Source organism: Bacillus sp. AFS077874, assembly GCF_002566505.1.
Taxonomy (GTDB): domain Bacteria; phylum Bacillota; class Bacilli; order Bacillales; family Bacillaceae_G; genus Gottfriedia.
On record NZ_NUYF01000005.1, the window covers coordinates 505,522 to 620,864 of the forward strand.

General features: G+C 31.9%; 115 protein-coding genes, 5 pseudogenes, 2 riboswitches and 1 other annotated feature (1 of these 123 running past the window's edge). Of the genes and pseudogenes, 31 read left to right on the forward strand and 89 right to left on the reverse strand.

Annotation, left to right across the window (positions count from 1 at the left end; all coding sequences use genetic code 11):
- From COJ46_RS04190 to COJ46_RS04205, 4 genes and pseudogenes are all read right to left on the reverse strand, one after another.
- Positions 1–12 carry the beginning of a VanW family protein gene (locus COJ46_RS04190; RefSeq protein ID WP_097978764.1) on the reverse strand. 966 nt of this gene lie to the left of the window's left edge, so 12 of the gene's 978 nt are visible here — the first part of the coding sequence; it begins with the start codon at positions 10–12; the stop codon falls past the left edge of the window.
- Between the two features lie 378 nt (positions 13–390).
- Positions 391–1,175: pseudogene (locus COJ46_RS04195) on the reverse strand (aminoglycoside phosphotransferase family protein).
- A gap of 45 nt (positions 1,176–1,220) precedes the next feature.
- Positions 1,221–1,670, reverse strand: coding sequence for a VOC family protein (locus COJ46_RS04200; protein ID WP_097978763.1), 450 nt, complete (start codon positions 1,668–1,670; stop codon positions 1,221–1,223).
- Positions 1,671–1,686: 16 nt separating this feature from the next.
- A complete protein-coding gene (locus COJ46_RS04205) occupies positions 1,687–2,865 on the reverse strand; it encodes a MalY/PatB family protein (protein WP_097978762.1) in 1,179 nt (392 codons plus the stop codon).
- 321 nt (positions 2,866–3,186) lie between these two features.
- On the opposite strand from COJ46_RS04205, the gene COJ46_RS04210 reads away from it, so the two are divergent.
- A complete protein-coding gene (locus tag COJ46_RS04210; protein WP_097978761.1) occupies positions 3,187–3,375 on the forward strand; it encodes a hypothetical protein in 189 nt (62 codons plus the stop codon).
- Positions 3,376–3,469: 94 nt separating this feature from the next.
- Here the strand turns inward: COJ46_RS04210 and COJ46_RS04215 are convergent, their stop codons facing one another.
- Complete coding sequence (locus COJ46_RS04215) at positions 3,470–4,081, reverse strand: hypothetical protein (protein ID WP_097978760.1); 612 nt, start codon at positions 4,079–4,081, stop codon at positions 3,470–3,472.
- A gap of 410 nt (positions 4,082–4,491) precedes the next feature.
- Here COJ46_RS04215 and COJ46_RS04220 point away from each other — a divergent pair, with 410 nt between their 5' ends.
- Positions 4,492–5,109 carry an RraA family protein gene (locus COJ46_RS04220; protein ID WP_335480399.1) on the forward strand — a complete coding sequence of 206 codons (618 nt, stop codon included), beginning with the start codon at positions 4,492–4,494 and terminating at the stop codon, positions 5,107–5,109.
- 115 nt (positions 5,110–5,224) lie between these two features.
- Here COJ46_RS04220 and COJ46_RS04225 read toward each other — a convergent pair whose 3' ends face one another.
- A complete protein-coding gene (locus tag COJ46_RS04225; protein ID WP_097978758.1) occupies positions 5,225–6,295 on the reverse strand; it encodes an NAD(P)H-dependent flavin oxidoreductase in 1,071 nt (356 codons plus the stop codon).
- Between the two features lie 84 nt (positions 6,296–6,379).
- The gene (locus COJ46_RS04230; RefSeq protein ID WP_097978757.1) at positions 6,380–7,336 is read right to left on the reverse strand and encodes a S8 family peptidase; all 957 of its coding nucleotides are present in this window, start codon (positions 7,334–7,336) and stop codon (positions 6,380–6,382) included.
- 288 nt (positions 7,337–7,624) lie between these two features.
- Here COJ46_RS04230 and COJ46_RS24370 point away from each other — a divergent pair, with 288 nt between their 5' ends.
- Positions 7,625–7,768 (forward strand): hypothetical protein, encoded by a 144-nt coding sequence (locus COJ46_RS24370; RefSeq protein ID WP_175403504.1) that lies wholly within the window; start codon positions 7,625–7,627, stop codon positions 7,766–7,768.
- Between the two features lie 154 nt (positions 7,769–7,922).
- Here COJ46_RS24370 and COJ46_RS04235 read toward each other — a convergent pair whose 3' ends face one another.
- The 7 genes and pseudogenes from COJ46_RS04235 to COJ46_RS04260 form a co-directional block, all read right to left on the reverse strand.
- Positions 7,923–8,408 carry a cysteine hydrolase family protein gene (locus tag COJ46_RS04235; RefSeq protein WP_097978756.1) on the reverse strand — a complete coding sequence of 162 codons (486 nt, stop codon included), beginning with the start codon at positions 8,406–8,408 and terminating at the stop codon, positions 7,923–7,925.
- A gap of 503 nt (positions 8,409–8,911) precedes the next feature.
- Positions 8,912–9,172 (reverse strand): hypothetical protein, encoded by a 261-nt coding sequence (locus COJ46_RS04240; RefSeq protein WP_097978755.1) that lies wholly within the window; start codon positions 9,170–9,172, stop codon positions 8,912–8,914.
- Positions 9,173–9,293: 121 nt separating this feature from the next.
- Positions 9,294–10,355: a DmpA family aminopeptidase gene (locus COJ46_RS04245; RefSeq protein ID WP_097978754.1), complete on the reverse strand. Its 1,062-nt coding sequence runs from the start codon at positions 10,353–10,355 to the stop codon at positions 9,294–9,296.
- 112 nt (positions 10,356–10,467) lie between these two features.
- Positions 10,468–10,617 carry a hypothetical protein gene (locus COJ46_RS24375; protein ID WP_176522665.1) on the reverse strand — a complete coding sequence of 50 codons (150 nt, stop codon included), beginning with the start codon at positions 10,615–10,617 and terminating at the stop codon, positions 10,468–10,470.
- Positions 10,618–10,958: 341 nt separating this feature from the next.
- Positions 10,959–11,087, reverse strand: a pseudogene (locus COJ46_RS04250) (VOC family protein); the annotation flags it as partial.
- 35 nt (positions 11,088–11,122) lie between these two features.
- Positions 11,123–11,488: a hypothetical protein gene (locus tag COJ46_RS04255; RefSeq protein ID WP_097978753.1), complete on the reverse strand. Its 366-nt coding sequence runs from the start codon at positions 11,486–11,488 to the stop codon at positions 11,123–11,125.
- Positions 11,489–11,694: 206 nt separating this feature from the next.
- Positions 11,695–12,120 (reverse strand): DUF7878 domain-containing protein, encoded by a 426-nt coding sequence (locus COJ46_RS04260; protein ID WP_097978752.1) that lies wholly within the window; start codon positions 12,118–12,120, stop codon positions 11,695–11,697.
- A 562-nt stretch (positions 12,121–12,682) separates the two neighbouring features.
- Between COJ46_RS04260 and COJ46_RS04265 the strand changes: the two genes are divergently transcribed.
- The gene (locus COJ46_RS04265) at positions 12,683–12,922 is read left to right on the forward strand and encodes a DUF6429 family protein (protein ID WP_097978751.1); all 240 of its coding nucleotides are present in this window, start codon (positions 12,683–12,685) and stop codon (positions 12,920–12,922) included.
- 23 nt (positions 12,923–12,945) lie between these two features.
- Here COJ46_RS04265 and COJ46_RS04270 read toward each other — a convergent pair whose 3' ends face one another.
- The 3 genes from COJ46_RS04270 to COJ46_RS04280 all read right to left on the reverse strand — a co-directional run bounded on the left by COJ46_RS04270 (position 12,946) and on the right by COJ46_RS04280 (position 15,291).
- Positions 12,946–13,425: a hypothetical protein gene (locus COJ46_RS04270; RefSeq protein ID WP_097978750.1), complete on the reverse strand. Its 480-nt coding sequence runs from the start codon at positions 13,423–13,425 to the stop codon at positions 12,946–12,948.
- A gap of 262 nt (positions 13,426–13,687) precedes the next feature.
- The gene (locus COJ46_RS04275) at positions 13,688–14,470 is read right to left on the reverse strand and encodes a class I SAM-dependent methyltransferase (RefSeq protein WP_353615949.1); all 783 of its coding nucleotides are present in this window, start codon (positions 14,468–14,470) and stop codon (positions 13,688–13,690) included.
- Between the two features lie 95 nt (positions 14,471–14,565).
- Positions 14,566–15,291 carry a MurR/RpiR family transcriptional regulator gene (locus COJ46_RS04280; RefSeq protein WP_097978748.1) on the reverse strand — a complete coding sequence of 242 codons (726 nt, stop codon included), beginning with the start codon at positions 15,289–15,291 and terminating at the stop codon, positions 14,566–14,568.
- A 243-nt stretch (positions 15,292–15,534) separates the two neighbouring features.
- On the opposite strand from COJ46_RS04280, the gene COJ46_RS04285 reads away from it, so the two are divergent.
- Positions 15,535–16,971 carry a glycoside hydrolase family 1 protein gene (locus COJ46_RS04285; RefSeq protein WP_097978747.1) on the forward strand — a complete coding sequence of 479 codons (1,437 nt, stop codon included), beginning with the start codon at positions 15,535–15,537 and terminating at the stop codon, positions 16,969–16,971.
- Positions 16,972–17,036: 65 nt separating this feature from the next.
- Here the strand turns inward: COJ46_RS04285 and COJ46_RS04290 are convergent, their stop codons facing one another.
- The 3 genes from COJ46_RS04290 to COJ46_RS04300 form a co-directional block, all read right to left on the reverse strand.
- Positions 17,037–17,447, reverse strand: coding sequence for a hypothetical protein (locus tag COJ46_RS04290; RefSeq protein WP_097978746.1), 411 nt, complete (start codon positions 17,445–17,447; stop codon positions 17,037–17,039).
- 118 nt (positions 17,448–17,565) lie between these two features.
- The gene (gene htpX, locus COJ46_RS04295; protein ID WP_097978745.1) at positions 17,566–18,438 is read right to left on the reverse strand and encodes a protease HtpX; all 873 of its coding nucleotides are present in this window, start codon (positions 18,436–18,438) and stop codon (positions 17,566–17,568) included.
- Between the two features lie 170 nt (positions 18,439–18,608).
- Positions 18,609–18,791 (reverse strand): hypothetical protein, encoded by a 183-nt coding sequence (locus COJ46_RS04300; protein WP_097978744.1) that lies wholly within the window; start codon positions 18,789–18,791, stop codon positions 18,609–18,611.
- 232 nt (positions 18,792–19,023) lie between these two features.
- Here COJ46_RS04300 and COJ46_RS04305 point away from each other — a divergent pair, with 232 nt between their 5' ends.
- Entirely contained in the window at positions 19,024–19,782 is a 759-nt protein-coding gene (locus tag COJ46_RS04305) for a L,D-transpeptidase family protein (RefSeq protein ID WP_286133655.1), read from the forward strand.
- Between the two features lie 542 nt (positions 19,783–20,324).
- The gene (locus COJ46_RS04310; protein ID WP_097978743.1) at positions 20,325–21,722 is read left to right on the forward strand and encodes an amino acid permease; all 1,398 of its coding nucleotides are present in this window, start codon (positions 20,325–20,327) and stop codon (positions 21,720–21,722) included.
- Positions 21,723–21,770: 48 nt separating this feature from the next.
- Here COJ46_RS04310 and COJ46_RS04315 read toward each other — a convergent pair whose 3' ends face one another.
- From COJ46_RS04315 to COJ46_RS04335, 5 genes are all read right to left on the reverse strand, one after another.
- Complete coding sequence (locus COJ46_RS04315) at positions 21,771–22,478, reverse strand: DNA alkylation repair protein (RefSeq protein WP_097978742.1); 708 nt, start codon at positions 22,476–22,478, stop codon at positions 21,771–21,773.
- A gap of 194 nt (positions 22,479–22,672) precedes the next feature.
- Positions 22,673–23,182, reverse strand: coding sequence for a hypothetical protein (locus COJ46_RS04320; protein WP_097978741.1), 510 nt, complete (start codon positions 23,180–23,182; stop codon positions 22,673–22,675).
- 156 nt (positions 23,183–23,338) lie between these two features.
- The gene (locus COJ46_RS04325; protein ID WP_097978740.1) at positions 23,339–23,767 is read right to left on the reverse strand and encodes a hypothetical protein; all 429 of its coding nucleotides are present in this window, start codon (positions 23,765–23,767) and stop codon (positions 23,339–23,341) included.
- 244 nt (positions 23,768–24,011) lie between these two features.
- Entirely contained in the window at positions 24,012–24,617 is a 606-nt protein-coding gene (locus tag COJ46_RS04330) for a hypothetical protein (RefSeq protein WP_097978739.1), read from the reverse strand.
- A 72-nt stretch (positions 24,618–24,689) separates the two neighbouring features.
- Positions 24,690–25,397 (reverse strand): hypothetical protein, encoded by a 708-nt coding sequence (locus COJ46_RS04335; protein WP_097978738.1) that lies wholly within the window; start codon positions 25,395–25,397, stop codon positions 24,690–24,692.
- Between the two features lie 426 nt (positions 25,398–25,823).
- Between COJ46_RS04335 and COJ46_RS04340 the strand changes: the two genes are divergently transcribed.
- Positions 25,824–26,006 carry a hypothetical protein gene (locus tag COJ46_RS04340; protein ID WP_069034392.1) on the forward strand — a complete coding sequence of 61 codons (183 nt, stop codon included), beginning with the start codon at positions 25,824–25,826 and terminating at the stop codon, positions 26,004–26,006.
- 116 nt (positions 26,007–26,122) lie between these two features.
- On the opposite strand, the gene COJ46_RS04345 is transcribed toward COJ46_RS04340, so the two are convergent.
- From COJ46_RS04345 to COJ46_RS04355, 3 genes are read right to left on the reverse strand one after another with little or no spacing between them, the layout of a single operon-like run.
- Positions 26,123–26,929 (reverse strand): DUF817 domain-containing protein, encoded by an 807-nt coding sequence (locus COJ46_RS04345; protein WP_286133668.1) that lies wholly within the window; start codon positions 26,927–26,929, stop codon positions 26,123–26,125.
- A 49-nt stretch (positions 26,930–26,978) separates the two neighbouring features.
- Positions 26,979–27,197, reverse strand: a complete 219-nt coding sequence (locus tag COJ46_RS04350) for a helix-turn-helix domain-containing protein (RefSeq protein ID WP_097978737.1) — start codon at positions 27,195–27,197, stop codon at positions 26,979–26,981.
- Between the two features lie 10 nt (positions 27,198–27,207).
- Entirely contained in the window at positions 27,208–27,690 is a 483-nt protein-coding gene (locus COJ46_RS04355) for a DUF2975 domain-containing protein (protein WP_097978736.1), read from the reverse strand.
- Positions 27,691–28,032: 342 nt separating this feature from the next.
- Between COJ46_RS04355 and COJ46_RS04360 the strand changes: the two genes are divergently transcribed.
- The 3 genes from COJ46_RS04360 to COJ46_RS04370 are packed head-to-tail and all read left to right on the forward strand — an operon-like array spanning position 28,033 to position 29,379.
- On the forward strand, positions 28,033–28,374 hold the full coding sequence (locus COJ46_RS04360) for a PadR family transcriptional regulator (RefSeq protein ID WP_097978735.1): 342 nt from the start codon (positions 28,033–28,035) through the stop codon (positions 28,372–28,374).
- Positions 28,367–28,849, forward strand: coding sequence for a hypothetical protein (locus COJ46_RS04365; protein WP_097978734.1), 483 nt, complete (start codon positions 28,367–28,369; stop codon positions 28,847–28,849). Before COJ46_RS04360 ends, COJ46_RS04365 begins: the two co-directional genes overlap by 8 nt.
- Positions 28,846–29,379 carry a permease gene (locus COJ46_RS04370; RefSeq protein WP_097978733.1) on the forward strand — a complete coding sequence of 178 codons (534 nt, stop codon included), beginning with the start codon at positions 28,846–28,848 and terminating at the stop codon, positions 29,377–29,379. Before COJ46_RS04365 ends, COJ46_RS04370 begins: the two co-directional genes overlap by 4 nt.
- Positions 29,380–29,626: 247 nt before the next feature.
- On the opposite strand, the gene COJ46_RS04375 is transcribed toward COJ46_RS04370, so the two are convergent.
- The 6 genes from COJ46_RS04375 to hflX form a co-directional block, all read right to left on the reverse strand.
- Entirely contained in the window at positions 29,627–30,286 is a 660-nt protein-coding gene (locus COJ46_RS04375) for a serine/threonine-protein kinase (RefSeq protein WP_097978732.1), read from the reverse strand.
- Positions 30,287–30,380: 94 nt separating this feature from the next.
- A complete protein-coding gene (locus COJ46_RS04380) occupies positions 30,381–30,851 on the reverse strand; it encodes a DUF4825 domain-containing protein (RefSeq protein ID WP_097978731.1) in 471 nt (156 codons plus the stop codon).
- Between the two features lie 134 nt (positions 30,852–30,985).
- A complete protein-coding gene (locus tag COJ46_RS04385; RefSeq protein ID WP_097978730.1) occupies positions 30,986–32,281 on the reverse strand; it encodes an MFS transporter in 1,296 nt (431 codons plus the stop codon).
- Between the two features lie 210 nt (positions 32,282–32,491).
- Positions 32,492–32,830 carry a zinc ribbon domain-containing protein YjdM gene (locus tag COJ46_RS04390; RefSeq protein ID WP_097978729.1) on the reverse strand — a complete coding sequence of 113 codons (339 nt, stop codon included), beginning with the start codon at positions 32,828–32,830 and terminating at the stop codon, positions 32,492–32,494.
- A 242-nt stretch (positions 32,831–33,072) separates the two neighbouring features.
- Positions 33,073–34,344: a methionine gamma-lyase family protein gene (locus COJ46_RS04395; RefSeq protein WP_097978728.1), complete on the reverse strand. Its 1,272-nt coding sequence runs from the start codon at positions 34,342–34,344 to the stop codon at positions 33,073–33,075.
- 3 nt (positions 34,345–34,347) lie between these two features.
- Positions 34,348–35,604, reverse strand: a complete 1,257-nt coding sequence (gene hflX, locus COJ46_RS04400; protein WP_097978812.1) for a GTPase HflX — start codon at positions 35,602–35,604, stop codon at positions 34,348–34,350.
- 135 nt (positions 35,605–35,739) lie between these two features.
- Between hflX and COJ46_RS04405 the strand changes: the two genes are divergently transcribed.
- Both COJ46_RS04405 and COJ46_RS04410 read left to right on the forward strand, forming a co-directional pair.
- Positions 35,740–36,387 carry a trimeric intracellular cation channel family protein gene (locus tag COJ46_RS04405; RefSeq protein WP_286133654.1) on the forward strand — a complete coding sequence of 216 codons (648 nt, stop codon included), beginning with the start codon at positions 35,740–35,742 and terminating at the stop codon, positions 36,385–36,387.
- Between the two features lie 239 nt (positions 36,388–36,626).
- A complete protein-coding gene (locus tag COJ46_RS04410; protein WP_176522664.1) occupies positions 36,627–37,583 on the forward strand; it encodes a magnesium transporter CorA family protein in 957 nt (318 codons plus the stop codon).
- 8 nt (positions 37,584–37,591) lie between these two features.
- On the opposite strand, the gene spoVK is transcribed toward COJ46_RS04410, so the two are convergent.
- Complete coding sequence (gene spoVK / locus COJ46_RS04415; protein ID WP_097978726.1) at positions 37,592–38,539, reverse strand: stage V sporulation protein K; 948 nt, start codon at positions 38,537–38,539, stop codon at positions 37,592–37,594.
- A 260-nt stretch (positions 38,540–38,799) separates the two neighbouring features.
- Here spoVK and COJ46_RS04420 point away from each other — a divergent pair, with 260 nt between their 5' ends.
- Positions 38,800–39,765 carry a tyrosine-type recombinase/integrase gene (locus tag COJ46_RS04420; protein ID WP_286133653.1) on the forward strand — a complete coding sequence of 322 codons (966 nt, stop codon included), beginning with the start codon at positions 38,800–38,802 and terminating at the stop codon, positions 39,763–39,765.
- Positions 39,766–39,837: 72 nt separating this feature from the next.
- On the opposite strand, the gene COJ46_RS04425 is transcribed toward COJ46_RS04420, so the two are convergent.
- The 3 genes from COJ46_RS04425 to miaA all read right to left on the reverse strand — a co-directional run bounded on the left by COJ46_RS04425 (position 39,838) and on the right by miaA (position 41,780).
- Positions 39,838–40,464: an FMN-binding negative transcriptional regulator gene (locus tag COJ46_RS04425; protein ID WP_176522663.1), complete on the reverse strand. Its 627-nt coding sequence runs from the start codon at positions 40,462–40,464 to the stop codon at positions 39,838–39,840.
- A gap of 108 nt (positions 40,465–40,572) precedes the next feature.
- Positions 40,573–40,794 carry an RNA chaperone Hfq gene (gene hfq, locus COJ46_RS04430; protein WP_056470298.1) on the reverse strand — a complete coding sequence of 74 codons (222 nt, stop codon included), beginning with the start codon at positions 40,792–40,794 and terminating at the stop codon, positions 40,573–40,575.
- 23 nt (positions 40,795–40,817) lie between these two features.
- Positions 40,818–41,780: a tRNA (adenosine(37)-N6)-dimethylallyltransferase MiaA gene (miaA, locus tag COJ46_RS04435; protein ID WP_420488121.1), complete on the reverse strand. Its 963-nt coding sequence runs from the start codon at positions 41,778–41,780 to the stop codon at positions 40,818–40,820.
- Positions 41,781–41,979: 199 nt separating this feature from the next.
- On the opposite strand from miaA, the gene COJ46_RS04440 reads away from it, so the two are divergent.
- Entirely contained in the window at positions 41,980–43,830 is a 1,851-nt protein-coding gene (locus COJ46_RS04440) for a dihydroorotate dehydrogenase (RefSeq protein WP_097978723.1), read from the forward strand.
- Positions 43,831–43,872: 42 nt separating this feature from the next.
- Here COJ46_RS04440 and COJ46_RS04445 read toward each other — a convergent pair whose 3' ends face one another.
- The 8 genes from COJ46_RS04445 to ilvA form a co-directional block, all read right to left on the reverse strand.
- The gene (locus COJ46_RS04445; protein WP_420488120.1) at positions 43,873–45,186 is read right to left on the reverse strand and encodes an APC family permease; all 1,314 of its coding nucleotides are present in this window, start codon (positions 45,184–45,186) and stop codon (positions 43,873–43,875) included.
- Positions 45,187–45,237: 51 nt separating this feature from the next.
- Positions 45,238–46,245 (reverse strand): bifunctional threonine ammonia-lyase/L-serine ammonia-lyase TdcB, encoded by a 1,008-nt coding sequence (gene tdcB / locus COJ46_RS04450; RefSeq protein WP_097978722.1) that lies wholly within the window; start codon positions 46,243–46,245, stop codon positions 45,238–45,240.
- A 150-nt stretch (positions 46,246–46,395) separates the two neighbouring features.
- Complete coding sequence (locus COJ46_RS04455; RefSeq protein ID WP_097978721.1) at positions 46,396–47,358, reverse strand: L-threonine 3-dehydrogenase; 963 nt, start codon at positions 47,356–47,358, stop codon at positions 46,396–46,398.
- 48 nt (positions 47,359–47,406) lie between these two features.
- Entirely contained in the window at positions 47,407–48,600 is a 1,194-nt protein-coding gene (locus COJ46_RS04460) for a glycine C-acetyltransferase (RefSeq protein WP_097978720.1), read from the reverse strand.
- A 799-nt stretch (positions 48,601–49,399) separates the two neighbouring features.
- Positions 49,400–50,590: an MFS transporter gene (locus COJ46_RS04465; RefSeq protein WP_097978719.1), complete on the reverse strand. Its 1,191-nt coding sequence runs from the start codon at positions 50,588–50,590 to the stop codon at positions 49,400–49,402.
- 112 nt (positions 50,591–50,702) lie between these two features.
- Positions 50,703–51,803: an alkene reductase gene (locus tag COJ46_RS04470; protein ID WP_097978718.1), complete on the reverse strand. Its 1,101-nt coding sequence runs from the start codon at positions 51,801–51,803 to the stop codon at positions 50,703–50,705.
- 74 nt (positions 51,804–51,877) lie between these two features.
- Positions 51,878–52,141 (reverse strand): ArsR/SmtB family transcription factor, encoded by a 264-nt coding sequence (locus COJ46_RS04475; protein ID WP_097978717.1) that lies wholly within the window; start codon positions 52,139–52,141, stop codon positions 51,878–51,880.
- A gap of 334 nt (positions 52,142–52,475) precedes the next feature.
- Positions 52,476–53,735, reverse strand: coding sequence for a threonine ammonia-lyase IlvA (ilvA, locus tag COJ46_RS04480; RefSeq protein WP_097978716.1), 1,260 nt, complete (start codon positions 53,733–53,735; stop codon positions 52,476–52,478).
- A gap of 237 nt (positions 53,736–53,972) precedes the next feature.
- On the opposite strand from ilvA, the gene COJ46_RS04485 reads away from it, so the two are divergent.
- Positions 53,973–54,854, forward strand: coding sequence for a 5'-3' exonuclease (locus tag COJ46_RS04485; protein ID WP_097978715.1), 882 nt, complete (start codon positions 53,973–53,975; stop codon positions 54,852–54,854).
- 29 nt (positions 54,855–54,883) lie between these two features.
- Positions 54,884–55,654, forward strand: coding sequence for a DUF695 domain-containing protein (locus COJ46_RS04490; RefSeq protein ID WP_098565725.1), 771 nt, complete (start codon positions 54,884–54,886; stop codon positions 55,652–55,654).
- Positions 55,655–55,835: 181 nt separating this feature from the next.
- Here the strand turns inward: COJ46_RS04490 and COJ46_RS04495 are convergent, their stop codons facing one another.
- The 5 genes and pseudogenes from COJ46_RS04495 to COJ46_RS04515 all read right to left on the reverse strand — a co-directional run bounded on the left by COJ46_RS04495 (position 55,836) and on the right by COJ46_RS04515 (position 59,462).
- On the reverse strand, positions 55,836–56,675 hold the full coding sequence (locus COJ46_RS04495) for a TetR family transcriptional regulator (RefSeq protein ID WP_097978713.1): 840 nt from the start codon (positions 56,673–56,675) through the stop codon (positions 55,836–55,838).
- A gap of 110 nt (positions 56,676–56,785) precedes the next feature.
- Positions 56,786–58,025: pseudogene (locus COJ46_RS04500) on the reverse strand (MFS transporter).
- Between the two features lie 66 nt (positions 58,026–58,091).
- Positions 58,092–58,342, reverse strand: a binding site (T-box leader).
- A 216-nt stretch (positions 58,343–58,558) separates the two neighbouring features.
- Positions 58,559–58,828, reverse strand: a pseudogene (locus COJ46_RS04505) (GNAT family N-acetyltransferase); the annotation flags it as partial.
- 113 nt (positions 58,829–58,941) lie between these two features.
- Positions 58,942–59,214 (reverse strand): GNAT family N-acetyltransferase, encoded by a 273-nt coding sequence (locus COJ46_RS04510; RefSeq protein WP_097978711.1) that lies wholly within the window; start codon positions 59,212–59,214, stop codon positions 58,942–58,944.
- Between the two features lie 8 nt (positions 59,215–59,222).
- The gene (locus COJ46_RS04515) at positions 59,223–59,462 is read right to left on the reverse strand and encodes a (4Fe-4S)-binding protein (RefSeq protein ID WP_097978810.1); all 240 of its coding nucleotides are present in this window, start codon (positions 59,460–59,462) and stop codon (positions 59,223–59,225) included.
- A gap of 140 nt (positions 59,463–59,602) precedes the next feature.
- Here COJ46_RS04515 and COJ46_RS04520 point away from each other — a divergent pair, with 140 nt between their 5' ends.
- Complete coding sequence (locus COJ46_RS04520) at positions 59,603–59,767, forward strand: DUF3977 family protein (RefSeq protein ID WP_286133651.1); 165 nt, start codon at positions 59,603–59,605, stop codon at positions 59,765–59,767.
- 4 nt (positions 59,768–59,771) lie between these two features.
- Here COJ46_RS04520 and COJ46_RS04525 read toward each other — a convergent pair whose 3' ends face one another.
- Both COJ46_RS04525 and COJ46_RS04530 read right to left on the reverse strand, forming a co-directional pair.
- Positions 59,772–60,248 (reverse strand): hypothetical protein, encoded by a 477-nt coding sequence (locus COJ46_RS04525; protein ID WP_097978710.1) that lies wholly within the window; start codon positions 60,246–60,248, stop codon positions 59,772–59,774.
- Between the two features lie 73 nt (positions 60,249–60,321).
- Positions 60,322–60,870, reverse strand: coding sequence for a histidine phosphatase family protein (locus tag COJ46_RS04530; RefSeq protein ID WP_097978709.1), 549 nt, complete (start codon positions 60,868–60,870; stop codon positions 60,322–60,324).
- Between the two features lie 284 nt (positions 60,871–61,154).
- Between COJ46_RS04530 and COJ46_RS04535 the strand changes: the two genes are divergently transcribed.
- Together COJ46_RS04535 and COJ46_RS04540 are read left to right on the forward strand one after the other, a co-directional pair.
- Positions 61,155–61,967 carry a MerR family transcriptional regulator gene (locus tag COJ46_RS04535; protein WP_097978708.1) on the forward strand — a complete coding sequence of 271 codons (813 nt, stop codon included), beginning with the start codon at positions 61,155–61,157 and terminating at the stop codon, positions 61,965–61,967.
- Between the two features lie 88 nt (positions 61,968–62,055).
- Positions 62,056–62,739 (forward strand): DUF554 domain-containing protein, encoded by a 684-nt coding sequence (locus COJ46_RS04540; RefSeq protein WP_097978707.1) that lies wholly within the window; start codon positions 62,056–62,058, stop codon positions 62,737–62,739.
- A 640-nt stretch (positions 62,740–63,379) separates the two neighbouring features.
- Here the strand turns inward: COJ46_RS04540 and COJ46_RS04545 are convergent.
- From COJ46_RS04545 to COJ46_RS04560, 4 genes are all read right to left on the reverse strand, one after another.
- Positions 63,380–63,802 (reverse strand): VOC family protein, encoded by a 423-nt coding sequence (locus COJ46_RS04545; RefSeq protein ID WP_097978706.1) that lies wholly within the window; start codon positions 63,800–63,802, stop codon positions 63,380–63,382.
- A 124-nt stretch (positions 63,803–63,926) separates the two neighbouring features.
- Complete coding sequence (locus COJ46_RS04550) at positions 63,927–64,397, reverse strand: hypothetical protein (RefSeq protein ID WP_097978705.1); 471 nt, start codon at positions 64,395–64,397, stop codon at positions 63,927–63,929.
- 126 nt (positions 64,398–64,523) lie between these two features.
- A complete protein-coding gene (locus tag COJ46_RS04555; protein WP_097978704.1) occupies positions 64,524–65,051 on the reverse strand; it encodes a cysteine hydrolase family protein in 528 nt (175 codons plus the stop codon).
- Positions 65,052–65,386: 335 nt separating this feature from the next.
- Positions 65,387–66,841, reverse strand: a complete 1,455-nt coding sequence (locus tag COJ46_RS04560) for an NAD(P)/FAD-dependent oxidoreductase (protein WP_097978703.1) — start codon at positions 66,839–66,841, stop codon at positions 65,387–65,389.
- Between the two features lie 380 nt (positions 66,842–67,221).
- Here COJ46_RS04560 and COJ46_RS04565 point away from each other — a divergent pair, with 380 nt between their 5' ends.
- Positions 67,222–67,644, forward strand: a complete 423-nt coding sequence (locus COJ46_RS04565) for a hypothetical protein (protein ID WP_097978702.1) — start codon at positions 67,222–67,224, stop codon at positions 67,642–67,644.
- Positions 67,645–67,821: 177 nt separating this feature from the next.
- Here the strand turns inward: COJ46_RS04565 and COJ46_RS04570 are convergent, their stop codons facing one another.
- From COJ46_RS04570 to COJ46_RS04600, 7 genes are all read right to left on the reverse strand, one after another.
- Entirely contained in the window at positions 67,822–68,988 is a 1,167-nt protein-coding gene (locus COJ46_RS04570) for a trans-sulfuration enzyme family protein (protein WP_097978701.1), read from the reverse strand.
- Positions 68,989–68,993: 5 nt separating this feature from the next.
- Positions 68,994–70,163, reverse strand: coding sequence for a trans-sulfuration enzyme family protein (locus COJ46_RS04575; RefSeq protein WP_097978700.1), 1,170 nt, complete (start codon positions 70,161–70,163; stop codon positions 68,994–68,996).
- A gap of 81 nt (positions 70,164–70,244) precedes the next feature.
- Positions 70,245–70,348: riboswitch (SAM riboswitch) on the reverse strand.
- A gap of 79 nt (positions 70,349–70,427) precedes the next feature.
- Positions 70,428–72,701, reverse strand: a complete 2,274-nt coding sequence (locus COJ46_RS04580) for a helicase C-terminal domain-containing protein (protein ID WP_097978699.1) — start codon at positions 72,699–72,701, stop codon at positions 70,428–70,430.
- A gap of 125 nt (positions 72,702–72,826) precedes the next feature.
- Positions 72,827–73,354, reverse strand: coding sequence for a YcxB family protein (locus COJ46_RS04585; protein ID WP_176522662.1), 528 nt, complete (start codon positions 73,352–73,354; stop codon positions 72,827–72,829).
- Between the two features lie 674 nt (positions 73,355–74,028).
- Positions 74,029–75,816 (reverse strand): ABC transporter ATP-binding protein, encoded by a 1,788-nt coding sequence (locus tag COJ46_RS04590; protein ID WP_097978697.1) that lies wholly within the window; start codon positions 75,814–75,816, stop codon positions 74,029–74,031.
- Entirely contained in the window at positions 75,816–77,552 is a 1,737-nt protein-coding gene (locus COJ46_RS04595; RefSeq protein WP_097978696.1) for an ABC transporter ATP-binding protein, read from the reverse strand. The genes COJ46_RS04590 and COJ46_RS04595 overlap by 1 nt, the downstream gene beginning before the upstream one ends.
- Before the next feature lie 382 nt (positions 77,553–77,934).
- Positions 77,935–79,563: a glycoside hydrolase family 13 protein gene (locus COJ46_RS04600; protein ID WP_097978695.1), complete on the reverse strand. Its 1,629-nt coding sequence runs from the start codon at positions 79,561–79,563 to the stop codon at positions 77,935–77,937.
- 412 nt (positions 79,564–79,975) lie between these two features.
- Here COJ46_RS04600 and COJ46_RS04605 point away from each other — a divergent pair, with 412 nt between their 5' ends.
- Positions 79,976–80,872, forward strand: a complete 897-nt coding sequence (locus COJ46_RS04605) for a L,D-transpeptidase family protein (RefSeq protein WP_335447168.1) — start codon at positions 79,976–79,978, stop codon at positions 80,870–80,872.
- Between the two features lie 40 nt (positions 80,873–80,912).
- Here the strand turns inward: COJ46_RS04605 and COJ46_RS04610 are convergent, their stop codons facing one another.
- Positions 80,913–81,950 carry a M42 family metallopeptidase gene (locus tag COJ46_RS04610; protein ID WP_097978693.1) on the reverse strand — a complete coding sequence of 346 codons (1,038 nt, stop codon included), beginning with the start codon at positions 81,948–81,950 and terminating at the stop codon, positions 80,913–80,915.
- Between the two features lie 207 nt (positions 81,951–82,157).
- Here COJ46_RS04610 and COJ46_RS04615 point away from each other — a divergent pair, with 207 nt between their 5' ends.
- Entirely contained in the window at positions 82,158–82,679 is a 522-nt protein-coding gene (locus COJ46_RS04615; protein ID WP_335447166.1) for a hypothetical protein, read from the forward strand.
- A gap of 186 nt (positions 82,680–82,865) precedes the next feature.
- Here COJ46_RS04615 and COJ46_RS04620 read toward each other — a convergent pair whose 3' ends face one another.
- From COJ46_RS04620 to COJ46_RS04630, 3 genes are all read right to left on the reverse strand, one after another.
- Positions 82,866–83,144: a UPF0158 family protein gene (locus COJ46_RS04620; protein WP_097978691.1), complete on the reverse strand. Its 279-nt coding sequence runs from the start codon at positions 83,142–83,144 to the stop codon at positions 82,866–82,868.
- On the reverse strand, positions 83,122–83,334 hold the full coding sequence (locus COJ46_RS04625; protein WP_097978690.1) for a hypothetical protein: 213 nt from the start codon (positions 83,332–83,334) through the stop codon (positions 83,122–83,124). The genes COJ46_RS04620 and COJ46_RS04625 overlap by 23 nt, the downstream gene beginning before the upstream one ends.
- A 171-nt stretch (positions 83,335–83,505) precedes the next feature.
- Positions 83,506–83,904 carry an RDD family protein gene (locus COJ46_RS04630; protein ID WP_176522661.1) on the reverse strand — a complete coding sequence of 133 codons (399 nt, stop codon included), beginning with the start codon at positions 83,902–83,904 and terminating at the stop codon, positions 83,506–83,508.
- A gap of 377 nt (positions 83,905–84,281) precedes the next feature.
- On the opposite strand from COJ46_RS04630, the gene COJ46_RS04635 reads away from it, so the two are divergent.
- Positions 84,282–85,478 carry an FAD-dependent monooxygenase gene (locus COJ46_RS04635; RefSeq protein WP_097978688.1) on the forward strand — a complete coding sequence of 399 codons (1,197 nt, stop codon included), beginning with the start codon at positions 84,282–84,284 and terminating at the stop codon, positions 85,476–85,478.
- 313 nt (positions 85,479–85,791) lie between these two features.
- Here the strand turns inward: COJ46_RS04635 and COJ46_RS04640 are convergent, their stop codons facing one another.
- Positions 85,792–86,412, reverse strand: a complete 621-nt coding sequence (locus COJ46_RS04640; RefSeq protein ID WP_097978687.1) for a hypothetical protein — start codon at positions 86,410–86,412, stop codon at positions 85,792–85,794.
- Positions 86,413–86,572: 160 nt separating this feature from the next.
- Positions 86,573–86,971, reverse strand: coding sequence for a hypothetical protein (locus COJ46_RS04645; RefSeq protein WP_097978686.1), 399 nt, complete (start codon positions 86,969–86,971; stop codon positions 86,573–86,575).
- A 118-nt stretch (positions 86,972–87,089) separates the two neighbouring features.
- Between COJ46_RS04645 and COJ46_RS04650 the strand changes: the two genes are divergently transcribed.
- Both COJ46_RS04650 and COJ46_RS04655 read left to right on the forward strand, forming a co-directional pair.
- On the forward strand, positions 87,090–88,130 hold the full coding sequence (locus COJ46_RS04650) for a glycoside hydrolase family 5 protein (RefSeq protein ID WP_097978685.1): 1,041 nt from the start codon (positions 87,090–87,092) through the stop codon (positions 88,128–88,130).
- Positions 88,131–88,446: 316 nt separating this feature from the next.
- Complete coding sequence (locus tag COJ46_RS04655) at positions 88,447–88,572, forward strand: GapA-binding peptide SR1P (RefSeq protein ID WP_097978684.1); 126 nt, start codon at positions 88,447–88,449, stop codon at positions 88,570–88,572.
- 165 nt (positions 88,573–88,737) lie between these two features.
- Here COJ46_RS04655 and COJ46_RS04660 read toward each other — a convergent pair whose 3' ends face one another.
- Positions 88,738–89,190, reverse strand: coding sequence for an NUDIX hydrolase (locus COJ46_RS04660; RefSeq protein ID WP_097978683.1), 453 nt, complete (start codon positions 89,188–89,190; stop codon positions 88,738–88,740).
- 269 nt (positions 89,191–89,459) lie between these two features.
- On the opposite strand from COJ46_RS04660, the gene COJ46_RS04665 reads away from it, so the two are divergent.
- Positions 89,460–89,864: a VOC family protein gene (locus tag COJ46_RS04665; RefSeq protein ID WP_097978682.1), complete on the forward strand. Its 405-nt coding sequence runs from the start codon at positions 89,460–89,462 to the stop codon at positions 89,862–89,864.
- Between the two features lie 225 nt (positions 89,865–90,089).
- On the opposite strand, the gene COJ46_RS04670 is transcribed toward COJ46_RS04665, so the two are convergent.
- Positions 90,090–91,430: a PQQ-dependent sugar dehydrogenase gene (locus COJ46_RS04670; RefSeq protein WP_097978809.1), complete on the reverse strand. Its 1,341-nt coding sequence runs from the start codon at positions 91,428–91,430 to the stop codon at positions 90,090–90,092.
- A gap of 270 nt (positions 91,431–91,700) precedes the next feature.
- Between COJ46_RS04670 and COJ46_RS04675 the strand changes: the two genes are divergently transcribed.
- Complete coding sequence (locus COJ46_RS04675; protein WP_097978681.1) at positions 91,701–92,027, forward strand: YnfA family protein; 327 nt, start codon at positions 91,701–91,703, stop codon at positions 92,025–92,027.
- Between the two features lie 138 nt (positions 92,028–92,165).
- Positions 92,166–92,540, forward strand: a pseudogene (locus COJ46_RS04680) (hotdog family protein).
- Between the two features lie 137 nt (positions 92,541–92,677).
- On the opposite strand, the gene COJ46_RS04685 reads toward COJ46_RS04680, so the two are convergent.
- Both COJ46_RS04685 and exaC read right to left on the reverse strand, forming a co-directional pair.
- Positions 92,678–92,950: a hypothetical protein gene (locus COJ46_RS04685; protein ID WP_097978680.1), complete on the reverse strand. Its 273-nt coding sequence runs from the start codon at positions 92,948–92,950 to the stop codon at positions 92,678–92,680.
- Positions 92,951–93,098: 148 nt separating this feature from the next.
- On the reverse strand, positions 93,099–94,616 hold the full coding sequence (gene exaC / locus COJ46_RS04690) for an acetaldehyde dehydrogenase ExaC (RefSeq protein WP_097978679.1): 1,518 nt from the start codon (positions 94,614–94,616) through the stop codon (positions 93,099–93,101).
- A 165-nt stretch (positions 94,617–94,781) separates the two neighbouring features.
- On the opposite strand from exaC, the gene COJ46_RS04695 reads away from it, so the two are divergent.
- Positions 94,782–95,600 (forward strand): YitT family protein, encoded by an 819-nt coding sequence (locus COJ46_RS04695; RefSeq protein WP_097978678.1) that lies wholly within the window; start codon positions 94,782–94,784, stop codon positions 95,598–95,600.
- 113 nt (positions 95,601–95,713) lie between these two features.
- Here the strand turns inward: COJ46_RS04695 and abc-f are convergent, their stop codons facing one another.
- The 6 genes from abc-f to COJ46_RS04725 form a co-directional block, all read right to left on the reverse strand.
- A complete protein-coding gene (gene abc-f, locus COJ46_RS04700; RefSeq protein ID WP_097978677.1) occupies positions 95,714–97,546 on the reverse strand; it encodes a ribosomal protection-like ABC-F family protein in 1,833 nt (610 codons plus the stop codon).
- A gap of 419 nt (positions 97,547–97,965) precedes the next feature.
- Positions 97,966–98,460: an acyl-CoA thioesterase gene (locus COJ46_RS04705; RefSeq protein ID WP_097978676.1), complete on the reverse strand. Its 495-nt coding sequence runs from the start codon at positions 98,458–98,460 to the stop codon at positions 97,966–97,968.
- A 16-nt stretch (positions 98,461–98,476) separates the two neighbouring features.
- Entirely contained in the window at positions 98,477–100,765 is a 2,289-nt protein-coding gene (metE, locus tag COJ46_RS04710) for a 5-methyltetrahydropteroyltriglutamate--homocysteine S-methyltransferase (protein ID WP_097978675.1), read from the reverse strand.
- A 147-nt stretch (positions 100,766–100,912) separates the two neighbouring features.
- Positions 100,913–101,111, reverse strand: a riboswitch (cobalamin riboswitch).
- 269 nt (positions 101,112–101,380) lie between these two features.
- Positions 101,381–102,769, reverse strand: a complete 1,389-nt coding sequence (locus COJ46_RS04715) for an amino acid permease (RefSeq protein WP_141437839.1) — start codon at positions 102,767–102,769, stop codon at positions 101,381–101,383.
- A gap of 129 nt (positions 102,770–102,898) precedes the next feature.
- Positions 102,899–104,254 (reverse strand): branched-chain amino acid transport system II carrier protein, encoded by a 1,356-nt coding sequence (brnQ, locus tag COJ46_RS04720; protein WP_097978674.1) that lies wholly within the window; start codon positions 104,252–104,254, stop codon positions 102,899–102,901.
- A 664-nt stretch (positions 104,255–104,918) separates the two neighbouring features.
- The gene (locus tag COJ46_RS04725) at positions 104,919–105,680 is read right to left on the reverse strand and encodes a TSUP family transporter (RefSeq protein ID WP_420488116.1); all 762 of its coding nucleotides are present in this window, start codon (positions 105,678–105,680) and stop codon (positions 104,919–104,921) included.
- Between the two features lie 110 nt (positions 105,681–105,790).
- Between COJ46_RS04725 and COJ46_RS04730 the strand changes: the two genes are divergently transcribed.
- Positions 105,791–106,573, forward strand: coding sequence for a TrmB family transcriptional regulator (locus COJ46_RS04730; protein ID WP_097978673.1), 783 nt, complete (start codon positions 105,791–105,793; stop codon positions 106,571–106,573).
- 12 nt (positions 106,574–106,585) lie between these two features.
- Here COJ46_RS04730 and COJ46_RS04735 read toward each other — a convergent pair whose 3' ends face one another.
- From COJ46_RS04735 to COJ46_RS04775, 9 genes are all read right to left on the reverse strand, one after another.
- Complete coding sequence (locus COJ46_RS04735; protein WP_176522660.1) at positions 106,586–106,963, reverse strand: hypothetical protein; 378 nt, start codon at positions 106,961–106,963, stop codon at positions 106,586–106,588.
- Positions 106,964–107,397: 434 nt separating this feature from the next.
- A complete protein-coding gene (locus COJ46_RS04740; protein ID WP_097978672.1) occupies positions 107,398–108,744 on the reverse strand; it encodes a GntP family permease in 1,347 nt (448 codons plus the stop codon).
- Between the two features lie 19 nt (positions 108,745–108,763).
- Positions 108,764–110,308, reverse strand: a complete 1,545-nt coding sequence (gntK, locus tag COJ46_RS04745; RefSeq protein ID WP_097978671.1) for a gluconokinase — start codon at positions 110,306–110,308, stop codon at positions 108,764–108,766.
- Entirely contained in the window at positions 110,308–111,033 is a 726-nt protein-coding gene (locus tag COJ46_RS04750; protein ID WP_097978670.1) for a GntR family transcriptional regulator, read from the reverse strand. Before COJ46_RS04750 ends, gntK begins: the two co-directional genes overlap by 1 nt.
- 315 nt (positions 111,034–111,348) lie before the next feature.
- Positions 111,349–111,564 carry a hypothetical protein gene (locus COJ46_RS04755; protein WP_097978669.1) on the reverse strand — a complete coding sequence of 72 codons (216 nt, stop codon included), beginning with the start codon at positions 111,562–111,564 and terminating at the stop codon, positions 111,349–111,351.
- A 5-nt stretch (positions 111,565–111,569) separates the two neighbouring features.
- Positions 111,570–112,277 carry an ABC transporter permease gene (locus COJ46_RS04760; RefSeq protein WP_097978668.1) on the reverse strand — a complete coding sequence of 236 codons (708 nt, stop codon included), beginning with the start codon at positions 112,275–112,277 and terminating at the stop codon, positions 111,570–111,572.
- Positions 112,270–112,680 (reverse strand): ATP-binding cassette domain-containing protein, encoded by a 411-nt coding sequence (locus tag COJ46_RS04765; RefSeq protein WP_097978667.1) that lies wholly within the window; start codon positions 112,678–112,680, stop codon positions 112,270–112,272. The genes COJ46_RS04760 and COJ46_RS04765 overlap by 8 nt, the downstream gene beginning before the upstream one ends.
- A gap of 74 nt (positions 112,681–112,754) precedes the next feature.
- Positions 112,755–113,147, reverse strand: coding sequence for an Ig-like domain-containing protein (locus COJ46_RS25220; RefSeq protein WP_097978666.1), 393 nt, complete (start codon positions 113,145–113,147; stop codon positions 112,755–112,757).
- Between the two features lie 320 nt (positions 113,148–113,467).
- Positions 113,468–115,168, reverse strand: a complete 1,701-nt coding sequence (locus COJ46_RS04775) for a S53 family peptidase (RefSeq protein ID WP_097978665.1) — start codon at positions 115,166–115,168, stop codon at positions 113,468–113,470.
- Between the last annotated feature and the right edge of the window lie 175 nt (positions 115,169–115,343).

The window sequence follows — 115,343 nt, forward strand, 5'->3', positions numbered from 1 at the left end:
TTTTTGTATCATAATTGTATTTCACCCCAACATTAGTATGAACAAGATTCAATACTTTCATGTTTTTTCATTATAGTCATACTCGTATGCTCTTTCTTACCTATGCCTTTTTACCATAAAAATAGAGAAGGACTTTTCGTCTTCTCTAAGGTATTTTTACAGTTTATTGATTATTTTCATCAATTTTAAAGTCATTGTTATTATTATTTCTATTAATTTTTGTGGTTTTCATTCTATTTATTCATCATTAATAGCTTATTTGCAGATTACAAAATTTTATTTGCAGTTTTAACTTTTTAAATTGCAGTTCGAGCTTTTTAATTTGCACACTCACTTTAGTACCCAAAAAAACGAGTCGCTATTATAGCAACTCGTAAATTTTTCATCTATTTAAGATTTAAAATCATTCATAATGACATTTATCGTATTAAATGATTCTTCTCTAATCGATGTAGCAATATCTTTTTTCGCATTAAATGTAATTAAAGCTTTCCATAGAGCCCAACCTCTCGCTCTATTCCAAGTATGTTCATCAAAGTTTAAACTGTTTTTAAAAACTTTTCTAGTTTCATTTTCGAAAAATGTCCATGCCATTGCAGCATCACATGATGGATCACCTACTCCAAGTATTCCAAAATCAATGACCGCACATAGTTCACCATTTTTAACAAGTAAGTTTCCAGGAGCAATATCACCGTGCACCCATACTGGTTCATTCTCCCATTTGGAACTTAGAGCTGTTTCCCAAATTTCTGTTAGTAAATCTTTGTTAAAAATCTCTTTCGTTTGGTCAATTGAATCTCTAGTTTCTTGGTCGTATACAGCTAGGTTTCCACCTCTAAAGAAATTATGCTTTCCTGCAATCGGCCCTCCATGAGCATCAATTGACTGGAACTCCTTTAAAAATTGTCCTAAACCTTTTGCAAATTGACTTAAATCACTTATATTTTCTTTATTTAAAGATTCTCCATCAATCCATTCATTGATTGTCCATGGCCAAGGATAGTATTTACTAGGACTTCTGCACTTGGTAATCTAACGCTCTTTTTATCCCCTAAATGGAACGTTCTGTTATCGTTGCCACTAAATTCTACAGGCTTTATATCTAAGTTAGACCAAATTGGAAATTGTTCATTAATTAATTGTTTTACTAATTCAACAGTTATTTTATCCATCTAATCTCCCTATTTTTGCTATCAAACTAATAAATTATGTGTATTTTACTTTTGAGTAATCAATATAAATGTAACACCGAACTTGTCTGTAACTGTTCCGAATGCGGGACTAAATGGTACTGCTTCTAACGGTGCAATAACATGTCCATCTTGTTGTAATGAATTAAAAATGCGCTTTGTTTTTTCTACGTTATCGATTGAAAGATTAATCGTAACTTCTACTTTTTTATGTTCATAATTAGGAGTATTTTGTTGAAAATCTTTGTCCATAATTGGATTCGATTGAATCGGCGCATCGAATAACATAAGGTCACTTTCTCCGATTTTTAAAATTGCATTTGCAACACTATTTTTTAATGTTTCTGGACAAGGTATTGGCATTTCACCATATGTTTGTATATTAAGAACCTCTGCTTCAAGTTCTTTTTCATAAAAATGAACCGCTTCTTTAGCATTCCCACTCATAACTATACATGGTGTTATTTTTAATGTCATAATGCCATCTCCTTCTCTATTTCTTACTAGCTTTTAAAGCTTTCTCTAATCGTGTCATGGCTTCTTCTAATGTTTTACGTGTACAAGCGTAATTCAATCTCATAAAACCATCCCCATTTATTCCAAAACCGCGACCTTCATTTAAACCTAGTTTAGCATCATTAATCATAAATTCGTTTAATTGGTCACCTCTTAGGCCCAAACCTCTAAAATCAAGCCATCCTAAGTACGTTGCTTCTGTAACTCTCATTTTTACTTCTGGAATATTTGTTTTTAAATAATTATGTATGAACTCAGCGTTTCCTTTTAAATAAATCAATAATTCATCAAGCCACTTTTCACCTTCGTTATAAGCTGCTATTACTGCCTCAATTCCGAAAATATTTAAGTTTTCTAAACTAGAACGAGCAATTGCATGAGAAAACTCAGTAAATAAATCTTCATTTGGAATAACAGCAAGTGACGAAAATAAGCCTGCAATATTGAATGTTTTGCTTGGTGACATAAATGTAATACTCATATTTGCTGCATCTTCACTTAATGAATAAAAAGGTATATGACTACCTTTCTTGTAGACTAAATCTGCATGTATTTCATCTGCTATAACAACAATTTTATTCCTTTTACATATTTCAAATAAACCTGATAATTCCTCTTTCGTCCAGACTCTTCCAACAGGATTTGCAGGGCTACATAGAATAATCATTTTAGTTTTTGAAGTAATTTTATTTACTAGATCATCTAAATCCATATAATAATATCCATCTTCTTCAATTAAAGAATTTTCAACGATGTTTCTTCCATTATTTCTTATTGTACTGAAAAATGGAAAGTAAACTGGTGGCTGAATGATGATTTCATCACCTGGTTTTGTGAAAGCATCGATGGCTAAATTTAATGCAGGTACCACACCAGGTATATTTGTTAACCATTCTCTTTTAATCGAAGTATTATAACGTTTACTTGCCCAATTCATTGCTGATTCAAAAAATTCTTCAGGTATATGTCCATAACCATAAATAGGATGTTGAGCTCGTTTCGTTATAGCCTCTACAATCTCGGGTGCACAAGCAAAATCCATATCGGCAACCCATAAAGGTAGTACATCCGTACATCCAAATACTCGATCAACGGAGTCCCACTTTGTACTATTTGTATTTTTTCTATTATGTTCTTCATTAAAGTTAAAGTTCATATTAATCCCCCACCATTTTTCGATCATTTATGATTAAGATTTGACTACTTCAATTCCAGTATATAGTTAATCAATAGTATTTTCGTAATCATAATTTATATCCAAATTATACTATTTCGCTAGAAAATTCAAATTTTAATATTAATTTTAAAAAAGTATCAAATGCCTGGCTAAGAACAACTCTTTATTAATATGGTGGGGTTTAGATGAATTTCTAGCTTCAAACTTTTATTAGATGTCTATATATTTAAAAATCGATCTATTTTTTTCATAAAGCTAGCAAATAATAATTAACATCAAAATGTGAATGGAGGGTCTGTAATGAAAAAAGAAGATGAATACACTGATGATATGAATCAAATATTAGAAATTATCAATGCAAAAGGTGATACTGGTGAATTACTTGAAATTGTAGACAAGTATAAACAAGCTGAAAATCCAGAATGTAATCATGACATTTTTTATCAAGAACTAAGAGTAATTGCTGAGGATAGTGCAAAAGAAGATTAAATACAGTAGGTTAAATGAGTAGTGGAACGATATTTGTTCCACTACTGTTACTTTTTACAAAATTGAAAATTTGAATCTTTATATGTATTACCTTTTATAAACTATATTCTTCAGTTGGAATTTTACCTTTTAAAATATCATATTCAGCTTTCATTTCACCAAATTTTTGAGGATTTCCATGGTCTGGCGCATAATCAGGGTGCCAAAGCTTTGTATATTCCCTCATTTGTTTCTTCCAAACTTCAGCGCTATCATTCGGATTGAAATACTTGAAATTATGTTTTTTATTTTTCTTGATTGAAGTAGAGTAATTTCTTAAATACTCTTCCCAGACTCTAGCCCAATCAACTATTTTCTTTTTATATTCTTTTGCTTTCTCAGCATTTTTCCTTTTTTCTTCTTTCTTCCAATCTTCCATTCTTTGACTAAAATCTTTAATACCTTGTTTTGAGTTTCGCCATCTTAGCTCTGCATCTCTTATTTCTTGATCGGTAATTTCTTCAAATAAACTTTCATCGTTAAGAACTTCATTAAGATTCTCTTCATTTTCTTTTGAATTTATATGTAGATCATACATTTCTTCTATCATTTTTTCGATTAATTCTGCACTAGTTTTCCCTGTAAGTTGGGATAGCTTTTCCAGTTTTTCAGTGGATTCTATTTGAACCTTATGTGTTAAATAGACGTATTTAGTTTTGTTTCTCAAGCACCTCAACTCCTTAATTAAATGTTACTATACAAGGATAAATCGTTATATTAAATAATGAAGTCAATCATGTTACATTCTTAAGCAAACTCTTAATTTAAATAGGACTGGTCTAAAAATAGACGAATGTAAAATATTAATAAAGTAGTGAAGCTTAATGAACCTCATAAACTTTTTTTGAAAGTAACTTATTTCCACTTCAATCAGGGATCCTTATTAACATGATGTTTAAATTCAAGATGTTTAAAGATTACACTGTTTTTTATTATCAACTTATTTTATTCGATATTAATCTATTGCAACCTTTCTTAATTCAATAATTATTTTTTATCAAGCTTAATAATTTTTTCGAAATTCTCACGAGAACAAATTATTTATATAATTTCATTAAATAAATGATTTATAAGGGAGTGATTTCTATTATTAATCAATTTAAAAAGATACCAACAACTTGCATTTCAGATGTAATGGATGGGCTTAATAATATGGATCCGTCCATAAAGCCTTTAAAAGAAGAATATAGATTTGCAGGAAGGGCACTGACTGTTAAAATCCCTGTTGGTGATAACTTAGCTGTATTAAAGGCAATTCGTGAAGCAAATCCAGGAGATGTCATCGTAATCGATGCAAAAGGGGATCGATACCGGGCAATTGCAGGAGACTTTGTTGTTGGAATGGCACAAACAATGGGTGTTAGTGCAATAGTTGTTGATGGGGTAATCCGGGATATAAGCGGTATTAAAAAATTAAATTTCCCTGTATTCTGTAAAGGTACTACCGTAGCTGCAAGTGGAAAAATTGGAGTAGGTGATATTAATATCCCAATATCATGTGGAGGTACATCAGTTAACCCAGGTGATATCATTGTTGGTGATGCAGATGGTGTAGTTGTAATCCCTCAATCGGAAGCAAAAACGATTTTAGAAAAATCATTAGATAAAATAAAAAAAGATGAACAAAGAGAAGAACAAGTATCTGGTAATATTGAAGCTATAAAATCGTATATTGATCGTATGTTTTTAAAGTAACAAAAGAATGATTATTTACCTCTATAAAAAAAGGTTCTCAATATAGGTTTTTTGAAAAAAACCGATTAGAACCTTTTTTTACTTGGCTAAAATTTTAATTTTATCAAATTTCTTTTTATAAACGTTTTTTAGCTTCATCCATTATTTCATTTATTAAGTTTTCTACCGATTCCTTTTTAGCTAATCTAGGACTTTGTCCTGACCAAAGTGACATAAACTCTTTATTATTTTGTACAGAGGACGCTTTTCTCATCGTTTGGGTAATCGTATTTTGAACGGGAAACTGTGGTAAATCTGCTTCGTATTTTTTCATTTCGGTAATAAATTTGTTTTCAATTCCTCTTGCCCATTTCCCTGAAAATGCTCGGGTCAAAACTAACTGGTCTTCAGTAGAATTTAGAATAGCATTCTTATGTACTTCATGTGCCCCACTTTCAATACAGGTTAGAAAAGCAGTACCCATTTGAACAGCTTTCGCTCCTAAACAAAGAGACGCCATTAAGCCTCTTCCGTCCATAATTCCACCTGCTGCAATTACTGGAATACTAACCTGATCAACTACTTGAGGTATTAGCGACATTAATCCAATTAAACTTTCCTCATGTTCGTTTAAGAAATTACCTCGATGTCCACCTGCTTCACTACCTTGTACGACAATTAGATCCATTCCTGATTTCTCAATTTCAATTGCTTCATTTACAGTAGTTGCTGTTCCAATCAAAATAATATTATGAAGCTTTAACTCTTTAATCAATTCCTTTGAAGGTATACCGAATGTAAATGAACAAATCGGAACACATTCTTCAATGATCACTTTTATTTGTTCGTGAAATGTATCATTATAAGAATTAAGATTTTGAACTTGTACGTGTTCATTTTGTTTTATATTTAATTCTTCATTGAAAGGTTGTAATAAATTATTGGATTTTGAAATTTCATTATCGTTTACTCTAAAATCATTTGGGACAAATAAATTAATTCCGAAGCTTTTATTTGTTAACTTTTTTATTTCTCTAATTTGTTCACGTATTTGTGATGGAGTCATATAGCCTGCTCCGATTGTACCTAAAGCTCCACAATTTGATACTTCAGCTACAAAATTTGAAATTGTGATTCCCCCAGCCATCGGAGCTTGAATAATTGGATATTCTATCTTTAAAAGTTCAGTTAGTTGATTTTTAAACATTCCTTTCACCTCTATTAATTTTACTTTTTTTACTCACAAAAAAAGTCCCGAATAGTCTACCAATACTATCCGGGACCTTACCTATTATTTTATTACATTCGGAGATTTTGAGGGTATATTTACGCCTAGATTTAAAAGTCCATGGCCTTCCTCAAACGTACTGTATCCAATTGGAACTGTATGACTTATTAGCAGTTCGAACAAATCTGGTTCAGTGATTTTCTCATTATTCTCAGACTCAAACTGTTGAATTAATAATGCAATTGCCCCTGATACATGTGGTGTTGCCATTGATGTACCAGAAAGAACAGCATATTGATTTGTCGGATAAGTCGAAAGAATCTTTTCTCCCGGAGCAACTAAATCAATTTCGTTATTTGTATTACTAAAATTAGATAATCGTTTTTGAAGACTTACGGAACCTACTTCTATAACTTCATCGTAAGCACCTGGATAGCTATATTCATTGGTTGAGCCAACTCCATCACCTTCGTTACCAGCTGCGCATACAACGGCTATATTTTGTTCAACCGCTCTTTGAATCGCTTCATGCAACGAAGAATCATCCTCTGGACCACCTAATGACATTGAAATCACTCGAACAGTTTCTCCATTAGAGCCTTTCCAATTCGTCGCATAATCAATCGCTTGTACAATTGATTCAATGCTACCTTCCCCAGCACCAGTTAGTACTTTTAAAACGAGAAGTTTAGCTTTTGGAGCTACTCCTACAACCCCTTCTCCATTTTCAGAAGCTGCAATCGTTCCACATACATGTGTACCGTGACCATTATTATCTAAGAATACGTTAGGATCCCCACCGTAATCTTCAGTAAAATTATATCCACCAATAATTCGCTCTTGTAATTCAGGGTGATCAGTCTGACAGCCAGTATCAATAACTGCTACAACCACGTCTTCCCCTTGACACCCTTTGTCCCAAATAGATTTAGCTTCAATTAAACGAACTCCAGGTGGTACTTCATTTGTACTACCTTTAACTTCTTCCAGCTTGTAAGGAATTAATCTAAATTTAGACATGCCTACCAACTCCTTTTTGGGATTTATTCATAAAGGATAAATCTTTGAGGTATAGGTTAGTATTCTACATCCATCCATAATTTTCCTTTAAACTAATTCAACTTTATTTAAAATTAATTCTAAAACGGTTGGAAATTAGTAGATTCATTTATTTAAAAAAGCAATTTGATACATCTTCTATCACTTCATAAAAACTTTGTTAACCTTTACATCAGATTAATCTTAGCTTAAAAAAATGGATTTATAATCTAATAGTGTTAAGGCATTATTCAAACTAGGGGGAATAAAATGCTTACTAATTTTTTAACTGAAATCAAATTTTGGTGGTTTGGAGAATTACGAGAAGAAATAGAAGAAATTGAACGAATTGAATCCAAGCATACAAGAGTCCGATTTGACTCTGATATTTATGAACTAATCCGTATCCATTAGAAGAATATGAGGAAGGTTGTCTAAATTTCCATTAGATAAAATTAGAACCACAAGATCATTAATTTTACCTTGTGGTTTCTTTGTTTATTCTCCATTTCAAAATAGTGCTCAAATTGCCATGACTTATAAGAGCACTTATTATCTTATCAATCTATTAAATAATGTATGGGACAACATTGTATGAAATAATGTTTCGATCACGATACGTTTGAGTTATTACATCACTTTTTGTACTAAGTATTCCATTTTGCAATAAGACTGGTTTAAAGCCCCTTTCGCTAGCTCCGTTATAAGTAAATAGAACACAATGTTCTGCTGCAAATCCAGCTATTATAACTAACTCAACGCCATTTCCTTTCAAAATCTGCTCTAATTCAGTATTCCAAAATGCATTTGAATGTTCTTTTGAAACACAAATATCTTGCTCTTCTACTTTAATTTCCGGGATGAAAGAAAGTAATTCTGAATTTAGTTCATCTGCTCCTTCGATATCTTGAACATGTATAACTAAGTGATTTTTTGATCGGATACGATCAGCAACAAAGTTTATATATTCACATGCACCTTCGACATTCAATGATTCTTTTTTATCCTCTAAAAATATTTTTTGCATATCAATGATAAGAAAAGCAATTTTCATTATTTACCCTCCATGAACTTTATATTTCTTTTAAGTTATTATTCTATTTGTTTTGTTATAGTCCTACCTTTTTTTAAAAATAAAAGAGGCACTCAATACAGTTCTTATAGATTTTGAAAATAGAAATAAGCATTGATATAGTTATCAATGCTTACGCTGTTAAGATACTTGTCAATTAAGATCGAACATCAACTTATAAACTTATCTAAAATTTGCTTGTAATTTATTTAACTTCTGAAAAAACAATTACTATACTTTGTTGGTGAAATAAAATTTTTGAAACACATTAACATTTAAAATAATCAATAGATAACTGGTTCATGAGTAACATTAATTTCTAAAAATTTCTTTAAGACTTAACTTCCTTTACTTTTTCTATTAAATTTTCTTTTAAAAACGACTTTTTTCATTTAGAGATTCATTAAAAATAAAATGGCAGCCCTTTAATATACGAATAGGTCTGTCATTTTTTCGAATTAATTTTCGCTTAGTCATATACATTATTATGATTTATTGTTTAATTTTTTTATTTCTATTTGACCGCCATTGATCGGTAATTTTTTTACACTATATTTTCTTTGATCTGCATTTGGCAAAGGTAGTTTCAATATATTTATATTTTTATCGACAATTTCTTCATTTTGAGTTTTAATCTGAATGCGTTCTTTTACGTTAGTCTTTTTTAGATCAATTTGATCAAAAGCTAAAAAACTAACACCTAAGCAAATGACAAATGTAGAAACAAAAAATACAATTTTTTTCATAGTATCCTCCTAACTTAATGCTTGTCCATTTTTAAGATTAAGAGTATTTTATGAAATTTATCTCGTTATTAGAACTTTATAGAACTCTTTTCTTTCTAGTTAGATTTTTGAATTTCATAATCTATATTAAGTTAACATTGTATTTTTCTATTAAATCTTTAAAAGCTGGTCTTTCATTTCCATCTCTTCCAACGATATGTGTTGCTGTTACTAAAGAGTTTAAAACTGCTTCTTCTGTTGCTTCTCCTACTGCTCTAAATGCGAGATCAATATCTTCTTCATGTATTGTTGGAACCGTAATGCAATGCGCTGTTTTTTCATGAGGTATTTTTGTTGCAGTTGAAAAGCCGATGACGACTTCACCGCTTCCCGTTGTAATAATTGAGCCCGTTCTTGATAAACCGGTAACTGTTCTTTTAATAATACGATTTAGCTGCCTTTCAGATACGGGCAGGTCCGTTGCAACAATCATAATGATTGAACCCTTATCTTGTTCGTCTCGTTCCTTTAAGATATGGTCTCGCAATTTTGCTCCAACAGGTTTTCCATTTACTTTTAAATCGCTTAAAATCCCAAAGTTAGATAAGACTAAAACACCCATTGTATATGTACCATGTTCCATCTTCATAACTCGCGAAGCTGTTCCAATCCCACCTTTTAATGAATAACAAAGCATTCCAGTTCCTGCTCCAACAGTTCCTTCCTTCACATCTTTAGAAGCATTACTTAATGCCTGAAAAACGTGGTCTTTCGTAATAAATCTAGCTCGTACATCATTTAAAAGCATATCATTACACTCGCAAATTACTGGGTTAACAGTACCTGTCGTACGACCTATTGCTGGATTATGTTCTAACATATATTCAATTAAAGCATCTGCAGCTGTCCCAATGCTTAGCGTATTTGTTAAAATAATTGGCGTTTCGATCGCTCCTAACTCATTAATCTGAATCGTTCCCATCGACTTACCAAACCCATTAATAACATGCGATGACGCGATTAACTTATCCTTAAATAGATTACCTTGATGAGGAAATATTGCTGTAACACCAGTTTGGATGTCTTGATCGCTAATCGTTACATGACCTACTGTAACCCCTTCAACATCCGTAATCGAATTTAGTTTTCCTGTTTCCAGGTACCCAATATTCACACCGTAATCTCTAATTCTTTTTTGACTCATTAGATATTCCCCCAGTTTCATATTCACCAAGTGTAGCAGCATTTAATTAAGTGATTTTAACTTTCTAAACTATAAAAAGCCCTTATTCAGAGCTTTTTTGTTAAAAAATATATCAGTTACTTTCTGTTATTTTCAGTTTCTCTTGATTTTCTTTGACTTTTAAAGGGATATAAGTTAAAGAAATTAACGCTCCACTTATCATTAGTAAAATCATCAATGAAGTGACTATTAGTACGATTTTTTTCGAAAACACTTTCATCATAAGTTGATTTCTCCTTTATGATTTAATCTCTTACGAATTATTTTAACAGATAACTTAGAAAATTAGATGCTTACTTAATAAAAATAAAAATCTCAATTACTCACCTAGATCATCCTCAATCTAAAAATTCCTATGATTTACTTATTAGGAAATTATTACCATATGGGAAAAATGAACTTTTCCCATTTCCTAACATAACCTGTATTAACCTCGTTTTCTTGGTGGCATTGGCAAACAGGTACACATCACTTTTATCTTCATGGTAAAAGTGATTTTTAAATAAAATTTATAAAAAAACACAAGGTAAAATTTTACCCTGTGCTTTATATTACATAAATCTTTTACTTTTTTTCCATTACAGCGAAATAATTTTGCTCATCATCAGCAAAGTTAAACACTCTTCCATTTGGCATTTCAACAATTTCACCAACAGTAACCTTTTTGTTCGTTAAATCACTATACATTTCATCATGTTTATTTGTAAAATACATTTAAGAAGCTGTACCTAGTTCCCAAATTGTTCCTGTAAAAGTTTGGTTATCTTAGAATCAAGTTTATATCCGTTTCCATTTTGCCAATACATACTTTGCTTGTAATTCACTTCAAATTCCTCTTTTTTACCATCTTTCTCAAGGAAAGTGAGTCTTAAATCTGTGGAATCTATTTGTTTATTCTCTATGTTTTTTAATTTAAAACCTTTTTCAATTTTATTAATTAATTCATGATCTTTATCAGCCGAATAAATAATTGTATCTACTGAAGTAACTCCAATAATACCAACAACTTTACTAGTTTTACTCTCTGTATTTGATTTCATAGAACAGCCAAATAGGAATATACAACCCCAAAATACGATTAGAAGTTTTCTCATTAATCCTCCATATTTTTTTCCATTTTCTAATAAAATTCAACATCTTACCCATTACTCCTTTTAAACCATAGATAATAATTAATAAGATATATTAAGCATATGAAACCAAATTTTTTTTAATGAAATTTCCCTATCAAAATGCACTAAAAAAGAGTTACTCTTGCAACTCTTTTTAGTAATACAACATTGATTAATAATAATAATAATTACTGATTAAATTTATCAAGCGTATAATCATAATTGATTTCAATAAGTCCATCATTTAACGCAGTAAGAAACCTATTTACAGACTCAACTAATACTTCTGTATTAATATATTCTGTTAGTTCAAACATTTGCCACACCGAATAAATCCCCCACTTATCATCTCCTTTATATAGGAAATTCATAAGATCTTCATTTCGATTAATCGATTCATAATTCATGTTATCTCTTGATCCATTTTCTACCTTTTGAACCCATTCACTTAATTGACTCGCAAACTCAGTAAGATTTAAATTCGGATCATGAAAAAATAAAGTTTCATTTAAATAGATATTTAATGAGCCATCTATATATTTTCCAGTATTGGCAACATAAGCCGGTTCTGTAGGTATATAATCATTTAATATAAACAAGAATTTTAAATTCATAAAATTCTCCTTTCGTGTTTAGTTCAATCTTTAATTATGTATTTTAGTACTTATTTTCTATTGTTTCCTATTTTTGGTATTTCCCTCAATATTATTTTTCTTTTTTAACTTTATTTTAGATTCTTTAATTATCAAACATATAAATTTTTTTATGATCTTATCAATAAAAAAGAAAGTAGGATAACGATATGAATCAATTTATTGCTGGTCTTATTCAATCGATTCTTATATTAATATTAGCATTCGTGTTTATCTATAAATATTCAGAAATTATACTCATTTTGTTTGTCCTCGATGTAGCAGTCGCTTTAAATTATCAAAATTAAATTTTACTTTAGCATTTAAAACCGGTAAAGTGAATGAACGGCTAGTTACATGTCCCGTTTGTGGTCATAGAGATCGGATGCCAATTATAAATGATTAAATTGATATTATTTTCACCGCGAATATGGGGTACTAATTTATAGTTTATTAATTAGAAATAAGAGGAAACCTTATATTTAAAATGGTTTCCTCTTATTTCCTTATTTTTTTAATATAAATTAGAAAGGAATTATTTTAAATGCAAGAACTAATCGATGAATTAACTTTATTATTATTATATTTAACAGCATTTGAAGAAAACACCGTATTAGGCGAAACTACACTCCGAAGTTGGAAAGGCTATCCTTTCGATACATTAAATAAATTATCGAATAATAATCTCATATTTTTTAGTAATCGTGCTAAATCAGTTTACTTAACAGAAGATGGAATAAAATTAGCAAACAAATTATTGCAGAAATATACTATTCAAAAATGATAATATTAGAATCTAGATCAAGGTTATTCACAATAATTATCGCATTGTATCAAGTAATCATTCTTTAAAATGTCCGTTGCTTTTTTTATATTAGATACGGTTAAAAAAAGACTATCTTTTTCTCCTATAAAGAATGATTTCACACCAACCTTACACCATAAACTACCGTAAATTTTACTAAATACTCCTGGAATACCAGGGGGAATATTTAATAGAGCGAAAATAGTTTCTTCTTTAGATTTCACATTAAATGATTCAAGTATTTCTCTAACTACTTTTAAATCATGTTTATTTTGTGATTCAGTTGTACCTGGTACAAGTCTAACGAAATTTTTGTTTTCACCACTTTTTGTCAGCAATATTCCAACTATATTTACTGATTCTTTAGCTATATCTTTTAAAATACAACTTAAGGTTTCATCATTTACCATAAAAGTAAATTGGGTTCTAAATTCTATATCGAATTGTAACTGATCGACTTTACGGCCATTAAAGCGATTCAAATTCTCCACATCCTTTAATTTTTTTGTTTTTATAAAATATGTGAAAAAAAATAAATTGTTTTTAGTTGAAGATTAAAGCACATCTTATCTATTTTAAATTAGCTCTAAATAAAGAATCCCCATGTAACTGACAGTAAAATCTATCCTAACTGTCAGTTATATGAGGTTAAATAAAAATAAAATATAGATATTTTTTATACTTTAGAACTCAAAAAGAGTTATGTTTATCCTCTTAAAGTTATGTTTATCCTCTTAAATATATTTAAACCTGAGCTCTAACGAGGTAACGCGAAAAAGTAATCGGCAATCCTACATTAGTTGCATTTTGTTCAAATATTCGACTTACTTCTAATAGATTATTTTCTATTATATCTTTTAATAGTGATTGTTTTTGGCCGAAGCATCTTAGTTTTAAAACATCAAGTGGCGTATGTAAAAATTCAAAACTATTAATAACTTGTATTTCTACACTTTCAAACTTACTTAATTCAACTCTTTGTTTTATCGTTTTTAAAATTGGTTTCTCACTAGTAATTAATTCAAAAAGATTAGGAAATAATTTAGGTAATTCAATTCCTAAATCATCACCAGGATGAAGTCCAAGTATCTTGCCTCCTTTTTTTACTACTCTTTTAAGTTCTTGATAAGCTGATGTAGGTCCTTTTCGGTTATATGCACAATCAAACTGTTCCGATTCAAAAGGTAATTCATTTTTTGTACTGCCAACTATAAAAGACACATTTGGTTTTTTCGATTCATTTCCACTTTTAATAAAATCATTTGTAAGATCAAACCCTACAATTTCTTTTGCTTTTTCACTACATTTAATAGTAAATTCTCCATGTCCACACCCTACATCTAAAACAGTTTTGTTATAAATCATTCCAAATACTTCATTATTAAAAATTAACTCCGCATTCGGCTCAGTAATTGTTGAATTCCAAGGATATGTGTATTCCCCGTATAATTTGCCTATTTGTTCGTACCATATTTGTGAATGTGGTGTTACCCAATCTTTATGTAATGTGGGATCGATTAATTTCATAAATATTAATACTCCTTTATTCTTTTTTCAGAATAAATAACATTCCTCACATGAGAAGAAATCCCTTCTTATAATGAGTAAAAAAACCATTTGACTTATTGATTAATTCGATAAATTTCGCGCGCTATTGATTCAATTATATAAACCACTGGAACTTGAGTAGTAATATTTGCCTCTTCAAAATACTCTTCTGTTACATAATAGGGTATATTTAGATCAGAAATTTTTGCTATTGTTGCTAATTTGTTGTTCGTAATACTAATAATTTTACAACCTTCTTGTTTAAGTAAATTCAGATGATTTACTGTGAATATAGTTTCTCCAGAGACTGACAAAGCGATTGCTATACTATTTTTTGTTAATTTTGAATGGATCGGAAAATGTGGGTCTTTTATATAAAGTGAAAATTTTCCTAAACTTGAAAAGTACCTCGAACCATATTCAGCAAGAATACCTGAGCTACCAATTCCAATAAAAATTACATTTTCAGCTTTGTTTATTTCAATAGCAGCCTCTTTCACTTTATCTTCTAAATCCCCTTTTAAAGATCTCTCAAAAAATTCCACTAGTGTATGTTGTGCGCTTTTTACAAAGGTTCGTTTCTCCGCTTCCAGATACATTTTTAACTTTACTTTAAATTCAGAAAAGCCGTCGCAATTTAGTTTCCGACAAAAGCGTAATATTGTTGAAGTTGAAACATGGGTTTCATCTGCAATTTCACGTATACGCATATAAGCGACTTTTTCCATATTTTGTGAAATGTAATTATATAAAGATAACTCTAACTCATTAAAAGACGCGATTTGATCATTTGAAAACATTTTAAATAGTTCTCCTTTTATAACTAGCTACTAAATATATTTAATCCATTTTATTATCTTAACATACAAAATAAAAAACACAGCGTTACATTTATGAAACATTTTTTAACTTTTGTGAATAGGAACTAGATTCCATTCACTTATTTACTAACATCTCCGTTAACGTTATGATTCGTTTATATTCTCATTAATTAAAAATATGGATTTATGTAAACAACTAAAAAGAAATTAGGAGGTAAAAAAATGAATCAGTTTAAGTTTCCTAAAGATTTTTTATGGGGTGGCGCTACTGCTGCTAATCAAATGGAAGGCGGATTTTATGAAGGAAATAAAGGTTTAAATATAGCCGATGTTCTTCCAGGCGGAAAGGAAAGACTGAACATATTACAGTCTCCTGGATTTAATTTTGAGATTGATCGTTCAAAGTATAATTATCCTAACCACGAAGGAATCGACTTCTATCACCGATATAAAGAAGATATTGCTTTATTTGCGGAAATGGGTTTTAAAGTTTTCCGAATGTCTATTGCTTGGACAAGAATCTTTCCAAATGGAAATGAATTAGAAGCAAATGAAGAAGGATTGGCTTTCTATGACCGTGTTTTTGACGAACTACACAAACATGGCATTGAACCAGTTGTTACAATTTCACACTATGAAATGCCAGTAAATCTTGTAAAACAATATGGTGGTTGGAGAAATCGAGAAGTAGTGACCTTCTTTGAAAGATATGTGAACGCGATCTTCAATCGTTATAAAAACAAAGTAAAATATTGGATGACTTTTAATGAAATTAATAGTGGATTAATTATGCCAATTATGGGTCTTGGTTTTTCGATCAAAGAAGAAAAAGATAAATACCAACCAACATTCCAGGCGTTTCATCATCAATTTGTTGCAAGTAGTATTGCTGTTAAAGCATGTCACGAAATCATTCCAGATTCTCAAATTGGATGTATGATTTTATATGCTCCGGTTTATTCATTTGATTCGAATCCTAACAACGTAATGTATGCCCTTGAAGAAGAGCGCTTTTTTAATTACTTCTGTGCAGACGTTCAGGTTCGTGGCGAATATCCGTCATTTATTAATCGCTTCTTTAAAGAAAACAATATTAATATTGAAATGCAAGATGGGGATTTAGAATTAATTAAAGAAGGTACTGTAGACTATATTGGCTTCAGTTATTATATGTCTAGAACAGAGAAAAAGGAAAAATCTGACTTAGAAAGCTCACAAGGAAATCTGATTGGCGGAGTTAAAAATCCTTTCCTAAAAGCAAGTGACTGGGGCTGGGAAATTGATCCAGTAGGTTTACGAATTAGTTTAAATCAATTGTATGACCGTTACCAAGTGCCGTTATTTGTTGTAGAAAATGGTCTAGGTGCATATGACAAAGTAGAAGATGACGGGTCAATTAATGATTATTATCGAATTGATTATTTACGTGAGCATATTAATGCTATGGGAGTAGCAATTCAAGATGGCGTAAAATTGATGGGTTATACTAGCTGGGGTTGTATTGATCTTGTTAGTGCATCATCAGGTGAGTTCTCAAAACGTTATGGTTTCATTTATGTCGATAAACATGACGACGGTAGTGGAACATTAGAACGAAAGAAGAAAAAATCATTTTTCTGGTACAAAGACGTAATTGCTTCAAATGGAGAAAAACTATAATAAAGAAGAAAATGGAACTTCAGTTAATTTGAAGTTCCTTTCTTCATATTATTGAATTCTAATCCTTATTTATTTTCTATTCTCACAATTAATTTACCATCTTTATAAATTGTTAAGTAAACCGTATCACCGACTTTCAAGGCAGGGTGAGAATTTTTATCTAATATTTCTTTGTCAGTAAATCCGTATTTCTCTGAATCATCACAAACTATTTGATACTGATTTTTATTATTTGTTTTTGGAAGATCGATAACTTCACAAACATTAGTTTTTAAATTTGAATCTACGTTCATTAATTCTTGTTTATTAACTAGTGTAATGATTCTTTGTGATTTAGGAATTTTGATAATAATGGGATGTGCTTTAGCGTGTTTAAAATTAATAATAGAAATAGATATGATAATTCCAAGGGTTATAACAAAGGTACCTAAAATTATTCCTGCTGTCTTCAATTTTTCAATTTTATCTCTCTCCAAATTAAAGTACACCTCATCTTTTTAGTATCTATATTCCCTAAAACTAAATGAAATCCTTCTTTCAATTTCATGTAAAAAAAGGCCTTTTACATCGTTAAATGTAAAAAGCCTTTACCTTTTATAATGATTTTAAACGCTCGATTCGTTTTTCTAATGGTGGGTGCGTTGAGAATAATCTTGCGAATTTCTCTTTTCCGCTAATTTTAAAAGCTGCAATCGATTTTTGACGATCATCAACTAATCTAATATTACGACTTAATGATTCTAAAGCATGAATCATGTTATCTTTTCCACCAAGTTCTGCCGCATACCTGTCTGCCTTAAACTCTCTTTTTCTTGAATGCCAGAAAATAATTGGACTACTTAAAATACTAAATACAATCTCAAATACTACTGAACAAAGAAAATAAACTACATAAGATAACTCTTCTCTTACAAAATTTGAAACAATTTTTGCAACTAAACGGGAGAAGAAAATAACAAAAGTGTTAATTATACCTTGTAATAATGTGGTAGTAACCATATCTCCATTTTTTATATGGGCAATTTCGTGTGCTAAAACACCACTAATCGCTGGACGATCCATTGTCTCAATCATTCCACTAGAAACAGCTACTAAAGATCGTCTTTTACTAGGTCCTGTAGCAAAAGCATTAACTTCAACTGAATCATATACGCCCACCAGTGGCATCTTCTTTAAACCAGCAAGTTTTGCTAAACGATAAGTCTCTTCTAGTACAAAATTTAAACGATCAATTTGTGAAGAACGAGGATCAATTAATTTAACACCCATTACCCATTTAGCCATTATACGAGAGAATAATAATGAAATAATCGCTCCACTAAAACCTGCAATAACACTAAATGCAAGCAGTGCCCAATATCCCCCATTACCAATATAACGTGGTACGCCTAATAATGTTGTGATTGTTGTAATTGTAATTAACACTAAAATATTAACAAAAATAAAGAAAGAAATACGTTTAAACAAAATCGTTCCTCCCTAACTAATTACTTGAAAGACTATTATATTTAACTTTTATTCTTAAATATTGAGTCTAATTTCTTATACAATTCAAGAACATAATAATTTTTTAAACTTATATTCATTCTACTATATAACTCGAAATTTGTTATATTAGATTTCTCAAATTTTAAGACTTATGAAAGTTTGCTAGATTTTCTCCAAATTAAAGTAAAGAATAGGATTAAGATCCCTACTGAAAATCCAATAATTTGATCTATTAAAAATTCACCCGTTTTCATTAAATGAATGATAAAAGTCCCACCAAAAATAATGATGATTAGTAATGATAGTTGGAGCATATAATTATTAATTTTCATCTTTTCACCTCCACTTCTTTATATATAGCATTTCCCCTTTTCGAGCCATTAGTATTACATTACGATTTTCCCACCTAATAATACAAACCAAAAGAACTATGAAAATTCATTACAAATGTCATCTTCTTTAGTTATTTTAAGCATATTTGAAAAAAATGACAAATGGACAACTTCTACAATCATAGGATTAATTGATTAAGACTTTGAAAAAAATGATTCGGGAGGGACGGTATTGATTAGAAAATGGCTTGCTGTTTTAATTTTAACCTGTCTTATGTTTGTGGGAATTGGTATTAAACCTAGCCAGGCAGCTACATCTCAATTCATTATAATTAATAAATCAACAAATCAACTAGCTTATTATGAAAATGGTAAACTCTACAAAGTTTTTAAAGTAGCCACTGGTAAAAGTCCAACTCTGACGCCAGAAGGTAAGTTTAAAATTGTAAATAAGATTGTGAATAGACCTTACTATACAGGTCACATTCCTGGCGGGGATCCAAGAAATCCACTAGGAAACCGTTGGCTTGGATTAAATGCTCGTGGTACATGGGGAACTACATATGCCATCCACGGTAACAATAACCCAAGTTCGATTGGAAAATACGTTAGTCATGGCTGTGTTAGAATGTATGATAATGAAGTAGAATGGCTTTTTGATAAAGTAAAATTGAGCACTCCTGTTGTCATTACAACTTCAAGTAAATCATTTGACTCAATAGCAAATGCAAATGGATACAAAGTAACAAGTAGTAGTGGTGGTTCAAATGCTGTTATTCCGACTGGTACTGTGTTAAAAAAGGGAAATCGTGGAGCTACAGTTAAAAAGCTTCAACAAAAACTTACAGCACTCGGATATAGTACAAAAGGTATCGATGGTATATTTGGAAACAATACAGACCAAGCCGTGCGCAAATTTCAAAAAGACCGGCATTTAAAAGTAGACGGAATTGTAGGACCTGCTACGATTAAAGCGCTTGGCGGTTTATAAGTTCGACTTTTAATAGAGGATCTTCCTCTATTTTTTTATATTCTAGTAATCTTTTTACCCTAAAAATCACTATATCTTAGCTTTATTATTTTTAACCAATTAACAAAATAATCTATTAACTCCAATGAATTTCTGTGAAGCGCCATTAGTGTAGTTAGAGCATAAATTACGTGAAGCCGCAGAAAATGTGTTAAATAATAACTCGTCTTACAATAAAGCAATCGGCAGCATAAAGAAATCATTTCAAGAAGCGGGTGGCTATCGCCAAGCAGTTAATGAGATTTTCCAATTTTATAAAATTACTAAGTAAAACCTTTTCATCTTCAAATCTTTCCTAACTAGTCTTCTTAAGAGTAAAATGAGAGCCGATGTTCGGCTCTCATTTTTATTTAACTATATAAATAGATACAGATTTCTAACCAAAAATAGATTTACACTGACATTCTAAATATTTATAAATAATTCTAAAATAACCGTTTTAAATTTATACAAATGGGGAATGTATAACTAGTATTGATTTAAATAGTAAGGAGATCTTTTAAATGGGTAATAATCATTCGATAAAACAGGCAGTACTTGACAAAAAAAGAGCTAATCTTGAAAAAGGAAAAACATCTAAACTTTCTTGGTGGCAGCTTTCTTTGATTGGAATTGGTTCGATCATAGGGGCAGGTTTCTTTTTAGGTACTGGTTTATCGATCCAAATAGCAGGTCCAGCAATATTGTTAAATTACATAATTGGGGGAATCACCGCCTTTTTTGTATTTAGTGCACTTGCGGAAATGACAGTAGCAGATCCTGAGCCAGGCTCTTTTAGAACGTATGCGAAAAAAGCATTTGGCAACTCGATGGGATTTGTATCTGGTTGGATGTATTGGTTATCTGGTGTATTTATAATCTCCAGTGAAGCTGTAGCACTTGGAACCTTTGCTAAATTTTGGTTCCCGAATGTTCCTCTTTGGATTTTTACAGTTTTCTTTGTCATTATTGCATTTACTATTAATCTTTTAGGAGTCAAAAATTTTGGGAAAATAGAATCGATTTTCGCCATAATAAAATTATCTACTTTAGTTATCTTTATTTTATTTGGGATATTATTAATAGCCCAAATTATTACCCCAGAAACTAATTCAGTAAAAGGATTAAACAGCATTCACCCATTTTTAGCAACCGGAATGAAAGGAATGTGGTCGGCTTTAATATTTGTATTCTTTTCTTTTGGAGGCATAGAAATAATTGGGATCGCTTCATCTGAATTGAAAAATAGAGAAGAAATTCCAAAAGCGGGAATCGGAATGCTCATTGCACTAGTTGCTGTGTATATTTCATCTATTTTCTTTGTATTAATGATGGTACCTTGGTCAAAAATTAACGCTTCAAAAAGTCCTTTCGTTTCAGCATTATCGGTTTTTCATTTTCCTTATATCGATTCCTTTATCAACTTAATTATTATTAGTGCTGCCTTATCAACGATGGTGGGATCTCTTTTCTCAGTTACTAACATTATGGTTTCTTTAGCGGAAGATGGTGAGGCACCTAGAAGAATAGCTAACAGGGACAAGCGAGGAACTGCTTTAAAGGCATTATTTCTAACGGGGTTTGCAGTAGCTATTTCTTTAATATTATCTTTTATTCTACCTGGAAAAATATATGAATATATAACAACTGCAGCAGGCGTTATGATGATTTTGAATTGGACAACAATCTTATCATCACAAATTAAACTAAGAAAAGAAAGAAATCATAATGATCATTTTAAAATGTTCGGTTATCCTTTCACTTCTTACTTAGGCATTCTATTAATACTAGTGGGGGTCTCAGGCGGATTAGTTCACGCAACTCAAAGAATGGGAGTCTTTATTAGTTTAGGGTTAATTCTCATTATCTTCTTAAGCTACTTTTTTATTTTCAAAAATAGAAAAAAGTCATATCAAAATTAAAGAAAAAGCTGAATCGAAATAATGATTCAGCTTTTTCTTTTGACGATTTTAACACCTTACATGTTTACGTTTAAATCCTAATAATCCTTTATCTAAATCTTTTTGAATTTTTTCAGAGCAAAGTAAAATGGTGCATTTTTTCTTGTCCTTTTTCATTTCGACTGGTCCAATAGCTTTTGCAGTTTCAACCGCTTTTTCATGTTGAGGTAAATATGAAATCGCTACTGTATAAACAAAATTATTCATTGCAGATTTTGTTCGTTCAGGAGATTCATGAATTGTATCTTTCACCTTGTCAAGCAGATTTGAAATCTTGAGTACGTCAAATTCAGTATCCGATCGATTCCCTAAAAGCCAACAGTAGCAGCTCCAACCAGCTGACATTTTCAGTTCATCTCCGCTTGCAATCCATTTATCGGCTACCTCTTGCGCAATATCTGCTTCAGCTAACGTAACAGCAACCACATAGTCTGAAAGCATATAGAAATATGCTCCATCAATCCAACTCTCAAAGTCTTCTTCAGTCATTTTCAAAGGCTCTGCAATAATCCCCGCAAAATACATCGCATCGTAATTACCTGTAGCATATAATTGATTCGCTAATTGCTGATCCATTTTAATTTTCTTAGCGATCGGCTTCATTGCCCCTGTTGCCACCCCAAATAGTGGCTCATGTGCACCATTACTTATGTATGTCTTTTTGGTCCGTTCCTTACCAAGTGCTTCTAACTCCTGCATAACCGTTTCCAATTCCATCGTTTTACACTTCCTTTCTTTACATTCCCTCAACATTTTTTCCTTTTATCCAAAATTTTTATCAAGCAATAATACTTAGCACAACAGTTAAATTTCAAGTTTTCGTTGTTTTATAACGATACAAATTTATATCCTTTGAGTAAGTTATTTAACTTCTTTACTTGTTCCTTGGAATAAATACCAACTAAACAATCTTATCCTCTTAAATCTAGAATATAAACTCTATTATTCGAATTTTTTATTTCTAATAAATCATTAAACTTTACAATAATTTTCTCATCGATCCAGTCATCATTTACTTCTAACTTCCAACAATAATCTTCTTCATCTAAAGTAAAAGAAATTGATGCCTCTTGATTTTCAATATCTACATAATCTTTAATATTTTTAAGATCTAAGTAATTTTTTGATAAGTCTTTAATTCTTTCTGCAATTCGAACATAATCTCCTGTGTCCTCAATACATTCTGTATCCAAATACCATATTTCATTTGAGCAGTTATTATAATTTTCGTTTAGCTCCAATTCACTACCTAATGCGATTAATAATAGTAGGTAAGGTTCATTCTCAAATTCCTCTTCACTATACTCAGCAAGTATTAATTCTTCATTTAAATTTGAATTTAATTCTATACCAATCTTTTGCAGTTCACATAATTGTTCACTGAAGCTTACCTTCTTTTTAGATTTAAAGAAACGAAACATTCAATTACCAACTTAAAGTTTAATTAATAAGTTTGCTTTTTAAACCACTACAATATTATATCATTTCTACTACTATTAAATATTCAACCAATTCTTCCTTATAACATAAAAAAATAAGTTGCCATGACAACTTATTTACTAAACATTATTTACTCATTACAACTCTATGTAATTTATTATATTTTTTATTGATTTGGCATTCTCAATACCAACACTTCGATATCCGTTAAATCCATTAATTTTTATGATTGCGCCACTTTTTGTGAACCAAAGTAATGAACTATATTCAACTGTTTCATCTATTGGACTTCTGAATGATAACTGAACATCATATTTAGCTAAATCAACAATTGGTTTTTCTATTTTTTTACTAAATAAAAATATTTCTTCTAATTGATTTAATTTTTCTTGTTTTTCTACTTTTACTGGATCAAATTTGATTACATTTTTCCCGAATTTTGTGTAGTTATAACCAATTAATATTTCATTTTTTGTTTTGGTATACTTCATTTTTTCAAAATAAAATCCACCTAAGCATAAAGCTAGGATTGCTACGCATATCAAAAATATATATGGCTTTCTCAATTATAGCCCCTCCGTAAAAAATCCGATTGCGACAACGATATAACCATATTTCACCATTTTTATGTAGGGTTTAGTATAAAATAAATGTTTTAGATTCATATTTTATTTCACATTCTTTACTAGTTGTTGTTTCATTTAGTAAATAACGTTCGGAGAGTTAATGATAGCTTCGTGTCTACTCCAATATCTCAAGAAATATTAAAGTAAGTAGTAAAGTAAAAACTCAATAAAAAATTAGTGAGTTTCATTTTTGAATGAAATAATCGATACTTTTTCCATTCTGATCTAAATAGGCTACATTAAAGAAATCAGCAATTGGAGTACTAGTTTCAATTTTTTTAATGAAGAAAAAAAATGATGCTTGAGGTACTAAAAATTCATTACTATTATTTGCCTGAATATCACTTTCACTTTTAAACTCCTTTTTAGATACAATGATCGATTTAATTTTTCCATTAGCATTTTCGCCTTCAAAAACTCCATAGCTACCTTTATTTGTTTTTATTTTTCTCGATCTAAACCAATTATTTTCTCCTACGGACCTATATTCACAGTTTTTAATTCGATATTTATGATTCAGACCTTCTTCTAATTTGCAAAAACCTTCCCTCGAACTAGTGACCTGAACGAAGACGATAGCAGTATCAGTTTTAGTAATTTTTTTAACAGCTCGGACAGAATATGAATTATCATCTTGATTCCAATCTGATATGGTGTTACCCAAGTTGGGCGAATTAAGTGAAATCACAAATCTTTCAGTAGCTGTTTCATATTTTACTTTCGTATACTCCCTTATCCCTACTAATAGCACGATAATGATTATTGATAACGAAATACTTCTTTTTGGCATTTTCTCACCCTAACATTAGATTAAATTGCGATTTATCTTATTTAATTAAAGATGTATATGTATATAAAAAAATTATTTTGGAATAAATTTCCCAATCTCATTTGACAAAATGGATGTATCCCACGGATGCCAATAGTAGTTAATACCGTCAAATTCCATATTATACTTATAGGCGATTGGTTCGTCTGTATACAATATAATTTCATATTGAGTAGGGTTTTTATTAGCATTATTTGGTTGAAAATTTGAATCTTCCTTACCATTCTTTAAGATATCTAGAAAGTTAACTATTTTTTCTTTGTCTTTTATCTCATATATCTTTTTCGCGCTAGTTGAATAAGATTGGTAGATTTCAATCAAATCTACTATTTCGATTGGTACATCTTTAAAATACCACTTATAATCAGTTGTTCCTTTTGCATAATAGATTCTATATCCATTTATTGCAGTTTTGTCTTTTAAGGCAATTAATTCAGGATTATCCTTGATTGAAAAAATTTCCGTTCCTTTCTCATGGAATGCTGCATCTCCATCTTTTATTTTATAACTGGGATTTGTAACATGGTCTGCTACCCTGAATTTTACTTCCCCTACTTTTTCATCAATAATATCTTCATTAGCTAAAATTCCTGATTGTATGCCATAGTACTCAACCCCATTCCATCTAACAAAGTCTACCCAATCTATAATTGATTGGCTTTCTGAAGGGGTGAAACGACAAGCGACAAGTAGTAAAGGCAATATGATAAACGATAGCTTGAACAGACTAATTCTTTTCATTAAAACCTCCTTAAAAATTGTCTATTTTAAATAGTATTCAATTTCTTTAACGAAATGCCCTTCATAGATTCAGCTATCATCATGTTTATGCCTTGAACTCAATTATTCTTCACTCCTATTATTATTAATCTCTATTAATAAATGAAAGAGAATAATAAGTGAAACGGCGATTAGCTTAAAAAGTGGTTAAAAGAAAGGTAAGAAATAGCTCGACTACACATCTATGTAAAAGGAACTAGAAAACTAAATCTATTAAAAGATTAAATAATATCCTAAACGCCACACTCCTCTTAATTTCCATAAGTGCAATCATATGAAAACAACCCCTAATTTTCCGTGACAAACGCACATTTTTCATAAAGGTTGTATTTGAAAGCACTTACATTTCACTTGCACATAAAATATATTGAATGGAGGGATGAATGAATGGAAAGAATTTTTTTAATGTTAGCTAGTATTATTGCAGGTTTTGCTTTAATCAAAATGCCTTTAGCAGGCACATTCTTATCAAGTGTAGAGCCATTAACAGATTTAATTGGTATTTTAGCTATTTTAATTTTCTCCCTTTTCCTAATATACAAAGGGTTTATGAATCTTATCGGTAAGTAGGAAGTATATTAGGTTTAGAAATATACTAACGATACAAATTATTAAATAAACCTGTATCAGATTACTAGTTAATCTTAGATACAGGTTATTTTTTTTGATGCCAAACATGAATACTTCTACATTTTTGCTTTTTTAGTGTTCTTACCTTTAACCCTCTTTAATGTTGCTACGATTAGAAAGCTTACAATTACTAATAAGAGCCATGAACTTACTTTACCTAGATGTACTAAACTCCATGCAACCGATTGATTAGGATATTGCCAAGCACCAAAAAACGTTGCAATATTTTCGGCTATCCATATAAAAAATCCGATTAGCACGAAAGATAGTGCGATTGGCATACGGTACCTGGTCCCATTAACTTCATAAGTGACCCAAGATTTCCAAAAAACAATTATGACAAGCCCTGATAACCACCAACGAACGTCCATCCAAAAATGGTGAGTAAAGAAATTCAAATAAATGGCTGCTGCAAGTGAAGCAACTACAAAAAATGGTGGCCAATTAATTAGTTCAACATTCAACCTTCTCCATGCTTGACATAAATAACTGGCAACACTTGCGTACATAAAGCCACTATATAGTGGCACTCCAAATAGTTTGGAGTATCCTTCCCCAGGATAAGCCCAAGAGCCCATATGTACCTTAAAAAGTTCAAGTGCAAGTCCGATTAGGTGAAACAGTGTGATGACCTTTAATTCATCCAATGTTTCAAGCTTAGTACGTACCATTAACCACTGCATCAAAATACAGATTAATAGTAACCAATCATATCTTGGCAGAAATGGAAGTGGCACAATTTTAGTAAAAGCTAAAGAGGCAAAAATCACAACAGGAAAAATACATGATAAAGCTTGCTCCCAACCAAATCGAACAAGTTGTTTAACCGCTCTATTAAAATGTGACTCAGCCTTTTGAAGTATTAAATTCACAATTAGCTCTCCTTTATAAATTGATATCAATCTCAACGATCTATTTGTTGTCTCCATCATTTTGGTACTCTAAAATATCTCCTGGTTGACACTCTAAGGCCTTACAAATTGCTTCTAAAGTTGCAAAACGAATCGCTTTTGCCTTACCGTTTTTCAATATAGAAAGATTCGACATCGTAATCCCAACCTTTTCCGAAAGCTCGGTTACGCTCATTTTCCTTTTTGCCAACATCACGTCAATATTGATAATAATTGCCATGTTCTTCACCTCAGACCGTTAAATCATTTTCTGATTTTATATCAATCGCTTCTTTCAAAAGCCTTTCGAGAACGGCTGCAAAGACTGCAATTACCATTGAAGCAAAAATCAAGACCATGCCAATAACGATAATTCCTGGAGCATCATCCATATCAGCAATTAAATAAAAAAGTGGCAACCCTAGTACATACAAAACACTAATTGCGATTGCACTAAATTTTATTTTCTTTAATGCGTTAACCGATAATTCCGAGAAAGCTTTGTTTTTATCAATGTAGCTTAAAAGTTTAAAAGCTTGATAAAGAGCAAAATAGAAAGGAATCGCTGCTGCATATAGATCGATAAAAATGAAATATTTCATTAAAGCAATATTCGGATACAGCTCAGCAGCAAATTCTGCAATCTTCGGAACCACAAATATACACAATGCAAGAACTGGTAGCCCAATAAGAATCACTACTATTTTTAAAAAGAGAGTTGACCCTCGTTTCATAAAAGCACCTCACTAAATTATTTTCAATTTGAATTTACCATACAATTTATCGTTTTACAATAAATTATTATTGTTCTTTATTATATTATTATCGTTATAAAATTATCCTTATATTTTACAAATAGAAAAGAAGCATTTCTCACCTAAAGAAATGCTCCTGTAAAAACTTAAATCCAATCTTTCCTCAGTAAGCGAAAATTTTTTAAAAAGTTAGACTTAAAATAAATTAACAGATTAATTTTACTGTTAGGAACATATTACTGTTATTCACAGTATATTGTTATTAACAGTATGAAATTATTCTTTGTGATGATATTTACGAATTTAGGAGGTTTACTATTTATGAAGCATACAGGCCGACATACTGGTGCGTTTCTTTTATTGTTTTTAACAGAGGGGGATACTTATGGAGGGAAGCTTCTGCAGAAGTGTGAGGAAGAACTACCAATCAATCCGATCGACAGTTCCATATTATATCGTACTCTAAAGCAATTAGAGACTGAAGGTGCTGTTGAATCTTATTTAGGTACATCCGAGCAAGATAAACCAATTAAGATGTATAAAATTACTGAAGTTGGAAAAGAAAAATTGGAAGAATTTCAAATAAACATTGAAGAAAAGCTTAAGAATTTAACTTTTTTCTTGCGCAGATACAATGTATGGAAGGTGAAGAATCATGATTAATGCTTCGATCCTATACAGTTTAGCAATAATCCTGACGATTATTTCTTTTATAAAAGATCGAAAAAAAACGAAAGAAGCTCTATTAAAATCTTGGAAAATGTTTTGTAATATTTTGCCTGAAGTTTTAACGATTATGTTATTTGTAGGACTATCCTTATCCTTATTAACGCCTACAATGGTTTCATCAATTATTGGGGAACACTCTGGAGTGAAAGGAATTATACTATCAACATTAATTGGTTCTGTTGGACTAATTCCAAGTTTTATCGTTTTTCCTCTTGGAGAAACATTAGTCCAAAATGGTGCTGGATTACCACAAGTAGCAGTTTTAATGTCAACTTTAATGTCGGTAGGAATTATTACATTACCGATGGAACAAAAATTATTTGGAAGAAGTTTTGCATATGCACGTAATGCAAGTGGACTTTTAATGTCTCTTTTATTTGCATATATTATTTGGTTGGTGATGGTATGAGTCAATTAAAAAAATATCGTTTCTTTTTTATTTTATTAGTAGCGTTCATCGTTCTAACATTCATAAACCACTCACTTGGAATGAAAGCATTTCAATTAACTGGAAATAGTATTTTAAATATGCTCTTTCTCCTCCCACCTGTTTTAATTTTTGTTGGCTTACTTGATAAATGGGTTGAGAAAGAAACTCTTATTAAATATATGGGAGATAAATCTGGTATTTACGGTGTTTTGTTTGCACTATTACTAGGAGGTATTGCAGCTGGTCCTCTATACCTAGCTTTTCCGATTGCGGTACTCTTATTGAAAAAAGGAGCAAGTATTCGCTATGTTGTTTTCTTTTTAGGAGTTTGGACAACGGCTAAATTACCTGTCGTTATCTATGAAATTGCTTCATTTGGTATTAAATTTACACTAATTCATTTATGTTTTGGCTTAGTCTTTTACTATTTAATGGGCATCATTTTTGAGAAGTTTTATAATCATAAGCAATTGTTAAATTATGAAGATCACCAAGATATTTCTATTTAACTATGAATAAATGAAAACAGCTCTATTTAAATAAATCTTAGTGAAAAAAGAGTACAAAATGAGGAGCGAATTTATCCTCATCATAAAAAAAATATGAAGAACTGTAAACACAAGAAGACTAGCCCGTATGCTAGTCTTCTTGAAATGTTAACAGCTATCTCTATTTTTCATATCCATTGCAGTCATATGAAATGTACAATTATATTACCTATTAAACTTGTCGTAACATTTCCCAACGTAGTCTATCTTAAAACTTTCTCTTCAATTTTTTGTAAAATCTATATGAGTGCCTAGTAAAATCTAGGAATTTTAACGGGATTTTTATAGGTACTTTATACAAAGTTTTTTTATAGAGTTTGTAGTAAGCTTTGACTAAATCTTCCCACTTTTCATCCTTTCCTTTTTTGTAAAAGTCAGATATATCTACAACGTATCCCCTACCATCTTTCATCATCACATTTTTTCCGTGAACGTCGTATGGATTTAACCCACGACTTATCGCATACTTAAGTGCAATATTTACATCTTTAATTACACTCTCAGGTATTCGATTACCATTTGCAAGTGCGTTGTATAACGTAATTCCTTCTAATCTTTTTAATACTAGATATGTTTCACCGTATTGGATCAATTTCGAATAAGCTGGATGCTCTCCTAATTTTTTATAGACTTGAACTTCTTTTTCTAAACCTTCTAGATCTTTTCCATAAACTTTAACAACCACTTTTGGTTCAGAATGATGTATAAAAACAGCAGCATAATTACCTGATCCAATGCATTTCCAACCTTCTGGAATATTCTTAACTACTATTGGGTCATTTGGACGTTCACTCTTGAGGTTTACATTCGGAATTAATTCTTTTTCAATTAGAACTTTAAATTCAGATTGATTTGTTAAAATAGACATTCATTTACCCCTTTATATCCGTTTACTACTTTTTCTATTTTCTAAATCTATTAGACTATTATAATTTATCAATCACTTTCATAATGGTTAGATTTTATTTCTTTAATAACTGATCTACCTTGTTTTTATCTTTTAAATTAGTGTGGATTAGTTCCTCTAGTTCCTTTTCATTCGTATAAGAACTTAAATCTTTTCCATACCATTCATCCAGTTGTTGTCTTGTCACAGTATATTTTTGATCAGCAAACTCAAAAACAATCCATTCTACATTTTTGATCAATGCAAATAAGTAAGTAGCATTATGTATTACAATATTTTTAGTATTAGCCGGTAAATTCTTATAATCAATCGTTATACCATAAGGCTTCTTTTTTGTTTGGAGTGACATTTTGGTGAATTCATTATGATTCGGTAATCGTTTTATAATATTTCCTACGGCACTGTTATTACCGACATAAGAATTTTTATAATGAAAAATATCCTTATTTGTGTTTTTGCTTAAGGAACAGCTGGTTAAACTGATCAATAATATTATTAGTATGAAATAACCTAAAATTTTTTTCATATTTCCCCCTTTGCTCTCATTAATTGTGTACGAATTCAATTTGAGAAAACAATTAAACTTCTTAACAAGCGTGCAAATTGTGAAATAGGAGCTGATTAATCAGCTCCTATAAATTTTATAAATTAAATTTCATTTTACATATGAAGACCTTGTTCATGTTCTTTATTCCCTCCACGCGACCAAATCACGACTGGGATAAGGATTAGGGATAAGATTCCTCCAGCTAATGATAATGTTGCATAATTTGAATTCGCAACAATCATTCCAGACAATGCGCCACCTGACGCCCCTGCTAGTGCGACAAATACATCCACAGTTCCTTGCGTCTTGGCGCGTGTAGTAGAATCTGTTGAATCAACGATTTGAGCAGTTCCACTGATTAGTCCAAAATTCCATCCTAATCCTAGTAATGAAAGAGCAACTACTAGGAGAATCATCGAATCACTTGGTGCTGATGCAGCTATTACTCCTGCTAGTAATAAAGTGGCTCCAGATGCAATCGATATAGCTGTTCGCCCTATTTTATCTACAAGAATACCTGTAATGAGTGAAGGAAGATACATTGAGCCAATATGGAACGCAATCACTACACCTACTTCGTTTAGTCCATGCCCGTGATGTTTCATGTGAACAGGAGTCATTGTCATAATAGCAACCATTACTATTTGCGTTAGTACCATTGTCGTTGCTCCTACAGCAATACCCCTCTTTGCTTTTATACTTTCAATTTGTGTGGAATGAGCTACATCCACTTTATTTGTTTTATTTGACTCGATTATTTTCGCTAAAATCAACGGGTCTGGATTAAGCATTATGAAAAGAAAAAGGCCGGCTAAAATAAAAGCAGTTGCGGATAAAATGAATGGACCTGCAAGTGCTGGCACGCCAATGGAGACTGCAAATTTCCCCATTGGGCCTACTAAATTAGGACCTGCAACAGCACCAAATGTTGTGGAAACCATTGCGATACTAATTGCTTTTGCACGTTGTTTATTATTTGCTAAATCAGTTCCCGCATATCTAGCTTGCAAATTGGTTGCCGTTCCTGCACCGTAAATCAAGAGTGATGCAAATAAAAGGATAATACTGTTTGTCATTGCCGCAATTACTACACCAATTGCTCCAAGTCCACCTGTAAAAAACCCTGCAGCAAGCCCGATTCGTCGACCGAATCTTTGAGAAAGCCTACCAACAATTAATGCCGCTCCTGCTGAACCTAGTGTAAAAAGGGATGCCGGAAGACCAGTAAAAGCATCTGTCCCAAGCATTTGTTGAGCTAATAGTGCACCGACAGTAACTCCAGCTGCTAATCCAGCTCCACCAAAAATTTGCGAAATGCTAACCATCAATAGTGTCCGTTTATATAACATTTTTTGTTTTTCCTCTGAATTCACATAATCCATTGCAAAATGATGCGCTCGATTATTCATTTATACACCTTCTTTTAGTTGGGCGATTTGTAAAAAATAATTGCAATATATCTATGAATGTAAGCGTTTATTTTATATCTCTTTTATTTTAACAAATATTAATTTATATCAAACTATTATTTTTATTTTCTTTCGTAATATATAAAACAAATGCATCGAGCCTTTTGACTTGATGCATTTGTTCTTTTATAGAATTTAAAACTAACAAAATTACGCTTTTTTAACAAACTCAGATTTCAACTTCATGGCACCAAAACCTTCAATTTTACAATCGATATCGTGATCACCTTCAACTAATCGAATACTTTTCACTTTTGTACCAATTTTAACGACAAGTGATGTGCCCTTTACTTTTAAATCTTTTATTACTGTAACTGAATCCCCATCATTTAAAATATTTCCGTTAGCATCTTTTACTACTTTTGTTTCGTCATTTGTATGTTCTGTTTCCATTGTCCATTCATAACCACATTCCGGACAAATTAAAAGATTTCCATCTTCATATGTATATGCTGAATTACACTTAGGACAATTAGGTAGATTTTCCATTGTTTTTCCTCCGCTCATTACTGAATCTATGCTGTTTACCCACTTCTATATAGTCGCATACTCCTAACCTTAATACAACATTAGATAAATATTATCGAATTTTAATGATAGTGTTAAGGTTAATTTAAGAATTAACCTGTAAGATATAAATATAGATAGAACCTTTTTCATTATGAAAGTAAGTCCCCAATTATTTTCATATATAAAATAGCTCATGACTAGAGGTCATGAGCTATTTTGTTTTAAATTTCTAATAGATTTTTTTCAATTAAAGAATTAACTGCTGAGCAGATTGCGATTTTCACATGAGCGTAAGTTAAACCACCTTGAACATATGCAACATATGGAGCTCTTATCGGACCGTCTGCTGTTAACTCAATACTTGCACCTTGGATAAATGTCCCCGCTGCCATAATTACATCGTCTTCGTATCCAGGCATATAGTTTGCTGTTGGCGTAAAATGAGCATTAATTGGTGAAGCCGCTTGAATTGCCTGACAAAATGCGATCATTTTTTCTTTATCATCAAATTGAACAGATTGAATTAAATCAGTTCTTACTGCATCCCATGAAGGGTTTGTGTTCATGCCAAGCTTTTCTAAGAACGCTGCAGTAAATAAAGCTCCTTTTAATGATTGACCAGTAATATGTGGCGCCATAAAAAATCCATGATACATATCTTGTAACGCATAAAGAGAAGCACCAGCTTCACGTCCAATTCCTGGAGATGTTAAACGATAGCCACATTTCTCAACTAAATCTTTACGTCCTACAATATAACCACCTGTTTTTGCAAGTCCACCACCAGGATTTTTAATTAATGAGCCTGCCATTAAATCTGCTCCTACATGGCATGGCTCTAGTTTTTCAACAAACTCACCATAGCAATTATCTACAAAAACAATGACATTTGGATCAATCTCTTTTACAAAATCAATCATCTCTTTAATTTGTTCAATTGTATATGAAGGTCTTGTTCCGTAACCTTTTGAACGCTGAATACCGATTACTTTTGTATTACTTGTCATTTTATTTGCTACTTTTTCATAATTGATTCGTTCATCATTTACTAATTCGATTGATTCATATCCAATCCCAAAGTCTTTTAATGAGCCATTTCCACTTTCCCCACGTATCCCTACGATTTCTTCTAATGTATCGTATGGCTTCCCGGTAATATATAAAAGCTCATCTCCTGGTCTTAGTACGCCAAATAAAGCAGTTGAAATTGCATGGGTTCCAGAAATGATTTGCGGTCTTACTAAACCAGCTTCTCCACCTAAAACATCTGCAAAAATTTCCTCTAATGTATCTCTTCCGATATCATCATAACCATAACCAGTTGTTGGGATAAAATGACTATCACTCACTTTATGCTTTCGAAAGCTTTGTAAAACTTTAAATTGGTTATACTCAATCACTTCGTCAATTTCTTTATGGGCTTCTGAAATTAATTTTTCAACATCTGCCACTAATGGTGCAATTTTTTCCCCGTTTGATAAAAATTCTAGCATTGATTATTGCTCCTTATGTATTCTATATCTTCTAACTGTATCATAAATTGAATGTTCCTTGAAAACGTAACCAGTAATTTGATAGATTTCTGCTTCTTCATTAAAGTTGATTGATTCAATCATCGTTAATTTTTTGATTTCATGAATCAATTTGCCCTCGTATGCTGGTACAAATGCCTCAAAATATTCCATATACTGCTTACATTCAAATTCAATTCTTTGACGTAATTTACTTAAATCATCTTCATTTAAAGCACTCATTTCAATAAAACCTTCAGATGGTGACGGTACAAAGTCCTCATGAACTTGATCTATTTTATTATAGACAGTTAAAATTGGAATATTTTCAACATCTAAATCATTCAATAATTTAGAAACTGTTACTTCATGGCTTTTATAATTTTCATGAGATGCATCGACAACATGAAGAATGAAATCTGCTTCTGTTGCTTCTTCGAGTGTTGAACGGAATGCAGCAATAAGTGAAGTTGGTAAATCCTGAATAAAACCAACCGTATCTGTTAGTAAAGTTGTCATACCATTTGATAAAACAAATTTTCTTGTTGTAGGATCTAATGTCGCAAACAGTAAATCTTGTTCATACACATCAGATTTAGTTAGTCGGTTAAATAACGTTGATTTTCCTGCATTTGTATAACCTACTAACGAAATATGAAACATTTCATTTTTCTTACGTCGCTCACGATAACGTTTACGATGTTCAACGACTATCTTTAATTGCTGTTTAATATCATCAATACGTTTTCGAATATGACGACGATCAGATTCTAGTTTTGTTTCTCCAGGCCCTCTTGTACCAATACCTCCACCAAGTCTTGATAACTCTGTACCTTGACCAACTAATCTTGGCATCAAATATTGTAATTGAGCCAATTCAACCTGTAATTTACCTTCTTTTGTTTTCGCTCGCTGTGCAAATATGTCTAATATTAATTGTGTACGGTCAATTACTCTTTTTTCTAATCTTGCAGATAAATTACGAATTTGAGATGGAGTCAGTTCATTATTAAAAATAACAACATCAGGTTCTAACTCTGCAATTGCGGCCTCTAACTCTTCTACTTTACCTGTCCCTATGTATAATGCTGGATGATATTTAGTTCTTTTTTGTGAAGTTATTAAAACCACTTCTCCATTTGCCGTTTTCGTAAGTGATGCTAATTCATCCAATGAATAATTAAAACGATCATCATCTACATTTTGAAGCTGACATCCAACTAAAATGGCTTTTTCTCTCATTTCATTCGACACAAAATTCCACCTTTTCTTTAACCAATTCTAAGCAATAAATATTCTTTACTCTTAACTGTCTCTTTATTATAATGATATCTGGACTATTTTTCATCTTTTTATTCAGGGCGGGGGAATTGCTTTTTGGAAACATGGGATTTATTTAGCATTATTGGTACTATTTCCTTTGCATTAAGTGGTGCAGTAGTTGCGATGGAAGAAGACTACGATTTATTTGGTGTCTATATTCTGGGCTTTGCTACAGCCTTTGGTGGCGGTGCATTACGTAATCTATTAATAGGTTATCCAATTAACTATTTATGGAATCAAACAACAAATTTTACAATTGCTTTAGTTGCGATGACAATTATCTTTTTCTTTCCGCAATTATCAAATAAACCATTTAAAAAATTAGATATTTTATTCGATTCAATCGGTTTATCCGCTTTTGCAATTCTCGGTGCAAATTATGCCATGGAATTAAAATTACCAGTTAGCGCTGTTATTGTAGCATCTGTCTTAACTGGAATCGGTGGCGGAATCGTACGAGATCTACTTGCAAAAAGAAAACCAATGGTATTACATTCAGAAGTTTATGCTTTTTGGGCAATACTTGTAGGCGTTTTAATTGGAAATAAATTTGTTGATACAAAATTTGAACTTTTATTCCTATTCATTGTTATTGTTCTACTTAGACTATTATCTGTACATTATAATTGGAGTCTACCAAAAAGATCATTTAAAGGCTCTACAGTTAGTTTAGACGAATCAAACACTCAAAAATTAAATTAAATTAAATAAATAAGTCCAATAAAAACAAACCTTTTAAAATGATGGTTTGTTTTTTTATATTGTATGACAAATTAGTAATTATTCTCCCTCAGCTCTTTCGCTTCTTTGCAACAAACATTAGTAGTCTCCTGTTTCATTACCACGAAAAAACAAACCCAAAAATGCGTTTGTTTTCTTCACATAATTTACCTATACTTGCCAACACTATTTTAGAAATTTATTTAAAGGAGGAATTTCATTTGAAGAGATACAATATTACAAACCATTCAGTCGAAACATTTGATGAATTTTTGCTTCCAACTAAAGATGAAATTCTTTGGTATCACTTCAATAATAATTCCTTTGATGAGTTAATTACTATTATTGAAAGTTTGGATATTCATCCTTTAGCAAAAAAGAAACTTCTACATAGTGTGCATAAGCCAAGAATAAATATCTTTAAAAACGAGGCAATCCTTTCCTTATATGCCTTAACTAAATTATTTAAACCAACTAAAATAAATATTCTAGTTTGCAGTAATTTAATTATTTCATATATAGAAGATCATGAAATAGATTTATTCAAATATGTAACTCAGGAATTCAGTCAAAATTATATAAAAGTAGATCATGCTGGTCATGTTTTATATCAAATTTTCCACGAAGTTATTGAGAAGTTCCTTATCTCGATTGATCGGTTTGCAAATGAGATTGAAGAAATTGAACGGGACTTATTTAATGACCCATTTCGAAAGGATTTAGATCAAAAAATTTTCAATTGGAAAGTTCAACTTCAAGATTTAAGACAGCTTGTAGAACCGCAAGTAAATGTCATTACCCAAATTGTAGAAGCAGATTTTCCTTTCTTAAGTCAGGATGCAGGTTTTTATTTTAACGAATTGAAAGAGAACTATGAGCGTATTATTAATGCCCTTGATAATTTTAAAGAAAGTATGGGAGGCATTATAGAGCTGCAAATGTCCTTAAAATCTGACCGGACAAATGATATTATGAAAACTTTAACACTCATAAGTGCCATTTTTTTACCGATGTCCTTTATCGCAGGATTTTATGGCATGAATTTTGTAAATATGCCTGAGTTAAACTGGAAATATGGTTATTTATATTGTATTGTCCTTAACATTTTAATTGGGTTCATTATTTCAATCTATTTTAACGTTAAAGGTTGGTGGGGTAGAAAGCACCAGATAAAATAGGTAATCATTCAATTAATTGAATCGATTTTGTCTGAAGTAAACAGGTCTTTTTCTTCAATCCTCATTAATATTTCTCGATTAAACTCGGTCTCAGATACTAATCTTGTTGCTTGTGTCCTAATGGATTTTTCAACAATATTACGGACAAATCGCCCATTGCTAAAATGAGCACGATTTTCAAGTTTTGCCTTTTGGATAAAGTCTCTTAATCGGTATTCCGCTTCCCGAGATAGTATATATTCTCGGTCAACAAACATTTTTTTTGAAATATCTAGAAGCTCCTTTACTGAATAATCCTGGAATTCTAAAATGAATGGAAATCTTGATTTTAGTCCAGGATTCAAACTTAAGAAATAATCCATTTCGGAAGAATAGCCGGCTAATATCAGTACAAAGTCGCCATGTTTATCTTCCATATGTTTAACAAGTGTATCAATCGCTTCTTTTCCGAAATCTTTTTCCCCACCACGGCCAAGTGAGTAAGCCTCATCAATAAAAAGAATCCCACCATTTGCTTTTTTTACTAAATCTCTAGTTTTTTGAGCAGTGTGACCAATGTATTCTCCGACTAAATCTGCTCTCTCTGCTTCAATTAAATGGCCTTTTGACAATACACCCATTTTCAAAAATAATTGACCAATAATCCTTGCAACAGTCGTTTTTCCAGTTCCTGGATTCCCTTTAAACAACATATGCAATACTTGTTTTTCAGCCTTTAAGTTTAATTCTTCTCTTTTTTTATTAATAAATATCCAAGCATAAATTTCATGAATCATCTTTTTTATTTCTTCCATGCCAATTAAATGTCTTAATTGATCCTCTATTTCAATTAATAACTCATGTTTAGGCTGTTTCACTGTTTCGATACTTGGATTTGGAGAAACCTCTCCCCTTTTCACTGTATTAAGTACAACATTTATTTGGCCGTTATCTTTTAAACGAATTGGCTGCTCCAAACATGACACCTCTCTTATTCTGTCGAACATTTTTTTGTGTATTTATAAGTAAGCACTCCGCAAGAAATCACATTAAAGTACTTTTTATGCGCTTTTGAAAGTATTTTACTAAATAAGTTTTTTACTATTATATGTACGAACAATTCATTTCAAAACTTTTATTCTCCAGACTATCTGTTAAATGGATAAGATTGCTAAATTTTACTAAATTCTATTAACTTATTTGATATAATGAGAGAAAAAGAGAAGAGTTGATAAATTTGACGATCCCAAACTTAACGACTGCTACTTTACCTGATGTCATCTTGCAATTTGCCTCTCACTTAAATAGTAAAGGAAGAAAAGAATCTACTATTAAGCGTTATTGCTATGATTTAGAAGAATGTTTCCGTTATTTTAAAAAATTTAATGACAGCTTTAGTACATTACAAGTTCAAGATTTTAATGATTATTTCTATTATTTAACATCTGAACGTGGATATAATGAGAAAACGATGCATCGAATTTATGTCGTACTAAATCAATTTTATAAATTTTTACATTCTAATAATTCTTCCATCGAGAATATCATTCCATTCACAAACTATTTAGCAGGACCTTCACGCGCCCTTTCAACGGACGATTTTATCTCAGAAGAAGAAGAAAAAGAATTACTGTCAATCGTTCAATCCACGACAGATTTGTCTGAAAAGCAATTAAAAGCTAGATCATTTTTAATGGATCGTAACGAAATTATGATTCGTTTTATGCTGTATTATGGACTGACTTTAAAGGAATTAATTGATTTACAAATGAGGGACATTAACTTCGCTTTAAATGAACTTGTTGTCCATAGCAAAGAAGGTACTAAAAGAACAATTATTCTTACAAAAGAAGACCGAGTACTATTATATAATTATTTTGTCACGATACCCGAGCCCGTAAGACCCCACTATCATTCAACTCACCCGCTCTTTGTTGCATTTGATTTTAACCGCATGACGTTCCATTGGGTATACGATACAGATTCACCGAAAGCTCTAACTGAAATTGCATTTCAAAAAATGCTTAGATTGGAAGTTAAAAGAGCTGGGCTTAGAAAAGGACTTTGCTCACAACATTTAAGAAACACTTTTATTCTACGGAAAATAAAAGAGGGATTATTAGTGGAAGATATTCAGCATTTAGTTGGATTAAAGACCTCCGTTTCTTTAAAACGATACTTTCTATTTTTTCAGGGAAAATGAACGCCCAAATAAAAAGGAGTTATGATTTCGTTCATCATAACTCCCTCCTTATTTATTGTAGATAACTTCTTTTTAAGAACTTGTATTTAGTTTTGCTTTCATAAGTTCTGCGATTTCTTTCGAAGAATATTTTTCTTCATTTTGCAAAGCTGTAATCACTTTTTCTCGTCTCTCCATCGAATGATTTTGACTTAATTTCTTTTTACCGATTAACTCTGTTACTTCAATTTTTAAACAAACAATGCCTGAAAGTAATTTTTCAACATAATCTGTGTGATCCTCGTATTTCCAAGGTTTTGATTGCCTTTTTTCAAAATAATCAGTCGTTTTTAAAACGATTTGTCTCATTTCATCCTTATTTTCAATTGTTGTTACTTTTCCATAAGCATGGATTGCTGTATAGTTCCAGGTTGAAACTGTATTTTTTTCTTCATACCATGAAGCAGAAACGTATGCATGTGGTCCTGGGAAGATGATTAAACATTCTTTTCCATTCATCGTTTTCCATTGAGGATTTGGCTTAGCTAAATGTGTAATGATCATTAAATTCTCTTTATCTTCTCGTATGATAAATGGTAAATGAGTTGCTTCTATTTTTGCCTCGTCATTATTCGATAATAATATTCCGAAGCTATTTTTCTTCATTTCGGCTATTAATTGATTTAAATCTGTTTCTTTAAATTCTTTTGGGACATACATTTGATTCCCTCCCATTAGTTTACATAATATAATTATCTTAATTAACTTATCCAGCATAATTAAAAAAGAACATTGACCATAAGATCAATGCTCTTTTTTCAATTTATTTTACATTTCAATTTGTACATTTTTAGATGGTACAAACGTTGAAATTGCATGTTTATATATTAATTGTTGTTTACCTTCAACATCTAACAATACCGTAAAGTTATCAAAGCTTTTTACTTTACCTTTGATTTGAAATCCATTTAGTAAAAATACTGTAACCGCTAGATTGTCTTTACGTAATTGGTTTAAGAACTGGTCTTGAATGTTGATTGATGTTTTCATGTCCTTTTCCTCCTCTTCTACCTCTACATATATTTATTCGAGATGAAATAGCCCTTTCCTTCAAGTATAGCTAAAATTTCCAGTTTTTTTATATCAAAATTATGTCCATCCATATCAAACCAATGGATGTTCATTTTATTTCGAAACCACGTCATTTGCCTTTTTGCATACCTTCTTGAGCTTTGTTTAATTAGATCGATTGCTTCCTCTTTTGTTAAGATTCCATCAAAATAATCGTAAAGCTCTTTATAGCCAATCGCTTGCACAGATTGACAATTTCGAATACCTTTGTCGTAGAGCATTTTTGCTTCATCTACTAGTCCTTCTTCCAACATTAGATCAACTCGTAAATTAATTCGATTGTATAGTAGCTCTCGTTCCATCGATAATCCGATTATTTCTGCATCATATAAATACTCTGGCTCTTTTTTAAATGCGGTCTCTGAAAATTTTTGTCCCGTTAGTTTGAAAACTTCAATTGCACGGATTACTCTTCTGACATTATTCATATGTATTTGCTTTGCACTTTCTGGATCAATTTCTTTTAATTGATCATGTAATGCTTTATTCCCAAAAGCCATCGCAAAACCCTCTAATTGGTTTCTTAAAAGCTCATCACCTTCTTGCTCCGCAAATTCATATTTAGTTAATACACTTTGGATATATAATCCAGTACCACCAACAATAATTGGAATTTTACCTCGATTAGCTATTTCTTTAATTTTCTCTCTAGCTAAAGTTTGAAAATCAGCAACTGTAAAAGAATCTTTTGGATCAAGGAAATCAATTAAATGATGGGGAATTCCTTCCTTTTCTTCTTCTGTAATTTTAGCTGCTCCAATATTTAATTCTTTATAAACCTGTGTTGCATCACCATTAATGATTTCTCCATCAACAGCTTTTGCAAGTTCAATACTTAGTTTTGTTTTCCCTACTGCTGTAGGACCAACGATGACTATCACTTTTTGCATATTTACCATTGTAATCACATATACGCCTTTCTATACAACCTTTTCCTTACTTGTCTTACTAATTTTGAAAGTAGATAACTCTTTTTATTTATACCATATTTATACAAAAATTCCAATGCATTGTGAATTAATTCACAATATAGAAAGAAAGTGTTTTCATTTTATATTTGTCAAAGTAAACTAGAAGTAATCTGAAAAAAAATGAGGTTATGCTATGCCTGATTGGTCTTATCATACAATTTTTAAACCAATGCTCTCAAAGCTTCCTTCTAAAGTATCAAGAGAATTCATTCATAGTAGCATGAATAAGATCTCAACTATGCCATTTGGTCCGAATCTAATTGAATTTCTCGGTCATTTAAACACTGACAGCTCACTTGAATACGAGATTCATCATTTGAAACTTAAAAATCAAATTGGATTGGCCTCTAAGATTGACCCCTATCTATCTGGCACAAATGCTTTTATGAATTTAGGATTTGGTGTAATTGAAATTGGACCTATTTCTATAAACGATACCTATAAAAGCAAAAGTCCGCTCATTGATTTGAAACATAACCAATTAATCGGAACTGAGGAAAATAAAGTATTAACCGTAGAACAAACAGCTCATAAACTTTCAAAAATACATAAGAAGGTTCCTATTTTTGCTAGAATAGTTGGGAGTTTTGATGAATTTAAACTGATCGAATCAAAGCTTTCTGATTTTGTTGATTTATTCATCTTAGAGCTTGATTTGGCCAAGGATTTAGCAGAAAATAATTGGGCTTCTACTAAACCTATTTGTCTATCAATTTGTTCAAATGAAATAGATGTTTTTCTTAAACAAGAAAGTTATCCATTCGATTCAATATTAATTGAAGAAATTCCAAATAATACTGATTTAGAGCAAAAAAATAACTTAATACATACTATTAAAAAGTTAAAATCAAATCAGTTTGAGAAACCGAAATTTACAAAAGGCGGAGTGGTTGAACCAATTGATGCAATTGAATTAATCGATGCCGGGGCATCTTTAGTTTTTTTGACTCATGGATATGTACTCAGTGGTCCTGGTTTACCGAAACGGATCAATGAAGCGATAAAGTATAGAAGAAAAAAAGCGAAACCTAGTTTAAGTGACGGATGGATATGGTACTTTTTATTTGGTCTTTTCATGTTTATTGGCGGATTACTTGCTCTATTTATTAGTTTAACTTCCATTGTCCTTCCATATGATGAGCACTTTTTAACGATTGATCGTCAATTAATTTTACAGTTTAATGATCGAATTCTCCCCTTTATGTCACATGATCGGATGACACTTTCTGGGACGATTATGTCGGGTGGAATCTTGTTCATGTCATTAGCCATAAATGGAGTTAAACATCATTATCATTGGGCAAAAAAAGCAACTGACACAAGTGCGTTCGTAGGTTTTTTAGCAATATTCTTATTTATAGGATATGGTTACTTTGACTGGTTAAACGCTATATTTTGGGTTGTTCTATTAATACCATTCTTAATTGGTTTCTTTAAAACCAAAGGGATAAATAGAAGTCCAGAATCTGAAAATTTAACAAATAACAGCGTTTGGAAGCTTAGTTTAATAGGTCAATTATTTTTTATTATACTAGGATTTTCGATAATAATCGGAGGATGTATTATTTCCTTTGTAGGTGTCACTACTACCTTTGTTAAAACAGATTTAAATTATTTATGTATAACCCCTTCAGGGTTGAATGCATTTAATCAGCACTTAATACCTGTTATCTCACATGATCGCGCAGGTTTTGGAGGTGGATTAGTAAGTGTTGGCTTACTAGTACTCATGATTTCATTATGGGGGTTCCGACAAAATCAAAAATGGATTTGGTGGACATTATTGTTTGGGAGCTTACCTGCGTTTATAACTGCATTTGCAGTCCATTTTATGATTGGTTATACAGATTTTTATCATCTTTTACCACCAATCATTGCCAGTTTGTTTTTATTGATTGGCGTCATTACAACATATAAATTTTTGAATTTTACAAAGAATCGTTCGAACGAAAACAATTTTCCTGAAATAAACAACCAGATATAAATTCAATAAGCAGACTAAAAGGTAGGAGAATTCCTACCTTTTTCAATCATCTACTTCAACATGTTTTTTCGGTAACATGTAATAAACAGGAAGTCCAATTAACGTTAAACCAATTCCCCAAAATGCTAAAATAGTTTGCGTCATAAGTGTATTTACGACGATAAAGACTCCCCCAATTATTGCGATTGAGAGAACTAATGGTAAAAAAGGTACCCTATATGGCCTTTTCAGATCCGGTTCACGTTTTCGTAAAATATAAACCGCAATAAATGTTAATGTATAGAAAATCCAAATGACAAATACTAACATGTCCGTTAATAAGTCAAATCCACCTATAAACATCATAAATATGGCAACTATTAGGATAAATAGACCAGCATTATATGGAACTCCAGTTTTCGATAATTTACCAAACCACCTACTAAAAGGAAGTTTTTGTTCTTTAGCCATTACATATGGAACCCTCATACCTGTCATTGTATAGCCATTAATTGTGCCAAATACTGAAATCAAAATTCCGATTGAGACGAGTTTTCCTCCAAAATTACCGAATAAAACTTTCGAAACTTCAGTGGCAGGTGTAGATGTACCAGCTAGTTGTGCTGCGGTTAATACAAATAAAAATGATATGTTAATCAAAAGATAAACCGCCATTACAGTTGCTAAACCAATTACGATTGCTTTAGGTAAATCATTTTTAGGATTTTTCATTTCGCCGGCAATATTTCCAACAAGTATCCAACCGTCATATGCAAACATCGTAGCAAGTAAAGCTGAACCAAGTGCTGGCAAAAAACTTCGATCACTACCTACCTCAATTGGAAAAAGCTGAAAAGTCACATTTCCTTCATGTAATAATCCAAATATAATTAAAATCGCCAAAGGAATTAGTTTACAAAACGTAAAAAGTGATTGAATACTACCAGCTGTTTTTGCTCCTAAGAAATTCATCAACGTGATAAAAATTGCAGTAACGACAGCAATAATCGTTACTGTGAATTGATTAGAATTGGCAGGGACCCCAAAAATGGAAACTGCTTGCGTACCAAATATGATCGAAAGTGCAGCAATATTAGCTGGAAAATAGATGATTGTTTGAGCCCATCCAAGTAAATAAGCTGTCAAATCTCCATATGTGTGTTTTAAATAAGCAACCATCCCCCCTGTTTTTGGTATGGCTGCGGCAAGCTCAGCACCCGATAAACCAGCACAAATTGTAATGATTCCTCCAATAATCCATGCTAATAAACCTAAGCTTGCAGATCCAGTTGCGCCATATACAGCTGTAGCTTTAAAGAAAACTCCACCACCAATTACAGTGCCAATTACAGTAGTTAAAGCTGCAATAAATCCCATTTCTCTTCTTAATTTATTTTCCGACAATAGGATCACCCATTCTTAAAAAAATCACTTTACTTCATTCCCAAAGAAATGTTCACAAACACTGGAAATTCTCTCTAGGTCAACATTACCACCCGATATGATTGCTACTACTTTTTTATCTTTTATGTATTTTGAAGCTTTACCTGATAAAATTGCTGCTGTCGCTAGAGCACCTGAACCTTCCACAACTGCTTTACCGCGCTGTAGTAAATCCTTCATTGCGACTTCAATTTCTTCCTCACTCACAAGAATGATTTCGGTAACTAATTCTTTTACAATTTCATAAGTTAATTTCCCAGGAACCTTAACAGAACAACCATCTGCTATAGTTGGAGCGATATAATTACTCACTATTTCTCCGGCGTCTATTGATGCTTTCATGCCATGTACATTCTCTGCTTGAACACCAATTATGTCTATAGAAGGGTTAAATGATTTCAAAGCGACTGCAATTCCAGAAATGAGGCCACCACCACCAATTGGAACAATTATTGTATCAACATCCCAGAGATCATCTAAAACTTCAATACCAATAGTCCCTTGACCAGCCATTATGTAAATATCATCGTAAGGATGGATGAATGTTTCACCAGTTTCATCTCGCACTTTAGCACAATAGTCTTTCGCATCATCAAATGTATCACCGTGTAAAATGATATTTGAACCGTAGCCTTCTGTTGCTTCAACCTTTGCTTTTGGTGCAGTTAAGGGCATGATGATTTTACTCTTAATATGTAATAGCTTTGATGATAAAGCGACACCTTGTGCATGATTACCAGCTGAACATGCGATAATTCCTTTACTTCTTTCTTCCTCAGTTAAATGCGAAATTTTATTAAACGCACCACGAAATTTAAATGAGCCCGTTAATTGCATATTTTCAAGTTTTAAATAAATTTCTCCTTCCGATTTTGAAGTTAAATAAAATGATTTTACTAAAGGTGTTTTTCGAACTTTACCTTCTAAAAGTTCATATGCCGTTTTAATCTCTTTAATCGTTAATGGTAATCCCTTATGATCTAAATTATTCATCATCTAACTTCCTTTTTTATCAGCATTTTAATTGATCATTCTTGATACATGATAAGTTTGTGTCAAAGTAGTAAACAAAATACCAAAAACAGGAATTAGTAAAGGAAGAGAAAACAAAAAGAAGGAGACAGTGGTCTCCTTCTTTTTTAATTAAGCTTGAGTTACGTTTAACTTTGCAGCTAATTTGTATAACATATCTTCAGACATACGATCTAAATCAAATTTTGGATCGAAGCCCCACTCTTCTTTTGCAGCAGAGCTGTCAATTGAATTTGGCCATGAATTGGCAATTCCTTGACGAATAGGGTCAATGTCGAAATCTAATGTAAATTCAGGGATGAATTTACGAATTGATGCCGCGATTTGAGTTGGTTCAAATGACATCGCTGAAATATTAAATGCATTACGATGTTTAAGTTTTGATGGATCTGCTTCCATTAACTTAATAATTGCATCAATTGCATCAGGCATATACATCATATCCATGTATGTTCCTTCACCAATGAATGAAGTATATTTCTTATTTTTTAATGCTTCGTAATAGATATCAACAGCATAATCAGTAGTACCTCCACCTGGTACTGTATCATAAGAGATTAAGCCTGGGAAACGTACGCCACGAGTATCTACACCAAATTTTTCAAAGTAATAATCACATAATAATTCACCAGCTACTTTTGTAACACCATACATTGTAGTAGGACGTTGGATTGTATCTTGTGGTGTGTTATCCTTTGGTGTTGCTGGTCCAAATGCACCGATTGAACTTGGAGTAAAGAATTTTAAGCTTAATTCTCTCGCTACTTCAAGAGCATTCACTAATCCACCCATATTTAAGTCCCAAGCTAATGTTGGTTTTGCTTCAGCAACTGCTGATAATAGAGCAGCTAAATGAATGAATGTATCAACTTCATACTTTTTAGCAAGCTCTAACATTTTTTCTTTATCCATCACGTCTAAAATTTCAAAATGACCAGTTTCTAAAATTGGACTTCCTTCAAGACGGCGAATATCTGTCGCAACAACATTTTCATTACCGTATTCATTTCTAAGACGCATAGTTAATTCTGAACCGATTTGTCCAAAACAACCAGTAATTAATATTTTCTTCATTCCTTAGTCCACCTTATAGTAATAAAATATCGAAATTAATATTTAAAGTTATTTAATAACGTTTAATTCGCGACCAACTTTTTCATAAATAGCTAAAACTTCATCTAGCATTTCTTTAGTATGCACAGCTGTTGGCATATTACGAATACGACCAGTTCCAAGTGGTACTGTTGGGAATACGATTGACTTCGCATAAACTCCCTCTTCGTATAAACGTTTAGAAAATTCTTGTGTAAGATTTTCGTCACCGATAATACATGGTGTAATTGGTGTTTCAGACTCACCAATATTAAATCCAAGTTTTGATAAACCAGCTTTTAAGTAATCACCATTTTCCCAAAGCTTTTCGATTTTTTCTGGTTCTTCAGACATAATACGAATTGCTTCAATACAAGCAGCAGCATTTGCTGGTGTTAAAGACGTAGAGAATAAGAAAGGACGTGCACGAACTTTTAACCAATCGATTAATTGTTGTGAACCTGCTACATATCCACCTACAACTCCAACTGCTTTAGAAAGTGTACCAATTTGGAAATCAATTTTATCTGATAATCCAAAATGCTTAACTGTTCCAGCTCCTTTACCCATAACGCCAGAACCATGAGCATCATCGATATATGTAATTAAGCCAAATTCTTCAGCAATTTTTACAATATCAGGAATATTTGCTACATCTCCATCCATAGAGAAAACACCATCTGCAATGTACATAACTTTCTCATATAAACCACAAGTTGTAGCTTCTTTTGCTTTTTCACGTAAATCATCCATATCTTGGTGTTTTACACGAATAATTTTTGCGCCAGAAAGTCTGCAACCATCGATAATTGAAGCATGGTTTAATTCATCAGATAGAATTGCATCTTTTTTTGTCATTACCGCTGAAATAGCACCCATATTACAGTTAAAACCGGATTGGAATGCAATAGCAGCCTCTGTATGTTTAAATTCAGCAATCGCTTTTTCAAGTTGATCGTGAATATCCATCGTACCATTAATCGTACGTACCGCTCCTGCACCAACTCCATATTTTTCAGTTGCTTCAATAGCAGCTTGTTTTAAACGAGGATGAGTCGCAAAACCAAGATAGTTATTTGAAGATAAATTTATAAATTGTTTACCACTAATTTGAATAGTAGCTTCGTTAGAACCTTCTAAAGAGTTAATCTCATTATAGAGCCCTTTCTCTTTTAACTCAGCTAATTGTGGAGTTAAAAATGCTTCTAATGTCTTGCTTGACATAAATACCAGCTCCTAAAATTAAGTTTATTTATCTAAAAGGAGTAAGCCCCCATTTTATATCTATTATTTATTATTAAATAAATATAAAAAATTATCGTTTTATTATTTTCCATTTTTGTAAGAGAAAATTTTTTATGTACTGATTACAATATACTTATTTGAGGCTTTCCGAATTCAATTATAAATCGGTTACATGGCATTAGGAATACTTTTATTCAAAATTTATTCGAAAAAGGTTGAATTTAAATTATTATAAAGATTCATATAATTCGAATATTATTCAATTTGTTTTTTTAGTAAAACATCTGTTGGTTAAAAAGGGGTGAAAGGAGGATCGTGTTGATTAAAGTCTGAGGTGTAAATATAAGTTTGAATTGCTGCAAATAAATTATGCGGAGCTGCAAATAAACATTTGGGAAGTGCAAATAAATAATGACATTCTGCAAATAAACAGTGAACTGCAAATAAAATTCGAAAACCGCAATTAAAATTACCATATCTGCAATTAAATCCCAAGAATCGCAAATAAAATAAATAATTACCTATACTGGTAATGGTATTTTCACTTAAAATCAGTGCAGTTAAGTCACTTCCATATCGAAAATAAGCATTTCTCCTCTCGTTCCCATAAAAAAATTTCGTAAAAAAACCTACTAAAACACACGTACATTCCATTTTTCACATTAAAAGGGGGCGCCTATTTGTCAATTAACACGACACAACAGACAACCCCAAAAAGTATAAATTATTTTTTCACAAAACTAAGTAATAAATTTTTTTACAACTATAAATTATCCATTTAGGCTCTTATTTGCGTGCCAACGCCTTGTCTAATTTTCTTTTCATTCATTAAATAACGAGATAATCCAACTGTTACGATTAAAGAAACCACTACAGGAATTGAACCCATCCATGTAATTGAACGAATCGACAATTGACTGACTGCAAGCCCTCCGATTGCTGCTCCAAATGCAAAGCCTAATTGCATCATTGACTGATTTAAACCTAATAAAACATCAGATGATTTAGGAGAAATTGTTGCTAAGTTAAATTGTTGTGTTGCCCCAGATGACCATCCAGAAAATGACCATAATGTAAGGATAATGATCACTGTATTGATTGAACTAGAGATAAATGATAATAATAAAATCGATAAAATATTAAGGACTAATCCTCTTTTTAAAGTAAGCGTTATTCCCCACTTGTCTGCACTGAATCCCCCGAATTTAGATCCAAATAAACTAGCGATACCAAGTAATAAAAGAGCAAAACTTAATACGTGATCGCTCATCTTAGTAGTTTGAATAAGGTACGGTGATAAATAAGTAAATACGATTCCATATCCGCTCATTAAGAAAAAAGTAATCGATAAAGCTAATGCGAATTTTGGTTGTTTAATCAATGCAATCTGCTGCATTAATGGAATCGGTTGATCACCATTTGTTTGTGGAATTGTTTTAACGATAATTACTAAAGAAATTAAAACGAATATGGCAACTCCAAGAAAGACTAATCTCCAATCATAAGCAGCTGCTATAAATCTGCCAATTGGGACCCCTATGATTAGTGAAGCCGTAAATCCCATGACAACAGTGGCAATTGAACTTGCCTTTTTATCTGCTGGAGCAATCTTTGCAGCCAAGCTAAGCACAGTTACAACAGTAACTCCCGCACTTAACGCCATTATAATGCGCGCAACCATAAACAAACCGTAACCAGGCGCAATTACTGCTAATAAATTACCTAAAATAAATACGCTTAAAGAAAATAGTAGTAATTTTCGACGTTCCATTTTGGCTAATACGGCCATTAATATCGGTGTACCGATCGCATAGATTAATGAATACACCGTAATTAGTTGCCCTGCAGCTTCAATAGAAATACCAAATTCATCGGCCATTTTATCTAAGATTCCAGAAATAACATATTGCGATGTTCCTACTAAAAAACTTATCATTGCTAAAATATAAATTTTCCCTTTATTTGTCATAAAATAATTCCTCTCAACATAATTATATATTTCTATAAATACCGAAATACGAAACTTTAGAGAAGGAAGCCACTTGATCAACTTCCTTCCTATTATCTATTCATATCAAAGCTTAGATTAGAACATTTAGATGCTTTTTAACATCATATTCTTCAATTGCTTCACCATTTTTCAAGCGGTGTAAAAGATCCGGATTCGAAATTAGAGGACGCCCGAACGCAGCAACATCAATTGTTCCCTCATTGATAGCTTTTTCTGCCATTTCAGGATTTAATGTTCCTACTCCAACAATAATTCCATCCCAGTACTTTCTAACAAGCTGATGCATCGTTTTACCATCTGCAAGTATACGATCAAATTGCATAATCGAAGGGTGTAATAAAGTTGCACCAACTTCTTTGAATGCTTCAATAAATGTACGAATTGCATATTCTGGGTCTTCCCACATATAGCCAGGAATATCAGCTTTATGAGCAGAAAATCGAATCATCGTTCTTTCAGTACCAATTGCTTCGATAACTGCTTTTATTACTTCCTTCATGAAGGTTAATCTTTGTGGAAGATCACCACCGTATTGATCTGTACGATGATTTGTAACATCTGAATTAAATTGATCGATTAAGTATCCATGTGCAGCGTGAATTTCGACTCCATCAAAACCAGCTTCAATCGCATTTTTTGCTGCTTGAGCATATTGATTGATTACTTCTTTAATATCCTCGGTAGTCATTTCTTCTGGTATATCGTATGGTTTACGAAAACGAGAAACTAATCCTTCTGCAGGAATCGCTGAAGGTGCTTGTGGTGGCATATTTCCAGCAAGCTCGTGATGTGATAATCGGCCTACGTGCCATATTTGAGAAATCATTGTGCCACCCTCTTTATGAACAGCATCAGTTACCTTTTTCCAAGCTTTAATTTGATCCTCAGAATAAATACCTGGAATACCTGGGTAACCTTTTCCACGTGGACTTATTACTGTTCCTTCTGAAATAATCAAACCTACTCCATCTGCAGCTCGTTTACGATAATATTCGACTACATCTTCTCCAACAACACCTGTTTGATCATCTGCAAAACTTCTTGTTAATGGAGCCATTGCAGTACGACTACGTAAATTCCATGCACCTATTTTTACTTGTTCAAAAAGTTTACTTTCTAGACCATTTTCTAATTTTCCCCAACTAGTTTCATCTTTGCTTACTAAACTCATATTCAATTCCCCCTTAGATTATTAGGTATTTCTGCAAATACTGAAATAGAAACTAAAATTTTACCGCTTTATTTTTAAAGTAAAGCGGGTGCGTATTTTTCCAAAACTTCTCGTTGTAAACTATAGTATCTGAAGGTTCCTTCTTTGCGAACTGTTAGCAAGCCGCAATCAAGTAATGGTTTTAAATGATGTGTCAATGTAGAATTGGCCGATATCTTTATTTGGTTTTTCATTTCTGAACAAGCTAATTCAGATTGCTTAGCAAGTACTTTAACAATTTGTAAACGAGTGGATTCCCCTAATGCCTTATAAACCTTTACTGCAATATCATCGTTCACCACTTTAACCTCCTTTCAAAACCAGCGCTTATTTCAGTATTTCTAGAAATATTGTATTTTAACTAATTTATGATGTCAACAGTCATGATTCATATAATATAAAAAAAATTTGGCTAATTGAAGAGCAAAGAAATAGTTGATCTTGTTCACTTAATTTTAAAGTATTGATTTTTTTCGAGAATGTACGGTTTTAAGAAATACGTACTTTATTCATGAACTACTCATTCATAAACTAATTAAAAAAATATATATTGCTCTTGTATATTGTATTTTTTGCGAGAAATCAAAAACCCCACAAGGGAATTAATTACCTTGTGGGGTTTTTCACTTTCTACTAAATGAGTAGATTAAACAATGTTGGGTTATTGTTTATTTCCATGAATTGTATTTCATGACAATTCATTCTCTCAATCAATGCTTTATAATCAGATTTATTGGCCAATTCTATTCCAACTAGTGCTGGCCCATTGTCCTTATTGTTTTTCTTTGTGTATTCAAACCTCGTAATGTCATCGTTTGGTCCTAATACTTTATCAAGAAATTCACGTAATGCCCCAGATCGTTGTGGGAAGTTGATGATGAAATAATGTTTTAGTCCTTCATGTATTAAAGACCTTTCTTTTATTTCTTGAAGTCGGTCAATATCATTATTTCCACCAGATACGATACAAACGACATTTTTTCCTTTTATTTCATCTTTAAATAATTCTAAAGCTGATACAGACATAGCTCCAGCGGGCTCTGCAATGATTGCATTTTTATTATAAAGCTCTAAAATCGTTGTACAAATCTCACCTTCTGGAATAGCGACAACTTGGTCAAGTACATCTCTACAGATTTCATAAGTTAAATAACCAACTTGGCCAACCGCTGCTCCATCAACAAATTTCTCAATAAAAGGTAAAGTTACAACTCTTCCATTTGCAATCGATTCAGCCATCGAAGCAGCACCCAGCGGCTCTACTCCAATTACCTTAGTTGAAGGACTAATTCCTTTTATGTAAGTTCCAACTCCAGAGCTTAATCCACCTCCGCCGATTGCTACGAAAATATAATCTACTGGACGGTCAATTTCATTTAATATTTCAACTGCTACGGTACCTTGCCCTGCAATTACATCTTGATCATCAAATGGATGAATAAATGTCATTTGATTTTCATTGCAATATGCTTGTGCATTTTGATGAGCAATATCAAAGGTGTCACCGATTAAGATAACTTCAACAAATGGTCCACCAAAGAATTTCACTTGTGAAACTTTTTGATTCGGCGTTGTTGATGGCATAAATATTTTCGCATACACCTGCAAATGATTACATGTATATGCTACGCCTTGGGCATGATTGCCTGCACTTGCACATACAACCCCTTTTTGTCTTTCTTCATAAGACAAGTTGCTAATTTTGTAATATGCTCCTCTAAGCTTAAATGAGCGGATTATTTGTAAATCCTCTCGCTTTAAAAATACGTTACAATCATATTTTTCACTAAGCATTGTACTAATCTGCAAAGGTGTTTTATTCGTAACTTCTTTTAACGTATTATAGGCAACTAAAATATCCTCAATCTTAACAGTACTTTTTACTTTCTCCATATAACTACCTACCCTTTGCATTTTTTTATATAAATTCCATTATAGTAAAAGTTAGTTAATAAATAAACAGAAAATTCAATTTTCTAATGAAAGTTTTATGTCAATTTACATAAATTAAATAAAATGTGCCTACTAACGGTTCTTTCATTCTAATTGGCAGTAATACACTAGTTATCATTTTCAGTAGGATATGCTATCATTTTTATATTAAATATATATATATTAGGTGATTTAAAAATGGAAAATCAATCTTTATTATTAATTGATGGCTTTAACTTATTAAGTAGAGGCTATTTTGCAACTTCTTATGGGAGAAGTGATGAACAACTTTCTAAGACGAAAGATGGCGTTTATATAAATGCATTAAGAGTCTTTATTCCAAAGCTTTTTAACTTAATTAAAGAACATAACATTACTCATCTTGCCATTACTTGGGATGTAAAACGTGAAGAAACTGACCGTCGAAATAAATATGATTTTTATAAAGCAACTCGTGGAGAATTACCAACACCACTTATTGAACAATATTTCACTTTAAAAACAGCATTAGAAGAAATCGGTATTGCTCAACTAGAAATGGCACCGTATGAAGCCGATGATTTAATGGGTACTTTATCAAATAATTGGTCTAATTCTGTTAAAAATAAATGCTATATTTATAGTAATGATCGAGACTTACTACAATTAATAAACGAGCATACATCTCAAATCATTGCTCAAAAAACAGGTGAAATTGTTTACTCCCTTGAGCACTTCAGTAATGATTATGGTATCCATCCGAAACAATGGGTTGATGTAAAGGCATTATTAGGTGATTCTAGTGATAATATACCTGGTTGCCCTGGAGTAGGAGAAAAATCGGCTATTCCATTAATTCAACTTTATAACTCAGTTGAAGAATTGTACGAGAATATGGAAAATCTTGATTCTAAATTTAATCGCTACAAAAAGAAATTAGAAGCTGGGAAGGACTCTACTTTTATTAGTAAAGAGCTTTCTGCAATAACAATTGATATACCTCATTTTGCTGAATATACATTTGAAGATTTAAAAATTAATATTGATGAAGATAAATTATCACTTAAACTTGAGGAATTAGAAATTCGTGTGAAGCGATAAAAGTCAAATTTTATTTAGGAGAAATATAAATGTCTGAGTATTGGAATGCGTATTTTAGTTTTATAAATGATAAACCCGCTACTGTAGTATTAGATATGGAAGTAACGGAAGAAGTAAACATTGAAGATTATCCAACGATTGTTTGTATAAAACTACAATTAAAAAATCCAGACGAACGAGGTTTTCCTAGCAAACATGAATTAGAAGTTTTAGAAAAAGTTAATAAAGATATTGAAAAACGTATTAATCTAAAGCTCTACCTTAATGTTGGAAGAGTTACGACTGATGGTTTTAGGGAACTTGTCTATTATACTTCTGAACAAGATCCTAAAATGCTTATCGAAGTTGCTGAACAAATTATTGAAGCGAATGATTACGAATTTGAAATGTATGGTATGGATGAAGAAGAACTATGGGAATATTATTTCGAATTTCTTTATCCAAACCAATACCATCTGCAGCATATAAGCAATGCTGAATTAATCGAGCAATTACAAAGATCTGGTGACAAATTAAAATTACCTCGTAAAGTTGAACATTTCATTCTATTCAATGATGAAATAAAGATAAAAGAGTTTATTAGTGAAATAGCAAAAGAAGGTTTTAATTTTGAAGGAAAGTATTCAAATAATGATGAAGATTTAGATGAAGAGTATGAATTTACCGTACGTATTTCTAGATTAGATCATGTTGATCTAGATAGCATCGATGAACTAACTGATTACTTAATCGAAGCTTCAGAGCATTTCGGTGGTAATTATGATGGATGGGAAACTCTTGTGATCAAAGATAAACATTAACTTCAGTATAAAGAAAAGAACACTACAGTTTTTGAGTAACTAAAAAAGTAGTGTTCTTTTTAATTAATCATTAAGGAATTAACTTCTGATGGTTGATTCTTATAATAATTCATAAAAATCATCCATTAATAAAAAAGTGCTAAAAAAGGATGCAATCATTTCAATAACTATATATCAATGTTTAAGAAAAACTGAATTCATCATCTTTTATTATCCTATGTAATCTTATAAATTTATCTGACTTTGAAATGAAATGGTTACTTTCACCATTACCTAATCCTCTTGCTATCCCATCGATTCTCCCTATCATTTCATGTTTTTTCTTCCCAATTTCCCAACAATAAAGCTCATATTTTGAGCTATAGCCACCATAAAAATATGCATACTTACCTCTTATACTTATAGCATGTGAACCTCGAAATTTTCCTGGGACTTTATAAGTTTTTATGTCTCTTGATTCAGGATATAGTTGTATCAATGGAAATTCAGAATATGGAAATAGCCATATAGTCGAACCCTTTCCTTTAGAAATCGCATAACAATCATCTATACTCGGGCCCTTTAACAAATCAGAGTGATATCTAAAAAGAACTTTGCCTTCTAAGCTGAATAACACTAAACCCTCTGTAGAAATTCCACTTCCAAAAACACCTTCATCAAAATAACTAATCCAAATTCCTTCCTTTCCTACTTCGAGATCTTCTACACCATCCCCACAGTTAAAGGAATCTACTATAATACCATTCATATTTAAAATAAAAGCATTATCTTTGTTTAATTCTTCCCTAGAGTCTACAATAACAATTGTCTCCCTATCTACCCATCTTACTATTGGGAAATCTACCTTTAGATTGAGTGAAACAAAATTTTCATCATTAAAGAAGAGTATATACTTCTTTTTTTCCTTAAGAAGTACTACTAGGCCATATTCATCTTTCCAATCTGCGTCTATTATTTCGTATGTATCAAAGTTAGATTCTAATTTTGAAAATGCAGCGGTATCTAAAATTAAATCATTCAAATAAATCTCTCCAAACACGTTTAAACTATGATTCTAATCTTTTTAAAATTGAACTATCTAATGCGTTAATTGAATTAGACGAAAATTTTTTTTACTTAATTCTAAAAACTTTATTTATATTCAATTCTTCTGAAATAGTTTTCGCTTGAAGGTCGAATAATAAATACACTTAAAAATAGCGCTAAAAATAACATAATTAAACTACCAGTAATTACTGACATTTTAACCGATACATAGTGAGTAGAAAATCCAATTAGCATAGTTGAAACTATCACTAATATCGCCTCAACAAAACCATAGATACTTCCAACTCTTCCCATTATCTTAACATCTACGTTGGATTGGTAAAATGTATCAAATCCCGTATTTGCAAAAGACAACGCAAATGATAATAAGAAAAATCCGAGCCCACCCGTTGAAAAAGAATTAGAAAATGAATATACGATATATCCTAATGATAAAAAAATTGTTCCAATCCCCATAAGCCAAGAAGGAGTTAGTCTTTTTGCAAAAATTGTATTGATAATTGCACCTATACCAATTCCTGCACCAGCAATACTTACTAGAACACCATATTCTGTATTACTCAAATGAAGTACACTCTTTGAAAACACTGCTTCTAATGAATCAATAGCGGCCGTTAAAACTAATATACTATTAAACAAAAAATAAATTATCATAACGTAACTTGATTTACGGCTAAATTTTAAAACCTCAGTAAAATCTTTCTTAATTAGTTTGATGGAGAGCTTCTCATATTTTACATTTCGCACTGCTACCTTATCTAAATCAGGCAAACAAGCTGTAACAATTCCTGAAATGAGAAACGAGATCGCATTAATATTAATAGCGAACATAGGTATACCAATCATAAAAAGTAGACCTGCAATCGCTGGTCCAGTTAGGAATCCTCCAGATTGAACTAAACTACGCAAAGCATTGAAGCGAATCCTCTGATTCTGTGGAATTAATTTAGTTATATAAGTTGTTGATGTTGGATAAAACATTGAACTTCCCATATTAACGATAAAGACGATTACAAAGATCAGAAAGACGGATGATATACCTGGTAATAAGAATATTAATAATCCCCTCAAAAAATCCAAAAATACCATTAAATTCCTTTTGTTAAATCGATCAATTAAACTACCAGCCCATAGGTTAAGTAAGTATTGTTGCAAGTGGTTTCAAGACATAAAGAGTGGATACAGCCAAAACAGATTTAGTCATATCAAAAATAATTAGATTTAGGGCGATTAAATAAATCCAATCACCAATATTTGAAACGCCTATTCCAAATAGTAAAAGCAAAGGTTTTTTCCAAGTAACATACAACTTATTTTTTATCATTTAACACCTCTAAATAAATATTTTTAATTTGTACAAATAAAAAAACTCGCCCTCCAAGACCGTAGTCTTGGGGACGAGTTTACCTATCGTTTCGTGGTGCCACCCCAGTTTGTTAATATGTCATCACATTAACCTCATTAAGTACATTATAAACATACTCAAGCTCTATAACAGGAGCGCCTGTCATACCATCGCCATTATTGGTTCCGATATGAAACTCAGAGTCTTGCTTCAATAGTACATTCATACTCCTTTTCAGCAACTGGAGTTCTCTAAGATGAATGAATTCTATTTACTCTTCTCTTCAAAGTTTTTTAATTTGTTTTTATATTATTATAACTTTTCTGTCTTATTTGTCTACTGCTTTTTATTTATTCATTATTGCACTATCCTGCCTTTTAGCTCCGTAAAAAAAATAATTGTTTTAAAAAATTAGGCTCTGCTATATCAGGTTGATTTTTCAATAAAATGTTGGGATCTTACTGGTTCCCTAATTTTTAATAAATTCAGCGTTTAATCTGTAAACAGTTGTTTTAAATAGGCATGCTCATCGTAATGGTTCTATTTTTGAATCCAGTTTTTTCATACAGTTTAATGGCTTGATTACCTGCGTATACACTTAAACGAACTTCTGAATATCCATCTTGTTTAAGATGTTCTATACCAGAGTCTATCAATGGTTTTGAAATTCCATTTCCTCTAAATTGCTCTAACACAAATAATTCATAAATAAAACCATATTTCTTTTCAGTTAATTGGTCTTTACTTGTTCCTATAAGAATCCAACCCATTACAAATACTCCCCTGACTTTTCCATACATCCCTTTTTGGTACTCATATGTAATGATGTTAACATGATGGATAGAAAAAAATGTAATAAGGGACGATTGTTGCCATCATTTAACAATGTGTATATTTACGCAAGCATATCTTGATATTCCTTTTTGCGTTCAAATTCAGCCTTAGCAAATGGACAAAGTGGCACAATCTTTTTGTCTTGTTCTCTCATCTCTTCTACAACAGAAGCAACAAGTTTACTGGCAATGTTTTGTCCTCGCAAGGATTCATCGACAAAAGTATGATCAATGATCACTTTTGATGCTCCAGCTTGTACAAATGTAATTTCAGCGACAATTTTCCCTTCTTCATTCTCAATGAAGTGTTTTTTCTCTGCCTTTTCAATATTCATATTATTTATCATCCTTTTTTATAAATATATTGTAGTGCACCACTTGGACATAAATCGATCGTTTTCATAGCTGAATCTGCTTCTCCATTATCAGCAAGAATCCATGGCTTTCTCTTTGTATCAAACACTTTCGGCATTGTCCTTACACAATTACCTGAATGTGTACAGATATCTTTGCTGAAATAAACTTCAATCTCTTCTCCAGAATATTTCCGATATCCTTTACTTAGTAGGTCTTCTTTATTCATTTCATAATCCCTTCCCATTTTGTATAATTTCTCCTATTTTTAAGCAAACCAATTTTAAACAAACACACTCATTTATTATTAGACATCTAACCTAAAAAAAAGCACCTCCAAAATGTCGATAATTATTTATACGACTTTGGTTGTGTTTTTTCCTTTGTCTGAGGTTTTTATTTGACCGGAACCAATACTATATAAGAATTTGGCTAGTTAAAACAGTTATTATAATTGACTTTAAAGAAGGCTTTAAACAAATAAAAAAGAAACGTAATCATTTTAAATTTATTTTTGGGTTTAGTAGTTGTTAATTCCTTATCGAACTAATGCATGCTTTAGTTGTTTTACTCTAAACGAAATAATGTAATCAACTAAGTACAAATTAAAGGATTTTGGTTTTCCACCCACGACTACCCTTTGAACTTCTTCTTCCCAAAATGGAAGTATTGTCTCATAAAAATCTTCAATGATTTCTACTTTAGTTGATAACTTGTTTACACAAAATTCGCTGTATTTAAATATGATTATTGCGAATTTATCAATTTTATTTTCTTTATATTTTCCTTCTTCAAACCATGTCAAATCCGTGATCCAATCTAAATATCTATCCTCCATAAACTCACATGATCTTGGAAATTCAAACTTTGTCTCGACTTCAGTAATATACTCTTTCCACGTTTGGATTTTTTCTCCATCTATTTCTACTAGGAATAAAGAAGTATCACTAATCATTTGGTCTTTTAATTTAGCAATTTCAGATTGTGATATATTATAAATTTTGTTTTTTATCATTTAGACAGTCCTCGTTAGCTTTTTAAATTTTTTTATCATCAATTTATTCAATAACTTTTGGGTACCAACTTTCTTATTCAACTTCCCACACACGTTCGCAATCAAACTCATTATTCTTAAACGTTAAAAGATAAATATCAGGATTGCTTAAACTTTTCCAATTCTCAAAACCAAATTCTTTGTTAAACTGTTTTATAATTAAAGACATCAAATTCCCATGAGTTACAACGATTGTAATTTGATTTTCACTTTTGATGATTTCATCTATTACGCTTATTGCACGATTAGTAGCTTCTTGACTTGATTCACCGCCATCGAATTTTAATTCTAGATCTTCAAATGTGGCTTTTAATTTTTCAAGCCAGTCAGGTAAATCAATCGAGCTTAGCTTACGTTCAGACAGTCGCTCATCGAGAACAATGTCTATTTTCTTTTCATTACTTGTCGGTTCGATTGATTGAATTGCACGTAAAAAAGGGCTTGAAATAATTTGGTCAATTTTAATCTTTAAGAAAAAATCACTCAATTGCTTAGCCTGTATTGAACCTCGCTTTGTTAGATTTGCTTCAAATGGCTGTCCTTCTGCTTCACAGTGTCTAATTAAATAAATCTCTTTTTCCATTTTACCAGCTCCTACTTTTCATTAATTGATTGAAATTTTACTAATTTTCTTTCTTTTTTCTTATATTATCATTACCCATCCTAATTTGATGATTGAATTTTCTAGTTTCCAAATAGAATAATTTTTATTAATTGATGACGATTCGAATTGAATGTATTATTTTAATTAAAACAATCATTCGGGAAGGTAATTACATTTATCAAAAATTTGATGTTATTGAAATTAAAGAATATTTGATTTTAAGGAATATCATTTTCATGGCAAAATAGAGGAGTTTTTAAGAAATGAAAGAGTATTTTACAATTGGTGAAGTATCAAAATTATTCCAAATCAAAATTGCGACTCTGAGGTATTATGATCAGATTGGTCTCTTACGTCCAGAATTTATCGATAAAAAGACCAACTATAGATATTATTCAACACAGCAGTTTGAACGGTTGAATTCAATAAAATATTTGAGGGCTTTAGATCTACCAATAAACGAAATTATAGATTTTTTTAATTATCGAGAAATTGATGCTCTTGTTGAAATGTTAAAAAAACAAAAAGATGAAGTTGCCCAAAAAAAGAAAGAATTGGAGATTATTGAAACTAAAATATCGCGTCGCCTATTGCAAATTGAAGATGCTGTTAGTACACCTTTAGATAAAATTTCGGAAATAACACTTCCTGAAATGCATGTAGCATATTTACGCCATGATTACGTTTTAGGCGATGATATTGAATTACCTATTACAGAATTAAGGAACAGTTTTGGAATTAATGAGGAAATTTTTTTAGGAAAAATTGGAATCTCGATCTCAGCTTCTAATTTGAAAAATAATGTTTTTGATAAATATTCTAGTATTTTCATGGTACTTGAAGATGGTGATCACATACCTCCAACCTCCATTCTTATTCCATCAAGAAACTATTTGAGAGTTCGATTTAAAGGTACTCACATTGATGCAGTTGGTTATTATAAAAAATTGTTGACTTATATGAAAAAACACAATTATGATCTGTTAGACGATTCGTTTGAAATTACACTTATTGATTATGGCTTTACCAATGATGAAGAAAAACATGTCACTGAAATTTTATTACCCTACGAGTAAACTTAATAATAAAAAACCACTTGACCCTCTAGTTACTAGAGGGTTTATTTTTTATTAATATACTATTAATTAAAGGAGATATGGAAATATGTTTGGCACGATATTTAACACAATGATGATTATAGCCGGGAGCTTGATCGGAAGCATCTTTAAAAAAGGAATTAAAGAAGAATATCATGAAATCCTTATGCAGGCGATGGGATTAGTAGCTTTGGGGTTAGGGATAAACTCATTAGTACAACATTTGCCTTCCAGCAAATATCCAGTGCTTTTTATTATAAGTTTAGCCATAGGTGGATTAATTGGGCAAAAACTCAAGTTGGAATCAAGATTTAATAGTTTAGTTAATAAATATTCTAAAGGTAATTTAGCTGAAGGGTTATCAACCGCTATTTTATTATTTTGTATTGGAACATTATCGATATTAGGTCCAGTAGAAGCAGCCTTAAAAGGAGATTACACGTATCTACTAGCAAATGGTACCTTGGATGGTATTACTTCGATTGTTTTAGCTTCCACTTTTGGGATCGGAATAATTTTTGCTGGTATCGCTTTATTTACGTGGCAGGGTTCCATCTATTTAATTGCAATACTAATGAAGAATTCCTTAAGCAATGATCTTCTAAATGAAGTGACGATTGTAGGAGGTATATTAATTATAGCGTCAGGCCTAAGTATATTGGGTATTAAGAAATGTAATACTTTAAATCTACTACCATCATTACTAATTCCTCCTATTGTATTTTTATTTATGCATTTATTCCATTTATAATTTTTGTGAAATTAGTTAAGGAGATTAGGGAACCTCACAAAATGAAGGTTCCCTTAATTACTTATAAAAATCAACATGTAAATTAAACAGAGCAAATAATAAAATTTTCCTAAACAAAAAAAAATTGAAGTTTATTTAAACTCCAATTTCTCTTTCTATATTAATCTGTATAAAAATAAGTTTATAATTTAAAACTGAAGTTAAAAGTAATTTATTTATCCAGCTTTTTAATTATCCAACCACAAATGATAATAAATGCAACACAGCCAATTCCTACGAGTACCATTAACATTTAATCATTCTCCCCATTTAACGATCCCAGTCAAAATATTTCTATAAAAGTGCTTCATTCACTCAATATAAATTCACATTGTATATAATAAATTTTCCCGTCTCAGCCCCCTAAACAAGCTTAAAACCATCCTTGTTATAGAGAAAGAACAAACTGATAGTGTAAACCTGTAAACCGTTATATTTTCTAAATATTGACTTTACTTTTAATTTGAATACCTTTAGTTAGAAACCTTCATAAATCCTATATTCTTATGTAAAATAATTATATCAACTGGGATAATTTTTGTAACGGTAAATAATCTGTTTATTCAAACTTTTTTGTCAAATCTACAAATTCTCCAGTTTTTTATTTTATTCTTTTTGCAAGTGGATGATTATCACTGAATTGTATTAAGTCCCATAAGTTTCCGTATAAATCCTTAAATACCGCAACCTTACCATAATCTTCTACTTTCGGTTCTCTTACAAACTCAATTCCTTTTGAATTCATTTCGTCGTAATCTCTCCAGAAATCATCCGTTCCTAAAAATAGAAAAACTCTCCCACCAGCTTGATTTCCAATGAATGGCTCTTGCTCTTGTTTCGATGCCTTTGCAAGTAAAATAGTCGTTCCAGAAGAACCAGGTGGACTTACAACTACCCATCTCTTATCTTGTTCAGGCTGATATGTATCTTCAATTAAATTAAAATGAAGTTTCTTCGTATAGAACTCTATAGCTTCATCATACTCTTTTACGACTAATGCAATATGAACGATTGACTGGATCATTATCTTATCTCCTAACATGTTTTCTATTAAAAGTACTACTAGTTGAACTATTTTTCAATCTAATTACTTCTTTAATTAATCTGCTATTTAGCATAATAAAAAGACTGCCGAAACAGTCTTCGTATTACTCATTTAATTTTGAAGCAAAAATTGGAATGATAATGATTGTAATAAATATTAATGCCAAAACGATTAATGAATTTTTCCATCTAAAATCATTTTCTCCATCATTTTTATGTTGATTTATGAATTCATCATATATTTTCGATGAAACAAATTTACCTGGATCTAGTATTTCACCTGTTTTTTCATCCAGTAAATACGTATCATAATTCGCTGTTTTAAAGAAACGATCTCTTACAGTATCGTATTTTGCAGCAATAGCTACTACATTTTCGTTTGTGTTTTTTTCTTTGTTTGTTAAACTAAATTCTTTTTGTTCAACAATTACCGTTGATTTCTTAACATAATAATTAACTTCCTTACGATTATTCTTATCTATTTGATCTAAATAGCGCGATGTTGCATTCGAGGTTGAGACATTAGATAAAAACAACAAAAAGAAACAGAAGATGAAAAATGCAACTCTTTTCATTTATATCCCCCCACTTCTATTCAAATCTACTAAATTATATTCACTAGATTTTTAAATAGTCCTAGAGAGTATTTCTCATCTGCCTCATTAATCTGGAGTTGTTAATTTTTTGTCGTAGAAACCTTTTTATTTTACTTCTATTCTGAGAACATCTTCTATAAAATGTAAAAATCTATGATTCCACATTTTTTCATAAAAATCAATTGTCTCTTTTGCAGACATGAATGGATTATTTAATGTAGAGGTTGCTCCGTTTACCATGAAGTTTTCGTAACCTAATCCATGCGCAAATTTAATTGTAGCATCCATACAATATTCAGTTTGAGCGCCACAAAATTCTATTTTATGTACTGCTAATTGATCTAAAAGATTTTTTAAGTTTGTTTTGAAAAAAGAATTTGCATGTATTTTGTTAACCAAATAATCTTGTTCTTGAACATCTAGATTAGCATGAATAGCCCAAAGTTCTTCTCCAGGTACTAATTCTTCATCACAATGTTGAACAAAAATAATTGGTTTATTTAATTCCCTATAGAGTGAAATTCTTTTATTTACTTTACTAATTAAATTTTTTAATTCAAATAAATGCTCACCGCTATAACATACACCATTTTGCAAGTCAATAACAATTAAAACATCTGCACAAGTTTCCATTGTTTTCACCTCATTTAGATTTGTATTATATTTATAATTTCATCTAATCCGCTATAAATTTCATATTATATACTTTTAATATTTCGCAGGATTACCTGCCACTACAGTATTAGAAGGAACATCTTTTTTAACGATAGAACCCGCATCTTCAATTATTTAGGTTTTAATTTCAAAATATCACAAACCCCCTTTTAGTTTTCATTTAAATAATACCTCTTCAAAATAGTCTCGTTAATTCTTTATCAAGCCAAATGCCAAAATAATTATCAAAGGTCTAGTCTAACAAAACAAACCTCTATTGCTTTCCAATGCACTAGAGGTTTGTTAATTAAGTATTAAACAGTAACTAATTCTTTTTCTTTATTTCCGATTTTTGTAACGATATCACGAGCAATCCATACGCCACATGCGCTTGCTTGAGCTAAACCACGAGTAACTCCTGCTCCGTCTCCACCTAGATATAATCCAGAGATTTCACTTTCAAAATGTTCATTTAGCTTTGGTCGAGCTGAATAGAATTTTGCTTCTACGCCGTAGAAAAGTGTATGTTCTGCAGCAATACCTGGAGTTACATGATTTAATGCTTCTACCATTTCAATCAAACTTTTCATTGTATTGTATGGTAAAACTAATCCTAAATCTCCTGGTACTGCTTCTTTTAAAGTTGGTTCTAAAAAGCCTTCTTTAATACGCTTTTCAGTTGAACGGCGACCTCTTAATATATCTCCGTATTTTTGTACGATTACTCCACCGTGTGAAAGCATGTTTGCAAGGCGTGAAACCTCGTGCGCATATTCATTTGGCTTGTCGAATGGTTCTGCGAATTGATGCGATACTAATAAGGCAAAGTTTGTATTTGGACTTCCTAATTTAGGGTCTTTATAAGCATGTCCATTAGCAGTCATAATACCTGAATGGTTTTCAACTACTACGTGTCCAGACGGATTACTACAGAATGTTCTGACTTTTGTACCCACACTAGTATTAAATACGAATTTTCCTTCGTATAAGTGCTTGTTAATCTCTTCCATTACTACGTTTGAAGTCTCAACACGAACACCAATATCAACTTGATTCGTTGACATTTTTAAACGACGTTTTTTCATAACATCAGTTAACCATTTTGATCCATCACGTCCAGGTACAATTACAACTTTCTCAGCAAGTAATTCTTCACCTTTTTTTAATTTAATTCCCTTTATGATATGAGTACCTTCAACCTTTTCAGTTATTAAGTCCTCTACTTCAGTTTTATACTTCATCTCGATTTTCGTTTTTAAATACTCATAAATGCTTTTTAGTATTTCTAAATTTTGTTCCGTTCCTAAATGACGAACCTGTGCACGTAATAATTTAAGTCCTGCTGCGTAACCACGACGTTCAATATCTCTAACTTCTTCTGTTAAAGGATCCGTAATCGATTCAGTCGCGCCATGTGCTAAATTAATTTTATCTACGTATTTAATTAATTCTACTACTTGTGAATCTGATAAGTAATCTGTCATCCAACCACCAAATTCGCTTGTAATATTAAATTTTCCATCTGAATATGCTCCAGCACCACCAAAACCATTTGTAATTGAGCAAGCTGGTAAGCACCCTGAAAATTCTTTTTTACCTGCAGCAGGCGGACATTTTTCAATTTTCTTTTGTAAAATTGGGCAATGTCTTGCAAATATATCATGTCCTTTATCAATAAGTACTACTTTAGCATTAGGCATTTTTAAAGTTAATTCATAACAAGTAAAGATTCCAGCAGGTCCTGCTCCAACAACGATAACATCATACATCTATATATACCTCCAAATAAGGTTTAAATTATTTCATTTGATCAACCTAAAATAGAATACCATCAATCAGAATACGTTTCAAGTAAAAACACGAACATTTTTTGTATTTTTTCAAAAAAATATTCGTTTATAAACAAAGTGAAACCTTTTCATTAGAAACTACCATCTGTCAATTAGCTTTTTTTAACAAATTTTAGACAATTCAAATTTGAATATTAATTAACATCAGATTATTTATAAATAAAAAAATTTGTTTATTTCATCTAATTTAACTAAAAGTTAATCATTGAATAACGAAAATATCCTATTAGATAGAATCACAATCACATCAAGTTGAATAGTTATATAAATAACAGATATTTATATTGGAGATGGAAAAGATGCTAGAAGAAAATATAAAGGAAAAGGATGGTAAAGATCATTATCAGAAAACTAATTTAGAAGATGAGGAATTACAATCAAGTCTTGAAAGAAAAATTGTTGCTGCATCATGGGTTAAAGCAGTTGCACAATTATACGAAACGATTACATTATCAAAATTATATTCAATCGACAAAGATCCAATCTTCCAAGGAAAAAGAGATATCATATCGGGAATGTGGATTGGTACAGCCGGTCAATTATCCGTAGCTTTTTTCGTTTCTAAGCAATTGTTCACTTCAGATAAAATAGATTTACTTGAGTTACAAAGAAAAATTGTTCTTTCTGATTCAGTTCAAATAGTTGGTAACGCATTGGCACTTATTGGTGCAGCTGAGGTAATTCAAGAGGAAATTGGTGATGGGGAAATATTCCTTTCATAGTCATGTAAATATAAAATCATTTATACTACTTAAAAATTTACACCTAATGTAAACATCTTCAAAAATGCAAAATTAAAAAATACAAAAATAAATAAATCCCACAGAAATTATGTGGGATTTTTAATATAGGTATTAATTTTACTAGGATTGATTCTCTATTGTAATTAATCGTTTTCCCTATTCTTGCATTTCTTGTTTTTCTCTTACTCCTGCATTTAATGCTTTTTGGAAGCTTGCAATCAAGTCTTCAATATCTTCTAAACCAACGGACACTCTTATTAATGTATCTTTTACGCCTAATCTTTCACGAACATCGAGTGGTATTGCAGCATGAGACATTTTTACAGGATATGAAACAATTGTCTCAACTCCACCTAATGAAACTGCAACTGCAACGTTTTCGACTGATTGTAGGAAACTTGTCGTTTGATCAATCGTTTTTAGTGTAAATGAAAGGACTGCTCCTCCTCCAGTAGCTTGCTCAAAATGAACATTGTGACCGGGATGATCTTTTAGTCCTGGGTAATATACGTCCTCAACTTCTTCTTGTTCTAAAAGCCAATTTGCTAATTTTGATGCAGTTTGTTCATAAGCATCCATACGAACTTTTAACGTCTTTAATCCTCTTAATGTTAGCCAACAGTCTTGCGGACCTAAAATTGCTCCGAATGAATTTTGGATTGTGTATAAATCATTTGCAAGTTCTTCTGAATTTACGACCGCTAATCCTCCGATTACATCGCTATGGCCTGCAATAAATTTTGTTGCGCTATGAACGACTATATCAGCTCCTAAGTCTAATGGTCTTTGTAAATATGGTGATAAAAAACTATTATCTACAATGACAAGTATGTCATTTTCTTTTGCTATTTTGATTGCACTACTTAAATCAGTAATTTTCAAAAGAGGGTTAGACGGTGTTTCTAAATAAAGACCTTTTGTATTTGGCTTTATTCCGGCCTTAATCTCTTGTAGATTAGATGCATCCACGAAAGTAAAATCGATTCCGAAACGATTTAATACTTTTGTCGCTATTCTAAATGTTCCTCCATAAACATCTTCACAAATGACAATATGATCTCCAGCTGAGAACAAAGACAATACAGATGAGATTGCAGCCATCCCTGATGAAAAAGCAAAACCGCGAACGCCATTTTCTAATTTTGCAATTGTATTTTCCAACGCTTCCCTTGTTGGGTTTCCACTTCTTGCATAGTCGTACTTACCAAAATTCTCTATATCAAATTGATGAAATGTTGAAGTTTGATAAATTGGAATACTTAATGCGCCTGTTGCCTGATCTATTTCATTTCCGTTATGAATTAATTTCGTTCCAAATTGCATGCTCATCACCCCAATGCATTTTCTAAGTCATTTAATAAATCATCAATATGTTCAATACCAACAGATAATCGAAGTGTATGGTCATCTAGACCAAGCTTTCTTTTAAATTCTTCTGGCATTTCTGAATGAGTTTGCGTATGTGGATACGTAATTAAGGATTCAACTCCACCTAAGCTTTCTGCGAATGTGATGACTTTTACGCTTCCTAAAACCTGTTCAACTAAACTTAAATCTTTCACTTTAAATGAAATCATTGCACCAAATCCAGTTGCTTGTTCTTTAATAATTGAATATCCTTTATGCGTTGGTAATCCTACATAATACACTTCAGTAACATTTGGATGATTTTCTAAAAATTTCGCAAGTACAATCGCATTTTTTTGACTGTATTCCATACGTAAATGTAATGTTTTAATTCCTCTTAAGATTAACCAAGAGTCAAATGGAGCTAATGTTGCACCTGTTGATTTTTGATAATAACGAATTCGTTCATTCGTATATTCTGAATTAGTCACGACAAAACCAGCAAGTGTATCATTATGGCCACCTAAATACTTTGTTCCACTATGAACAACAACATCTGCCCCTAATTCAATTGGTCTAAAAAAATAAGGTGTTAAAAATGTATTATCAACAATCACGATAATATCTCGTTCTTTTGCAATCTCTACTACTCTTTTTAAATCCGTTACTTTCATCATTGGATTTGATGGTGTTTCAATAAAGATTCCTTTTGTATTCGGTTTAAGTGCATCAAGAATATTTTCAATTTCAGTCGTATCAACAAAATTATGCTCAAGTCCATATGGTGAATAAATTTCTTCGAATAAACGATATGTTCCACCGTATAAATCATCTGAAACAATTAAGTGGTCACCTTTTTTAAATAAGCTTAATACTGCAGTAACGGCAGCATTTCCAGTTGAAAATGCAACTCCAAAATTTGCACTTTCTAATTTTGCTACAGTATTTTCGACTTCTTCTCGAGTGGGATTTTGTAATCTTGCATAATCATATCCAGTCGATTGATGAAGTCCTGCATGTTTAAATGTAGCAGATTGATAAATTGGATAACTAATCGCACCAGTTAATGGATCATAGCCTTTGCTTCCATGTACAGCTACTGTTTCAATCGATTTTTTATTCGTGTTTAAAGCCTCTTTTGTGTTAGTCATTATAAATCCCCCATTTTAGTCAAATAAAAAACCACTTCTTAAAAAATAAGAAGTGGTTATGTCCGCAAAATATACATATCGCTCTTATCTTCCAGGTTTTTCACCTGCAGGATTTAGCACTTTCTAGTTTTCACTAGAGTTGCCGGGTTTCGTCGGGCCAGTCCCTCCACCGCTCTTGATAAGATTATTTAATTATATTGATAAGTATATTAAAAACTCTGATAATTATCAATCACTTTTTTTCGTTATTTAATTTTTGGCTTTTTATTTCCATTCATCAGGTAATAAACTTTGATAAAGTGTGCTTCTATATCGATCATCAATTAGTAATAAAGTCCCTTCATCTGATTCAGAACGAATAACTCTTCCACCCGCTTGCATTACTTTATTCATACCCGGAAAGACATATGCATAATAATACCCATTTTTTCCAACCGAATGAAAATGCTCCTTTAAAATATTTCTTTCTAAACAAATCTGTGGTAACCCTACACCAACTACTACGACACCATTTAATCGATCACCTTTTAAATCGATCCCTTCAGAGAATATCCCACCTAATACAGCAAAGCCAACTAACGTTTCCTCATTAAGACTATCAAACTGTAAAAGGAACTCTTCTCGTTCAATTTCAGACATACCATTTTCTTGAACGATTGTTTTTATGTTAGGGTATTTCTCTTTAAATAAATCAACACTTTGAATTAAATATTGATAAGACGGATAAAAAACTAAATAATTACCTTTTCTTTTCGTAATTTCTTTATACACCGAATCAATTAATCTTTCTAAATTTCTTTCACGATCTTGATATCGTGTTGAAAGTGGGTCAATTGTTACTTCCAGTTGTTCTCTATGAAAAGGAGAATCGATTGAAATTGTATAATCGCGGCTTTGATCACCAAGCATATCTTGAAAATATTGAATTGGTGTTAAAGTAGCTGAAAAATAAATTGTTGAGCGAAATCTTTTTATGACGTCATTTACTACTTTAGAAGGATCTAGGCAAAACAACTTTAAATGAACTTCACTTCTATAAAGTTCATAGTAGCATACGTAATTTTCATCAAAAAACTCTGCAATTTTGACGAAGTTGAGCGACTCAAAATAAGTATCAAGTAAAAGTTGTTTATTTTCGTCCTCGTCCATTTCCTGTAATTTTATTTCGACGATTTCATTAAATGTATGTAGAAGTTCCAATAAATCCTCATCAATTTCTTTTGAAACTGGGGTTACAACGTCCTTCCATTTCTTTCTTAATTCAATCAATCGCTTATTTATTTCATTGATTATGGCATAAAGTTCATCTTTTAAATTTTTATATCTATTTTTCAACTCTAAAAATTTAGATTTGAACAGACTTGCAGAATACATTTCTCTTGCCCGATCAACAAGATTATGAGCTTCATCAATTAATAAAACCGAACTTCGTTTATGCTCATCAAATAATCTTTTTAACGATACTCGTGGATCGAAAATATAATTTACATCACAAATAATAGCATCTGAAGAATTTAATAAATCTAATGAGTATTCAAAAGGACAGACTGTATGTTTTTGTGCATATTCTTCTATTTTCTCCCTAGTTAGCGCTTTTTCCGATGAAAGAATATCAAGAACAGCATCATTTATCCTGTCATAATAACCATTGGCATATTCACAATAATCCTTTTGACACATCGTCTCTTCTTTAAAACAGATTTTATCTTTTGCTGTAATCGTCGTACACTTTATACAAAGCCCTTGATCTGTCATGCGCTTAAACGCTTCTTCAGCAACAGTCCTAGTAATCGTCTTAGAAGTTAAGTAAAACATTCGATTTATACTATTTTCACCAATACTTTTAACAGTGGGAAAAATAGTTGAAACCGTTTTCCCTATTCCGGTTGGTGCAACAGCAAATAAATTATTACCTTCCTGAATCGTTTGATATACCGCTCCAGCTAACTTTCTTTGACCTTTTCTGAAGGAAGGAAAAGGAAAATTTAATTCTTTTATTGACTCATTCCTTAACTCAATATGATCGTATTTCCATTTTGCAAAAGGATAATAAATTTCTAGCATTTTGTATAAGTAATTTGTTAATTCATCCTTTGTAAACAAAAGATCGAAGCTTATTTTCTGCTCAGTTAAAATATTAATATATGTAAGTCTAAGTGTAATCTTTTCAAGCTGTAATTCTTCACAAATAAAATATCCATAAACTTTTGCTTGTGCCCAATGAACAGGATATGAATTTTCATTTATTTCATTCAAATCCTTCATTGTTGATTTAATTTCTTCTATTATATATTGATCATCCTTAAATAATAATCCATCACAACGGCCTTCTATCTGAAACACCAATTGATCCAATGTTATAGTGCCGGATATAGGTCGTTCTTTTACATCCTCTTCACCATATTCTCTTTGGATTTTTTGATGTGCCTTTGTTCCTTCAATTAATGAAACCGAACTTTTATATGTTATATTGATACTTCCCGCTGTATGAGCATACTCAACTAGCGTTCGAACTGAAACCTTTATACAATTCTCCAAGTGAGTACCCTCCTTTTTTACATTTTATCATAATTCTTCTTTCTTGATTAAGAATGAAAAGTAACAATAAAAAAAGTCCAAGTCAAAATAACTTGAACTTTTAGAGATTAGAATACACTATTCAACTAGCAATATAAAACTTGAATATTATATTTCCTATAAAATTGTAATAATCTTTCCATGTCATCTTTTATTGCTTCTAGTGGCACTACAATGGCTTGCATACTTGTAAAGTAAATATAAAAGTAATTCTTCGTTCCCTTTATTTCAACTATATCATCCCACTTTATTTCATGAACACTTGATTGTGTAATTTCTTTAATCCCATGCTCATCTACCTTTAGAGAATGTTCGCCGAATAATGATTGATCGTTTTTTTCAGTTAAATGCTTAATCATTTTGTTTTTTGACGAACGGTAGAAATACTTTGGAAAATAAATGAACCAAAGAATAGCTGCTAACGAAAAGGCAAGTAAATAACCAAAAAGCGGTTGGTTGAAAAGAAAGGAAATTAAAAATGGTATTACTAAATAGATTAAACTTACAGCGATTCGTTGGTTAATTAAAGACTTTTGAACAGTTTTAGAGTGTTTTAAGTGATGTAAATTAAATTCAATATAATCATCCAAATTAATTTCATAATTAAGTTTCATACTTGACCTCCATTTTCGCAAAAATATTTTAATCACTACTATTTTAACATTAGAAAAAAACAGAAAATAAAGATATTTCATCTACTTATGTTAAGTTGATTTTTCAAGATTCATAGAATTAATTCTTATATTAAAAATTCGTAATAATTCATTTTCAAAGTTCTAATTTTAGATTTTTGGCATAAAAATGGCTGTCCTACCTGCAAATAAGGTTGTTAGAATCGCAATTAAATAGTGGACTGCAATTAAAATTAGCGAAACTACAATTTAAATTTAAGAATCGTAATTAAACAGTGGACTGCAATTAAAATTAGTGAAACTGCAATTAAAATTTGAAAATCGCAATTAAATTTTTCATAACTACAATTAAAATCCTAATAACAGCAATTAAAATTTAAAAGTACCCCAACCAGTTAAGGTATTCCGTCCTATATTTCAGACAAAAGCAGATTATTTCAAATAGAAAACTTGCAAATATGCCCTCTGTCTATATAAAAACTTGATAAGAACATACAAAAATAGCTAAAAAAGCTCGATTAGATCAACTACAAATGAAAAACGCCGTTGAAATACCCTCACACATAGCAGCAGTAGATTTTCAAATAAAAAAGAGCCGCTCATACGTCAGTTAACCTGACTTTTGAGACAGCCCCAATCTAGTTAAAACAAATCAATTATGCTCCATCATTAATAAAGCTATACTGCGCCATGTATAATTTATAATAATGTCCTTTTAATGCTAATAACTCCTCATGTGTACCGCTTTCCTCGACATTTCCGTTTCCGATTACCATAATTTTGTCGCAGTCACGAATTGTAGATAATCGGTGGGCAATGACAAATGAAGTACGACCTTCTAATAGCTTTTCAATTCCATTTTGGACAAGCTTCTCTGTATGTGTATCGATATTCGAAGTAGCTTCATCTAATATCAAAATTCTAGGATCAGCTAGTAGAGCACGGGCAAAAGAGATTAATTGTCTTTGACCTAATGAAAGTCTTGAACCCCTCTCGTTTACATCCGTATCATACCCATTCTCCATTTTAATAATAAAGTCATGTGCATGAACTGCTTTAGCTGCAGCAATTACTTCTTCATCTGTAGCGTTTAATTTACCGTATCGAATATTTTCCATAATCGATGTTGAGAATAGGAATGTATCTTGTAGCATAATTCCCATTTGACTTCTAAAAGATTCTAAATCTACTTTTTTAATATCGTTACCATCTACTAAGATTTTACCTTTTAAAGGATCATAGAATCGACTTAAAAGTGAAACAATCGTCGTTTTCCCTGCTCCGGTTGCACCTACCAATGCAATTTTTTCACCAGGATTTATTGTGAAATTTACATTTTTTAGGACTGTAGATTTTTCATCATAACCAAAAGTCACATTTCTAAATTGAACTTCACCATTAATTCGTCCAATTGGAGGTGCATTTTCTTCACTAATAATTTCTGGATCAATATCCATAATGTCAAAAATACGATCAGCTGCCGAGAAGTTTGATATTAATGTATTATAAAAGTTAGATAAGTTCATAATTGGACGCCAGAACATGCCAATATACATTGAAAATGCGATTAATGTTCCGACTTCAATATCTTGACTAGTTACAAGCTTATATCCAACATAAAATACAATTACAGTACCAACACCCCAAGAAAGCTCAACTAATGGCCAGAAGAAGTCATTCATTTTTACTGCTCTCATGAATGAGCCCATTAATTCAGAAACTTTTTCTTTGAAGTCTTTTTCTTTATCTTTTTCTTTCGCAAAGGACTGAACTACTTTTATTCCTGAAAAATCTTCATGTATAAACGCAATTAAATTTGAACGTTTTTTTCTGTAATCATCCCATCTTTTACGTGCACGTGTTTCAATATAAAACATGGCAACTGCCAAAAATGGAAGAATTGATACTGATGCGATTGCAAGTTTTACATTTAAGATAAACATCACGACTGTAACGCAAACTAAGCTTAGTAATTCCGGAATTAATGTTTGAATACTTTGGTTGAATAAATTTTGGAGAGCACTAATATCCCCCATTACACGAGCCAAAATTTTCCCAACTGGTCGATTATCAAAAAACGTAAAGGAAAGTTTTTGAATATGGGTGTAAAGCTCATGACGAATATTTACTAAAATATTATTTGTAACGGAGCTAATCATCGTCCAACGTATTTTTGAGGCAATCATTGCTAAGAAATTTAGTGCTAATAGTACAGCTCCAATCATTATGAGGCCTTTTACATCGTGATTTTTAATATTTGTATCAATCGCTACCTTTAGTAAATATGGGTTTAATATCCCAATAATCATTACAAATAACATTAAACAAATAACGGAAAATGTTTTTAATTTATATGGTTTTAAATACGTCCCGAGCCTAAGAATAAGCTCGGTTTTACTCCGATTTAGTTGGTCTTCATCACGATTAATCGTATTTTGTGCCATTAGACCACCCCGCTTTCTACTGTTTCAAAATCTTTGAATTGTTCTTCGTACACTTCAAAGTATCTTCCCTTTTTATCAAGTAATTGTTTATGATTTCCTTTTTCAACTATTTCTCCATTTTCAACAAATAAAATTACATCGGCATTTTTCACTGCTGAAATACGGTGAGCAATGATAAATGTTGTACTATGTGAGAAACGTTTATTTAAATTGTGTAATAATTCATACTCCGTTTCCATATCTAATGCAGAAGTTGCATCATCTAAAATTAGGATTGGAGCGTTTCTTAGTAATGCGCGGGCAATTGATATACGTTGTTTTTGGCCGCCAGATAATCCAATTCCTCGTTCACCAATTTCCGTGTTGAAACCTTCTTCTAGATCTTCAATAAAGTCTAAACAACAAGCAATACGGCAAGCCTCACGGATTTCATCCATTGTAGCTTCTGGGTTTCCTAGTTTAATATTGTTTTCAATCGTATCTGAGAAAAGGAATGTATCTTGAGAAACGAGAGACATATTTTGACGTAAAGATGTAAGATTAAAATCTTTCACATTAACGCCATCTACTAGAACTTCTCCTTCAGCCACATCGTATGAGCGTCCAATCAGATGAAGAATTGAAGATTTCCCAGCACCTGTCGTTCCCATAATCGCTACTTTACTACCGCTTGGAATATATAGATTAATATCTTTTAAGACAATTTCATCATTGTATTTGAAACTTACATTTTTATATTCTACTGAACCGTCAACTAAATTCGGTGTATATGCACCTTCTTTGTTTTCAATTGCAGTTTTACGATCTAAAATTTCAAAAATCTTCTTCGCAGAAGCTTGGTTTTTAGAAAGTACATCTGTTAACCAGCCTAACATTCTCATCGGCCAAATTAAGTTCCAAATATATCCACTAAATGCAACTAGTTCACCTAGCGTCATACTATTTTGTAAAACGAAATATCCACCGAGGATAATCATTGCTACAAGCGCAATATTTGTTAGAAATTCAATATTAGGAAAATATTTACGCATTGTTTTAGCTTGAGCCATATTTAAATCATAATAGCCACGATTCATTTTCAAAAATTTCAAAGTCTCATGCTTTTCTCTAGCAAATGCTTTAACCAATCTTACACCCGCAATATTTTGTTGAGCTGTTGTATTGATTTCAGCTGTATGGTCACTTATTTTACCGTAACCTTTATTAAGTAAGCGATTTAAACGCGTCCCCATATATCCAATTGGGATCATAATTGCTAAACAGATTAGTGCCAGCTGCCAATTAATTAAAAATAAGATAACTGTACTGACAGTAAAATAAATAATATTTTCAACAAACAATCTTAGTCCAAACGCAATTGTTTGCCAGATATTTTCGACATCTTCATTAATCCTTGAGAGTAATTCACCCGTATTCATCGAGTCAAAATACTTAAATTCAAAACTTTGAATATGCTTGAACATATCATTTTTTATATCTTCATGTACCTTCGAACTTACTAAGTCATATAAATATTCTTTTACATAACCAAAAATTGATTTAATGATTGTGACACCTATAATACCTCCAATAACTGGTAGGACAACAGATGCTTTTCCTTTCGTAATACCATCATCGATAAGAATCATTTGTAAATAAGGAATTAAATGATCCACACCTATTACTAAAACCATTGAAATTGAACCAATAATAAATGAAAGCTTATGCCTAAAGACATATTTTAAAATTCGAGACAAAATTATACCTCCCTTGTATCAATTAACCTAACTCTACGCAACCCTCCACTTTTTTTGACAACAAAAAGACCATGGGAATATTTTCCATACCCCATGGCCATAAAGAAACGTTTCGCCCAAAAACAAACAGAAATGAATCGTTTATTTTTGGCACAAAAAAGCCATGGGTAATATAAACCCATGGCTAGATCGTCAATTGAAATCTAAATTTCATCGTGGTCCGTCCTGCGTAGAGATAGGGTTCATAATCATTATGAAATTTTGTGATGCTTCACAGTTTAATTTTCTTACAATCATCATGTTAACCTACCTCCTTCTTATTTGATATTCTTATCATATACGAGTGGACTTTAAAATGTCAAACTATTTTTAATAAATTTAATTATTTAATTTTATAAACAATTGCTTCATACGGTCTTAAGCTATTATTCACACCCGTTAAGCTTGAATCTTTATAATTACTTAAAATTATACTTACTTCATCATAGCTATTACTATGACTAAATTTTGATTCCTCATTTGTAAAGTTAGCTACAACTAGGAATTTTTCGCCATTATACTGTCTTTCATATGCAAATACTTTTTCATCCTTTTCAGCAAGCATTTTAAAAGAACCATAAACAATTGCAGGATTTTCTTTTCGCAAATGAATTAACTGGCGATAATGATGAAAAATTGAATCTGGATCGTTTATCGATTCTTCAACATTTATTTTAGTAAAATTCGGATTTACTGTTAACCAAGGGTTTCCTTTTGTAAAACCTCCATGCTTTTCTTCATTCCATTGCATTGGAGTACGTGCATTGTCTCTACCTTTTGTATAAATCGATTCCATTATGTCTTCATGCTTGTATCCTTTTGAAATACGGTCATTATACATATTTTTCGTTTCAATATCGTCATATTCATCTATGCTTTCAAATCGAATATTTGTCATTCCAATTTCTTCACCTTGATAAATATAAGGTGTACCTTGCATTAAATGAAGGATTGTAGCAAGCATTTTCGCACTTTCAATACGATATTCTTTATCATTACCCCATCTAGAAACAATTCGTGGTAAATCATGATTATTCCAGAACAAGCTATTCCAAGCTTTTCCATCAAGCTGAGTTTGCCACTTATTAAAAACTTCTTTTAGCTCTAACAAATTTAGTGGCTTTAAATCCCATTTTTCCTTCCCTTCTTCTTGATCAAGACCAATATGCTCAAATTGAAAAATCATACTTAATTCATTTCTAGCTGGATCCGAATAAAGCTTTGCAATTTCTGGCGTAGCTCCCCAAGTTTCACCAACAGTTAGAACATCATGATTTCCAAAAGTCTTTTTATTCATCTCTTGCAAATATTCATGTAACTTTGGACCATTTGCTGTAATCTCTTGATCAGGAATCTTCCCAATTAAATCTATTACATCCATTCGGAACCCACCAATTCCTTTATCAAGCCAAAAGTTCATCATATTATATACTTCTTCGTGTACTTTTGGATTCTCCCAATTTAAATCTGGCTGCCTTTTACTAAATAAATGCAAGAAGTATTGTCCAGATTGTTCATCATATTCCCATGCACTGCCACTGAATACAGAAGGAAGGTCATTTGGTTCTCTTCCATTCACAGGATCTCTCCAAACATAATAGTCTCTATATGGGTTATCTTTGCTCTTTCTAGATTCAATGAACCACGGATGCTCATCAGATGTATGATTCACAACTAAATCCATTACGATTTTAATCCCTCGATGATTCGCTTCTGATATTAGTTCATCCATATCATTCATCGTTCCGAACTCTTCCATAATGTCACAATAGTCACTAATATCGTAACCATTATCATCATTAGGAGATTTATATACAGGACTCAACCATATTACATCTATTCCTAAAAGCTTTAAATAATCAAGCTTTTCAATTATTCCTTTTAAATCACCGATTCCATCAGCGTTACTATCCATAAAACTTCTAGGATATATTTGATAAACTACACTATTATGCCACCATTTTTTCTCCATTTAAATTGCCTCCTAGATTATGTATAAATCTTAAAAACTAAAAAAATTAATTGTTATTTTTTCTAAATAGTTTAATATGCTACGTGAAATTTTAAATCTCAAACCCTTTTACTAAAACTGTGCAATCGTGTGCATTTTTTGGTAGTAAAAGTGTCCTAGTTGTAAAAATCAATATTTCACAAACCCTATTTAAACGCTTACATTTTCTATTTTAACAAGATTGTTCATTAATGCAAACATTTACATTTTTCTTTATTAATAATACTTAACAGGTATTTTACCTTTAACCCAATATCAGACTTTGACTTATTAAAATAAAACTATTTTTTTACTATTTTTATTAGATAGGACAAGCAATCCTTTCATAATATATAAAGCTATGTATTTTCTATATATTGTTGGGGGGAGAAAGTTGTTAAAGCGCTGTTTTATTTTTTTCATAGTACTACTTTTATTTTTGAGCACTTCTTTTGTTCAGACTTACGCCGAAGAAACAAAACCTGTTTCGCAATTTATCATTATTAACAAATCGATTAATAGATTAGCTTTTTATGAGAATGGTAAATTGGTAAAAGTTTTTAAAGTTGCAACTGGTAAGAGTCAGGATCTAACTCCTGAAGGCAAGTTTAAAATCGTCGTTAAAATTGTTAATCGCCCTTATTATAAGGAGAATATTCCTGGTGGTGATCCGAGGAATCCGCTTGGTAATAGGTGGTTGGGTTTAAATGCTAGAGGGACATGGGGTACAACCTATGCAATCCACGGAAATAATAATCCAAGTTCTATTGGAACTTATGCTAGTCACGGCTGTGTACGGATGTATGATGAAGAAGTAGAATGGTTATTTGATCGTGTACAGAAAAATACGACTGTTTTAATCACTTCATCAAACATGTCATTTGAAGACATAGCAGTTGCAAATCATTTGTTTGATGATGATTCTGGTAGTGTTGTTGTAACAAAACCTACCGATATTCCTACTAGTTTACAACTTGGAAGTGTTGGTTCAGAGGTTGAATGGCTGCAAGATACATTAACAAAATTAGGTTACTCTACAAACGGGGTCGATGGTTACTTTGCTAAAGGCACAGATCAGGCAGTAAGAGCATTTCAACAAGATAATGGATTAACTAGTGATGGTGTCGTTGGTGCTGGTACAAAGAAACTATTATTAGACAAACTCCAAGAAAAAAAGCGTGAGTCAGTCTCTGCCTATTTTTATACATTTACATTAAAGAAAAATGTAAAAACAAATGGTGAGGACCGATTTGATAGTCAATTAAACGGGGTTCAAAAATTAAATTATTAATGTAAAAAAGCTGTTGATTTACAACAGCTTTTTCACATTATTACTTTGTTAAATATAAATACAATAATTTCATCGTGTTTTCCATCGCACTATAATGCGTTCTTTCCATACCATGAGAAGCATGAACACCTGGTCCAATTAACGCGCCGCGAATATCTTGTCCTCCGCGTAAAGCAGCAACTGTATCAGAACCGTACATTGGATAAATATCTACTGCATAGCTAAGTTCATTTTCTTTTGCTAAGTTGACTAAATCAGTCGTCATATTGTAATCATATGGTCCACCAGAGTCTTTTGCACAAATCGAAACATCGTATTCAGTACAGCTTAAATCATCTCCAATACAACCCATATCAACTGAAATTAATTCAGTAATATCTGATGGGATATAAGAAGAACCATGTCCAACTTCTTCATACGTTGAAATAAATAATTTTGTTGTATATGTAGGTACAATTTTTTCCCTTTTAAATAATTCAAGTAAGCCAATTAAACATGCCACACTTGCTTTATCATCAATAAATCTAGATTTTATAAATCCGCTTTCAGTAATTGTCGTTTTTGGATCGAAGAAAATAAAATCCCCAGGGCTAATTCCAAGATTTAATACATCCTCTTTTGACTTAACACATTCATCAATACGAACTTCCATGTTTTCTGGATCACGTTTTTTTGTTTTACTATCTTCGAATACGTGAATTGATGGACTTGTCGATAAAAATGTACCTGTATATATTTTTCCTTCACGCGTTCTAATTTGACAATATTCACTATCAAGAGTTGGTACGATTGGTCCACCAATAATTGTAAATTTTAAAGTACCTTTACTTGTAATTGATCGAACCATTGCCCCTAAAGTATCAACATGTGCTGATAATCCGATGACTTGCTCATTGCTTTTACCAGGAATAGTGATTACGCCACAACCTTTATTAGTCGTTTCAAAATCATACCCTAAACTATTTGTCCAAGACTGAATTAACTCCATAATTTCAAAGCAAAAACCACTTGGGCTATTAAACTCTAGTAATTGTTTAGCAGTTTGTATCACATATTCTTTGTCAATTTTAATATTCATAGCTTTCCCCCTTCAATTTTGAAATTTTCATGCAATTCTCAACGTATTTATCATACATTTATTTGTGTTTGTTATCAATAATTCATCATCCAACCATATCATGTTTGGCGTATTGCTATTGGATTATTCTCATATATATGATGTATATCGTAGTTTAAATGAGGTGAAAATGTGTTTTTTTTCAAACCGATCACTGAGGAGATCCGATTGTTTCAACTAAAATTTACTAAACAAAATAAAACCAAGAAATTTATTTTAGCTTCTATTTTTGCTTGTATTGCTGCACTCTTTCAAGCTTCAGGTGGTCTATTACCAGGTATAGGATTATTTTTAAGTCCACTTGCCACTGCACCTATTCTTTTATGTTCCATGTTTTCCATTACGGATGGAGTAAAGTCCTATTTTCTAACAATCATGTTGTTATTCATCTTACAGCCAACTGAACTGATTGTATTTCCTTTTACAACAGGATTAATGGGACTTGGCTTAGGCTTGGGTTTTCACTTTTTTAAAAATAGATTATCGATCATTGCGACTGGAGCGACTCTTTTAATGTTAGGTATTATGAGTCTATTATTTCTTTTCCACTTTCCAGTCTTAGGACCGGGATTTTCTGATTCTTTTTCCATCTATTCAGTTGTAATTATTTTATTATTTTCTTTCCTTTATTGCTGGTTATGGGTTGAAATTACTTTAATTATTTTTAGAAGATTGGCTCTGTTGAATTAACTAACGATCTAATTAGACAATCTTGGGGAAGTGTTAAACTAAACTGGCATTTAGTTCAAACTAATTACATAGGAAAACGTTAAAAATCCCTTCAGCGAAATCTGAAGGGATTCATTTTATTTTTTGATTTGGCTTAAGCTACCTGTAAGTCAACCACAAATCGCTCAACCCTTCATTTTTATCTTTCTAATCTATGTACTCAATATCATTATTTTGACACCATTCGATCGCTAAGTCTTTATAGCGTCTGTCACGAAAACTATACCAATCCATTTCAATATTAAATTCTATAACTGCATCTTTAAATCTTCTAAATGCGCCTTTTCCTTCGATTGTTATCATTAATATGTTTTGAATTTTCACATCTTTAATTGTTAAACAAAAGTCTTTAACCATTTTATATTCATCAATTTCATATTTTGAAGGTAATTCTTTTATAGTCCTAAAAATTTTCCACAATTTCATTTGCGATTTCTAAATTTTCTATCTGCCAATCTTGTAAATCATCCATAGTTTTTTCATCTTCAGCATCAATAAGATCATCTTCAGCAACCGAAAAAACTTCACCAGTTCTTATTTTAATAAATGAACGATAACCATCAATTTGCATTTCCATTTCTTCAATAATATCTTTTATCTTTACTTTATTTGTCATAAAGAATCACCTTCTTATTTTTTATATTAGGCAAATCAGTTGTGTTACTCAGATCATTATACTTGAAAGTTCTATAAATGAATTCACTTTCCTTCTTAAAAAACTCACTAAAAGAAAATTGGAGCTTTAAAAAGCTCCAATTAGATGTCATAAGTTTATCAATTTAATATATTATTTATACACGACATAAGTATTGGCTAATTTATCATGTAATGCTGTTTTCCTATTTGAAAAAGCTATCATTATATAACCAATGAATGAAATGAAACTGGAAACAACTTGAGCCAACCAACGGCTAATTGCCTCAAATACAGATAACTTACTTCCATCTTTATTGATTACTTTAATGCCAACAGTGACCTTTCCGATTGTCCCTTGCAATTTTGTAGCTGGCAAAAGCATTAAGTAAATAATACCGATGAGATCAATGAGTAGGTTGTATGTAATATTTGTGTTAGTAAAGAAACTAAGAAGCAACGGACTTAGAATGAAACCTAATAAAAAAATGATACAATAATCAATTATAGATGCGCATAATCTTATCCAAAATCCTGCATATTTAAATTCCAATATTGACTCCTCCAAAAAAATAACTAGTTTACTATGAAAACGGTTATTACTATTAAAATAATTATACATATCTAGTCACATTATGTAACTTGGGTTATTTGCCTTTTATTACAATGGAAATTGCAATTTACTTCAATTTATTCGCTTTATAAATTAGTCGCTCTTGAATTCCTTATTTCGACAATACAATGTTGCTTTCCTCGTTTAAGCTATCCTGCCATTTAATTCAAATAAATAATTTTACTAAAAAAATCAACATTCAGCCATGCACCCCTGAATCATTGTTGTAATTTCACGAAAGTACATAAGTAAAAAAACAGTGAATATATTGTTGTTATGTTGTTTAATTTTTTTTGATTAGGAGTGATTAAAAAATTATGAAGCAAACGATGCGTGTTCTTATTTCCGGAGGGAGCATTGCAGGGCCAGCACTTGCTTACTGGCTTGATCGCTTTGGTTTCGACGTGACTGTAGTAGAAAGAGCTCCCGCGTTACGCCCAGGGGGGTTTGCTGTCGATATCCGTGGTGCTGCAATTTCTGTTCTTGATCGAATGGGTATTCTTGATCAAGTTCGTTCATTAGATACTCATATGACTGGTGTTTACTTCGTGAACGATAAAGGTAAGATTAAAGGTCAAATAAGTGAAGCAAGTATGGGTAATCAGCAAGGAATGGATATCGAAATTATGCGTGAGAATATTAGTAAGATTTTGTTCGATTTGACCAAGGATAAAGTTACATATATTTGGGGCGATTCAATTACCTCTATAAATGAGTCTATGACAGGGCTAGAAGTTCAATTTATTAATACGAAACCAGATACATTTGATTTAATTATAGGGGCCGATGGAATCCATTCCAACGTTCGTACGTTGAAATTTGGTGACGAAGAACAGTTTAAACGTACTCTCGGATGTTATATCTCGATTTTTGAATTTGAGAATTATCTTAACCTCAACCATTCTCAAATGCTTTATACGGTTCCAGGTAAAACTGTTGGAATGTATAGCGCAAATGATAACAAGGAAGCAAAGGGTATGTTAGTGTTCCAATCCGAGCCACTTAAGTATGACCGTTATAATACGGAAGAACAAAAGAATCTTATTAAAAATGCTTTTGAAGAACTTAAAGGTTGGGAAACACCGAACTTGCTCAAAAAATTGAATGAAGCTACAGATTTTTATTTTGATGAAATTTGTCAGATTCACATGCCAACCTGGTCAAATGGTCGAATTACATTAGTAGGTGATGCGGCTTATTGTCCATCTCCCCTTTCAGGTCAAGGTACTAGCCTAGCCCTTGTCGGAGCATATGTACTTGCGGGAGAGCTGAAAGGTGCTAATGGTGATTACAAAAAAGCCTTTATTTCCTATGAAAAAGAGATGAGAAAGTTTGTTGAAAAAAACCAAAAAATAGGACTATTAACTGCTGGAGGAATGATTGAAAAATCAAACTTCAAAATTTTATTACGCAATGCAATGTTACGTTTTCCCATCTTAATGAATGGAATGTTTAAAATGATTACGAGAATGATCGCTAAAGCTGCCAACGAGATTGAACTGAAAGATTATTAAACTATTTGATTGATTTTAATCATAAACCTAGTTCAATAAATGAATAAACGCTCAGAGTAAATTCTGAGCGTTGCTACGTTTAATTAATATCAAAATTTTTCTGAAGTACCTCTAATTTAAATAATCAACTTACATAATAATAACATTCCCTACATAATGATCACTGCCAGGCGAATTACAAATTCCACTACTAATACATAATTTCCTTTTTCTGTTGGGAATTGAAAATTCTCTTGAGTCACCTAAAACAAGTTCAGTTCGCTTACCTTCTTTAAATGCGTTAGTTAAATTGGAAAAACATAAATACATGATCCTAATTTAAGAACCATTCTTCATTTTTCTTTTTTAAAATCCATTTCCCATCAACACTAATAAATTTATAGCGCCTTGGAATTTTTTGTAAATCTGATGGATTTTTCGTAACAACTTCAATGTCATAATATCTTTTTCGAATAAGTGTAAAGTCCCCATTATCAGCATCGTTATATCTACTAACCATTTTAACTTTTTTTACTTTTCCTTTAACACCTGTTTCATTTTCAAATAATTCAATAGACTTTTTTGACAATTGACTTGTCGTTTCTTTTGTTAAGTAGCTTCGAGTTTCATATGATTTATATGTATTCTGAACGACTATAAACACTATAATTAGTGCGATTATTGTTGTAATTAAGGCAGTTACTGATACTACATAAGTCACTTTAAAATATTTCTGAAGTAAATAAAAATATCCATAATAAGGTAAAAATACAAGTCCTATAGGTATGCCTACGTAGAAAATTGATAAAAATAAAGTTTGATAGAACAAATCAACAACCTTTAAAGGATCTGTTAGAAATATCAAGAGAACGCTTAATAAAAAAGGAATGCTATAAAGAACAAAAAACCTCTTTGTAAGATAATTTGGAATCGAAACTTTAGATAATATTTGCATTAATATTCCTCCGAAAAAAACATATAAATCTAACTTTAAATAAAAATGTTTATGCTTAGATAATCATTCAAACATATTCTTATGCAACTTAACTGCCATTTACTGCAATATTCTATGAAACTTGTTTAACAAACAAGGAGATTTTAATAAGAAAAATAATTTAATATAATGAAATATCTTCCTTAATTTTAATTTTAAGTTTTCCATCTTCATAAACAGATTTGATCGTAATTAATATATTTCCTGAATAATCACCTTCAAAATACCCAATAACTGATTCTGTATGTAATTTACCTTTATTGTCTTTATACTGAAGCTCCATTGTACTCTCTCCAACATCCTTAGAGGGTTTTATATTTAGTTTATAGTCCTTATGTGAAGCAATTGTAGGTATCTTTATATCAGTTTTAAAATGATCATAGGTCAAATATATTCCTGTTACATTTTTATTTGTTTGATTTTTTATTTTAATATCAAAGCCACTTTGAAAAAGAAAATAACCTTTTATCCCTACGAACCCCGTTATTAAAATCGCTATTATAACTAAGATTTTTTTCATTCTTACCCCCTAATTTTAAATTGGAACTTTTTAACAATTACATTTTAAATTATAACATTCTTTATTCAACTCTCCTGCCATAAATTTTACAAAAGATTAATTAGTTGAGGGGGAAATTATGAAAATAGTAAAAAGAGTAACTTTTATAGTAGTATCCATTTTAGGATCCATTATTTTACTTTTTGCCTCTTCTTTTGCATTTTTAAATCTTATTAAAATTAACGTTAAAAAAACTACTTCACCGCTGTCAGCTGGAATAAGGGGTGTGAATTGGGCGGATGAGCGCGACAATTTTGTTGATGGCGTCATTTATGTAAGTGGACTGACCAAAAATGATACATACGATTCTGCCAAAGAAGTTGGCCGACAAATCATCGGGCAGATGTTCGACGAAACAGGTGCTAACACAGTCAGGCTACCCATTAATGAAGCGACAGTCGCAAAATATTGGAGAACTTATACAGGGGCTATTGATGCTGCATTAGAGAGAGGCAAAGTGATTTTTTGCTATTGGCCTCCGAAAAATGGAAAACCTGAAGATCTCGAAAAATATTTTAGTATGTGGAGAACTGTTATCAAAAAATATGGAAACAACCCCAACTGCTATTTTGAACCCGTTAATGAGCCTTATGGCTATAATACAAAAGATTTACGTAATCTTTATAATGATTGGCTAACAAGTTTCGATGTTCCGAAGAAAAATGTAATTCTTGATGGAATTGGTTTGGCCGCTCTTTATATAAATCCTTTAGGTGATGACAAACGACTTGACGGAACAATGCTTGCCGTTCACTGCTATGCGTTTTATGCAGGGTATGTACATATTAATTCCCTCACAGAAACTGGATGGTCCAATATTTTAACAACCGAAATTGGAAAATACTCCGATCGTGCCATCATTACCGAGTGGGGAGCACCATTGAAAAGCGGCTTGGATTATTCGGTAAAAAAGAGTAAAAATGATATTAACTATGTTCGTGCAATGAGCAAAAAAATTAATGCGATTGGTGCAGGAAGTGTTTATTGGCCAGGCTTGAGAGATGGGGATTCTTATAGTTTGATGGAGAAAAAAGTCACCAACAAACAAATCAATCTTAAGGTAACAAATCAATCTGGTCTTGAAAAATTGCAAGAATCCTGGGGTTTGCCTATTCACTAAAATCGCTTGAATGAAGATGACCTCTTGACGTTAGTCGGGAGGTCATTTCAATTAAAATGTCTTTTTTTAGATAATCAATAAAATAAAAATTGTTATTAGTTTCTCATGGACGAAATTGATACCAGAAACATAATCACAAGGTACTAATTTTCGTTTTTTTCAAACCGAGAAAAAATTTTTTTAAGTCCATTTCCGCTTGAAAACCTTGCTATTTCAACGTTTTTTCAACTGGGACAATTCACGTCCACAGGGTGGGTAAAGTCCCTGGAGAAATCGTGATTCGAACGTGTTATAGTGGGTTTAGGAGGTGTTTCTAATGCAAATTTTAATCTGTAAAGAATGCGAAGAAACTATTGAGTACGCGGAGTATAAAAAAGTTGTGAAAATCTATTCAACTTGCGAAAACTGCAAAAACGAAGCAGCAACTTCAACTGTAAAATAACATAGAACAAAAAAGCTAATATTGTAATTTAGACCTTATAAAAAAATACTTAATTTTTAAAGGTTTAACAAAATATCAATTAATATATTATTGTAAATGAAAAAAAGGATCTTACAAAAAGATCCTTTTTTTATCTTTATATGGTCTAACTTCCACATTCTAAGTTCAATCGTTAGAATCCTTAAACGAATTTAAAATAGGAAGTTCAGATGGATTAATTTCTGATGGAAGGTCATAAAAACTAAAAAAGCCTAACTCGAGCACTTCACTTTCCTCTTTCTCTAATTTACCAGTATATTCAGTACATATATAAGTCGCAATGACATTATATACCTCATCTCCATGAGGATATTTATAATAAAATTCTTTTCCAGAAAAAATGTTAAAAAACTCAAGATTTAATGCTGTTAAACCAGTTTCTTCCTTCAATTCTCTTTTAGCCACTTCTTCTAAATTTTCTCCCAACTCTAATGATCCACCAGGTAATCCCCAAGTCTTATTATCTTTTCTTAATTGTAATAATACTCTCTTTTGTGAAAATAGTAGAATAACATTTGCACCTGCCATTAAGATTGGTCTGCTACCTACAACTTTTCTTAAATCCATAATATATCCCATTGATTTTCTCCCCAATATACGATGATTATGTTTAATTCAACTTTATCAAAAGATTCCATTTTATTCCACTTATCTGACATTTACTTCAAAAAAACTAGCTGTAATTCTTAAAATATACTTATTTTCTTTATAACCTATAACTATAAAAGTAGAATTCATAAAAGGAATATTTTACCAATTTAATGACATATATATACTCTAGTTGTTTTAACTTTAAACAACTAGAGTATATATAGATCAAACTATCTTTGTTAAAAGGAGTAAAGTGAATGAAGTTGAATCATTTAAATTTATGTGTTGATGATTTATCAGAAGCTAGACAATTCTTTGAAACATTTTTTGATTTTAAATTCCTAGAACAAAAAGGAAAAGCTCTTGTAGTCTTAAGTGATGAGAATGGATTTATTCTCGTGTTAAGTGATCCAAAGGCATTTAAGAAGCAAGTGGAAATTAAATACCCTGAAGCTTTTCATGTAGGTTTTTTAGTGGAAACGGCAAGTGAAGTCGATCAACAGTATGACCGTTTAATAGCTGGGGGCATCCAAATAGATAAGGAACCTTATACAATGAGAGGTAATAGTTATGGCTTTTATTTCACAACATTTAATGATTTATTGATTGAAGTTTCTTGCCTTGACGATCGAAATGGTAAAAAATTTACGAAGGCTAAGTAATGATCAACCTAGATACATTCTCCTTCCCAAGGTCTGATTGTGATCTTGTATTTATACATTTTTATTCCGATAAATAACACTCTTTGCAATGACAAACTAGCTTTTATGTTTAAGCATGGCCCTATTCATATGAAAAACATCAATTATCCGCTTAATAAAACAACCACTGGAGTGTATTATTACCTCAGTGGTTGTTAAACTCATAAAACAAAATTGACTAAAAGTTCACGGTACAATTTCATAAATCGTACCCATGTTTAAGTCAGTCACTTTCATAGAACCATAAACCGCTAAATAGATTTTTGTTTGATTTAAATTCGTTCCCAAACCTACATAATAAGCCGGTTGAGATTCAAAGTCATAATCTGTTTGTATCACACTGAAATCACTTTGTTTTCCATCTGGTCTTAATTTTGTATAAGCTAAAACTCCTTTAACCTGTGCTTGGGACCCTTTTTGTACCAAATCAGTAAACACAACGCTACCAGTTAAACTAGGTATTTCATTTCCCATATATGGCTTGACTCCAGTAAGTGCAGTTCCTTCAAATTTATCTGGTCTTGGATCTTTATGAAAATAGCTAGTTAAAGGTGGAAGACGGCTCGCTGAAAGTGTTACTGATTGATCGTAATAAACTATTGTTTTTTCATCCACATCTGGATTTTCAGTGCATCCTTTTATTGTCGAAGTAGGAAAAGCACCTTCCCAACCTCTCCAGCCGAAGTTTATAAATCCTTCCATCTCAAATTCAGAATTCATTTGGACTAACTGAGAGACTGGTATTGGTTTATAATGAACAAATGAAAAAAGCGACTCGACCAAATCCTGACCGACATTTCCAACATATTTAATATACTGATTATAATATCTTTGATATGAAATACCTGATATATTACGAACTCCTTTAGCTATTACCGTGAGAGTTTCTTGAATACTTGTTGGAAGTTCATTAAAACGAGTGGCAATAGGTGGATTATTGCCATTTATGTTTCTATCTACATCAATTTCAATTATTTTACCCGCAATTTCCAAATTATCTTGGCTTAAGTTAAACGGATCATAGCCTGAGCCACCATCTCCTGTTGTTAAAACAAGTTTACTTGTTTCGGGTGAAAAATTTAAGGTGTTAAATCCATTATGATTCAAGAACGGCCTTCTGATATTCAATAAAGCCCGTCGTTTTTGAGGCTGACCATTTGATTGTAGAACCCATTCTTCAACTGTATCAATATGGTTATATTGAGTTTCCCTATTTAACCATTTCAAATTTAATGTTTTGGGATCACATGGATTCGGTTTAAACGGGTCAGAAAGAGCACTTGGCCCCTGAGAACCAGCTACTGAATAATGAAGATAAAACAACCCGTTATGATAAAAATTAGGATGAAATGCTAACCCAAGCAAGCCACGTTCATCATAGCCTCCAGACTCACCTAATTTTAATACTCGAGGGCGAATATCTAAAAAAGTCCTGATTTCTCCATTTCCTATGTAAAAAATCTCTCCTACCTGTGTTGCAATAAATAATCTTTCAACTGAATCACCTGGTAAAATAGCTGTTTTCATAACGGTTGGTAAATTAATCTTACTAACAACGGGCCGTAAATTAACTTTTAACAACTAACAATACACCTCCTTCAAATTATTTTCCTCTATAAAATTATGATGGGAATAGTTCTATTAGTACCGAAATTCATTTCTAATAGAACGATGAAAAACATTTAATGATTCAAATACAATGATAGTTTCTTTTAGTCTTTATTGTTAAAATAAGGGGCATATATCTGTACATATGTTTTCATCAATTTTTCTTATAATAGAAAGGAAGAAGTAACATTGATAACTGCAATATTTATTTTTTTATTAGCCGGTTTAGCTGAAATTGGCGGAGGATACCTTATATGGTTATGGCTAAGAGAAGGTCAATCTGCTTATTTAGGATTAATCGGAGGGATTATTTTGGCAGTTTATGGTGTCATTGCAACGTTCCAAATTTTCCCTTCCTTTGGTAGAGTTTATGCTGCCTATGGAGGCGTATTTATCGTTCTCTCAATCTTATGGGGGTGGGGAGTTGATAAAAAATCACCTGATTTATACGATTGGATCGGTGCAGCAATCTGTTTAATCGGTGTGTCTGTCATTTTATGGGCACCTCGTAATTAATACCCTTGTATAATGATATCAAACAGCAAATCGACTATTAGTCGATTTTTTATTTGCAATTTTGAAGGATAGAACAAGAAGAAATTGAACTATTTAATTAAGAGAATTAAAATTTTTATTAATAAGGAGTGAAAAAAATTGTCATTACAAGTGGGCGATATTATTACATTTGAACGAACTTTTACAGTAGAAGACGTTGAATTGTTTACGAAGGTTTCTAGTGATGCGCAGCGCACACCATATTACGCCTGATGAACAAGGAAGACTAGTTATTCAAGGTTTGTTGACTGCAACTTTACCAACAAAAATAGGTGGAGATCATAACGTTCTAGCACGTACGGTAAATTTTGAATTTTTAAGACCAGTTTACTCAGGAATACAACAACCTGTGAAGTTACAATCGAGACATTTGAAAAAAAAGAGAATAGAATATCGATCATGTCATCCTTCTTATGTACTAATCAGAATAAAAAACAAGTATTAAGCGGGAGCATTTCAGGGGTAATATTATAATCAAGGAAAGTAACTAGCATTCTTCTTTTCTAGCAACTAAATGAAGGATGCCCGGCTCGAATTGGAGAAGCTGTAAGACTTAGACCAAATTTCAGCCAACGTCTCTAAAACGCAAACATCCTACAGTTGAGCCCGTATTAATTTTGATATAAAGACTGTAATGCCAAATGTTCTAAATCTTTTTTTACATATATATCATATTGAGTATTCTCATTAAATCTCCTACCATTAAAATTCATCGGTAATTTCGTCTTATACTCAATCCCATTCTTCTTCAATTTACCAATAATCATAAAATAGTTTTGATATCCATACGTAGTATAGATTAATTTCCACTTTCGGTTTAAATATAATTGAATGAAACTATACAGTACTATAATGATAAATACATAGATTGCTAGATTTAACATATTTAGTCCCTCCAAATTATACTTTTTATTTAACATATAAATAGCTACTAGTTTTTATGTCTGGATTTTATAAAATTATTATTTAAATGCCTTGTTTCTATATTAAGTAAAAACACTCCAGTAAATGAATACTGGAGTGTAAAAATTTTTAAAAGAATCCTAGTTTACTCGGTGAATAACTAACTAGCAGATTCTTTGTATTTTGATAGTGGTCCAACATCATTTTATGCGTTTCACGACCTACTCCTGAATTTTTATACCCACCAAAGGCTGCATGTGCAGGATATGCGTGATAGCAGTTTACCCAAACTCGACCTGCTTCAATATTACGTCCGAATCGATAAGCAGTATCCATATCACGAGTCCATACACCCGCTCCTAATCCGTATAACGTATCATTAGCGATTTCCAATGCCTCTTCTTTTGTTTTAAATGTAGTAACCGAAACAACAGGACCAAAAATTTCTTCCTGGAATACTCTCATTTTATTGTTCCCTTTAAAAATAGTAGGGTTTACATAAAAACCATCTTTCAATTCTCCATCAAGAACATTTCGACTACCACCAACTAAAACTTCTGCACCTTCATTCTTTCCAATTTCAAAATAAGATAAAATCTTATTCAATTGCTCGTGCGAAGCTTGAGAACCGATCATTGTTTGAGGATCCAATGGATTTCCTTGTTTAATCGCTTTAACACGTTTTACTGCTTTATCCATAAATTCCTCATAAATTGATTCATGAATAAGCGCTCTTGAAGGACATGTACATACTTCGCCCTGATTTAAAGCAAACATCGTAAAGCCTTCAAGTGCTTTATCGAAAAACTCTTCATTGTCTACTACATCTTCAAAGAATATATTAGGAGATTTACCACCTAATTCTAATGTAACAGGAATTAAATTCTTTGAAGCATATTCCATAATTAGTCGCCCAGTTGAAGTTTCACCAGTGAATGCAATTTTTGCAATTCGATCACTTGAAGCTAATGGTTTACCTGCTTCAAGTCCAAATCCGTTTACAACGTTAACAACTCCAGGTGGCAATAAATCTTGAATTAGTTCCATTAAAACTAACACTGAAGTTGGCGTTTGCTCAGCCGGTTTTAGAACAACACAATTCCCTGCAGCAAGGGCTGGTGCAAGCTTCCATACAGCCATTAATATTGGGAAGTTCCATGGAATAATCTGACCGACAACCCCTAATGGCTCTTTATAATGATATGCCACTGTATCACCATCAAGTTCACCGAGTGATCCTTCTTGCGACCTGATACATCCAGCAAAATAACGGAAATGGTCTATTGCTAAAGGAATATCTGCAGCTAAAGTTTCACGAACAGGTTTACCATTTTCCCAAGTTTCAGCGACAGCAAGATATTCTTTATTTGCTTCCATGCGATCAGCAATCTTATGTAAAATATTTGCCCTCTCAGTTACTGACATTCTCCCCCATTTACCTTTTGCACCATGTGCTGCATCAAGTGCTTTTTCGATATCTTCTGAAGTCGATCTAGCCACCTCACAAAAGACTTGTCCAGTTACAGGCGATACATTTCCAAAATACTGTTCTCTTACTGGTCTTACCCATTCCCCACCAATAAAATTGTCATAACGATTTTTAAACGTAATTAATGAACCAGATTTTCCAGGTGTAGCAAAAACCATAATGATTCCCCCTTAATAGCTTGTCTCTTTATAAACCTATGTAGGCGTGTATCTAACTATGACTAATAATAGATAATTTGTTTAATAGAAATTTTTTGATTCAAAACTCATTATTAGGTAGAATGATAGAAGTGAAAAAAATCTGTTAGAAAATGAGGGGTAACTGTGCGTAAAAACTTCGTAGATATTTTATATCTCCTTGTTGGATCAGCTATTTTTGCAGTCGGTGTTAATTTCTTTGCAATACCGAATAAATTAGCTGAGGGTGGTTTTACCGGCATTACGATGATAACTTATTATCTATTTAACTGGTCACCTGATGTTGTATATTTTGTTTTAAATGCTTCCTTGTTAATAATTGGATATAAATATTTAAAGAAACAACTAATAATTTATACAGTTATTTCCATCGTAGCGATTTCATTTTTCTTACGAATTACGGACGGTTACGGCGTACCAACTAGCGAAACTTTACTAGGTACTATTTTTGCTGGTGTTTTAATTGGTCTGGGGTTAGGAATTGTCTTTCGTGCTGGTGGTACAACAGGTGGTTCGACGGTTCTTGCTCAAATGGTACATCAATCCTTTGGGTGGAGTATTAGTAAATCTTTACTATTATTTGATCTAATTGTCGTTTTAGGTGGTTATTTTGTAATCGGCTTTGAGAAAACATTATATACTGTAATTTCTATTTATATCGGTATTAAAGTTTTGGATTTTATTATGGAAGGATTAAATCCTAAAAAAGCGATTACGATTATTTCCGATCAAGCAAATGAAATTGCACAAATCGTATCAAATGAAATGAATCGAGGCGTAACGATTTATCCTGCAAAAGGCCATTTCTCTGGTCTAAGAAAAGAGTCCTTATATATTATTCTTAATAATAAAGAACTATTTGAACTAAAAAAAATAATTCACACAATTGATCCAAAAGCATTTGTCGTTATACATGATGTAAATGATGTACTAAAGGCGGGATAAATAGTTAAGTAAAACTCGGAATATATGATAAAAAACAAATCACGATAAGTAATCCAACTTAAGTGATTTGTTTTTTATTTTCCCTGCACTTTTTTAATTAAGTTCTTATGCTCTTACCCTTTTTTCTCCCTTCTCTCTGTCAATAACCTTTCATTTATTCCATCAAGTTCCTTTTGTAGTTTGACGATTTTTGAAATTTGAGCTTTCTTTTCTTCATCCGTATCTTTTTCTTCTGCATTCATTGCAGCTATTTCTAGTTGTAATTTAATTCGTTCATTTAATAAAGCTTGCTGATCGTTTGAGATGTTCTGTCTTCCATTCCAATCTGCAAAAGATCCTTTGAATTCATAAAGATTTCCATTTTCAATATGAATTACACGATTTGAGACCTTTTTTAGTAAATATGGATCATGTGACACTACAACTACTGCTCCAGGGTATGCAGCTAATGCTTCCTCAATTCTTTCTCTCGTGTGTATATCTAAATAGTTTGTTGGCTCATCAAGCACTAGTAAATTAGAATCAGAAAAGTATAATTTTACGAAAGCAACTCTACATTTCTCACCCATACTTAGTTGAGCAATATTCTTGTAAACATCCTCTCTTCTAAAAAGGAAACATGCTAAAATTGTTCTTGCCTCTGTTTCAGTCATATTTGGAAGTGATAAAATTTCATTTAAAATTGTTGAATCCTCATTTAACGCTTCAAGCTCTTGCATAAAATAACCTATTTTTAATTGGGGATTATGTCTTACAGCACCATTATTAGGAATCATTAATCCTGTTAATAATTTTAAAAATGTAGATTTTCCAGAACCATTTTTTCCGATTACAGCTAATCGATCTTCTCGATTTAAAATAAAATCTACTTGGTTAAATAATGATTTTTCATCATATGAAAAATTAACTTTTTCAAATGTAATCATTTGTTTTGCTGAAAATGAATCATTTTCAAAGCTCGCTGAAATTGTTTTAACTTCCTTTGGTTTTTCTACTTTTCTTTTCTCTAATCGATCTAAATCCTTTTCTTTTGATTTAAATCTTAATGCGTTTTTTGCTGCTTGTTTCTTAGCAAAAGGATCACGTTCACTGGCAGCATTATGAGAGCTTGTAAACCATTGTTTATATTGATTAATTGTTTCAATAAGCTTTTTCTTTTCCGCTTCTTGTTTTTCATATTGTGCTTGCTGAGTTTTTCGCTCATGTTCTTTTTGTATTTTGTATGTTGAATAGCCACCATTATACTTAAGTGTACCACTTTCAGTTAATTCAACTGTAACAGTCGCAACATCATCAATGAATTTTCGTTCATGAGAAATAAAAAGGACACTACCTTTAAAATTTTGTAACCATTCAGTTAACCATTGGATTGACTCAGTGTCCAAATGATTTGTTGGTTCATCTAAAATTAATAACTTTGGTTGCTTCATCATTACTTTTGCTAATTTAACTTTTGTTTTTTGTCCACCACTTAAATGACTGAATGGGATATTCCATAACTCTTGCGGTAATTGAAATTTCTTCAAAACTTGATCTACTTTTGTTTCCCAATCATAGCCATCTAATTCTAAATATTTACTTAAACTCTCGTTATAGTTAGCAAGATTTTCTTCATTAGACAAATCAAGTAAATACTTTTCTATATTCTTTTTGATGAAATATCGCTCTTGATCAAATGATTCAATCACTTCCCTAGCTGACAGGTTTTCCTGATTCTCTTCATCTGTTAAAAGCCATCCAATTTCATCTTTTGAATAGTGAATTTGCAGAATTCCTTTTTTCAATGGAATATTACCTAAAAGGGCATTAATAAAGGTTGACTTTCCAACTCCATTTTCACCAATTAATGCTACCCTTTCACTTTGTTTTATGTCTAAGTTTCCATTTTTAAAAATTGTTTTCCCATTTAATTCTATTTCTATATTCGATGCTTTTATAATAAACATATACTTCACTCCATCCGATTTTAAAAGATCATTCTGCTTAAAAATACAATCTGTTTTGGAAAGTATTTTTTAAGAGAGAAAATAAAAAACACACAAGCAGTATCTGCCTGTGTGTAAATTGGATGTGATTTAATAAGCCATGTATATATAATAATATATATACGTTAAAATATATTTCAAATGAAATATATTAGTAAATAAACCATGCTTAAGACAATGGATTAATTTAATAATAGTATAGGCTCATAAATAGACATAGTTATCCAATTTCTCTGATTTCAGGCAGAGTACTTTTTTGCTATAAAATTCATTAGCTTAAAAAGTTATCGGATATTGTACATAGTGTCTAAATTTGATGCCTCCTTAAAAATATTAATTTAATCTTAGCTTACTTTTAGTATGATTTCAATGCTTTCTTTTTATTCTTTCCAAATTAATGCCAATTCCTTACTCAATTTCTTTCTTAATTGGCGACTTTCTAAACGTTTAAATGCTAATTGCTGTAATTTAATTTCTTCCTTAGTTTCTGGAATTACCTCTACTACTTTATGTGGTTTTCCATCTTTTAGTGCAACAAATGTTACAAAACATGTTGCTGCAACTCTTTTTTCACCTGAAAGTAGGTCTTCGGCAGTAGCTCGAACAAATACTTCCATTGAGCTTGAGCCTGTTAAGATCACGAACGATTCATAATAAATGCAGTCACTTTCACGAACTGGACATAAAAATTCTACTGAATCCATCGATGCGGTTACACATTCCATTCTTGAATGCTTTGTAGCTGAAATGGAGGCAATTAAGTCCATAGCGGCAAGCATTTTTCCTCCGAATAATGTACCATGGTTATTTAAATCAGTTGGAAATATTCTACTACTATCAAATACTCTGGATTCTTTTACATATCTACCACTCATCGATTTCACCCTATCATTAAATAATTGAATAATATTTTTCTCGAACTTTTTTCGCAGATTTTACCATATTTGTTAAGGCATCTATTACCTCAGTTTCATTGCGCGTCTTTAAACCACAGTCTGGATTAACCCAAAATCTATTTGCATCACACACTTTTAAAGAACTAATAATATTTTCTTCCATTTCCTCAACCGATGGTACCCTCGGACTATGAATATCATACACGCCTAAACCAATTCCAAAAGGATAAGGGGACTTAGATAAATAAGTAGAAAACTCTTGATGACTTCTTGCATGTTCAATTGAAATAACATCTGCATCTAAATCAATAATTGTGTCCATAATATCGCTAAAATTGCTATAACACATATGAGTATGTATTTGTGTTTCATTTCGGACGCTTGAAGTAGCTAAACGAAATGCTCTCGTTACCCAATGTAAATATTGACCCCAATCTTTTTGCTTCAATGGTAAACCTTCTCGAATTGCAGGTTCATCAACTTGAATAATTGAAATGCCAGCCGTTTCAAGCGCTTTTACTTCTTTACGTAAAGCTAGTGCAATTTCATTTGCTATTTCATCTCTTGTACGATCCTCACGAACAAACGACCAATTTAATATTGTAACTGGACCTGTTAACATCCCTTTGACTGGTTTAGCTGTTAAGCTTTGTGCATACTCAGTTTCATTTACAGTAATTGCCTTCGTAAATTCCACTTTACTAAAAATAATTGGCGGTTTAACACAGCGCGATCCATAAGATTGAACCCACGCTTTTTTCGTAAATGCAAATCCCTCTAATTTCTCACCAAAATATTCAACCATATCCGTACGCTCGTACTCACCATGTACTAATACATCCATATCAATATTTTCTTGAATTTCAATCCATTCTTTAATTTTCAATTTAATTTCATTCATATATTCTGAATCATCGATCGTTCCTTTGCGCCATTGCTGTCTTATTTGTTTAATTTCCTTCGTTTGAGGGAAACTTCCAATTGTAGTCGTTGGTAAAATCGGTAAATTCATTACTTTATTTTGTAATGGATATCTTAAATGGAATGGTACTGGTCTTCTAAAATCTTCTTCATTAATGGATTCCAGTTCATTACTAGTTGAATGATTTTTTTTGCTAAGTTGTTTTAAATTTCCTAAACAATTACTTGCATATTTAACTTCATTATCAAACATGCTCGCTTTGTTAATTAATAAACTTTTTAGTATAACTAACTCTTCTAATTTTTCATCGGCAAACGATAATGCCTCGAACAATGTTTCATTTAACATATTCTCTTCAACTTTTGTAACTGGTACGTGAAGCAAACTACAAGACGGTTGAATCCACCAATCTTTTGGACTTATTTCTTTTTTAAGAGAATTTAAAAAATCAATGGAATCATTTAAATCATTTCTCCAAATATTACGTCCATTAAGTATTCCTATGCCTAGTACCTTGTCATTTGGAAATCCGTACTCAAGGATCGACTGTAAATTCCCTTCTTTACCGTGAACAAAATCAAGACCAATGCCTGCTACCGGGAATGAAATTAGTTCTTTATATTGTTCAACTGCTTCAAAGTAAGTTTGAAGCATAATTGATAAAGTAGGTACAGCTTTTGTGATTTGATCATATACTTCTTTCATAAAACGAATATCTTCGCTTGATTCTTCTAACACAAAACATGGTTCATCAATTTGTACCCATTCAACACCTTCATTTTCTAGCTCTTTAAGCATTTGTATATAAAGGTTTACTAGATTATTTATTATGTTTCGTTTTTCTTCTTTTTGGTAACCTTTTGCTAACTGTACAAATGAATAGATTCCTAGAATGACAGGTTTCGTTTTTATACCAAGCTCAATTAAAGCCTCTTTGTATGCTTCTAATGGCTTATTGAATATCAATTTAGATTGCTTTTCTTTTTGATATTCAGGAACGATATAGTGATAGTTTGTATTAAACCATTTCGTCATTTCACAAGCTACAATGTTTTTACTCCCCCTTGCTAATGCAAAATACGTATCTAGACTTGGTCTTTCATTTATTTCACCAAATCGACCAGGAATCCAACCAAACATAGTAGCAAAATCTAACACATGATCATAAAACGTAAAATCATTTACAGGAACTAGCTCTACACCTAAACTGTGCTGTTTCTTTATTAAGCTTAATCTCAGTGATTTCATTTCCTTCTCAAATTCTTCTTGATTAATTTTCTTTTGCCAAAAGCTTTCTAACGTTTTTTTCCATTCACGATTTTCACCAATTCTCGGATATCCTAGATTACTTATATGTACCACTTTTTCCCTCTCCTTTTAACTAAAATAAAAAAGCATTTTTATCTCATAAGAGACCAAAATGCCTTTAAGTTGGAAAACATAAATAATTAGAATACTTTAACTTAAGCTTTCTTTCCATAAGGCACCTCCCTATCTCTCGTAGGTCAAACAGCGTCGTTAGAATAGGCAGGTCTCCTGACTTAAGAATCTTTGTAAATAAAAGCTTTCCTTATATTAATAAGTGGCATCTTCATATTTACTCCTCTATTACAGTGGCGGGACCGTGTTGGAATTAAACCAAACTTCCCTTTTAAGTAAATGATTTCAAACTTTGAACTTCATTTACACCTTTTCCCTACTATTTAGTTTTCATCATTTTGTCATAAAATGCAAAAATAGTCAAAATATTTATTTTTTATTTTTCGTTCTATTTTAAAAAAAATTTTTATTTTGGATTAAATAAATGCTGTTGATTTAGTAATTCAAGTAATTAAAAAATGCGTTCGTATACTAATCTCATCCAGTTTAATTACTGTTTGATCTAATCATACGAACGCATTGATTGTTTATAAAATTTATATTTTTATTGAATAGCTATGTTCAAAGAAACATCTTACCATCAAACTAAGTAATGTATTAATTAGCTATTTCTTCATCTGATTGAGCATCTAATGGTACACGTTTTCCGATACCAAAAGCATAGAAACAAATGACAAGGATTGCCAAGAAAATAATCCCTACAATAAGTGAGATACGTGTGTCATCATTAAACCACATACCGATTAATACCATAACTAAATAGGCTAGTGTTAAGTAGTTAGTAAATGGTGCAAAAGGCATTTTAAAAGGATGATTTTTAATTTCATCTCCTTTTACTTTTCTGAAACGAATATGACTAATTAAGATGACAAACCACGGGATCATCCCAGGAAGTACACTTGCACTGTATACATACACGAATAAGTTTTTTGGTGCAATAAAATTTAAAATAACGCCAATTACTAAACCAATTAGTACACCGAACGTACCGAATAAAGGCACTCCGTTATTTGAGACTTTTGTAAAATATTTTGGTGCTTGTCCATTTATACCTAATGTATAAAGCATGCGACCTGCACTATAAATACCACTGTTACAACCAGACAATGCAGCAGTGATTACGACAAAGTTAATAATTCCAGCTGCAGCTGTAATACCAAATTTTGCAAAAGTTACAACAAACGGGCTACCAATCGAATTTAGTTGATCCCAAGGGAAAACTGTTACAATTACAAAAATAGCACCAATATAGAAGATTAAAATACGCCAAATAAGACTTTGAATCGCATCTTTTAATGTTTTTTTCGGATTTTCTGCTTCTCCAGCTGTAATACCAATCAATTCAACGCCTTGATAAGCTCCAACAACTAGTGAAAGTGCAAAGAAGAAACCTGACCAACCACCTGTAAAGAATCCGCCATTTTTCCAAAGGTTAGATATACCAATCGCATTTCCACCGTTCCCAAGACCGAAGAAAATAAGACCAAACCCTGCAACAATCATTAATAAAATCGTAACGACTTTAATCATTGCAAACCAAAATTCAAATTCACCAAATGATTTAACGGAAATTAAATTTGCTGCACCAAGAATCACAATTGCAATAATTCCTGGTATCCAAGCAGGTAGGTCTGGAAACCAGTACTTCATATATGCCCCAACTGCAATAATTTCTGACATTCCAACAATAACCCACTGGAACCAATTACTCCAAGCAGTCATATACCCTGCTAAAGGGTGTATATATTTATGGCCAAATGTCGCAAATGAACCTGTACTTGGCTCTAGGTATAGCATTTCCCCCATTGCACGCATAATGAAGAAGATAAAAATCCCCGAAATTGCATAAGCAAGCATTACTGATGGGCCTGTCCAATGAATTGTACTCGTTGAACCCATAAATAAACCTACACCGATTGTACCGCCTAATGCAATCATCTGAATATGGCGCGCTTTCAATCCTTTTTTCAATTCCTTTTGTGCCATTCTATTTCCTCCCCTTTCTGATGAAACAATTGTCATTTTTTGAATCAATCTTAAAAACTTCTCCCCTAAAACCATTACTAACTTACTTTAGAATATTTACAGTTAAAAAGCTTCTTTATCTTCCTATAATTAACTGATCTTTCGAATTGAACTTGGAATATTTTTCTTATTTTTCTTACGTAAAATACTAATAAAATAACCAATAAAACCACCAATAATAGCTGGAAATATCCAACCTAAACCTAAACTATACAACGGGAGGTACTTATTGAAAAAATGATGAATTACTTCAATCTGTATTCCAGCTGAGTTTAACCCATCAAATAGACTCACAATAAAAGTTAAGATCAAACTGCCTTGATAAACTTCTGACCTACCTTGAAAAGTATAGTGTAAGAATGTTAAGAAAATTAAGGATATAGCGATAGGATATAGTGTCATTAATACAGGAATTGAAACTTTAATTAGCTGTGTTAACCCTATATTTGCTATAAGTGTACTAAATACAGTCATAATGATCGCAATTTTTTTGTAAGAAATGGCTGGAAACAATTCATGAAAAAAAGTAGAACAAGCAGTGATTAGACCTACACTTGTAGTCAAACATGCCACTGTGATCATTAAACCTAATAATATTGCCCCATAAGAACCAAAATAATAGTCTGATACTTTCGCTAAAACTTCAGCTCCATTATCTAATCGACCAAGTTTCTCAACACTAGAAGCCCCCATATATGTAAGAGCTGAATAGATTATTGCTAAAAGTGAAGCAGCTATTGCTGTTGACTTTCCACAAACGATCATAAGCTGTTTTTTAGTCGTAACTCCTTTTCCTTTAATTGCGTTTACAATAATAATTCCAAAAACAAAAGCTACAAGAGCATCCATTGTTAAATAGCCTTCTTGGAAACCTTTAAAAAACACATTTGTTGTGTATCCTTTAAATGGCTCTTGAAATTTCCCAATTGGATGAACAATAGCGATAACAACAAGCAATCCGATAAACGTTAATTTAATAGGAGTTAGAAATTTTCCAACTACATCAATTATCTTTGTAGGATTAAGTGATAACAAGCATGTAACTGTGAAAAATAAGATTGTAAATATGATTAATGCACCAGGACCTGCATCATTTGATAAAAAAGGTTTAACGCCAATTTCAAACGATACATTCCCTGATCTAGGGATAGCAAAAAAAGGACCAATTGCTAGATAAAGAACCGTAGTAAATACAATACCAAACAATGGATGTACACGTCTAGCTAAAGATTGCAAATTTTTTTCACCTGAAAAAACAAAAGCTGTAACACCTAACAATGGTAATCCAACTCCAGTAACTAAAAAGCCTGCATTGGCGATCCATAAGTTTTTTCCGGCTAACTGTCCAAGTATGGGTGGGAAAATTAAATTTCCTGCTCCAAAAAACAGTGCAAATAACATAAAACCTAGAATGATTATAAAAGTATTAGGTACTCTTGGTGACATAAACAACAACTCCGATTATTAATTTGTATAAAGTTTCCCAATTGGACTAATTTTCAGACCAAACAATCTTACCTCACATTTTCATCAAATTCAATAAAATTATATATAATAAGATATTGTTTCTTCGCGTTATTATATTTTGTCACAAATTTTTCAAAACTATAAAACCGAAATCAATTGATTTTCTTTAGATTTGTTGCTTCTAGAGTAAAGAATTTGGATTTAAGAGATCTAAAAGTAACAAAAAAAGCACCTCAGTTGATAAACTTGGGTGCTTTTTTGCTGTTGAAATACAACCTTGTCAATTAAGATCCAATCTATGTATTATAAGAATCATTTGAACTTTTTTTCAAACTTAGCTCTTAAATATTTTTAACTTCTCAAGAATAACCAATTACTAAAGTTTGTTGATCTTATAAACCTGCTCAAACATATTAATATTTAAAATCATTATTAGAAAAGCAAAAATGAATAATATTATAACAACATTCACTTAAATTACGTCTGTCCATTTTATAATTCAACACTCTACAGGTACCCCATTCGATAAACAGGAGTGCTTTTTTAGAATCTAGTTCTTTTTTCCTATTTTTTTGATCAATCAATGGTTATTCAAGGTACATTTTCATAATGTGAGCTTGTAGGAAGATCAGTATTTTAAAAGTTATTGAATATAATCATAAATATTCTTCACTAATAGTAAACAGGTTACTGCAATAAAAAGAGCACGTACATATCCACTTCCTTTTTTTATTGCAAATTTCGAGCCACATATCGCGCCTGCAATTTGTGCAATTCCCATTATGATTCCATAAGTGTAGTTTACTTGTCCTAAAAACATAAACATTAACAATCCAGCAATATTACTACTAAAGTTTAAAAATTTTGCATTGCCTGCAGACTTTAAAAAATCAAACCCAATCATTAAAAAAGCAAAAATTAAAAATGATCCTGTTCCAGGTCCAATGAACCCATCATAAAAGCCAATCGCAAATATCGTAACTAAAAAAATAATGAATTGATAATTGGGTAAGTTTTTTTGTGTTGAAATGCTTCCCCAATCTTTCTTGAAAATAGTAAAAATTGCTACTGCTCCGAGCATAATTAACATCAATGGCTTAAGTATTTCAGGGTTTAACAAATGTACAGTGTATGCACCTAATAATGAGCCAACAAATGAGAGTGGAAAAAATTTAAGCACTGATTTTAATTCGATTTTACCAGAACGATAAAACATTAATGTACTTGTTAGAGAGCCAATTGTCGCTGCTAATTTATTGGTAGCTACTGCCGCGGCAGGGTTAAGTCCAGTGAATAATAATGCAGGTAGTGTAATCAACCCACCACCTCCAACAACAGAATCAATAAATGAAGCTAAAAATCCAAAACAAATTAAAATAATTAATAAAGATGAGTCTAGATGCATTTCTATCAACCTTTCAAAATAGTCACTACTGAAATAGTAACTAACAAATTGCTATCTGTAAATAGTTATTGTAAATTTATTACATAAACAAAAAATAGGAGTGCGAAAAAATGGAAGATCTAGTGCAACAGTTCAAAAAATTAGGTTTTAACGAATATGAAGCTAAATCTTATGTATCACTCGTTAAACAAGGTCCTGTAACAGCCTACCAAGTTAGCAAGGACTCAGGTATACCAAGAGCACGTATTTATGATGTGTTAGGTAATCTTGTTGAAAAAGGAATTGTCTTGAAAGAGGAAATAAATGACACGACACGATATTCACCTCTGCCGGTTGAGATCTTTTTACAGAAGGCCCAATCAGAGTGGCAATCAACTTATTCTGTAATAAGTGACTCTTTAAACGACCTAGAATCATTTGGTGAAAAAGAGGACAACCGTGTAATTACATTAAAAGACTATAAAACGATTATTAACTATTGTGAGACGTTGATAAAAAAAGCAGAAAAACGGATTGTGATTTCAATGTGGGACGAAATGTATGAGGTTTTGAAAAAAGAACTAATTTCAGCGACTGAAAAAGCTACCATACAAGGAATTACGCTACACGTCGAAAATCCAATAGGGAATCTAGAAAGTCATCGCATTACACCATTTACTGAGACCAAGTCTACAGATCATTGGTTTATTTTGTCGATTGATTCTAAAGAGATGATTTATGGACCATCCATTGAAGAGCGCAGTGTTGCTTTTTATACAAATGATCCAGTTCATATTTATTTATTAGAGGATTATATATGGCACGATGTATTAGTGAATAGACTTGTTCGACGTAGTCAAGACGATTTAGAGCAATGGATTACTTCTGAGCGAAGAGCCTTTTTCATGGAATAATATTAAGCAAATTTAAGGAACAAATAAAATAAAGCATAAGGTCTTGATGAACTTATGCTTTGTTTCCAGTCTATTGTCTGTTACACACATTTTGGTTAATAACTTTTTTGCTATCTGGCATTTTCTTAAGTAAGGAATCATTAGAATGGCACCTATAAAGAACGTGATCCCCTCAGTAAGTGTTAAAGACCAAATTGTGCCATTTAATCCATAAAAATAATGCAAGATGATGACAACTGGAATGAAAAGAACACCTTGTGTAATTGACATTATTCCTTTTGTAATTCCTTCACCAGACGCTTGGAAGATACTAGTGAATAAACCAGTGAATCCGTTAAAAACAGATGAAATAAGTTGAGCTGTTAAGATTAATGCTCCAATACTTAGCACAGCTGAATCGCTTGTAAATAAACCGTGTAAAGATTGTTTTTTAAACCCACTAAAAGATTATTTATGTCATTTGACCTGTATTTTTCCCAGTCCAAAATTATTAACAAAAGTAAAAAAAATTACCATATATCTTTAAATTTAGGTCTGTTTAACCAAAACAATATTATGCACTAAGTCTCAAACCTATATTCTTACAGAACTACATCTCTCAATAAATAAAGGGTATCATTACTTAATCGATTACCGCGTTGAAATTGTCACGTTCTTCATTGAATGTCGATTGGTTCTCAAAGACTGAACGATAATAAAATAAAGAGCAGTATACCACTACTATAATACGTAAAAGTTTCTAAGTATTATAATGAGGAAACTGCTCTTTATGATTAATTAACCTACAGTAAGAGAAAAGTAATACATCCTGCTGGTTTTTTCCATTATACGAATAAACTTAGTAATAGAATAAAGACCAATCCGCAAACGGAAATAATTGATTCTAGTAATGTCCAAGTTAAGAAAGTTTCTTTCATACTTAACCCAAAATATTCTTTAAACATCCAGAAGCCTGCGTCATTAACGTGTGAAGCGATTAAACTACCAGCTCCAGTTGCTAGTACGACTAAAGCTAAGTTAGCGTCAGAATGTCCTAACATAGGAATAACTAAACCAGAAGTTGTTAATGCTGCAACAGTAGCAGAACCTAAGGAAATTCGTAGGATCGCTGCAATAATCCAAGCAAGTAAAATCGGAGACATTGAAGTTCCTTTGAATAACTCAGCTACGTAATCACCAACACCGCCATCAATTAACACTTGTTTGAAGGCACCGCCACCTCCGATGATTAAGAGCATCATCCCAATATGTGTAATTGCAGTTGTACATGAGTTCATAACTTCTTTAATTGGTATTTTTCTAGCTAATCCCATTGTATAAATCGCCACTAATAATGAAATAACCATTGCCGTACCAGCATTACCAATAAAGCGAATCGCTACTAGTAGGCTATTATCATCAAATCCAATTGTTTTTTGCAGTAAATTAACAATTGTTGCAAATGACATTAAAATAACAGGAAGTAAAGCTGTAAAAACACTGATTCCAAAACCAGGAGTTTCTTCAAGTTTAAATGTTTTTTGTTCACCTAAAGATGCAATATTACCCGTTTTTGTGAAGGATGCAGGTACTAGCTTTTTAGCAAGCTTTGTAAATAAAGGACCTGCGATAAAAACAGTTGGTAAAGCAATAATAAAACCGTAAAGTAATACTTCACCAATATTTGCATGATATTCACCAGCGATTACAGTCGGACCTGGATGAGGCGGTAAGAAACCATGTGTAACAGATAACGCAGCCGCCATTGGAATACCTAAATATAAAATAGAAACTTTTAATTGTTTTGATATGGCAAATACAATTGGAATCAATAATACTAATCCTACTTCGAAGAATAAAGCGACACCGATAATGAATGAAGCAGCAACAACTGCCCATTGAATGTTCTTTTCACCGAATTTGTTAACAAGCGTCATGGCAATACGTTGTGCGCCACCAGAATCAGCGATCAACTTACCAAGCATTGCACCAAGTCCAAAGATTAATGCTAAATGACCAAGTGTTCCACCTAATCCAGCTTCAATGGTTGTACCAATATTGTCTGGTTTCATTCCTAGTGCTAAAGCAACTCCAAATGAAACAATAATTAATGAAAGGAAAGTATTTAATTTTAACTTCATAATTAAAACAAGTAATGCTAATATTCCGATTGCTACTATAACTAGTGGCATGGAAATCCCCCCCGAATATCTATTTATTTTTATTAATTAATCCTCTTTGATAATTAGCAATTCGCTTATAATCTTTTTCTAATACTCTAGATAGGCTAATAAAGATTGGCAATAATTCTCGATATTCTCTTACTGCATCTTCATTAGGAGTATGTTTGTGAGTATTACCGACCATTTCAGATACTACTTCAAAGGATTCTATTTTTCCTGTTGCATAAAGACCTAAAATACAAGCACCAAGACATGAACTTTCATAGCTTTCTGGTACGACTACATCTAAATCAAAAATATCAGACATCATCTGACGCCATACATTTGATCTTGCAAACCCACCAGTTGCTTGGATTTTAGATACTGGTCCATCCATACATTCAATTAAAGCTAAAAATACTGTGTAAAGATTGTATATAACCCCTTCAAGTGCAGAGCGAATCATATGCTCCTTCTTATGTGCCATCGTTAAGCCGAAAAAGGATCCTCGAACATCAGGATTCCATAATGGTGCACGTTCACCCGCTAAATAAGGATGGAATAACAAGCCATCTGCCCCAGGTTTTACTCCTTCGGCAATCTTTGTTAATACTTCATATGGATCAATACCTAATCTTTTTGCAGTTTCAACTTCCGAAGCCGCAAATTCATCACGAATCCAGCGAAAAATCATACCACCATTGTTCACTGGCCCACCGATGACCCAATGTTTTTCCGTTAATGCGTAGCAAAATATTCGTCCTTTTTCGTCAGTTTGTGGTTTGTCAATAATCGTTCGAATTGCACCACTTGTCCCGATTGTGACTGCAATTTCTCCTTTTCGAATCGCATTTACTCCAAGATTGGAAAGTGCGCCATCACTTGCACCAATTACAAATGGAGTTTGTGGATCAATTCCCATTTGTCTAGCTAAATCAGGATTACAGTTTGTAAAAATCTCCGTAGTAGATACTAGTCTTGATAGTTGGTCAGTTGAAATCCCTGCAATCTGTAAAGCTTCCTCATCCCAATCTAATGTTTTAAGATTCATCATACCCATGGCTGAAGCAAGGGAATGATCTACAACATATTGGTCAAAGAATTTTTTAAATACATATTCTTTAATCCCAATATATTTTTTTGCTTTTTGTGCGATCTCTGGTCGTTCGTTTACAATCCAGGTAATCTTGCTTAAAGGTGACATTGGATGAATAGGAGTTCCTGTTCGTTTGTATATTTCGTGACCATTTAATTCATCTTTAATTTTATGAGTCCAAGACTCACTTCGATTATCTGCCCATGTAATACAAGGCGTTAAAGGTTGATCATTTTCATCCATGGCAATTAGGCTATGCATTGCACTACTAAAAGAAATAAATAATATCTCTTTTTGAGAATGTTGTTTCATTATTTTAGAAACCGCTTGCACTAAAGCTGTAAAGATCTCTTCTGGGTCTTGTTCAGCTGTTGAAATATCAGGTGTATAGAGTGGGTATCCGATATTCTCTTGCTGGATGACTTCACCAGTTTCAGTAAATAAAACGGCTTTTGTGCTTGTGGTACCGATGTCTAACCCTAACATATAGCTTGTCATTATTCTTGTTCTACTCCTTTTGAAAACATTTGTTGAGATCTCCATAGATCTTCTACTTTTCCTTGAACATCATCAAAGTTTTGATGTAAAGATTGAATCATAAGATCTCTATTCTTCGTACCAATTGCATCAATATATAATTGGTGATTATCGACTATTCGTTGAAAGTCTTCGTATTTTTCCTTAAACCGTACTCGCATTGATAAAAGTATAAACGCTTCCATAACTGGTTTTGCATTATTCCAGATCATCAAAATGTAAGAATGATCAATCGCTCGAATAATCGTTTCATGGAAAAATACATCTTGAAATGAAAACTCATCAGCATCTTGATATTTAATGGCAATTTTCATCATTTCAAGAATTTTACTCAGTTCCATTACCAATTCTTTCGTGTCTAATTTTACCAATCGTTCAAATACAAATGTTTCGATTAGTAATCGCACATCATATATTTCTTCTATTTCTTTTTCAGTTAATCCAATAACTACTGCACCCATTCTTTCTAAACGAATCAGATTTTCAGATGCTAAAGTTTTTAATGCCTCTCTAATAGGAGAACGACTCACATTAAAATCGGCAGCCAATTTATTTTCTGATAACTTGGTACCGCTTTCAATTAGACCAGAAATTATCTGCATCCTTAATTCATATGTTACACGATCACCAGCTGAAGCTTTTGATAGCCATTTTTCCGGATAAAGATATTTCTTTAATTCTGACATAAGTTCACCTTCATTTCCATACGAGTATACTTGTATACAAGTATTATAAGAACATAATTTAAAAAATGCAAGCGCTTTTAATTCAAATTACACTACTAGGTAATAGATTTTGAATATCATGAACAATTTATTACAACCAGTTTGTTTAATACGACGCTCCCCAATTAAGAATTCCTAGTAATTATTAATGACTATTGACAGTTTATGATTCCTTTAACTTCAAAAAATTGGAAAAAAAGAAAAAACCTATGTTAACTAATTAGAGGTGTAAATCAAAAAAAGAACATGAAAATAAAATCCTCATGTTCTTTTTTATTATTTCAATTGGATAATGCCATTAAATATTGCGATAAAACCTATTCCAATACAAATTAAACGAACAGTTCTCAGTTTTATTTTTGATCCTTTAAAGTAATATAATAAAAATCCTAATAAAACTAAAACGATACCTATTAAAATACTAGAAAAATAAAATAATGGGGCGAGGTTTTCAAGTGCATGGTCTATTGTATTTTCAATTTTTCGTTCCAAAATTCTTACACCTCCATTGTGTTGATTCTATTTGAGATAATGTTCAAGACAAAAACACATAGCAACACAAGTATGATTGTAAAAATTATGATTGGACTATCTGAAGAAATAAAGCCTGCCACTATGTTACTAAGCAAAGAGCAAAGCAAGACTGAGGATATAATCGTAGTTGTTATAGACTTCTTAATAAATCCGATTGCCATGGAAATGACACCAACACTTATTGCAGAAATTGACATATATACTGTAAGTTTAATGCCCCTTTTTATGATATCAAAAGTTATGTTTCCTTGAACCAAATGGTAAATAGATTCACTAATACCAAAAATGATGTATATGCATATACTTGTTACGATCATTGCAGTTGCCACAAAAAGTGAAACGAATATGATTTTCACAAAAAAAACTTTGCTTCTGCTAATTGGATAAGAAAATAGTAATATTGTCCGTTTACCTGAATATTCTTCAATTACAATTTTTGAAAACATTGCAGATGATAACAAACTGAAGGCGAACATACATACGGTACTAAATAAATGAATAATTCTTTCATATCCTGCAAACATTTTCATGTCCGGGTCTGTTGGTTCAATCCTTGGCGCAAAGGCGAATAGATAGATTATTCCTAACAGAAAGATTCCAATCATAAAGGCTGAATAAATATAGGAACGAATATTTACCTTTTTTAATTCAAGTTTCATTAAATTAAACATTTTGTTTCATCCCTCCATTGACAATATTAAAAAAATATTCTTCTAATCCATTTGTTAATTCATTTTTATTAGAAGATAGTTCTATTTCTTTAATAATACTTCCATCAACGATAATTCCTACCACATCTGAGATATGTTCAATTTCACTTAAAATATGACTAGAAACAATGATCGTCATACTAAATTCTTTTACAAGGTATAGAAAAAGCTCCCTAATTTCTCGTATTCCAACCGGATCTAGCCCATTGATTGGTTCATCTAATATTAAAAGTCTTGGGCGATGGATAATAGCTCTTGCGATTCCTAATCGCTGACGCATACCTAAAGAAAATTGAGAAACAGGTTGATTGCCTATATCCCTTAACCCAACTATATCTAATGTTTCATTTTGTTCAATAAAAATTCACCGCTCAAAAAAGCTGTTCTCTTTAAGGCAACTAAAAAATTAGTTAACTGCATGGTCTATCTAATCTTTTTCTATAACAAGCACATGTGTTTGTTATAGAAAAAAATTACCAGAATAATAGAGGATCTATCTACTATTCGGGCTATCATATTATTGTACCGTTTTTCCTTTAGGTACACTTTTATTTCCAGCTTTATCAATTGCATATACTTGTAGGATACTACCCTTATCAGTTTAGCGATATTTACACTGAATGTACCCTTGCTTGTGGCTGTCGCTTTACCAATAAGGTTCTTTCCATTGTATATGTATATAACTACGTTGCTTTCCGATTTTCCAGTTACCTTTGTTGTAGTTGAAGTAACTTTGTCAACTTTTGATATAACTGCTGGTGTTTTATCAATCACGGTTTTTGTAGTTGATAAATTACGATTACCTGCACGTTGTTTTGCAATAATTCCCACACTAAAATACCTTTTGAATCTGTTTCTCCTATACCGATTAATTTAGTTCCACTATAAATCATAATGACTGAATTAGCTTCTGCTTTTCCACTTACTACTGCTTGGTTGTCAGCAATTACATTAGCATTTGCCCGTGTATGTGCTGTTTTGTCAATAACTGTTATAACCTATATTTACTTTTATAATTTGGGGGAATTCTGGCTATTTCATTAGAATTTCAAATAAATTGTGCTATTAAACTATCAATTTGTTCAATTAAAAAATCAAAAAAATAACAAAAACGACAGCCTCCATTATTTTGGAGACTGCCGTTTTCTACTTTAAAACCCATTTATATCGCGAATTAAATTATATGCATCTGGTGTCCCAATACCTGAAGCCATATCATAGCCAGATGTAGCCGGATAGTACAAGTTTGTTCCAGACGTAATATCATGATATGCTGCATATTTTTGAGTTGTATTAAAGACTTGATAAAGAGTTGGATTTGCTTGACCGAGGTTGCCTTTGCCATTTGCTTGTGCAAATTGATTATTGAGTGCAGCGATTCCAGCCCATAATGGTGCGGCAGCTGATGTTCCACCGACTACATGCCAAGCACCTCCAGTATAGATTGAATATCCGGTGTTAGGGTCGGCAGCTGCCGATACATCTGGAACCTCCCTTTTTCCATTCGAATAACTGTTTTGGACACCAGGGCCTGACTGGAATGACGGCATAGCATAAACTTTAGATAATCCTCCACCGTCACCAGATTTGGTTGTTTTATTACTCCAAACGGATTCTGAACTGTATGAAGTACCGCTTAAATTCAGGTGAGTTCCACCAACTCCAGTCACATACGGGTCATTTGCGGGACTATCGACCTCTAAAGTTCTACCTCCGGAATCGTAGGCACCATTGTCTCCAGACGCAGCAAAAATACTTTGTCCTTGGGCAGCAAATTGTTGGAATATGGTATGTAAGCTATTCATCGTCGCAGTTGCTTCATGCTGCTCACCGATTCCCCAGCTAACAGAAATTGACTTTGCCGTATTATCAGAGGCAATTTTTTGATAAGTATCAATTAAGCCTTGGGCGCTATTTGGACCTTCGTATACAACCACTTGTGCTTTTGGAGCAATTGCATTGATTACCTCAATATCAAGTTCAACTTCGATTGCACCTTGACCTGCAGCACCACTATAACCATCAATATATACATTTGTTGGTGCAGGGCTACCTAGGCCATAGTAGTTGTTATAGGTACTAATGTTCGTTGCTTTATATCCGTCCAACTCCATGACTGCTACAGTTTGGCCAGATCCAGTATATCCGGCAGTTGCCAATGGGTTGACATCGTAAGCACCTTTTAATTCAGACGGTGTATAACCGCCAGCTGGACCACTGCCCACTTTCGGTGTCACTGCTTTATTCTGTAGAGATGAACTATTAATTTTCGAATGTGTATAATGTGGTTCATTATTCAGACCTTCAACATTCGTAATCACCCCAGAAAATTCAGCGGGAATGGAAGGAGCTTGATCATTGGCATAATAGATTTCACCATTTGAATCTTTATAGTTATTTATAGTTACACCAAAAGTATCCTCCATTTGACCAATTGTGCCACTGACGGTAATAAAGGCATTATTGGAAGAAACATTTTCGACTTTAAAGCCTTGGCTTGTCAAATAGCTTTTAACATTGGCAACAGTTGTATCAGTTGGTCCATATTGATTTTTAAATTCGTCGGGAGTTAAGTATTTCTTGTAGTTGATGGAGTTAGGGTTTTTTAAGCTGGCAATATAATTATCCAGTTTATCGCTGTTTCTTAGCTGAAGGGCAATCGTTATAGAAGCTTTGGAGTTACGGTTTGTGTGACCAATGGAAGTGCCGTGATTTGCAGCGGTTGGAACTGCCTGAATAAGTTGTACATGTTTGGAAGCTGCGGCAAAAGTTGAGCCTCCTGGGAAATACATCGATAATGTTAACAATGAAGCAACAGTCGGTACTAATAATTTTCGGTTTCTTATTTTCATCCTTATACCTCTCCTTAGTTCCTAAATAAGATTTTACCAACAATCTAGAAATCAAAGACAATTTGAGGTTACCCGACTACCATGAAATTAAAATTCCCAGTCATTCCTTTTGGCGATCGGCTTCGGGTTAAGTATCACCTTCTTTCAATAATACAATTTTCCATTTAGCATATAT

Coding starts and splice junctions, on each gene's coding strand:
- COJ46_RS04440 (WP_097978723.1), top strand. CDS start 41,980: ATGCCTGATTGGTCTTATCATACAATTTTTAAACCAATGCTCTCAAAG.
- COJ46_RS04775 (WP_097978665.1), bottom strand. CDS start 115,168: ATGAAAATAAGAAACCGAAAATTATTAGTACCGACTGTTGCTTCATTG.
- COJ46_RS04750 (WP_097978670.1), bottom strand. CDS start 111,033: ATGTCAGAATTAAAGAAATATCTTTATCCGGAAAAATGGCTATCAAAA.
- COJ46_RS04585 (WP_176522662.1), bottom strand. CDS start 73,354: ATGAAACTTAATTATGAAATTAATTTGGATGATTATATTGAATTTAAT.
- COJ46_RS04545 (WP_097978706.1), bottom strand. CDS start 63,802: ATGATCCAGTCAATCGTTCATATTGCATTAGTCGTAAAAGAGTATGAT.
- COJ46_RS04575 (WP_097978700.1), bottom strand. CDS start 70,163: ATGACTAACACAAAAGAGGCTTTAAACACGAATAAAAAATCGATTGAA.
- COJ46_RS04455 (WP_097978721.1), bottom strand. CDS start 47,358: ATGAAGAAAATATTAATTACTGGTTGTTTTGGACAAATCGGTTCAGAA.
- COJ46_RS04670 (WP_097978809.1), bottom strand. CDS start 91,430: ATGAAAACAGCTATTTTACCAGGTGATTCAGTTGAAAGATTATTTATT.
- COJ46_RS04715 (WP_141437839.1), bottom strand. CDS start 102,769: ATGGCACAAAAGGAATTGAAAAAAGGATTGAAAGCGCGCCATATTCAG.
- COJ46_RS04200 (WP_097978763.1), bottom strand. CDS start 1,670: ATGACATTAAAAATAACACCATGTATAGTTATGAGTGGGAATGCTAAA.
- COJ46_RS04565 (WP_097978702.1), top strand. CDS start 67,222: ATGCTAGAAGAAAATATAAAGGAAAAGGATGGTAAAGATCATTATCAG.
- COJ46_RS04610 (WP_097978693.1), bottom strand. CDS start 81,950: ATGAATATTAAAATTGACAAAGAATATGTGATACAAACTGCTAAACAA.
- COJ46_RS04485 (WP_097978715.1), top strand. CDS start 53,973: ATGGAAAATCAATCTTTATTATTAATTGATGGCTTTAACTTATTAAGT.
- ilvA (WP_097978716.1), bottom strand. CDS start 53,735: ATGGAGAAAGTAAAAAGTACTGTTAAGATTGAGGATATTTTAGTTGCC.
- COJ46_RS04205 (WP_097978762.1), bottom strand. CDS start 2,865: ATGAACTTTAACTTTAATGAAGAACATAATAGAAAAAATACAAATAGT.
- tdcB (WP_097978722.1), bottom strand. CDS start 46,245: ATGAATAATTTAGATCATAAGGGATTACCATTAACGATTAAAGAGATT.
- COJ46_RS04560 (WP_097978703.1), bottom strand. CDS start 66,841: ATGTATGATGTTATCGTTGTTGGAGCAGGACCTGCTGGAATCTTTACT.
- COJ46_RS04650 (WP_097978685.1), top strand. CDS start 87,090: ATGAAAATAGTAAAAAGAGTAACTTTTATAGTAGTATCCATTTTAGGA.
- COJ46_RS04570 (WP_097978701.1), bottom strand. CDS start 68,988: ATGCAATTTGGAACGAAATTAATTCATAACGGAAATGAAATAGATCAG.
- COJ46_RS04370 (WP_097978733.1), top strand. CDS start 28,846: ATGAGTCAATTAAAAAAATATCGTTTCTTTTTTATTTTATTAGTAGCG.
- COJ46_RS04465 (WP_097978719.1), bottom strand. CDS start 50,590: ATGACAAATAAAGGGAAAATTTATATTTTAGCAATGATAAGTTTTTTA.
- COJ46_RS04310 (WP_097978743.1), top strand. CDS start 20,325: ATGGGTAATAATCATTCGATAAAACAGGCAGTACTTGACAAAAAAAGA.
- COJ46_RS04540 (WP_097978707.1), top strand. CDS start 62,056: ATGTTTGGCACGATATTTAACACAATGATGATTATAGCCGGGAGCTTG.
- COJ46_RS04225 (WP_097978758.1), bottom strand. CDS start 6,295: ATGTTTAAAAATCAACTAACTGAACTTTTAAAGATAGAATATCCAATT.
- abc-f (WP_097978677.1), bottom strand. CDS start 97,546: ATGTTTATTATAAAAGCATCGAATATAGAAATAGAATTAAATGGGAAA.
- COJ46_RS04590 (WP_097978697.1), bottom strand. CDS start 75,816: ATGGCACAAAATACGATTAATCGTGATGAAGACCAACTAAATCGGAGT.
- COJ46_RS04210 (WP_097978761.1), top strand. CDS start 3,187: ATGAAAAAAGAAGATGAATACACTGATGATATGAATCAAATATTAGAA.
- COJ46_RS04530 (WP_097978709.1), bottom strand. CDS start 60,870: ATGGAAAAAGAGATTTATTTAATTAGACACTGTGAAGCAGAAGGACAG.
- COJ46_RS04515 (WP_097978810.1), bottom strand. CDS start 59,462: ATGAATAAAGAAGACCTACTAAGTAAAGGATATCGGAAATATTCTGGA.
- COJ46_RS04425 (WP_176522663.1), bottom strand. CDS start 40,464: ATGTATGTCCCAAAAGAATTTAAAGAAACAGATTTAAATCAATTAATA.
- COJ46_RS04725 (WP_420488116.1), bottom strand. CDS start 105,680: ATGCATCTAGACTCATCTTTATTAATTATTTTAATTTGTTTTGGATTT.
- COJ46_RS04235 (WP_097978756.1), bottom strand. CDS start 8,408: ATGAAAATTGCTTTTCTTATCATTGATATGCAAAAAATATTTTTAGAG.
- COJ46_RS04385 (WP_097978730.1), bottom strand. CDS start 32,281: ATGAATAATCGAGCGCATCATTTTGCAATGGATTATGTGAATTCAGAG.
- COJ46_RS04445 (WP_420488120.1), bottom strand. CDS start 45,186: ATGGGATTTATTGCAGCTTTAACTACTGTAATTGGCACTGTAATTGGT.
- COJ46_RS04620 (WP_097978691.1), bottom strand. CDS start 83,144: ATGAAATTGTGGAAAATTTTTAGGACTATAAAAGAATTACCTTCAAAA.
- COJ46_RS04535 (WP_097978708.1), top strand. CDS start 61,155: ATGAAAGAGTATTTTACAATTGGTGAAGTATCAAAATTATTCCAAATC.
- COJ46_RS04255 (WP_097978753.1), bottom strand. CDS start 11,488: ATGAGAAAACTTCTAATCGTATTTTGGGGTTGTATATTCCTATTTGGC.
- COJ46_RS04265 (WP_097978751.1), top strand. CDS start 12,683: ATGCAAGAACTAATCGATGAATTAACTTTATTATTATTATATTTAACA.
- COJ46_RS04740 (WP_097978672.1), bottom strand. CDS start 108,744: ATGCCACTAGTTATAGTAGCAATCGGAATATTAGCATTACTTGTTTTA.
- COJ46_RS04280 (WP_097978748.1), bottom strand. CDS start 15,291: ATGTTTTCAAATGATCAAATCGCGTCTTTTAATGAGTTAGAGTTATCT.
- brnQ (WP_097978674.1), bottom strand. CDS start 104,254: ATGTCACCAAGAGTACCTAATACTTTTATAATCATTCTAGGTTTTATG.
- COJ46_RS04640 (WP_097978687.1), bottom strand. CDS start 86,412: ATGCAAATATTATCTAAAGTTTCGATTCCAAATTATCTTACAAAGAGG.
- COJ46_RS04320 (WP_097978741.1), bottom strand. CDS start 23,182: ATGTTTCGTTTCTTTAAATCTAAAAAGAAGGTAAGCTTCAGTGAACAA.
- COJ46_RS04335 (WP_097978738.1), bottom strand. CDS start 25,397: ATGAAAAGAATTAGTCTGTTCAAGCTATCGTTTATCATATTGCCTTTA.
- COJ46_RS04490 (WP_098565725.1), top strand. CDS start 54,884: ATGTCTGAGTATTGGAATGCGTATTTTAGTTTTATAAATGATAAACCC.
- COJ46_RS04600 (WP_097978695.1), bottom strand. CDS start 79,563: ATGGAGAAAAAATGGTGGCATAATAGTGTAGTTTATCAAATATATCCT.
- COJ46_RS04350 (WP_097978737.1), bottom strand. CDS start 27,197: ATGGCAATTATTATCAATATTGACGTGATGTTGGCAAAAAGGAAAATG.
- COJ46_RS04330 (WP_097978739.1), bottom strand. CDS start 24,617: ATGCCAAAAAGAAGTATTTCGTTATCAATAATCATTATCGTGCTATTA.
- gntK (WP_097978671.1), bottom strand. CDS start 110,308: ATGACAAGCTATATGTTAGGGTTAGACATCGGTACCACAAGCACAAAA.
- COJ46_RS04390 (WP_097978729.1), bottom strand. CDS start 32,830: ATGGAAAATCTACCTAATTGTCCTAAGTGTAATTCAGCATATACATAT.
- COJ46_RS04275 (WP_353615949.1), bottom strand. CDS start 14,470: ATGAAATTAATCGATCCCACATTACATAAAGATTGGGTAACACCACAT.
- COJ46_RS04635 (WP_097978688.1), top strand. CDS start 84,282: ATGAAGCAAACGATGCGTGTTCTTATTTCCGGAGGGAGCATTGCAGGG.
- COJ46_RS04510 (WP_097978711.1), bottom strand. CDS start 59,214: ATGAATATTGAAAAGGCAGAGAAAAAACACTTCATTGAGAATGAAGAA.
- COJ46_RS04760 (WP_097978668.1), bottom strand. CDS start 112,277: ATGTTTAATTTAATGAAACTTGAATTAAAAAAGGTAAATATTCGTTCC.
- COJ46_RS04665 (WP_097978682.1), top strand. CDS start 89,460: ATGAAGTTGAATCATTTAAATTTATGTGTTGATGATTTATCAGAAGCT.
- COJ46_RS04315 (WP_097978742.1), bottom strand. CDS start 22,478: ATGGAATTGGAAACGGTTATGCAGGAGTTAGAAGCACTTGGTAAGGAA.
- COJ46_RS04645 (WP_097978686.1), bottom strand. CDS start 86,971: ATGAAAAAAATCTTAGTTATAATAGCGATTTTAATAACGGGGTTCGTA.
- COJ46_RS04380 (WP_097978731.1), bottom strand. CDS start 30,851: ATGAAAAAAATTTTAGGTTATTTCATACTAATAATATTATTGATCAGT.
- COJ46_RS04375 (WP_097978732.1), bottom strand. CDS start 30,286: ATGTCTATTTTAACAAATCAATCTGAATTTAAAGTTCTAATTGAAAAA.
- COJ46_RS04230 (WP_097978757.1), bottom strand. CDS start 7,336: ATGTCTAAATTTAGATTAATTCCTTACAAGCTGGAAGAAGTTAAAGGT.
- COJ46_RS04655 (WP_097978684.1), top strand. CDS start 88,447: ATGCAAATTTTAATCTGTAAAGAATGCGAAGAAACTATTGAGTACGCG.
- COJ46_RS04685 (WP_097978680.1), bottom strand. CDS start 92,950: ATGTTAAATCTAGCAATCTATGTATTTATCATTATAGTACTGTATAGT.
- COJ46_RS04460 (WP_097978720.1), bottom strand. CDS start 48,600: ATGTCAAGCAAGACATTAGAAGCATTTTTAACTCCACAATTAGCTGAG.
- COJ46_RS04360 (WP_097978735.1), top strand. CDS start 28,033: ATGAAGCATACAGGCCGACATACTGGTGCGTTTCTTTTATTGTTTTTA.
- COJ46_RS04470 (WP_097978718.1), bottom strand. CDS start 51,803: ATGAGTTTAGTAAGCAAAGATGAAACTAGTTGGGGAAAATTAGAAAAT.
- COJ46_RS04525 (WP_097978710.1), bottom strand. CDS start 60,248: ATGATAAAAAACAAAATTTATAATATATCACAATCTGAAATTGCTAAA.
- COJ46_RS04355 (WP_097978736.1), bottom strand. CDS start 27,690: ATGAAACGAGGGTCAACTCTCTTTTTAAAAATAGTAGTGATTCTTATT.
- COJ46_RS24370 (WP_175403504.1), top strand. CDS start 7,625: ATGCTTACTAATTTTTTAACTGAAATCAAATTTTGGTGGTTTGGAGAA.
- COJ46_RS04705 (WP_097978676.1), bottom strand. CDS start 98,460: ATGAGTGGTAGATATGTAAAAGAATCCAGAGTATTTGATAGTAGTAGA.
- COJ46_RS04285 (WP_097978747.1), top strand. CDS start 15,535: ATGAATCAGTTTAAGTTTCCTAAAGATTTTTTATGGGGTGGCGCTACT.
- exaC (WP_097978679.1), bottom strand. CDS start 94,616: ATGGTTTTTGCTACACCTGGAAAATCTGGTTCATTAATTACGTTTAAA.
- COJ46_RS04555 (WP_097978704.1), bottom strand. CDS start 65,051: ATGGAAACTTGTGCAGATGTTTTAATTGTTATTGACTTGCAAAATGGT.
- hflX (WP_097978812.1), bottom strand. CDS start 35,604: ATGAGAGAAAAAGCCATTTTAGTTGGATGTCAGCTTCAAAATGTAGAT.
- COJ46_RS04300 (WP_097978744.1), bottom strand. CDS start 18,791: ATGAAAATTAATAATTATATGCTCCAACTATCATTACTAATCATCATT.
- COJ46_RS04340 (WP_069034392.1), top strand. CDS start 25,824: ATGGAAAGAATTTTTTTAATGTTAGCTAGTATTATTGCAGGTTTTGCT.
- COJ46_RS24375 (WP_176522665.1), bottom strand. CDS start 10,617: ATGATGAAAGTGTTTTCGAAAAAAATCGTACTAATAGTCACTTCATTG.
- COJ46_RS04660 (WP_097978683.1), bottom strand. CDS start 89,190: ATGGGATATATTATGGATTTAAGAAAAGTTGTAGGTAGCAGACCAATC.
- COJ46_RS04365 (WP_097978734.1), top strand. CDS start 28,367: ATGATTAATGCTTCGATCCTATACAGTTTAGCAATAATCCTGACGATT.
- COJ46_RS04730 (WP_097978673.1), top strand. CDS start 105,791: ATGGAAGATCTAGTGCAACAGTTCAAAAAATTAGGTTTTAACGAATAT.
- COJ46_RS04240 (WP_097978755.1), bottom strand. CDS start 9,172: ATGAAAAAAATTGTATTTTTTGTTTCTACATTTGTCATTTGCTTAGGT.
- COJ46_RS04245 (WP_097978754.1), bottom strand. CDS start 10,355: ATGAGTCAAAAAAGAATTAGAGATTACGGTGTGAATATTGGGTACCTG.
- COJ46_RS04260 (WP_097978752.1), bottom strand. CDS start 12,120: ATGAATTTAAAATTCTTGTTTATATTAAATGATTATATACCTACAGAA.
- hfq (WP_056470298.1), bottom strand. CDS start 40,794: ATGAAAACATCAATCAACATTCAAGACCAGTTCTTAAACCAATTACGT.
- COJ46_RS04395 (WP_097978728.1), bottom strand. CDS start 34,344: ATGCTAGAATTTTTATCAAACGGGGAAAAAATTGCACCATTAGTGGCA.
- COJ46_RS04625 (WP_097978690.1), bottom strand. CDS start 83,334: ATGACAAATAAAGTAAAGATAAAAGATATTATTGAAGAAATGGAAATG.
- COJ46_RS04550 (WP_097978705.1), bottom strand. CDS start 64,397: ATGAAAAGAGTTGCATTTTTCATCTTCTGTTTCTTTTTGTTGTTTTTA.